The 112,238-nt window shown below is 45.0% G+C and carries 123 protein-coding genes, 4 tRNA genes, 1 rRNA gene, 3 other RNA genes, 1 pseudogene and 1 riboswitch (1 of these 133 running past the window's edge); of the genes and pseudogenes, 85 read left to right on the top strand and 47 right to left on the bottom strand.

Annotated elements, in window-relative coordinates:
* Window positions 1–371: the 5' portion of a ribosome rescue protein RqcH gene (gene rqcH / locus P8X24_RS00660; RefSeq protein WP_372913611.1), read on the bottom strand. The gene continues 1,570 nt to the left of window position 1, outside the view; only the first 371 of its 1,941 coding nucleotides appear in the window; it begins with the start codon at window positions 369–371; the stop codon falls past the left edge of the window.
* Window positions 372–550: 179 nt separating this feature from the next.
* Between rqcH and P8X24_RS00655 the strand changes: the two genes are divergently transcribed.
* Window positions 551–2,455, top strand: a complete 1,905-nt coding sequence (locus tag P8X24_RS00655) for a 1,4-alpha-glucan branching protein (RefSeq protein ID WP_372913610.1) — start codon at window positions 551–553, stop codon at window positions 2,453–2,455.
* Here the strand turns inward: P8X24_RS00655 and P8X24_RS00650 are convergent.
* The 3 genes from P8X24_RS00650 to P8X24_RS00640 are packed head-to-tail and all read right to left on the bottom strand — an operon-like array spanning window position 2,444 to window position 4,898.
* Window positions 2,444–3,358 carry a D-2-hydroxyacid dehydrogenase gene (locus P8X24_RS00650; protein ID WP_372913609.1) on the bottom strand — a complete coding sequence of 305 codons (915 nt, stop codon included), beginning with the start codon at window positions 3,356–3,358 and terminating at the stop codon, window positions 2,444–2,446. The genes P8X24_RS00655 and P8X24_RS00650 overlap by 12 nt on opposite strands.
* A 6-nt stretch (window positions 3,359–3,364) precedes the next feature.
* Window positions 3,365–4,003 carry a TIGR00153 family protein gene (locus tag P8X24_RS00645; RefSeq protein WP_372913608.1) on the bottom strand — a complete coding sequence of 213 codons (639 nt, stop codon included), beginning with the start codon at window positions 4,001–4,003 and terminating at the stop codon, window positions 3,365–3,367.
* Window positions 3,981–4,898, bottom strand: a complete 918-nt coding sequence (locus tag P8X24_RS00640) for a 2-dehydropantoate 2-reductase (RefSeq protein WP_372913607.1) — start codon at window positions 4,896–4,898, stop codon at window positions 3,981–3,983. Before P8X24_RS00640 ends, P8X24_RS00645 begins: the two co-directional genes overlap by 23 nt.
* Window positions 4,899–5,243: 345 nt before the next feature.
* On the opposite strand from P8X24_RS00640, the gene amrS reads away from it, so the two are divergent.
* The 19 genes from amrS (at window position 5,244) to fen (ending at window position 25,140) form a co-directional block, all read left to right on the top strand.
* Complete coding sequence (amrS, locus tag P8X24_RS00635; protein ID WP_372913606.1) at window positions 5,244–6,290, top strand: AmmeMemoRadiSam system radical SAM enzyme; 1,047 nt, start codon at window positions 5,244–5,246, stop codon at window positions 6,288–6,290.
* Window position 6,291: 1 nt separating this feature from the next.
* On the top strand, window positions 6,292–7,092 hold the full coding sequence (locus P8X24_RS00630) for a hypothetical protein (protein ID WP_372913605.1): 801 nt from the start codon (window positions 6,292–6,294) through the stop codon (window positions 7,090–7,092).
* Window positions 7,093–7,278: 186 nt separating this feature from the next.
* On the top strand, window positions 7,279–9,135 hold the full coding sequence (locus P8X24_RS00625) for an S-layer protein (RefSeq protein ID WP_372913604.1): 1,857 nt from the start codon (window positions 7,279–7,281) through the stop codon (window positions 9,133–9,135).
* Between the two features lie 40 nt (window positions 9,136–9,175).
* Window positions 9,176–9,949: a hypothetical protein gene (locus P8X24_RS00620; RefSeq protein WP_372913603.1), complete on the top strand. Its 774-nt coding sequence runs from the start codon at window positions 9,176–9,178 to the stop codon at window positions 9,947–9,949.
* A 55-nt stretch (window positions 9,950–10,004) separates the two neighbouring features.
* Window positions 10,005–10,799: an FKBP-type peptidyl-prolyl cis-trans isomerase gene (locus P8X24_RS00615; protein ID WP_372913602.1), complete on the top strand. Its 795-nt coding sequence runs from the start codon at window positions 10,005–10,007 to the stop codon at window positions 10,797–10,799.
* A 23-nt stretch (window positions 10,800–10,822) separates the two neighbouring features.
* Window positions 10,823–11,719 (top strand): hypothetical protein, encoded by an 897-nt coding sequence (locus tag P8X24_RS00610; protein ID WP_372913601.1) that lies wholly within the window; start codon window positions 10,823–10,825, stop codon window positions 11,717–11,719.
* 3 nt (window positions 11,720–11,722) lie between these two features.
* Window positions 11,723–12,331 carry a tRNA (pseudouridine(54)-N(1))-methyltransferase TrmY gene (trmY, locus tag P8X24_RS00605; protein ID WP_372913600.1) on the top strand — a complete coding sequence of 203 codons (609 nt, stop codon included), beginning with the start codon at window positions 11,723–11,725 and terminating at the stop codon, window positions 12,329–12,331.
* Between the two features lie 78 nt (window positions 12,332–12,409).
* Window positions 12,410–13,033 carry an archaeal proteasome endopeptidase complex subunit beta gene (gene psmB / locus P8X24_RS00600; protein ID WP_372914165.1) on the top strand — a complete coding sequence of 208 codons (624 nt, stop codon included), beginning with the start codon at window positions 12,410–12,412 and terminating at the stop codon, window positions 13,031–13,033.
* A gap of 13 nt (window positions 13,034–13,046) precedes the next feature.
* Entirely contained in the window at window positions 13,047–14,993 is a 1,947-nt protein-coding gene (locus P8X24_RS00595) for a beta-CASP ribonuclease aCPSF1 (protein WP_372913599.1), read from the top strand.
* 4 nt (window positions 14,994–14,997) lie between these two features.
* On the top strand, window positions 14,998–16,320 hold the full coding sequence (locus P8X24_RS00590) for a pyridoxal-phosphate dependent enzyme (RefSeq protein WP_372913598.1): 1,323 nt from the start codon (window positions 14,998–15,000) through the stop codon (window positions 16,318–16,320).
* Window positions 16,321–16,331: 11 nt separating this feature from the next.
* Window positions 16,332–17,009, top strand: a complete 678-nt coding sequence (pyrH, locus tag P8X24_RS00585; protein ID WP_372913597.1) for a UMP kinase — start codon at window positions 16,332–16,334, stop codon at window positions 17,007–17,009.
* Window positions 17,010–17,238: 229 nt separating this feature from the next.
* Complete coding sequence (locus P8X24_RS00580; protein WP_372913596.1) at window positions 17,239–19,377, top strand: ABC transporter substrate-binding protein; 2,139 nt, start codon at window positions 17,239–17,241, stop codon at window positions 19,375–19,377.
* Between the two features lie 106 nt (window positions 19,378–19,483).
* Window positions 19,484–20,482, top strand: a complete 999-nt coding sequence (locus P8X24_RS00575; protein WP_372913595.1) for an ABC transporter permease — start codon at window positions 19,484–19,486, stop codon at window positions 20,480–20,482.
* Window positions 20,483–20,495: 13 nt separating this feature from the next.
* Entirely contained in the window at window positions 20,496–21,650 is a 1,155-nt protein-coding gene (locus P8X24_RS00570) for an ABC transporter permease (RefSeq protein ID WP_372913594.1), read from the top strand.
* The gene (locus tag P8X24_RS00565) at window positions 21,643–22,623 is read left to right on the top strand and encodes an ABC transporter ATP-binding protein (protein ID WP_372913593.1); all 981 of its coding nucleotides are present in this window, start codon (window positions 21,643–21,645) and stop codon (window positions 22,621–22,623) included. The genes P8X24_RS00570 and P8X24_RS00565 overlap by 8 nt, the downstream gene beginning before the upstream one ends.
* A gap of 10 nt (window positions 22,624–22,633) precedes the next feature.
* Entirely contained in the window at window positions 22,634–23,614 is a 981-nt protein-coding gene (locus P8X24_RS00560; protein ID WP_372913592.1) for an ABC transporter ATP-binding protein, read from the top strand.
* 25 nt (window positions 23,615–23,639) lie between these two features.
* Window positions 23,640–24,020 carry a phosphate-starvation-inducible PsiE family protein gene (locus tag P8X24_RS00555; RefSeq protein ID WP_372913591.1) on the top strand — a complete coding sequence of 127 codons (381 nt, stop codon included), beginning with the start codon at window positions 23,640–23,642 and terminating at the stop codon, window positions 24,018–24,020.
* Between the two features lie 29 nt (window positions 24,021–24,049).
* Window positions 24,050–24,108: C/D box small nucleolar RNA (locus P8X24_RS00550), an RNA gene on the top strand.
* Between the two features lie 6 nt (window positions 24,109–24,114).
* The gene (gene fen, locus P8X24_RS00545) at window positions 24,115–25,140 is read left to right on the top strand and encodes a flap endonuclease-1 (protein ID WP_372913590.1); all 1,026 of its coding nucleotides are present in this window, start codon (window positions 24,115–24,117) and stop codon (window positions 25,138–25,140) included.
* Here the strand turns inward: fen and trm5b are convergent.
* The 4 genes from trm5b to P8X24_RS00525 are packed head-to-tail and all read right to left on the bottom strand — an operon-like array spanning window position 25,127 to window position 27,655.
* Window positions 25,127–26,128, bottom strand: a complete 1,002-nt coding sequence (gene trm5b / locus P8X24_RS00540; RefSeq protein WP_372913589.1) for a tRNA (guanine(37)-N1)-methyltransferase Trm5b — start codon at window positions 26,126–26,128, stop codon at window positions 25,127–25,129. The two genes, fen and trm5b, sit on opposite strands and share 14 nt — an antisense overlap.
* A complete protein-coding gene (locus P8X24_RS00535; protein ID WP_372913588.1) occupies window positions 26,097–26,447 on the bottom strand; it encodes a hypothetical protein in 351 nt (116 codons plus the stop codon). Before P8X24_RS00535 ends, trm5b begins: the two co-directional genes overlap by 32 nt.
* Before the next feature lie 42 nt (window positions 26,448–26,489).
* The gene (locus P8X24_RS00530; protein ID WP_372913587.1) at window positions 26,490–26,801 is read right to left on the bottom strand and encodes a hypothetical protein; all 312 of its coding nucleotides are present in this window, start codon (window positions 26,799–26,801) and stop codon (window positions 26,490–26,492) included.
* Window positions 26,801–27,655, bottom strand: coding sequence for a prenyltransferase/squalene oxidase repeat-containing protein (locus P8X24_RS00525; RefSeq protein ID WP_372913586.1), 855 nt, complete (start codon window positions 27,653–27,655; stop codon window positions 26,801–26,803). The genes P8X24_RS00530 and P8X24_RS00525 overlap by 1 nt, the downstream gene beginning before the upstream one ends.
* Window positions 27,656–27,676: 21 nt before the next feature.
* A riboswitch (Fluoride riboswitch) is annotated at window positions 27,677–27,757 on the bottom strand.
* 116 nt (window positions 27,758–27,873) lie between these two features.
* Between P8X24_RS00525 and P8X24_RS00520 the strand changes: the two genes are divergently transcribed.
* Window positions 27,874–28,560 carry a phosphoglycolate phosphatase gene (locus P8X24_RS00520; RefSeq protein ID WP_372842328.1) on the top strand — a complete coding sequence of 229 codons (687 nt, stop codon included), beginning with the start codon at window positions 27,874–27,876 and terminating at the stop codon, window positions 28,558–28,560.
* Here the strand turns inward: P8X24_RS00520 and P8X24_RS00515 are convergent.
* Window positions 28,557–29,921, bottom strand: coding sequence for an acetyl ornithine aminotransferase family protein (locus tag P8X24_RS00515; protein ID WP_372913585.1), 1,365 nt, complete (start codon window positions 29,919–29,921; stop codon window positions 28,557–28,559). The two genes, P8X24_RS00520 and P8X24_RS00515, sit on opposite strands and share 4 nt — an antisense overlap.
* A 95-nt stretch (window positions 29,922–30,016) precedes the next feature.
* Window positions 30,017–31,009: a thioredoxin-disulfide reductase gene (trxB, locus tag P8X24_RS00510; RefSeq protein WP_372913584.1), complete on the bottom strand. Its 993-nt coding sequence runs from the start codon at window positions 31,007–31,009 to the stop codon at window positions 30,017–30,019.
* Window positions 31,010–31,252: 243 nt separating this feature from the next.
* Between trxB and P8X24_RS00505 the strand changes: the two genes are divergently transcribed.
* From P8X24_RS00505 to P8X24_RS00320, 38 genes are all read left to right on the top strand, one after another.
* Window positions 31,253–32,428: a nickel-dependent hydrogenase large subunit gene (locus tag P8X24_RS00505; RefSeq protein ID WP_068324052.1), complete on the top strand. Its 1,176-nt coding sequence runs from the start codon at window positions 31,253–31,255 to the stop codon at window positions 32,426–32,428.
* Between the two features lie 5 nt (window positions 32,429–32,433).
* Window positions 32,434–33,114 (top strand): 4Fe-4S binding protein, encoded by a 681-nt coding sequence (locus P8X24_RS00500; protein ID WP_068324055.1) that lies wholly within the window; start codon window positions 32,434–32,436, stop codon window positions 33,112–33,114.
* Entirely contained in the window at window positions 33,111–33,941 is an 831-nt protein-coding gene (locus P8X24_RS00495; protein ID WP_372913583.1) for a Coenzyme F420 hydrogenase/dehydrogenase, beta subunit C-terminal domain, read from the top strand. The genes P8X24_RS00500 and P8X24_RS00495 overlap by 4 nt, the downstream gene beginning before the upstream one ends.
* Before the next feature lie 566 nt (window positions 33,942–34,507).
* Window positions 34,508–36,640 carry a formate dehydrogenase subunit alpha gene (gene fdhF / locus P8X24_RS00490; protein WP_068324060.1) on the top strand — a complete coding sequence of 711 codons (2,133 nt, stop codon included), beginning with the start codon at window positions 34,508–34,510 and terminating at the stop codon, window positions 36,638–36,640.
* A gap of 5 nt (window positions 36,641–36,645) precedes the next feature.
* Window positions 36,646–37,146: a 4Fe-4S dicluster domain-containing protein gene (locus P8X24_RS00485; RefSeq protein WP_068324062.1), complete on the top strand. Its 501-nt coding sequence runs from the start codon at window positions 36,646–36,648 to the stop codon at window positions 37,144–37,146.
* A 6-nt stretch (window positions 37,147–37,152) separates the two neighbouring features.
* On the top strand, window positions 37,153–38,595 hold the full coding sequence (locus P8X24_RS00480) for a hydrogenase 4 subunit D (RefSeq protein ID WP_372913582.1): 1,443 nt from the start codon (window positions 37,153–37,155) through the stop codon (window positions 38,593–38,595).
* A 3-nt stretch (window positions 38,596–38,598) separates the two neighbouring features.
* Window positions 38,599–39,813 carry a complex I subunit 5 family protein gene (locus tag P8X24_RS00475; RefSeq protein ID WP_068324067.1) on the top strand — a complete coding sequence of 405 codons (1,215 nt, stop codon included), beginning with the start codon at window positions 38,599–38,601 and terminating at the stop codon, window positions 39,811–39,813.
* A 3-nt stretch (window positions 39,814–39,816) separates the two neighbouring features.
* Window positions 39,817–41,877 (top strand): proton-conducting transporter transmembrane domain-containing protein, encoded by a 2,061-nt coding sequence (locus P8X24_RS00470; protein ID WP_372913581.1) that lies wholly within the window; start codon window positions 39,817–39,819, stop codon window positions 41,875–41,877.
* A gap of 10 nt (window positions 41,878–41,887) precedes the next feature.
* Entirely contained in the window at window positions 41,888–42,814 is a 927-nt protein-coding gene (locus P8X24_RS00465; RefSeq protein WP_372913580.1) for a respiratory chain complex I subunit 1 family protein, read from the top strand.
* Entirely contained in the window at window positions 42,811–44,559 is a 1,749-nt protein-coding gene (locus P8X24_RS00460; RefSeq protein ID WP_372913579.1) for a hydrogenase large subunit, read from the top strand. Before P8X24_RS00465 ends, P8X24_RS00460 begins: the two co-directional genes overlap by 4 nt.
* A 1-nt stretch (window position 44,560) precedes the next feature.
* Window positions 44,561–45,058 (top strand): 4Fe-4S dicluster domain-containing protein, encoded by a 498-nt coding sequence (locus tag P8X24_RS00455; protein ID WP_068324072.1) that lies wholly within the window; start codon window positions 44,561–44,563, stop codon window positions 45,056–45,058.
* On the top strand, window positions 45,055–45,870 hold the full coding sequence (locus P8X24_RS00450; RefSeq protein WP_372913578.1) for an NADH-quinone oxidoreductase subunit B family protein: 816 nt from the start codon (window positions 45,055–45,057) through the stop codon (window positions 45,868–45,870). Before P8X24_RS00455 ends, P8X24_RS00450 begins: the two co-directional genes overlap by 4 nt.
* Window positions 45,839–46,105, top strand: coding sequence for a hypothetical protein (locus P8X24_RS00445; protein ID WP_372913577.1), 267 nt, complete (start codon window positions 45,839–45,841; stop codon window positions 46,103–46,105). The genes P8X24_RS00450 and P8X24_RS00445 overlap by 32 nt, the downstream gene beginning before the upstream one ends.
* Window positions 46,106–46,111: 6 nt before the next feature.
* Window positions 46,112–47,140: a formate/nitrite transporter family protein gene (locus P8X24_RS00440; RefSeq protein ID WP_068324079.1), complete on the top strand. Its 1,029-nt coding sequence runs from the start codon at window positions 46,112–46,114 to the stop codon at window positions 47,138–47,140.
* Between the two features lie 45 nt (window positions 47,141–47,185).
* On the top strand, window positions 47,186–47,467 hold the full coding sequence (locus P8X24_RS00435) for a monovalent cation/H+ antiporter complex subunit F (protein WP_068324082.1): 282 nt from the start codon (window positions 47,186–47,188) through the stop codon (window positions 47,465–47,467).
* Complete coding sequence (gene mnhG, locus P8X24_RS00430; RefSeq protein ID WP_068324084.1) at window positions 47,464–47,823, top strand: monovalent cation/H(+) antiporter subunit G; 360 nt, start codon at window positions 47,464–47,466, stop codon at window positions 47,821–47,823. Before P8X24_RS00435 ends, mnhG (P8X24_RS00430) begins: the two co-directional genes overlap by 4 nt.
* Entirely contained in the window at window positions 47,816–48,070 is a 255-nt protein-coding gene (locus P8X24_RS00425) for a hydrogenase subunit MbhD domain-containing protein (RefSeq protein WP_068324086.1), read from the top strand. The genes mnhG (P8X24_RS00430) and P8X24_RS00425 overlap by 8 nt, the downstream gene beginning before the upstream one ends.
* On the top strand, window positions 48,071–48,814 hold the full coding sequence (locus P8X24_RS00420) for an MnhB domain-containing protein (protein WP_372913576.1): 744 nt from the start codon (window positions 48,071–48,073) through the stop codon (window positions 48,812–48,814). It begins immediately after the preceding gene.
* A complete protein-coding gene (locus tag P8X24_RS00415; RefSeq protein WP_068324090.1) occupies window positions 48,811–49,212 on the top strand; it encodes a sodium:proton antiporter in 402 nt (133 codons plus the stop codon). The genes P8X24_RS00420 and P8X24_RS00415 overlap by 4 nt, the downstream gene beginning before the upstream one ends.
* Window positions 49,213–49,698, top strand: a complete 486-nt coding sequence (locus P8X24_RS00410) for a Na+/H+ antiporter subunit E (RefSeq protein WP_068324092.1) — start codon at window positions 49,213–49,215, stop codon at window positions 49,696–49,698.
* A 10-nt stretch (window positions 49,699–49,708) separates the two neighbouring features.
* Window positions 49,709–51,274, top strand: coding sequence for a proton-conducting transporter transmembrane domain-containing protein (locus tag P8X24_RS00405; protein ID WP_372913575.1), 1,566 nt, complete (start codon window positions 49,709–49,711; stop codon window positions 51,272–51,274).
* A 121-nt stretch (window positions 51,275–51,395) separates the two neighbouring features.
* Window positions 51,396–51,773, top strand: coding sequence for a 4Fe-4S dicluster domain-containing protein (locus P8X24_RS00400; protein ID WP_372913574.1), 378 nt, complete (start codon window positions 51,396–51,398; stop codon window positions 51,771–51,773).
* A 13-nt stretch (window positions 51,774–51,786) separates the two neighbouring features.
* On the top strand, window positions 51,787–52,842 hold the full coding sequence (locus tag P8X24_RS00395) for an FAD-dependent oxidoreductase (RefSeq protein WP_068324098.1): 1,056 nt from the start codon (window positions 51,787–51,789) through the stop codon (window positions 52,840–52,842).
* Window positions 52,843–52,847: 5 nt separating this feature from the next.
* Entirely contained in the window at window positions 52,848–53,354 is a 507-nt protein-coding gene (locus P8X24_RS00390; protein ID WP_068324101.1) for a 4Fe-4S dicluster domain-containing protein, read from the top strand.
* Between the two features lie 157 nt (window positions 53,355–53,511).
* The gene (locus P8X24_RS00385) at window positions 53,512–54,015 is read left to right on the top strand and encodes a monovalent cation/H+ antiporter subunit E (RefSeq protein ID WP_068324103.1); all 504 of its coding nucleotides are present in this window, start codon (window positions 53,512–53,514) and stop codon (window positions 54,013–54,015) included.
* Window positions 54,012–54,266 carry a cation:proton antiporter gene (locus P8X24_RS00380; RefSeq protein ID WP_068324105.1) on the top strand — a complete coding sequence of 85 codons (255 nt, stop codon included), beginning with the start codon at window positions 54,012–54,014 and terminating at the stop codon, window positions 54,264–54,266. Before P8X24_RS00385 ends, P8X24_RS00380 begins: the two co-directional genes overlap by 4 nt.
* The gene (mnhG, locus tag P8X24_RS00375) at window positions 54,263–54,646 is read left to right on the top strand and encodes a monovalent cation/H(+) antiporter subunit G (protein ID WP_372842315.1); all 384 of its coding nucleotides are present in this window, start codon (window positions 54,263–54,265) and stop codon (window positions 54,644–54,646) included. Before P8X24_RS00380 ends, mnhG (P8X24_RS00375) begins: the two co-directional genes overlap by 4 nt.
* Window positions 54,627–54,893 carry a hydrogenase subunit MbhD domain-containing protein gene (locus P8X24_RS00370; protein ID WP_068324110.1) on the top strand — a complete coding sequence of 89 codons (267 nt, stop codon included), beginning with the start codon at window positions 54,627–54,629 and terminating at the stop codon, window positions 54,891–54,893. Before mnhG (P8X24_RS00375) ends, P8X24_RS00370 begins: the two co-directional genes overlap by 20 nt.
* Complete coding sequence (gene mbhE / locus P8X24_RS00365; protein ID WP_068324112.1) at window positions 54,890–55,189, top strand: hydrogen gas-evolving membrane-bound hydrogenase subunit E; 300 nt, start codon at window positions 54,890–54,892, stop codon at window positions 55,187–55,189. The genes P8X24_RS00370 and mbhE overlap by 4 nt, the downstream gene beginning before the upstream one ends.
* A complete protein-coding gene (locus P8X24_RS00360) occupies window positions 55,182–55,625 on the top strand; it encodes a Na(+)/H(+) antiporter subunit B (protein WP_082775972.1) in 444 nt (147 codons plus the stop codon). Before mbhE ends, P8X24_RS00360 begins: the two co-directional genes overlap by 8 nt.
* On the top strand, window positions 55,622–55,975 hold the full coding sequence (locus P8X24_RS00355) for an NADH-quinone oxidoreductase subunit K (RefSeq protein ID WP_068324116.1): 354 nt from the start codon (window positions 55,622–55,624) through the stop codon (window positions 55,973–55,975). The genes P8X24_RS00360 and P8X24_RS00355 overlap by 4 nt, the downstream gene beginning before the upstream one ends.
* On the top strand, window positions 55,972–57,504 hold the full coding sequence (locus tag P8X24_RS00350) for a proton-conducting transporter transmembrane domain-containing protein (RefSeq protein WP_372913573.1): 1,533 nt from the start codon (window positions 55,972–55,974) through the stop codon (window positions 57,502–57,504). Before P8X24_RS00355 ends, P8X24_RS00350 begins: the two co-directional genes overlap by 4 nt.
* A 1-nt stretch (window position 57,505) precedes the next feature.
* The gene (locus P8X24_RS00345) at window positions 57,506–57,853 is read left to right on the top strand and encodes a hydrogenase (protein WP_068324121.1); all 348 of its coding nucleotides are present in this window, start codon (window positions 57,506–57,508) and stop codon (window positions 57,851–57,853) included.
* Window positions 57,854–57,857: 4 nt separating this feature from the next.
* Window positions 57,858–58,379 (top strand): NADH-quinone oxidoreductase subunit B family protein, encoded by a 522-nt coding sequence (locus P8X24_RS00340; protein ID WP_372913572.1) that lies wholly within the window; start codon window positions 57,858–57,860, stop codon window positions 58,377–58,379.
* The gene (locus P8X24_RS00335) at window positions 58,376–58,894 is read left to right on the top strand and encodes an NADH-quinone oxidoreductase subunit C (protein ID WP_372913571.1); all 519 of its coding nucleotides are present in this window, start codon (window positions 58,376–58,378) and stop codon (window positions 58,892–58,894) included. Before P8X24_RS00340 ends, P8X24_RS00335 begins: the two co-directional genes overlap by 4 nt.
* Entirely contained in the window at window positions 58,894–60,186 is a 1,293-nt protein-coding gene (locus P8X24_RS00330) for a hydrogenase large subunit (protein ID WP_372913570.1), read from the top strand. Before P8X24_RS00335 ends, P8X24_RS00330 begins: the two co-directional genes overlap by 1 nt.
* Complete coding sequence (locus tag P8X24_RS00325) at window positions 60,183–61,148, top strand: respiratory chain complex I subunit 1 family protein (protein WP_372913569.1); 966 nt, start codon at window positions 60,183–60,185, stop codon at window positions 61,146–61,148. Before P8X24_RS00330 ends, P8X24_RS00325 begins: the two co-directional genes overlap by 4 nt.
* The gene (locus P8X24_RS00320) at window positions 61,145–61,570 is read left to right on the top strand and encodes a 4Fe-4S dicluster domain-containing protein (protein WP_372913568.1); all 426 of its coding nucleotides are present in this window, start codon (window positions 61,145–61,147) and stop codon (window positions 61,568–61,570) included. Before P8X24_RS00325 ends, P8X24_RS00320 begins: the two co-directional genes overlap by 4 nt.
* Here P8X24_RS00320 and P8X24_RS00315 read toward each other — a convergent pair.
* Window positions 61,561–61,615, bottom strand: an RNA gene (locus P8X24_RS00315) — C/D box small nucleolar RNA. The genes P8X24_RS00320 and P8X24_RS00315 overlap by 10 nt on opposite strands.
* A 34-nt stretch (window positions 61,616–61,649) precedes the next feature.
* Here P8X24_RS00315 and P8X24_RS00310 point away from each other — a divergent pair.
* Window positions 61,650–62,933, top strand: coding sequence for a phosphoadenosine phosphosulfate reductase domain-containing protein (locus tag P8X24_RS00310; protein WP_372913567.1), 1,284 nt, complete (start codon window positions 61,650–61,652; stop codon window positions 62,931–62,933).
* Here P8X24_RS00310 and P8X24_RS00305 read toward each other — a convergent pair.
* Both P8X24_RS00305 and P8X24_RS00300 read right to left on the bottom strand, forming a co-directional pair.
* On the bottom strand, window positions 62,920–64,833 hold the full coding sequence (locus P8X24_RS00305) for a S16 family serine protease (protein WP_372913566.1): 1,914 nt from the start codon (window positions 64,831–64,833) through the stop codon (window positions 62,920–62,922). The two genes, P8X24_RS00310 and P8X24_RS00305, sit on opposite strands and share 14 nt — an antisense overlap.
* A 50-nt stretch (window positions 64,834–64,883) precedes the next feature.
* Complete coding sequence (locus P8X24_RS00300) at window positions 64,884–65,225, bottom strand: DUF4870 domain-containing protein (RefSeq protein ID WP_372913565.1); 342 nt, start codon at window positions 65,223–65,225, stop codon at window positions 64,884–64,886.
* Between the two features lie 72 nt (window positions 65,226–65,297).
* Between P8X24_RS00300 and coaBC the strand changes: the two genes are divergently transcribed.
* A complete protein-coding gene (gene coaBC, locus P8X24_RS00295) occupies window positions 65,298–66,503 on the top strand; it encodes a bifunctional phosphopantothenoylcysteine decarboxylase/phosphopantothenate--cysteine ligase CoaBC (protein ID WP_372914164.1) in 1,206 nt (401 codons plus the stop codon).
* Here the strand turns inward: coaBC and nuoI are convergent.
* From nuoI to P8X24_RS00230, 13 genes are read right to left on the bottom strand one after another with little or no spacing between them, the layout of a single operon-like run.
* Entirely contained in the window at window positions 66,495–67,115 is a 621-nt protein-coding gene (nuoI, locus tag P8X24_RS00290) for an NADH-quinone oxidoreductase subunit NuoI (RefSeq protein ID WP_372913564.1), read from the bottom strand. The genes coaBC and nuoI overlap by 9 nt on opposite strands.
* Before the next feature lie 5 nt (window positions 67,116–67,120).
* Window positions 67,121–68,296: an NADH-quinone oxidoreductase subunit D gene (locus P8X24_RS00285; RefSeq protein WP_372913563.1), complete on the bottom strand. Its 1,176-nt coding sequence runs from the start codon at window positions 68,294–68,296 to the stop codon at window positions 67,121–67,123.
* Window positions 68,297–68,306: 10 nt separating this feature from the next.
* Window positions 68,307–68,831 (bottom strand): NADH-quinone oxidoreductase subunit C, encoded by a 525-nt coding sequence (locus tag P8X24_RS00280; RefSeq protein ID WP_372913562.1) that lies wholly within the window; start codon window positions 68,829–68,831, stop codon window positions 68,307–68,309.
* Window positions 68,828–69,406: a NuoB/complex I 20 kDa subunit family protein gene (locus tag P8X24_RS00275; protein ID WP_372913561.1), complete on the bottom strand. Its 579-nt coding sequence runs from the start codon at window positions 69,404–69,406 to the stop codon at window positions 68,828–68,830. Before P8X24_RS00275 ends, P8X24_RS00280 begins: the two co-directional genes overlap by 4 nt.
* A gap of 10 nt (window positions 69,407–69,416) precedes the next feature.
* On the bottom strand, window positions 69,417–70,346 hold the full coding sequence (locus tag P8X24_RS00270) for a respiratory chain complex I subunit 1 family protein (protein WP_372913560.1): 930 nt from the start codon (window positions 70,344–70,346) through the stop codon (window positions 69,417–69,419).
* A gap of 3 nt (window positions 70,347–70,349) precedes the next feature.
* Window positions 70,350–72,203 (bottom strand): proton-conducting transporter transmembrane domain-containing protein, encoded by a 1,854-nt coding sequence (locus tag P8X24_RS00265; protein WP_372913559.1) that lies wholly within the window; start codon window positions 72,201–72,203, stop codon window positions 70,350–70,352.
* Window positions 72,200–73,681, bottom strand: coding sequence for a proton-conducting transporter transmembrane domain-containing protein (locus P8X24_RS00260; RefSeq protein WP_372913558.1), 1,482 nt, complete (start codon window positions 73,679–73,681; stop codon window positions 72,200–72,202). Before P8X24_RS00260 ends, P8X24_RS00265 begins: the two co-directional genes overlap by 4 nt.
* Window positions 73,678–74,022: an NADH-quinone oxidoreductase subunit K gene (locus tag P8X24_RS00255; RefSeq protein ID WP_372913557.1), complete on the bottom strand. Its 345-nt coding sequence runs from the start codon at window positions 74,020–74,022 to the stop codon at window positions 73,678–73,680. Before P8X24_RS00255 ends, P8X24_RS00260 begins: the two co-directional genes overlap by 4 nt.
* A complete protein-coding gene (locus P8X24_RS00250; protein ID WP_372913556.1) occupies window positions 74,019–74,726 on the bottom strand; it encodes a Na(+)/H(+) antiporter subunit B in 708 nt (235 codons plus the stop codon). The genes P8X24_RS00255 and P8X24_RS00250 overlap by 4 nt, the downstream gene beginning before the upstream one ends.
* A gap of 3 nt (window positions 74,727–74,729) precedes the next feature.
* Complete coding sequence (locus P8X24_RS00245) at window positions 74,730–75,014, bottom strand: DUF4040 domain-containing protein (protein ID WP_372913555.1); 285 nt, start codon at window positions 75,012–75,014, stop codon at window positions 74,730–74,732.
* A 12-nt stretch (window positions 75,015–75,026) separates the two neighbouring features.
* Window positions 75,027–75,404 carry a monovalent cation/H(+) antiporter subunit G gene (gene mnhG / locus P8X24_RS00240; RefSeq protein ID WP_372913554.1) on the bottom strand — a complete coding sequence of 126 codons (378 nt, stop codon included), beginning with the start codon at window positions 75,402–75,404 and terminating at the stop codon, window positions 75,027–75,029.
* The gene (locus tag P8X24_RS00235) at window positions 75,401–75,655 is read right to left on the bottom strand and encodes a monovalent cation/H+ antiporter complex subunit F (protein ID WP_372913553.1); all 255 of its coding nucleotides are present in this window, start codon (window positions 75,653–75,655) and stop codon (window positions 75,401–75,403) included. Before P8X24_RS00235 ends, mnhG (P8X24_RS00240) begins: the two co-directional genes overlap by 4 nt.
* Window positions 75,652–76,158: a Na+/H+ antiporter subunit E gene (locus P8X24_RS00230; protein ID WP_372913552.1), complete on the bottom strand. Its 507-nt coding sequence runs from the start codon at window positions 76,156–76,158 to the stop codon at window positions 75,652–75,654. Before P8X24_RS00230 ends, P8X24_RS00235 begins: the two co-directional genes overlap by 4 nt.
* 201 nt (window positions 76,159–76,359) lie before the next feature.
* On the opposite strand from P8X24_RS00230, the gene tes reads away from it, so the two are divergent.
* Entirely contained in the window at window positions 76,360–78,123 is a 1,764-nt protein-coding gene (tes, locus tag P8X24_RS00225) for a tetraether lipid synthase Tes (protein WP_372913551.1), read from the top strand.
* Between the two features lie 5 nt (window positions 78,124–78,128).
* Window positions 78,129–78,401 carry a DUF3213 domain-containing protein gene (locus P8X24_RS00220; protein ID WP_372913550.1) on the top strand — a complete coding sequence of 91 codons (273 nt, stop codon included), beginning with the start codon at window positions 78,129–78,131 and terminating at the stop codon, window positions 78,399–78,401.
* Here P8X24_RS00220 and P8X24_RS00215 read toward each other — a convergent pair.
* Entirely contained in the window at window positions 78,391–79,320 is a 930-nt protein-coding gene (locus P8X24_RS00215; RefSeq protein ID WP_372913549.1) for a carbohydrate kinase family protein, read from the bottom strand. The two genes, P8X24_RS00220 and P8X24_RS00215, sit on opposite strands and share 11 nt — an antisense overlap.
* A gap of 50 nt (window positions 79,321–79,370) precedes the next feature.
* Between P8X24_RS00215 and P8X24_RS00210 the strand changes: the two genes are divergently transcribed.
* The gene (locus P8X24_RS00210) at window positions 79,371–80,813 is read left to right on the top strand and encodes an L-fucose/L-arabinose isomerase family protein (RefSeq protein WP_372913548.1); all 1,443 of its coding nucleotides are present in this window, start codon (window positions 79,371–79,373) and stop codon (window positions 80,811–80,813) included.
* Here the strand turns inward: P8X24_RS00210 and P8X24_RS00205 are convergent.
* Entirely contained in the window at window positions 80,794–82,434 is a 1,641-nt protein-coding gene (locus tag P8X24_RS00205) for an MGH1-like glycoside hydrolase domain-containing protein (protein ID WP_372913547.1), read from the bottom strand. The two genes, P8X24_RS00210 and P8X24_RS00205, sit on opposite strands and share 20 nt — an antisense overlap.
* Window positions 82,435–82,494: 60 nt before the next feature.
* Between P8X24_RS00205 and gatD the strand changes: the two genes are divergently transcribed.
* From gatD to P8X24_RS00185, 4 genes are all read left to right on the top strand, one after another.
* Window positions 82,495–83,811, top strand: a complete 1,317-nt coding sequence (gene gatD / locus P8X24_RS00200; protein ID WP_372913546.1) for a Glu-tRNA(Gln) amidotransferase subunit GatD — start codon at window positions 82,495–82,497, stop codon at window positions 83,809–83,811.
* A 12-nt stretch (window positions 83,812–83,823) separates the two neighbouring features.
* Entirely contained in the window at window positions 83,824–85,713 is a 1,890-nt protein-coding gene (gene gatE, locus P8X24_RS00195; RefSeq protein ID WP_372913545.1) for a Glu-tRNA(Gln) amidotransferase subunit GatE, read from the top strand.
* Window positions 85,706–85,761, top strand: an RNA gene (locus P8X24_RS00190) — C/D box small nucleolar RNA. Before gatE ends, P8X24_RS00190 begins: the two co-directional genes overlap by 8 nt.
* A gap of 252 nt (window positions 85,762–86,013) precedes the next feature.
* Window positions 86,014–87,291: a dicarboxylate/amino acid:cation symporter gene (locus P8X24_RS00185; RefSeq protein WP_372913544.1), complete on the top strand. Its 1,278-nt coding sequence runs from the start codon at window positions 86,014–86,016 to the stop codon at window positions 87,289–87,291.
* Here P8X24_RS00185 and P8X24_RS00180 read toward each other — a convergent pair.
* Window positions 87,281–88,423 (bottom strand): SPL family radical SAM protein, encoded by a 1,143-nt coding sequence (locus P8X24_RS00180; RefSeq protein WP_372913543.1) that lies wholly within the window; start codon window positions 88,421–88,423, stop codon window positions 87,281–87,283. The genes P8X24_RS00185 and P8X24_RS00180 overlap by 11 nt on opposite strands.
* A gap of 52 nt (window positions 88,424–88,475) precedes the next feature.
* Between P8X24_RS00180 and P8X24_RS00175 the strand changes: the two genes are divergently transcribed.
* A complete protein-coding gene (locus P8X24_RS00175) occupies window positions 88,476–89,057 on the top strand; it encodes an ATPase (protein ID WP_372913542.1) in 582 nt (193 codons plus the stop codon).
* Here the strand turns inward: P8X24_RS00175 and P8X24_RS00170 are convergent.
* Window positions 89,049–90,200 (bottom strand): alanine--glyoxylate aminotransferase family protein, encoded by a 1,152-nt coding sequence (locus P8X24_RS00170; RefSeq protein WP_372914163.1) that lies wholly within the window; start codon window positions 90,198–90,200, stop codon window positions 89,049–89,051. The two genes, P8X24_RS00175 and P8X24_RS00170, sit on opposite strands and share 9 nt — an antisense overlap.
* Window positions 90,201–90,262: 62 nt before the next feature.
* On the opposite strand from P8X24_RS00170, the gene P8X24_RS00165 reads away from it, so the two are divergent.
* Window positions 90,263–90,910 (top strand): serine/threonine protein kinase, encoded by a 648-nt coding sequence (locus P8X24_RS00165; protein ID WP_372913541.1) that lies wholly within the window; start codon window positions 90,263–90,265, stop codon window positions 90,908–90,910.
* Here the strand turns inward: P8X24_RS00165 and P8X24_RS00160 are convergent.
* Entirely contained in the window at window positions 90,900–91,193 is a 294-nt protein-coding gene (locus P8X24_RS00160; RefSeq protein WP_372913540.1) for a hypothetical protein, read from the bottom strand. The genes P8X24_RS00165 and P8X24_RS00160 overlap by 11 nt on opposite strands.
* 62 nt (window positions 91,194–91,255) lie before the next feature.
* Here P8X24_RS00160 and P8X24_RS00155 point away from each other — a divergent pair, with 62 nt between their 5' ends.
* Window positions 91,256–91,411, top strand: coding sequence for a 50S ribosomal protein L40e (locus P8X24_RS00155; RefSeq protein ID WP_068324217.1), 156 nt, complete (start codon window positions 91,256–91,258; stop codon window positions 91,409–91,411).
* A gap of 3 nt (window positions 91,412–91,414) precedes the next feature.
* Here the strand turns inward: P8X24_RS00155 and P8X24_RS00150 are convergent, their stop codons facing one another.
* From P8X24_RS00150 to rrf, 6 genes are all read right to left on the bottom strand, one after another.
* Window positions 91,415–91,741: a PadR family transcriptional regulator gene (locus P8X24_RS00150; protein WP_372914162.1), complete on the bottom strand. Its 327-nt coding sequence runs from the start codon at window positions 91,739–91,741 to the stop codon at window positions 91,415–91,417.
* Window positions 91,742–91,880: 139 nt separating this feature from the next.
* On the bottom strand, window positions 91,881–94,022 hold the full coding sequence (locus tag P8X24_RS00145; RefSeq protein ID WP_372913539.1) for a hypothetical protein: 2,142 nt from the start codon (window positions 94,020–94,022) through the stop codon (window positions 91,881–91,883).
* A gap of 14 nt (window positions 94,023–94,036) precedes the next feature.
* Window positions 94,037–94,822, bottom strand: coding sequence for an ABC transporter permease (locus tag P8X24_RS00140; RefSeq protein ID WP_372842289.1), 786 nt, complete (start codon window positions 94,820–94,822; stop codon window positions 94,037–94,039).
* Window positions 94,819–95,751, bottom strand: a complete 933-nt coding sequence (locus P8X24_RS00135) for an ABC transporter ATP-binding protein (RefSeq protein ID WP_372913538.1) — start codon at window positions 95,749–95,751, stop codon at window positions 94,819–94,821. The genes P8X24_RS00140 and P8X24_RS00135 overlap by 4 nt, the downstream gene beginning before the upstream one ends.
* Before the next feature lie 306 nt (window positions 95,752–96,057).
* Window positions 96,058–97,746: an acyl-CoA mutase large subunit family protein gene (locus P8X24_RS00130; RefSeq protein WP_372914161.1), complete on the bottom strand. Its 1,689-nt coding sequence runs from the start codon at window positions 97,744–97,746 to the stop codon at window positions 96,058–96,060.
* A gap of 132 nt (window positions 97,747–97,878) precedes the next feature.
* Window positions 97,879–98,000: ribosomal RNA gene (rrf, locus tag P8X24_RS00125) — 5S ribosomal RNA — on the bottom strand.
* Between the two features lie 137 nt (window positions 98,001–98,137).
* On the opposite strand from rrf, the gene P8X24_RS00120 reads away from it, so the two are divergent.
* Window positions 98,138–98,344 carry a hypothetical protein gene (locus P8X24_RS00120; RefSeq protein ID WP_372913537.1) on the top strand — a complete coding sequence of 69 codons (207 nt, stop codon included), beginning with the start codon at window positions 98,138–98,140 and terminating at the stop codon, window positions 98,342–98,344.
* Window positions 98,345–98,826: 482 nt separating this feature from the next.
* A complete protein-coding gene (locus P8X24_RS00115) occupies window positions 98,827–99,243 on the top strand; it encodes a hypothetical protein (RefSeq protein WP_372913536.1) in 417 nt (138 codons plus the stop codon).
* Between the two features lie 255 nt (window positions 99,244–99,498).
* Here P8X24_RS00115 and P8X24_RS00110 read toward each other — a convergent pair.
* Window positions 99,499–99,576: transfer RNA gene (locus P8X24_RS00110), tRNA-Lys, on the bottom strand.
* A gap of 46 nt (window positions 99,577–99,622) precedes the next feature.
* On the bottom strand, window positions 99,623–100,024 hold the full coding sequence (locus P8X24_RS00105) for a ParB/RepB/Spo0J family partition protein (protein WP_372913535.1): 402 nt from the start codon (window positions 100,022–100,024) through the stop codon (window positions 99,623–99,625).
* A 59-nt stretch (window positions 100,025–100,083) separates the two neighbouring features.
* On the opposite strand from P8X24_RS00105, the gene P8X24_RS00100 reads away from it, so the two are divergent.
* Window positions 100,084–100,377 (top strand): DUF357 domain-containing protein, encoded by a 294-nt coding sequence (locus tag P8X24_RS00100; protein WP_372913534.1) that lies wholly within the window; start codon window positions 100,084–100,086, stop codon window positions 100,375–100,377.
* Between the two features lie 10 nt (window positions 100,378–100,387).
* Window positions 100,388–100,789, top strand: coding sequence for a DUF555 domain-containing protein (locus tag P8X24_RS00095; RefSeq protein WP_372913533.1), 402 nt, complete (start codon window positions 100,388–100,390; stop codon window positions 100,787–100,789).
* On the opposite strand, the gene P8X24_RS00090 is transcribed toward P8X24_RS00095, so the two are convergent.
* A complete protein-coding gene (locus tag P8X24_RS00090; protein ID WP_372913532.1) occupies window positions 100,770–101,672 on the bottom strand; it encodes a THUMP domain-containing protein in 903 nt (300 codons plus the stop codon). The genes P8X24_RS00095 and P8X24_RS00090 overlap by 20 nt on opposite strands.
* Before the next feature lie 165 nt (window positions 101,673–101,837).
* Between P8X24_RS00090 and P8X24_RS00085 the strand changes: the two genes are divergently transcribed.
* From P8X24_RS00085 to P8X24_RS00075, 3 genes are all read left to right on the top strand, one after another.
* Window positions 101,838–102,272 carry an aminoacyl-tRNA deacylase gene (locus tag P8X24_RS00085; RefSeq protein ID WP_372913531.1) on the top strand — a complete coding sequence of 145 codons (435 nt, stop codon included), beginning with the start codon at window positions 101,838–101,840 and terminating at the stop codon, window positions 102,270–102,272.
* 115 nt (window positions 102,273–102,387) lie between these two features.
* Entirely contained in the window at window positions 102,388–103,056 is a 669-nt protein-coding gene (locus P8X24_RS00080; protein ID WP_372914160.1) for a TIGR00703 family protein, read from the top strand.
* A 70-nt stretch (window positions 103,057–103,126) separates the two neighbouring features.
* Window positions 103,127–103,675, top strand: coding sequence for a hypothetical protein (locus P8X24_RS00075; protein ID WP_372913530.1), 549 nt, complete (start codon window positions 103,127–103,129; stop codon window positions 103,673–103,675).
* Here P8X24_RS00075 and P8X24_RS00070 read toward each other — a convergent pair.
* A complete protein-coding gene (locus P8X24_RS00070; protein ID WP_372913529.1) occupies window positions 103,661–104,311 on the bottom strand; it encodes a PHP domain-containing protein in 651 nt (216 codons plus the stop codon). The two genes, P8X24_RS00075 and P8X24_RS00070, sit on opposite strands and share 15 nt — an antisense overlap.
* Window positions 104,312–104,387: 76 nt before the next feature.
* Between P8X24_RS00070 and P8X24_RS00065 the strand changes: the two genes are divergently transcribed.
* Window positions 104,388–104,591, top strand: coding sequence for a 30S ribosomal protein S17e (locus P8X24_RS00065; RefSeq protein ID WP_068324258.1), 204 nt, complete (start codon window positions 104,388–104,390; stop codon window positions 104,589–104,591).
* Here the strand turns inward: P8X24_RS00065 and gcvH are convergent.
* Window positions 104,588–104,992, bottom strand: coding sequence for a glycine cleavage system protein GcvH (gene gcvH, locus P8X24_RS00060; RefSeq protein ID WP_372914159.1), 405 nt, complete (start codon window positions 104,990–104,992; stop codon window positions 104,588–104,590). The two genes, P8X24_RS00065 and gcvH, sit on opposite strands and share 4 nt — an antisense overlap.
* A 71-nt stretch (window positions 104,993–105,063) precedes the next feature.
* Here gcvH and P8X24_RS00055 point away from each other — a divergent pair, with 71 nt between their 5' ends.
* Together P8X24_RS00055 and P8X24_RS00050 are read left to right on the top strand one after the other, a co-directional pair.
* A complete protein-coding gene (locus P8X24_RS00055) occupies window positions 105,064–105,525 on the top strand; it encodes a DUF2284 domain-containing protein (protein ID WP_372913528.1) in 462 nt (153 codons plus the stop codon).
* Between the two features lie 64 nt (window positions 105,526–105,589).
* Window positions 105,590–106,150, top strand: a complete 561-nt coding sequence (locus tag P8X24_RS00050) for a DUF996 domain-containing protein (RefSeq protein WP_372914158.1) — start codon at window positions 105,590–105,592, stop codon at window positions 106,148–106,150.
* Here P8X24_RS00050 and P8X24_RS00045 read toward each other — a convergent pair.
* Window positions 106,124–107,197: an NOG1 family protein gene (locus P8X24_RS00045; protein WP_372913527.1), complete on the bottom strand. Its 1,074-nt coding sequence runs from the start codon at window positions 107,195–107,197 to the stop codon at window positions 106,124–106,126. The two genes, P8X24_RS00050 and P8X24_RS00045, sit on opposite strands and share 27 nt — an antisense overlap.
* A gap of 20 nt (window positions 107,198–107,217) precedes the next feature.
* The gene (locus tag P8X24_RS00040; RefSeq protein WP_372914157.1) at window positions 107,218–108,234 is read right to left on the bottom strand and encodes a transglutaminase-like domain-containing protein; all 1,017 of its coding nucleotides are present in this window, start codon (window positions 108,232–108,234) and stop codon (window positions 107,218–107,220) included.
* A 72-nt stretch (window positions 108,235–108,306) separates the two neighbouring features.
* Between P8X24_RS00040 and P8X24_RS00035 the strand changes: the two genes are divergently transcribed.
* Window positions 108,307–109,500: a pyridoxal phosphate-dependent aminotransferase gene (locus tag P8X24_RS00035; RefSeq protein ID WP_372913526.1), complete on the top strand. Its 1,194-nt coding sequence runs from the start codon at window positions 108,307–108,309 to the stop codon at window positions 109,498–109,500.
* Between the two features lie 20 nt (window positions 109,501–109,520).
* Entirely contained in the window at window positions 109,521–110,312 is a 792-nt protein-coding gene (locus P8X24_RS00030) for a hypothetical protein (protein ID WP_372913525.1), read from the top strand.
* Here the strand turns inward: P8X24_RS00030 and P8X24_RS00025 are convergent.
* The 3 genes from P8X24_RS00025 to P8X24_RS00015 form a co-directional block, all read right to left on the bottom strand.
* Window positions 110,291–110,365 (bottom strand) — tRNA-Cys (locus P8X24_RS00025). The genes P8X24_RS00030 and P8X24_RS00025 overlap by 22 nt on opposite strands.
* Window positions 110,366–110,380: 15 nt before the next feature.
* A tRNA-Ser gene (locus P8X24_RS00020) sits at window positions 110,381–110,467 on the bottom strand.
* Window positions 110,468–110,546: 79 nt separating this feature from the next.
* Window positions 110,547–110,623: transfer RNA gene (locus P8X24_RS00015), tRNA-Thr, on the bottom strand.
* A 282-nt stretch (window positions 110,624–110,905) separates the two neighbouring features.
* Between P8X24_RS00015 and P8X24_RS00010 the strand changes: the two genes are divergently transcribed.
* Window positions 110,906–111,532 (top strand): IS607 family transposase, encoded by a 627-nt coding sequence (locus P8X24_RS00010; protein WP_372914156.1) that lies wholly within the window; start codon window positions 110,906–110,908, stop codon window positions 111,530–111,532.
* Between the two features lie 77 nt (window positions 111,533–111,609).
* Window positions 111,610–112,238, top strand: a pseudogene (locus P8X24_RS00005) (RNA-guided endonuclease TnpB family protein); the annotation flags it as partial.

The following is a 112,238-nucleotide window of genomic DNA, read 5'->3' as shown; positions in this document are numbered from 1 at the left end:
TCCCAATCATTGTTTACGAGCACGATATTTCCTTTTCCGAAAAGCTCGGCGATTAGTTTGTATTCTCCAAAGTGTAGTATCACAATTCTGTCAAATTCCCTCTGCTCTATGTTTGTGAGGAACTTCCCTGATATATGTTTCCTAAGGAGCATTGCGAATGCTGTGGGCTGTAGGTTTTCCTTGATATACGTAGTTACATGCACTCTCTTTCCGGCCTCAATCACAAGGTCAACTCTTCCCTCTCCAGCTTTGTGAAGTTTTATTCTTACCTCATTATCTTCATGATAAACCTTATCGACCCTGCTTCCCACGATACCTTTGAGCTCTTCAACGACGTATTTAACGTCGACGCTCGTCATACTTTCCTTCAAATTCCTCCCCCCACTTGATTGTGTCTCCATTTTTATAAATTCCTGGGATTTTGTAAAACTCACGTCACTCCATAAATCATGGTGTTTTATGTAGATAAATCATTTTCTGGGAAATAAAGATAGGAAATTTGCGAAATCGTTAAATACTACTCCAAGAACTTTTTGTTAGGGGAAAGACCATGAAAGGATATTTAACATTTGTTTTGCACACTCATATTCCCTACGTTAGGAAGCACGGCAAGTGGCCCTTTGGAGAGGAGTGGCTCTTTGAGGCAATCTCAGAGAGCTATCTGCCCCTTCTCATGGAGCTCGAAAAACTGAGGGAGAAAGGTGTGAAGTTCGAACTTGTCATAAGCTTCACACCGGTTCTCATGGAGCAACTAAATGACGAATACCTAAAGAGTGAGTTCGAGAAGTATATGGAGAGAAAGCTAAGGGCCATGGCTAAAGATCTTGAAAAGTTCGAGGACGTCAAGCTCAAAGAGGCAATCTCCTACATGATTGGTTATTTCGAGAGGGTTTACTCCTACTGGAAGTCGATAAACGGGGATATTCTAGGTAAATTTAGAGAGCTTCAGGATGCCGGCTACGTTGAGGTAATCACCTCAGCAGCAACCCACGGCTATCTTCCCCTCCTTGATAGAGATGAAGCAATAGAGGCCCAGATACTTAATGGGATCAAGACGTACGAGAAGTACTTCGGGAGAAGGCCAAGGGGTATTTGGTTACCTGAGTGTGCTTACAGACCAGACGGCTTTTGGAGAAGTCCCAGTAGCGGTGAGGTTAGGTGGAGGAAGGGGATAGAGCACTTCTTGAAGAAGTACGGTATAGAATACTTCTTTGTCGAGAGTCATCTCGTCGATGAAGGGCCTGCGACATCAAAATATGGAAAAGTTCTTCCAGCAAAAACCAAGAAATCAACTCTGAGGCCTTACTTCCTTAAGAATGGAGTTGCGGTGTTTGCAAGGAATAGGGAAACAGGAATTCAAGTCTGGAGTGCTGACATTGGATATCCTGGGGACTTCTGGTATAGGGAGTTTCATAAGAGGGCAGAGAAAAGTGGAGGACAGTACTGGAGAGTCACTGGAACAAAGGATCTTGGGGCAAAAGAACCCTATGAACCAGAAAAAGCTTTGGAAAGGGTTGAAGAACATGCGAGGCACTTCATATCTCTCGTTAAATCCCTGTTAGAAGAGTTCGAGAGGAGAGAAAGAGATAAGGGGATAGTGGTAGCACCTTACGATACAGAGCTGTTTGGCCACTGGTGGTTTGAAGGCATTAAGTGGCTCGCCAGGGTTCTGGAGTTAGCCCCTGAAGTGGGAATAAAGACGACGACGATAAGCAACTTCTTAGATTCGTATTCCGGCGAGAAGTATGAAATAGAACTCCCAGAGGGATCCTGGGGAATGTTTGGAACACACTACACATGGTGGAATCCAGAGGTTGAGTGGACATGGCCGATAATACACTTAGCCGAGAGGAGAATGGTGTCACTTGTGAGTAGGTACCTGGGCAGAGACGATCTAACTGACAGGGTCCTCGATCAGCTGGGTAGGGAGCTGTTGCTCATAGAGGCCAGCGATTGGCAGTTCCTTATAACTACCGGCCAAGCCAAAGAATATGGAAAGAAAAGGCTCTTAGAGCATGCCCACGTCTTCCATAGGCTTGCAAACGCTTTAGAAGAATACATGGAGACCGGAACATTCGAAGAGATGGAGTTACTTGAAGAGGTTGAGGACAGAGATAAAGTTTTCAGCCCAATTGTACTTGGCCCCTATATTAGTGAGGCTCCTCCTGAGGTCCCGAAGTATATAGAGCCTCCCAAGATACCTCCAGAAACTGGAACTGGAGAAAGGGGAGAGGGGAGGTTCGCAAGTGGTCAGAGTGAGGATACCGTGAGTTTCGAGGAGTTCCTGCTATCGATAAAGGGCATTGGTCCTAAAACAGTAAAGAGGCTTAAAAAAGCTGGAATAAACTCTCTAAAAGAGCTCTCTAAATGGAGGATAGAGGATCTTGCAAAGAAAACAGGAATACCCAGGAGTAGGCTAAAAAAGATATTTAGAAGAATGAAATTAGCCTTTTAATATTTTCACGACTTTTTCTGCTACTTCCACTCCAGCCCTTTCTTGTGCCTCATATGTTGAAGCTCCTATGTGTGGAGTTAAGACGACGTTATCAAGCTTTGTTAGGGGGTGATCCTTGGGTAATGGCTCCTCCTCGTAAACATCTAATCCTGCTCCTGCTATCCATCCTTCTTGAAGGGCTTTAACCAGTGCGTTCGTGTCGACAACTGCTCCTCTTGATGCGTTGATTAATATCGCATTCTTCTTCATTAGCTTGAGCCTTTCCTCGTTTATCAGGTGGTATGTGGAGTCCAGTAGTGGGACGTGGAGTGTTATCACATCGCTCTCCTTAAGCAGAGTTTCAAGATCAACGAACTTTCCTCCAACTTCCTTCGCTCTTTCCTCGTTTGGATATATATCATATAGCAGGATGTTCATTCCTAGAGCCTTAGCTATCTTTGCAACCTGATATCCAATCCTCCCGAACCCTACGATTCCTATTGTCTTGCCCTCGAGTTCTATACCCATGCACTCCTTTTTTGCCCAAACTCCTTCCCTCATTTTCCTGTCGGCGTAGGCTATCTTTCTTGCCACAGCGAAGATTAATCCAACTGTTAACTCAGCAACACTCCTTGAGCTAGCCCCAGGAGCATTTACAACTTCAATACCCCTTTCTTTTGCCGCCTCGACGTCGATATTGTCCAAACCCACGCCTGCCCTTGCAATGACCTTAAGCTTTGGAGCATTTTCTATAACCTTTTTAGTGACTTTTGGCTTGCTCCTAACAATTATAGCCTCAACGTCTTTGACAAGCTCAATCAACTTTTCTTCATCAGGATACTCCTCGTAGATGACCTCCAATCCTGCATCCTTCAAAACCTGAATCGCCCTTTCGTGTAGGGGAGCCGCGACAAGCACCTTCATAGCTTGTCACCTCCTTTTAACTGCCATCAACATTATATGGTCGGATGCATCCTCAGCCCTATCGGCAATGTCACCAATCTTTGTGATTACTTGGTTCCAGATAAGCTTTGCGTATGTTGAAATGTCTTTGTCTGAGAAAATTTTCCTAAGTACTTCATATTCGATTTCGTCAGCTTTTTCTTCTTGTATCTCAGTCTCTTTTGCTAAGTTTAATGCTTTGTCCACATCTTTTTCAAGGGCTAGGGTTGAGAGTTTTAAATATTCAAATGTTTTGAGCGATTCACTAACAAGCTTGAGAAGGTCTTCTCTAAGATTTTTAGGAACATTTGGTTTGGCAAAAATTAGAGTGTGAGCTGCACTTTCTGCGGCGTCTGCTATATTATCTATAAGTTCGCTAAGCCTTATATAATCTCCTCTATTGGCTGGGATAAATGCTCCAGCATACAGCATTAATTCAATCTCTCTCCTAAGGTCATCTGCCTTTCCTTCATTTCTCTCGACCTCTTTAAGTAGATTTTCAGCTTTTTGGATATCCATGTCTAAGTAGGCATGGAACATTTCTCTAAATTTTTCCAATGTTTCTTCAACTGCGTTTAAGTGGTGTTCAATCTTAGTAAACACATCATTTTCCTTCCCACCGAACATTGCTTCTCAGCTCCTCTTTTGCTTTTATAAGAGCCCACAGGAGAGAATTCAGCGGTGCCTCAAGATTAACGTACCTCCCATACTCGACTATTTTGCCATTTATATAATCTATCTCGGTTCGTTTACCCCTCCATAAATCTTGAAGCGTCGAATTGTAGTTATCTTTAGTTTGTTCTAGGGTTTGAAAAAATAGTTCCATTGGTGGAACCTCAAACTCTATTCCATTTTTTAATGCAATCCTACATCCTTCCTTTATAACTTCCATGGCTGCGGATAGTAAGTATTGATTGTCTTTTATGACCCCATTCTTTATCTCTAATATACTCCCAATTGTGTTTATGGCGGAGTTAACTATTGCCTTTGCCCAAATCCATCCAATAATATTGTTAGTAATATGGGTCTCAAGCCCCGCTTTATTAAAAAGCTCTGCAATCTCACCAATAAACTCATCGTGTCCCTGGGGATATAGGCCTATGATGGTAATCCCTTTTCCCCTCCATTCAACTACTCCCGGCTCTTTAAGAATGGCACCGTTGGTTGTGATCCCGCCAATAGCTTTTCCTCCAAACCTTAGTACCTTATCTTCATTGCCTATTCCATTTTGAATGCTCAAAACCCAGGTTTCTTTAACGATGTCTTTTGCAGATTTTAGTGCGTCTTCAGTTGAGTATGCTTTCGTTGATAATATTATGAGATCAGGCTTTTCTTTAGGGATTGATGTTGTCGCGTTGATCCTTATTTCTTCATTAACGATCCCTTTTATGATTAGACCCCTTTCTTTAATCGATCTTATATGAGGGTCCCTTCCTATTAAAAGAACCTCCGCTCCAGTCCTCGCTAAAAGACCACCAAATAGCGACCCTATTGCCCCGGCTCCAAGGATATATATCTCCAATTTAATACTCCCCCATAATTAGGTTTCATAACGGGGATCTTTATAGATTTAATCATGGAATTAATACTACTTTCTTTGTTTTTGTAATTTAATCTTTAGTTAATTGGCAGTCTTTGGAGTTGTACAGTTCTAAGCCTGAGTTGATGCTGTTGGTGTCTTGGGGGAGTGAGAGCCAGCGTTTCCCTGAAAGCTCAGGATGGAGGCGGGAGGAGGGAAAGTTGGCCATAACGATCTACACAAAAGTCACGGCCAATCAGAAGATGTTCTGGTTCAACACTAATCCAAAATTACATAGTGGGAGAAAGGTAGAGATTTAAAAGGTTGATCCCGAATATACATTCAGTTATGAAGGAGGCAAAATATTGGGAACCTTTAGATGGTAAAAAAGTAAGGTGCCATCTCTGCCCCCTAAATTGTATTATAAATGAAGGAAAAAGGGGATCCTGCAGGGTTAGGGTAAATATTAATGGAAAATTGTATGCCCTGAATTATGGGAAGGTTTCATCTATAGCTCTTGATCCTATAGAAAAAAAGCCTCTTTTCCACTTTTGGCCAGGTTCCTGTGCCTTTTCAATAGGCACTGTGGGATGCAATATGCATTGTAAGCATTGTCAGAACTGGGAAATAAGTCAAGCTGATGAAAGCTTTCCTTACCTTCAAGATGCTACCCCCGAGGCAATAGTTAGGTTAGCGAAACATTATGAATGCGAGAGCATAGCTTACACGTACAATGAACCAACAATTTGGTATGAGTTCGTCCTTGACACGGCAAAGCTTGCCAAAAAAGAAGGATTAAATAATATTTTAGTTACAAATGGTTATATAAACGAAGAACCATTCAGAGAGTTAGCTCCTTATATAGATGCCATGAACATTGACATAAAGGCCTTTAACGATAGGTTTTATATGAAAATAGCTGGCGTTCCTAGTGGTGAACCAAGCAGAAAGGTAGCCGAAATAGCAAAGAATGAGTTTGGAATTCATGTGGAGCTGACTTATTTGATAATCCCAACGTTAAATGATCGGGATGAAGAAATAAGGAACTTTGCCCGTTGGGTTGTGAATAACTTGGGTGATGACACTCCTGTCCATTTCTCAAGGTTCTTTCCACATTATAAATTATTGCACCTACCTCCAACCCCCGTTGAGACTTTAGAAAAAGCTTATAAGATAGCAAGGGAGGAAGGGTTGAAGTTCGTGTACCTCGGAAACGTGCCAGGGCATAAGGGTGAAAACACGTACTGTCCAAGATGCGGAGAATTACTGATAGAAAGGTGGGGATTTGAGATCTTAAGGTACGAGATACAGGGAGGTAAATGTAAATATTGTGGGAAAAGTATCCCCATAATCGGAGAATATAAAAGGAAGAAGTACAGGGGAATGTGGTGGTAATATGATAAAATTAACGTGTACTTTTTATATTGAGGCCATGGGAAATGATAAGAAAGCCGTAGAAACTGCGATTTCTGAGATTGAAGAGAAGCTAAGAAAAGAGAAAATTGAAGTCTTAAGTGCCAAAAGGGAAGATATAATAGAGACTGAGGATCCTAAGTTTAGGTATTCGGTAGTTCTAGAAGCTAAATTCAGGGGTGATCTATCAGATATCATTAAACTTGTCTTAAAGTATGGGCCAAGCATTGTTGATGTTGAAGAGGTTGATGGGAGTGAAATTGGAGCGGAAGAGTTGGTAGATGTACTTGCGGGTATTTCTTCATTTATGGGTAAACTTATGGAGAATTTCGGAAGCTTGGCTGCTTATCCGGATCTTTCTTCACTTCCTGCTCCAAAGGTAGGATATGAAGACGAAGAAGTTGAAAAGATGATAACTGAAAAGGGCTTTATTAGGTATAGGTTTGTAATTGAGGCTTATGGGAAGGATAAAGATGAGATCGAAGAGAACATGAAAAAAGCCTTGTCATTGGAAGGTGCATATATCAACAAGTTTGCCTCAAAATTAATGGAGGAAATAAAACATGAGGATAAAAAGAGAGTAAAGCTCTTAATAGCCTTTGAGCTGTTATCTAACATTGAAACTCTTTTTATATTGACGGCAAAATATGCTCCTGTGGGCATAGTAATAGTTGAACCTGATATAATAGAGGTAACTCCAAATGAGCTACAGAATTCCTTATCTGAATTAGCCGCAATGGTTAATGAATTAATTCATAGACCTTTTTTGGCAATTGAAAAGTAGATATTATCGGCAAACACCGAAATAGCTATAGACATGGAAAGAAGCCCCTCTTATTTATTACGGCAATTAGCGAGCTTTTTTAATCATTAGAAAGGGTTTGGAACCGAAAAGTATTTATACCTTACATGGCCAGGATTTAAGTGAGCCCACCTAGGGCAGATACTACAACTTTAGGAGGTGTTGGGAGTGAAGGTAAAGAAAATCGCGGCACTTGCAGTTGGTGCCGCAGTGGCTGGTGCAACCCTTGGCCTTGCCTCAGCTCAGCCTCAGGTTCCCGAGATTCCAAAGGAATTCTTCGTTAAGGATGGCCAACCAAACGTTAAGATTGTTGTTGGTAGCGAAGGAGCTGCTATGGATGTTGTGAGTGCAGCTGACATAGCTGCTGCAATAGGAAGCCTACTCTACACGGAGAAGGACATTAAGGTTGAAGACGTTAGTGTCGTTGTGAAGAAGGACATAACAGAAGCACTTGGTAAGATACCTGTATTCAACAACTATGACACGAACTCAGCTCACTTGTATACTGAGGACATGAACCTTACTGATGTCCAGGCTTGGTGGAACGGATCCGATTTCTCAGCAAACTTTGAGAATTCAGTTTGGGCTGATGCCCTCTACAACGCTAGTGAGGACAGCGGTAATTACCTGAAGATGAGGGTTGACAACGTTGCGATGCTTGATGATACCGAGCTTTCAGCTGCACTTCAGCTCAGTGGGATTAAGCTTGTTGGCATAAATGAGACCGAAGAAAAGAAGATAGAAGACTTCAAAGACTTCGAGGTAGAGGTTCCCGAAGTAGTTGCTAACATCTCATTTGTCATATACAACTACACAATTGAGGGCCCAACCACGACTGATAAGATAACCAAGGAGAGCACAACTCCAAAGGACAACCTAATTACAAACTTAGTGCTCGATAACTCAACTCTGGGGATCTATTATCCAGACTATGAGGACTACAAGATCATCAATAAGACTGTTGTAGATGACACTGGAGTCACTGACGGAACAACTCTCAAGATCTTGGACAAGGAGTTCCCAATAATAAAGGTCGGAGAGGACGTTGTAAACGGAAAAACATGTGACGATTGCTTCACCTACGGTAAGGACTGGGGAGAGGACTACTATAATAGAGGCCAGACTGCAGAATTTGATGGGTACAAGGTAATCATCCTTGACATTGACGCTTACAAGGACAAGGCTCTCCTCAAGGTCGTAAGTCCAAGTGGCGATGAGGAGACCGTTTCACTATCCCTAGAAGAAGGAGGGACAGACTCAGTAGTCCTCTTCGATGGAGGAATTAGGATTAAGCTCCTTGACACATTCGTCGGAGTCGCTGGAACCACAAGCGTTAAGCTACACGTCTGGACCGACCTTAAGGTCTTCAAGAGCGGTGATGAAGTAGTTTCAGGCTGGGTAGCAGAGTTCAAGGTTGAGGACGGAGCAATTAAGTGGCTCGCCCTTAAGAACAAAGAATCACTTTCAGGCGACACTGTAAAGCTCTTCGATACCTATGTTGTCGACTACAAGTCAACAATCTATGGGCCTAAGAAGAGATCGGATGATAAGAAGGCTTACGCAATGGAAGCCTATGTCTACATTGAGCCGGCTGAGAGGCAGTACGACGTCGAGACGGTCTCACTTGGAGACGAGATCAGTGACACTGGATACAAGGTTGAGGACATCAAGGTTGAATTCAGCCCAACTAAGGCTTACATAGCAAACAAGATTACTGAGCCAATAACAGTCCTTGACACCGAGGTCATGGAGCAGGGTCTTGAGAACGTCAAGAGCAACCTTATCCTCGTTGGTGGCCCAGTTGTTAACAAGGTAACTGCCGCCTTGGCAGAAGACCTTGGTGTTCCAGCAGACTATGAGGGCTGGAAGGAGAAGTATGGCACCGGTGCTGAGAGCGGCCAGGTCATCTACAAGCCAGAGTGCGGTAAGATCGGCGGTTATGGCGTCGTCCTTGTCGCTGGCACTGACAGAGAAGGAACCAGAGCTGCTGCTGAGGCCCTACTTGAGTACATCTCAAAGCTCTGATTCTTTAACTTCTTTTCTTTGTTATTAGGGAGGTTCTAAGTTGAAGAGGAGTGTTCTAGTTGTCCTTTTACTTGTAATTGTACTTGGGGGGACTGTTAGCTACTACATATATGGTTATTCTAAGTTTAATGATGTGATTAACCCAAACAAGAAGGTTTTTGTTAGTAAATATATTGTCATTCAATATCCTCCTCTTGAGGATGTGGGACCTAAGTTCCTCGTTTTAAGCCCTGTAGAATATGTTAACCTTACAGTTAAGGGGTGGGAGCCTCCCAAAGGATCTAAGGGGTACTTAATTGAAGTAAAAGGGTACATAACGGGTATTCCTGAGGTCGATTTAAATTTAACGATGCTATCTAAATATGAAGAATTTACAATAGTAGTAGGGTCTCCAGAGGTTAGAGTATGCTCTTCAAATCCTAAGTCCTTCTTAGGAAACTGTGAGGATAGAACGTTGGCTGTTTCTGAAATTAGTGTTATAACTTCAATGCTTTTTAAGAGATATTACTATTGGGAAGCTTTGAAAAAAGGGCTTAACAATGAGTCTGCTAAACAGTATGCCTATGAGGAGACTATGAAGAGGAAAAATATAAGGTACCTAAGCTTTTTAACGAAAGCTAAAATAGGGCTTGGAAAACTTGGGAATAAAGAAAATCTTTGCATAGTACTAATGGGGCCTGCTGAAGGAGTTACTTCAAATGAGGTACTGATACTTAGACCCGGTTTTATAGTACTAAAAGGTAAAACTGATGGGGCATTGAGGGCAGAGGCAGTGCTAATTGAAAAACTCTTAAACATTACAATCTCTTCTTAACAACTTTTGGGAAAACTTAAAAATTAACCCTCGATAGCCGGAGTGGGGGATAAAAATGAAAGTGGGGAAAGGAGATGTCATTAGGCTACACTATACAGGCAAGGTAAAGGAAACGGGGGAGATATTTGACACTACTTATGAGAATATAGCAAAGGAAGCTGGGATTTATAATCCTAAGGGAGTTTATGGTCCAGTCCCAATTGCTGTTGGAGCAGGTCATGTTATACCTGGATTAGATAGAAGACTCGTTGGTCTCGAAGTTGGGAAAAAGTACACTATAGAAGTTCCCCCAGAAGAGGGGTTCGGAGTTAGAGATCCAAAATTAATAAAAGTATTTACCCTTGGTCAGTTTAGAAAACAGGGGATTATGCCTTTTCCTGGGCTTGAGGTAGAAGTGACAACAGATGATGGAAGGAAACTAAAGGGCAGAGTTTTGACAGTAAGTGGAGGAAGAGTTAGAGTCGACTTTAACCATCCCTTAGCAGGAAAGACGTTAATCTATGAAGTTGAAATTGTGGAAAAAATAGAGGATCCAATAGAAAAGATAAAGGCGCTGATAGGACTTAGACTGCCAATGATTAACACTAACGATGTTATAATTGAAGTGGGTGAAAAAGATGTCAAAATAGACTTTACCAAGGTCAAGATAGATCCAAAAACCCTCATTTTGGGAGAAATTCTTCTTGAGAGTGACATAAAGTTCATCGGATACGAAAAAGTCGAGTTCAAGCCAACTATGGAGGAATTACTTAAGCCAAAAGATCAAGTTGTTGAAGCTCAACCTGAAGAGACGAAAGAAGAGAGGAAAGGAGAGGAAGAAGGAGAGGGTGATGAGGCGCAATCCTCTTAAACCTCGCTCCCTCATCTTTTACCATGAATAGAGTTGATAGGTTATTGAATGATCTCAAAATAAGGCTCCCTGAGAGGGACATTCAAAAAGTGGGTAGTGTAATTTTGGCTTTTAGAGAACTAGCTAATGTTCCAGTTTCTCCAATATACCCCAGGAACTTTCATCCTGTTATAAAGCTGAAGAAAAGACTTGGAGGAATAGATAAAGAGGTTTTGATCTCTCCAATTGACTTAGTAATAATTACTGAGGCGAACATGCCCGCATGGAAGAGAGTCTTTGATTTCCACTTAGATATTGATACAGTTGAGAGGACCTCAATAAGAGGAATTGAAACTCTTTTGATAGGTAATCAAGATAACCTAAGGAGAGCCTATTCTGTTTTATCAAATATTATTCCGGCAATGAGGGAACCCCCTAAGAAGATATATTCTTTTAGAGATGAGGTCTATCTCAAATTTGAGGGGAATAAGTTTGTAAAGTTGAAAATGATTGGCTCCACCCTCGAGTTGGATTTCTACAACATGCCGTTATCTCAGCTATCGAGGATATTTGGAAGGTCGGTGTTCATTTTAGATTCTCTGTTCCATGCAAAAAATGCCACATTTTATAGGCTCCTTTTCGCAATTTCTCTTGAGACCTTTGCTCACTTTTATGAGTTCTTTATGAAGCATATATATCCGAGATTACCTCTCGAACATAAGGAATTCTTGGAAGAAATGCATGACTATAGAAATTTTCTTCAGCTCTTGTACTTCCATCTTTCCAGGATAAATGTTGATAGGATTGAGAACGAGATAGGAATCTTAATCAGAAGAAGATCTAGGCCGGAAAGACCGCTTGAACTTGGTATAATTTTTAAAGAAGGTAAGGTAGATGTTTCAGATAGAGTCATGAGGGCTCAAATAAATTTGCTGGTGTGAGATATGAGGGTGTTTATCATTAAGGCGAACGAGGCTCATACAGACTTTGATTTTAGTCTTAGGGATCTCCCAGGGACTAGCGGGCGAATTGACTTAATATGTAGGGCATTAAATGCTGCGTTTCATTTATCTCATTCTTTTCGTAAAAATGTTAGAGTTTACGTTACTTTTCTTGGTCCTCCTGATCCTCCCAAGACTATAAGATTCGAGGGATCAAAGATAAGACCTAAAATTTTAAATCCTGATGAAATTTCAATTGCAAGGATAATTGGGAAGGCGTTGAGGGTTGGAAAGGACATGAGAAATCCTACTAAAGAAATTGAGGTTCTCCCTGGGGTTTTTATAAGTAGAATGACCTTTGAAGACGTCGTTAGGAAAAATGTGAAGATGAATCTATATCTCCTTGATGAAGAGGGTAGGGATATTTCCACGTTTGTGTTTCCAAAAGATAATGTGGCTTTTATACTTGGGGATCACTTGGGCTTAACTAAGGAAGATTTATCCTTTTTAGAGGGGATTGCCGAGAAAATTAGCATAGGACCCAGGGCATACCTAACTTCCCATGTTATATCATTTGTTAACATTTACCTAGACAGGCTTGGTGTTCCATAGTCGAAAGTTTTATAAATGTACTATCAAATCTCCCTCCTGAAAATTTCCTTCTATTCTGGAACAGCTATATCAAAAGGGGTGTTGCACTTGACTGAGGAACTTAAAGGAACAACAACCGTAGGCATTGTTTGTAGAGATGGAGTGGTGCTAGCTGCCGACAAAAGGGCAAGTTTTGGAAATATTGTGTACGCCAGGAACGTTACCAAAATACATAAGATAGATGAACACTTGGCCATAGCAGGGGCTGGCAATGTTGGAGATATACTTAACTTGGTGAGATTGTTGAGGGCGGAAGCCAAGTTATATAGGGCAAATGTTGGAAAACCAATGAGTGTTAAGGGTCTAGCGACGTTGCTGGCAAATATTCTTAATGAGGCAAAGTATTTTCCATATTCTGCATGGTTTTTGGTTGGGGGATATGATAACAAGCCTAGAATTTTCTCTGTAGATATGGTGGGGGGTGTTACAGAAGACAATTATGTGGCTGCGGGTAGTGGAATGGAATTTGCATATTCAGTACTTGATTCTGGATACAAAAAGGAACTTGGTGTAAAAGAGGGCATCAAACTTGCAGTTAAGGCCATTAATATTGCAACAAAGAGGGATGTATTCTCTGGAGATGGCATTCTGGTAGTGACCATAACTAAGGAGGGCTATAAAGAAGTCCAAAACTCGGAACTGAAGACATTCCTGAGACAGTGAGGGGGTGATATATTTGATTAAGAGAGAAACTCAAGTTAATCAGATACTAAAAGACATTAGGGCTATTGTTAGCCAAATGGTTCCTAAGGAGGCAAGAATTACTGAGATAGAGTTTGAGGGACCAGAGCTCGTAATCTATGTTAAAAACCCTGAGGCTATAATGAAGAACGGAGAGTTAATTAAGGATCTGGCAAAGGTTCTTAAAAAGAGGATAAGTATTAGACCAGATCCTGAAGTTTTGTTACCCCCTGAAGAAGCTGAAAAAATGATATACGAGATTGTTCCTAAAGAGGCCGAGATTACTAATATTTCTTTTGATCCTTCTGTTGGTGAGGTGCTTATTGAGGCCAAGAAACCTGGTCTCGTTATTGGTAAAAATGGTGAGACCTTAAGGTTAATAACTCAAAAGGTCAGATGGGCCCCCAGGGTCGTTAGAACCCCTCCTCTACAAAGTCAGACGATATATTCCATAAGGCAAATCCTTCAAACCGAAAGCAAAGATAGAAGAAAGTTTCTTAGGCAAGTTGGGAGGAACATCTATAGGAAACCTGAATACAAAAGTAGGTGGATAAGAGTCACAGGTCTTGGAGGGTTTAGGGAGGTTGGTAGAAGCGCTCTTTTGGTGCAGACTGACGAGAGCTTTGTCTTGGTAGATTTTGGAGTTAATGTGGCTGCAATGAACGATCCATACAAAGCCTTTCCACACTTCGATGCACCTGAGTTTCAATACATCCTAAAAGAAGGCCTCTTAGATGCAATAATAATTACACATGCTCATCTTGACCATAGTGGAATGCTTCCCTACTTATTTAGGTACAACCTCTTTGATGGTCCAATATATACCACCCCTCCCACTAGGGATTTGATGGTTCTTCTTCAGAAAGACTTCATAGAAATCCAGCAAAGTAATGGCCAGGAGCCCCTTTATAGGCCTAGGGATATCAAGGAAGTCATAAAACACACAATAACTCTTGATTATGGCGAAGTTAGGGATATATCCCCAGATATCAGGTTAACCCTTCACAATGCGGGTCATATCTTGGGGTCAGCGATAGTCCATTTACACATTGGTAATGGTCTGCACAACATAGCAATAACTGGAGACTTTAAATTCATACCAACGAGACTCTTAGAACCAGCGAATGCAAAGTTTCCTAGGCTCGAGACCCTCATTATGGAGTCAACTTATGGTGGAAGCAATGACATCCAAATGCCAAGAGAAGAAGCAGAGAAAAGGCTCATCGAGGTGATACACCAAACCATCAAGAGGGGAGGAAAAGTACTGATTCCAGCAATGGCCGTTGGAAGAGCTCAGGAAGTTATGATGGTTCTTGAAGAATACGCACGGATAGGGGGAATTGACGTCCCAATTTATTTGGATGGCATGATCTGGGAGGCTACTGCTATTCACACGGCTTATCCAGAGTACTTAAGCAGGAGACTTAGGGAGCAGATATTCAAGGAAGGCTATAATCCATTCCTAAGCGAGATATTCCACCCAGTGGCAAACTCAAGGGAAAGACAAGATATTATAGATAGTAAAGAACCTGCAATAATAATCGCATCCTCGGGTATGCTAGTGGGAGGACCTAGCGTTGAGTACTTTAAGCAATTAGCACCAGATCCAAAGAACTCGATAATCTTTGTGAGTTATCAGGCTGAAGGGACCCTTGGAAGGCAGGTTCAAAACGGAGCTAGGGAGATCCCAATGGTTGGGGAGGAAGGTAGAACGGAAGTTATTAAAGTAAATATGGAAGTGTATACAATAGATGGCTTTTCAGGTCATGCTGATAGAAGGGAACTCATGAATTACGTTGCTAAAGTAAGACCAAGACCTGAGAGGGTAATAACAGTCCACGGAGAGCCTCAGAAATGTCTTGATCTTGCAACAAGTATACATAAGAAATTTGGACTCTCTACAAGGGCTCCAAATAACTTAGATACAATAAGGTTGAGGTGACCCTATGAAGTGCCCCGTATGTGGTAGGGAATACGAGGAAATAATACCTCCTTTTTGTATTTGTGGGGCAGAACTAGAGCTTACTTATGATTATTCTTCAATTGACATTAAAAAATGGAAAAGAAGGATCCCTGGGGTTTGGAGATATAAGGAACTTTTACCCCCAGTTAAGAAAATAATATCGCTGAGAGAGGGAGGAACACCTCTAATAAGGGCAAGAATTAGTGAAAAGCTTGGGGTTGATGTCTATATAAAAGATGAGACACGGAATCCCACTGGATCCTTCCGAGATCGACTCGCAACCGTTGCGGTATCTTACGGTTTACCCTACGCCTCCAATGGGTTTATAATAGCGAGTGATGGAAATGCTGCCGCTTCAGTTGCTGCTTATTCCGCAAGAGCCGAGAGAGAGGCTTTTGTTATAGTGCCCAGGAAGGTAGACAAAGGTAAATTAATTCAGATGATAGCCTTTGGAGCAAAGATAATAAAATATGGAGAAAGTGTGGATGATGCGATAGAATATGCCAGAGAAATTGCAAAGCTAAATGGTCTTTATAACGTAACTCCAGAGGACAACATTATTGGTCTTGAAGGCCAAAAGACAATTGCTTATGAGCTATGGGAAGAAATAAATCCAACTCACGTAGTAGTACCTACAGGAAGTGGAAGTTACTTATATTCAATATATAAAGGTTTTAGAGAGCTCCTTGAGATAGGTGTTTTAGGGGAAATGCCTAGGTTAGTGGCAGTACAGGTTGATAAATGTAATCCTATAGCAGCTGAAATCTTAGGTGTGAAAAAGGCGTGTAAGGAAATAAAAGCTCTAGGTTTATATGTTAGGAACCCAATAATGAAATCAAGGGCCGTAAAGGCGATAAAAGAGACTAAAGGAACCGCCGTTATTGTAAGTGAAGAAGAAATAGATAAAGGGGAGAAATTATTAGCAAATGAAGGGATATTTGCTGAGCTGTCTTCGGCAGTAGTAATGCCCGCTCTTTTAAAGCTTAGTGAAAGTGGGTTTGTAGAAAAAGGAGATAAAGTTGTTTTAGTTGTAACTGGGTCTGGGCTAAAGACTGGAGAAGGAGGTCGAGAAAAGTTTTCAATTGGTGGAACTAAACTTGAGATACTTAAAATATTAAAGGGGAGAGAAATGTACGCTTATGAGATATGGAAAGCTCTTGACAAACCCCTTAAATACCAGGCGGTTCATCAGCACATCAGGGAATTACGGGATCTTGGCCTCATAGATGAAGCTTACCGGAGAGGAAAAAGGATATATTATAAGTTAACAGAAAAAGGGGCTAGATTAATTGAGAACTTGAAGTAGGAGGGGATTGTATGAGAATAGTGTTTGACATTGGAGGTTCTGTTTTAATACCTGATAATATAGACGTTTCATTTATAAAAAAATTATCTTACGAGCTAATAAAAGTTAGTGAGGATCATGAAGTGGCTATTGTTGTTGGTGGCGGGAAAACAGCCAGAGAATACATAAAGGTCGCCACAGAGTTTAATGCAAGTGAGACATTCAAGGACTATATAGGAATACAAATAACTAGGGCAAATGCAATGCTTTTAATCGCTGCCTTGAGAGAAAGGGCATATCCTCAAGTAGTTGAGGATTTTTGGGAGGCTTGGAGGGCTATTCAGCTCAAGAAGATTCCAGTTATGGGGGGTACTCATCCGGGACACACAACTGATGCCGTGTCAGCTCTTCTTGCGGAGTTTTTGGGAGCAGATCTGCTAATTGTGGTTACCAATGTTGACGGAGTATATACGGATGATCCCAAAAAGAACCCAAATGCTATAAAAATACCCAAAATGAAGGCAGAAGAACTTGTAAAACTTGTAAGTGAGAGTGTCGAAAAAGCTGGCATGAGTACTGTCATTGATCCCCTTGCGGCTAAGGTGATTCTTAGGAGTGGCATTAGGACGTACGTGATAGGAAAGGAAGACGCACTTAGGATGTTTGATGTAGTAAAGGGAGATCATAGGGGGACTATAATAGAGCCTTAATCACGGAGAGTGGCGTATAACCTTGGTCATAAAATTCTTTCTATAATTTGGGAATGTTAAGTATTATGGACACAATTATGTTACATTTTGTTTTGACCTAACGTTTAATTTGTTACAATTTTTCATAATATCTTTCTGTAATTTACCAAACTGCCCTAGCATGAACGAAAAGTTTATTAGCTTGATGAATTCTTACATTCATTTGTGAAGCTATTGGGGTGATGCAGATATGAATAGGGCTTTGTTGACTGTTCTATTAGTTGGAATCCTCGTGTTTGGAACATTTGCAAGCGGTTGTATAGGAGGAGGAACTACAACTCAGAGCCCAACTCAGACTCAATCACCAACTCAAACTCAATCCCCCACACAAACCCCAACACAAACCCAGGCAGGAAAAGTTACCGATGCTATTCTAGAGCTTGGTAAGGTTACGGTCGTCGATACTGGGACTTCAATAATTGTGGTTGGCCCTAAGGGAACTGAGCCCTCAGTTTCAATACCAAGTGGGAAGAAGGTTATTAGGGTCACATACGTTGTTGATGAGAAGAACACTATTCCAGTAAAGAAGTTAATGGAAGAGGGACAGGGATTCGGTGCAATAAACCCAGCATTCTTTAGGGACACAAATGTTGATGCCCTAGTTATAGCTGCAAGAAGGGAAACCAACCCGGAGATAAGAACTGAGTTGTTCAAGGCTCTCTATATCCTGGGTAACTATTATGTTCCAGAGGTAATCCTCGGACAGAACAGGCAGCTACGTGTCTACTGGAGCTGGGTTAAGGGGAGGTACTATCACCCAACCCTTCCAGAGAGGTATGACCTTCTCTGGGAAGACAAAAATGCTCCAGTTGTTGATACTGGAATTGGAACTTACAAGAACGATCCAGAGACATACGTTATAGCAACTATCGGATGGCCAGAGAGCTTTGACCCAGCATGGACTTACGAAACATTTGGATGGGAAATCTGGCATGAAATCGGTGACACCCTAGTTACTTACTGGAAAGAAGAAACTGAAGAGGTTACACCAGATCTTGCAGTCGCTTGGGCTCACAACAAGGAGGGCACGGAGTGGTACTTTGTTATCAGGGGAGGTGTCAAGGCTTATGATCCATGGAATGATAAGACATATCCAATTGATGCCACTGATGTAGTCTTCACATTCTGGCGTGTTGCAAGACTTGGACACTCTGTTAGTTGGATGGTCACGGAGTTCATGAACGTTTCAGCATCTCAGGCCTTAACTGAGGAAGAGTTCGATAAGTATCTGAAGGAGCACCCACTCATTGCTGAGTATAAGGGTAAGACGGCTGAAGTGAAGTCACTCAAGGAGCTCCTTGAGTTCTTTGGTTACAATGGCCCAACTGCTGGAGTATTCAAGCTCGTTCTGCCACATCCATATGCTGCAGTACTTAACATCCTTGCAGACCCATTCCTTAGTGTAGTCCCAATGGAGTACCTCCTTGGAGACAAGTATGAAGAGGCTCTCAAGAAGAGCAACTATGGAAAGAACCCAGATGCTTGGGCTGAGTATGTTCAGAAGGGTGCAAATGATGCAACTCACCAGCTCATGCACAAGAAACCCGTTGGCACTGGGCCATTCTACGTCAAGGACTATCAGGAGAACAGCTACATAATCCTTGAGTACAACTCATACTACTGGAATGCAACCGATAACCCAGGCCACAAGAGAGTTATCTACATAATCAACAACGATGCTGTGGCAAGAGTACAACTATTAACAACTGGAACGGCCGATGTCGCTGCAATACCAACCGATAAGATCGAAGATGTAAAGGGAGTTACCAAGGGTAACTTCAAGATTATCGTACAAACTGAGTTACTCCAACCAATTCTAACGTTCATAGTCTATAACACCCAGAGAGAGCCATTCAACAACGTGAAGGTTAGGCAAGCATTAGCATTTGCAATACCATATGACCAGATCGCTAAGGTAGTTTACAACAATCTCCTTGAGAGGAACTGGGGACCAATACCCAAGCCATGGCCAGGTTACACTGAATACGGAATAATCAAGTACACTTACAATATAGCCAAGGCTAAGCAGATGTTGCAAGAAGCAGGCATTGATCCAGCCAAGTACAAGATCAAGCTAATTTACAACGCAGGTAACGCACAGCGTGAGAAAGTTATGACACTAATCCAGAACATCTGGAGTCAGCTTGGCTTCCAGGTCACTGTTGAGAGCTATGAGTGGCCAGTCTACCTAGGGAAGACAGAGAAGGGTGATTTCGACGTCTACGTTGTCGGTTGGGTTCCAGACTACCTAGACTCTGACAACTGGGTTGGCCCATTCCTCTACGGTGCTACTAAGTTCAAGGAAGTAAACATCCAGATTTCCGGCTGACATTTTCTTTTCCTTTTATCACTTTTAATGACCAAATTATTTTTATTTGGATATTCATATTCTTAGACGCGGATTTAAATGTAACAATGTTCATGGAGGGACAAAAATGGCGAATTTGAAAAAGTTCCTAATAAGGAGGATGTTAACATTTATACCAACAATAATTGGAGTTACCTTGATAGTATTTCTGATTGCGTATAAAATCCCAGCGGATCCAGTAAAAGCTTGGGCTGGCGGAGAAAAGGCTACAAAGGAGGCTATGGAGCTTATAAGGAAGCAATATCACTTAGATAAGCCTTGGTATGATCAATATATATTCCTAATGAAGGGGCTTTTGACGAATACAATAATTGATCCTAGGACATCAAATCCCGTCATGAGTGATGTTGGACGGAGATTTCCAGTAACGTTACAACTTGCAATAATAGCGTTTATTTTCATGCTGTTAATAGGGATACCCCTTGGAATAATCTCGGCCTTAAAGAGAAACAGCTGGATAGATACTGCTGTGAGAATATTTGCACTGCTGGGAGTTTCGACTCCAGCATTTTGGCTTGGCTACCTAGTGATATACATCTTCTTCGTGAAGTACAGGATCACCACAATAGCAGGGGTTCCTCCAATACCCAAGCCAATTACCTATGTACCAATGATAGATGCCCTGTTAAGGGGCCAGTTCGATCTTTTTAAGCAACACTTATCTAGGTTCTGGCTTCCTGGGTTCACTTTGGGTTTCCTTGGTATGGGAGTCACTGCAAGGTTCGTGAGAAACAGCTTCCTTGAGGCTTTGAGCTCTGACTTCGTTCAGTTCCTGAAGGCGAAGGGAGCGCCAAAAATGAGGATATACAAGCACACCCTTAAGAACGCTCTCGTCCCAATAGTAACGGTTCTTGGGCTACAGTTTGGAGGACTGCTTGGAGGTACTCCAATTACGGAGACAGTTTTCGGACTTCCCGGTATGGGTAGCTATGCTGTCCAGGCAATACAGAACCTCGACTTCCCTGTGGTAGTTGCAGTGACATTCATTTACGCCCTGATATATGTCATAACTAACTTGGTTGTTGATATACTGTATGCAGTCATAGATCCTAGGGTTAGATACTGAGAGGTGAGTTAAAATGCAAGAGGAATATAAGAAGAGCATACTAGACAAGCTTGCTGATAAATTTGTGATTGGTCTAGGTAAATTCATAAGCCTATTTAAAAGGGGTTGGATGGAAAAGAACAAATCAAGGGTTGAAGAATGGAGGTTAATGCTTTATGCGCTTAATAGGTCACCACCGGCTCTAATAGGGTTATTCCTCGTGATCCTGTTTATATTCCTTGGTATTTTCGGTCCATACCTCGCTCCCTGGAAGTACAATTTCTTTCCAACACTCTATACATCCAACTACAGTCAAGTCTATCTAGTTCCTCCGGGAAGTAAAGCGACCCTGGAGTACTACAACAATACTGTGATATCCTATCCTCTAGGGTCGGATCACTATGGCAGAGACCTCCTCAGCCTTATTCTACAAGGTGCCAGAACGAGCTTTGTAATTTCAATAATAGTCATAGCCCTGGGAGTCCCCTTAGGGATAATCCTGGGCTTGGTGGCTGGATATTACGGTGGGAAAGTTGATGAGCTTATAATGCGTATAACTGACATGTTCCTTTCATTCCCGGCCTTGATACTTGCAATAGCATTTTCTGCAGTACTCCCAGATAGGCTTCAAGCTTTAATTGCCAGTCACCCTCTCCTAGAGAAACTTGTGCTTGCGATATTTGCTTTAGATACCAGGGAGGCAGGAAACTTAGGTAGACTCCTTGCGGTTATAGTTGCAATGATCATAGTATGGTGGCCCGGATACGCCAGAATTACAAGAGGATCAACTTTAACTGAAAGGGAAAAGTTGTATATTGAGGCGGCAAGGGCTGTAGGTTTGCCCACAAGGACTATACTCTTCAGGCATATTTTGCCAAATATTATTGGCCCAATCCTGGTGTACATAACGCTTGACTTTGGTAACGTTGTTCTTATGGAGGCTGGATTAAGCTTTCTTGGCCTCGGTGCCACACCTCCAATAGCAGATTGGGGCAGAATAGTGTACGATGGTGCCCAATACTTCCCAAGATGCTGGTGGCTTGTCTTTTATCCGGGGCTAGTAGTTCTGCTAACCGCCTTGGGATGGAACCTACTTGGTGACGGTCTGAGAGATGTCCTCGATCCAAGGACGAGAAGGAGTATAGAATTCAAAGTTAAGAAGCAAAAGGAGGGTGAGGAGGGTGCCTGAACCTATCCTCCAAGTTAGAAATCTTACCGTCCACTTTTATACTTATGCTGGAATTGTAAAAGCGATAGAGAAGGTTTCATTTGATGTATACAAAGGTGAAACATTTGCCTTAGTAGGTGAAACTGGGTGTGGAAAGAGTGTTACATCTAGAGCCCTCACCCAACTAATTGAGAGCCCAGGAAGGATTGTTGAGGGTCAAGTTTTGTATTACAGAGAAGATGGAAGTGTTGTCGACCTATTAAAGCTGAGTGAAGAGGAGATAAGGGAAATCAGAGGAAATGAAATAGCATATATCTTTCAGGATCCCCACTCCTCTTTAGACCCACTCTATACCGTTGGTTATCAGATAGCTGAAGCCATGGAGGTACATGGAAAGATTAAGAATATAAAGGAGGGCATTCAAAAGGCCGTTCAAATTCTCAAATCTGTTTTGATACCTGATCCAGAGAGGAGAGTAAATAACTATCCTCACGAGCTCTCAGGAGGAATGAAGCAGAGAGTCGTCATTGGAATTGGAGTTTCAAATAATCCGAGGATACTAATAGCTGACGAGCCAACAACGGCCTTAGATGTTACCGTTCAGGCTCAGATTCTCGAATTATTGGAGAAGATGAAGAAGGAATATAAGGCGACAATTATTTTAATTACCCACAATCTTGGAGTTGTTGCGGAGACCGCTGATAGAGTGGCTGTTATGTACGCAGGAAAAATCGTTGAAATTGGAAGTGTTGATCAGATATTCAGGAATCCCCTACATCCCTACACCCAGGGTCTGCTAAAGGCGGTACCTAATCCAATGACAAAGATAGAGAAGTTGGAGGCTATACCTGGAACAGTTCCCAATCTAATTACGCCACCTTCGGGATGTAGGTTCCATCCAAGATGTCCTAGGACTATGGAGATATGCAAACAGAAAGTACCTGAGATGAAGGAAATTGAGCCCGGTCACTTTGTTGCCTGTCATCTTTACTGAGGTGATATAAATGGGAGAGCCAGTACTTAAGGTTGAGAATCTAAAGAAATACTTCCCAGTAAGAGGGCTCCTTAGGACAGTTGGATGGGTTAAGGCTGTAGATGGGATAAGCTTTGAGATACAGAAGGGTGAGACTTTCGGTTTAGTTGGAGAAAGTGGCTGTGGTAAAACAACTACCGGAAGAACAATTCTCAGACTAATAGAACCGACTAGTGGCAAAATAATCTTTATGGGCAAGGATGTTACGAAACTAAAGGGAGAAGAGTTGAAGTGGTTTAGAAGAAAAGCCCAGATAATGTTTCAGGACCCTTATTCCTCCCTTGACCCTAGACAGACTGTATTCCAAATAATTATGGAGCCCGTTAGATTCCATGGAATCCAGGTTGATGATCCCGAGGAATTCGTGATAAAGCTACTAGAGAGCGTTGGGCTAAATGAGATGCACCTCTATCGTTACCCCCACGAATTCTCTGGTGGTCAAAGACAGAGAATAGCCTTGGCTAGATTACTGGCACTAAAACCTGAGTTCATAGTTTTGGACGAGCCTACCTCAGCTCTAGATGTTTCAGTTCAAGCTAACATCTTAAACACATTGAAAGAACTTCAGGAAAAACATGGCTTCACATATCTATTCATTAGCCACGACCTAGGTGTCGTAAAGTACATGAGCGACAAGATGGGAGTCATGTACCTGGGCAAGCTTGTTGAGGTGGGTCCTGCAGATAAGATCTTTGAAAACCCACTACACCCGTACACTCAGATGCTCTTCTCGGCTATACCGATACCAGATCCAGATATTGCTAGGGAAATGAAAAAGAAAAGGATGAAGGTTACTGGAGAGCCCCCAAGTCCAATAAATCCACCGAAGGGTTGCAGGTTCCACCCAAGATGTCCCTACGCCAAGGCAGGGCTATGTGACAAAGAAGAGCCTCCAATGGTTGAAGTTGAAAAGGATCATTACGTTGCCTGCTGGCTCTACGCTAAGGCTTAAATACTCTTTTTTTAACTTTTTTACAATGCGTGGGGAGATTATTTCAGTGTTAACTTCGGTGTTCGACGTCATTGTTGGCCTGCTGGAGATAATCATAATAGGGTTCATTGGCGTGGCATTATATAAAACGCTACTTCCCTTCCTATCTGGAAACCTTGAATTGGCGCTGGAGAATTTCCTACTTGTCTTGATTTTGCTTGAAATGTACGAGCTTCTCTCCCTTTACTTGAAGGAGCATCACGTAAGCATGAAGAGAATCGCTGAATTGGGGATAGTGGCAATAGTGAGGAAGATCATGGTAGGAAAAATGTACGACTTCAAAGTCCTTTTTGGTTTTTCGGCTGTGATATTTGTGCTTGGGTGGATATATGTTAACTTAACGAAGAACAGCTCGAATGATGATTAACTTAATAATCCCCCGAATTTAAGGTAAGATTAGATGATGAACCTTCCCCTCATCTGAGGGGGTGATGAGCACACCGGTAGGCTGAGGTGATATTATGGGCGTTCCTATTGGTGAGTTAATTCCTAAGAAGGAGATAGAGCTCGAGAGTCTATACGGCAGGAAAGTTGCCATTGATGCCCTCAACGCGATTTATCAATTCCTCTCAACGATAAGGCAGAGGGACGGTACTCCCCTCATGGATTCCAAAGGCAGGATAACTTCCCACCTCAGCGGTCTCTTCTACAGGACTATAAACCTTATGGAGGCGGGCATTAAGCCAGCTTATGTTTTTGACGGAAAACCTCCAGAGTTTAAAAAGAAGGAGCTTGAGAAGAGGAAGGAGGCAAGAGAAGAGGCAGAAGTTAAGTGGAGGGAAGCCCTTGCGAGGGGTGATATAGAGGAGGCGAGAAAGTACGCTCAGAGGGCCACTAAAGTTAACGAAATGTTGATTGAGGATGCAAAAAAGTTACTTGAGCTGATGGGCATTCCTGTTGTTCAGGCTCCAAGTGAGGGTGAAGCCCAAGCAGCTTATATGGCATCTAAGAGTCGGGTTTATGCTTCAGCGAGTCAAGATTATGACTCACTTCTATTTGGAACCCCCAGGCTGGTCAGGAACCTGACAATAACTGGAAAGAGGAAGCTCCCTGGGAGAAATGTTTACGTGGAAGTTAAGCCTGAGCTTGTTGTGCTTGATGAAGTTCTCTCCTCACTGAAGCTTACAAGGGAGAAACTCATTGAGCTGGCTATTCTCGTTGGGACGGATTACAACCCTGGAGGAATAAAGGGAATAGGGCCAAAGAAGGCATTGGAGATAGTTAGGCATTCAAAGGACCCCTTGGCCAGGTTTCAGAAGCAAAGTGAGGTTGACCTATATGCCATCAAGGAGTTCTTCCTCAATCCCCCGGTGACTGATGAGTATAAGTTGCAGTGGAAGGAACCTGATGAAGAGGGAATCCTAAAGTTCTTGTGCGATGAGCATGATTTTAGCGAAGAAAGAGTTAAAAATGGATTGGAGAGGCTTAAAAAGGCAGTGAAGGCAGGAAGACAGTCAACACTTGAGAGCTGGTTTATGAAAAGGTAACCTTGAAGTCTATAGCTATATTGTACTGCCTGGGGGCGTAGTTCCTTATTATTCTTTTGTCCAATATTTTAACATCTGCATTAAATTCTTGGGCTATCTTCCTAATGACATTAATGTGCTCACCGAAGGGGTCTTTCTCTGGCCCAAACCCATAGTAGTGGATGACTGTCCCGTCCTTCGCGCTTGTGAATGCCTCTCTCAGGAAGTCTTTGGCGGATCTTGGTAGGTTCATTATTATCCTGTCTGCCTTGACTTTTCCTGCAATTTCTCTGGCATCTCCCAGGATCGGAATGACGTTCCATGTCTTGTTCAGCCTTATATTCTCCTCCATGTATCTTATGGCCCAGGGATTTATATCGCAGGCAAAAACCACCTTCACTTTTTTTGCTAGCAATATTGAGTAGGGACCAACGCCCGCAAACATATCAAGAACAACTTCTCCACTCTTTGCCTTGTTAAATATTCTCATTCTCTCAGTTGCCAAGCGGGGGGAGAAGTAAACTTTAGTTACATCAAGCTTCAGCCTTATCCCATTTTCTCTGTGAAGGGTTTCAGTGCTATTTTCTCCTGCTATGAGAATGAGTTCCCTGACCCTATATTTTCCTTTGACTCTTCCTCCCTTCATAAATACTGCCTTAACGTTCTTGTGAACCTTTATTATAGCCTCTCCAATTTCCCTCTCGTACCCTTTAAGCTCCTCGGGTATCTCTATTATCGCTATATTTCCTATTATGTCAAAGGAGCTTGGGAGGAATTTCCGTAGGCTTTCCGGTATCTTTACTACCTCTCTGTAATTGTGAGGCTTTCTCTCTGCTTTTTCAAGCTCAATATCAACAATTTCAAATTCCTCAACTTTGGAAGTTACAGGAATGAAAATGTAATCCTCTTCGACCTTTATCCTATACCTCCTATCGAGCACGCCACGTTCAAGTAGTTTTTTTCTGACTTTCTCTCCTTCAGTCCTGGGAACTTTTACCGCTAGAACCATTCTTCGTCCCAGTGAATACTAGGTACCTCTTTATAAGTTCTTTAGCTTCTCGATACTCTCCTTCCTTTAATCCAAGCATTTTCCTAAGCCTTGCATTTTCGGCTATCATGGCCGAGAGTTGAATCGCTAAGTTCTTATTATCTAAGGCCAGTTGATAGGCTTTGAATCGAATTGAGGACCATTTACCTTCTAATTCGAAGAGTTCTTTCTCTAATCTTTCTATCTTTCCAAAATTATCATTTGAGAGTTTATTTTCAGGTTCTCCATTGCATATAGCTTTTACTACCTCAATTAGCTTGAACTCACTTTCCTCTATCATCTTCAGGATTTTTTCGGAACGTCTATAGAGACCTTCTTCCACCTACCTGCTTTGAATACGACTTTCATTTAGTTGCCTCCTTAACTTTTCATTCTCCATGTGGAGCTTAAGCCTTAGTTCCATCATTTTTACCTTGTCCCTTTCTGCTTGCATATAGAATCTTGTGAGTCTTTCATACTCTTCGGAAACTTTGTTTAGCCTATCCTCTAAGGCAGACCTCCGTTCTCTAAGAAATTTAAATTTGAGGGAAAGAAGGAGCCTCCCGAGTTTATCTTTTGACCTAAGAACTTGTTCTATCTTCTCCTTGTTGGCTCTTATCAACTCTACATCCTCTTCAGATACCCAAATCTCCATCATAACCACCTTACAAGGACATCTAAGCTTGCAAGTGCCCTGTACGTGTTCTGGAAGTTTGAAATTCCTAGCTCATAACTTCTCCTGAATCCTCCATTTGGGTTTTGCAGAGCCTTTATGAACTTGATGTGCCTTTCTATGCACGTGGCTCTCTTTCCGAGCATCTGTAGTCCTCTTAATGCGTAGAACGTTGGCTCTATGTACGGGGGCAGAGAGTTGGGAACTTCTGTGAAACCTCCCCTGTCCCCGCAGACTTCGCAGAGCTCAAAATGCACAGTATCAATTCTCTGCCCCAGGAAGTTAAGTGAGTATAATGCCTGGTAAGTCATCGTTGTCGTTGGACGCTCTACACCGAAACCATCTCTAATTTTGTATTGCATTATGAATTCTATCATTCTCTCCTTCATCTCTGGGGATGGTCTGTAACCTACGGATTCCATAGCTCTGGAGGCCCAGTAGGTTGCTTCAAGTGGTGTTGCCGTTCCAAACTCTTCGCTTCCTCCTAATCCAACCGCGAATTTTCCTTTTACTGGATTGTACTTTTTAAACAGCAGTTCCAGTTTTTCCCTGGCTAAATCCTTGGCCCCTAGGATTGCTAGGGCCTCGATGGCCATTGCAACTCCAACGGTTGCTGTCTGCATTTGAGCTGAGTTATAGAGGAACTCTATTGTCTTCTCCTTCTTTGGAACTTCTATTCCTAATAGGGTGTAGATCTTTACGGCATAGTACGTGTCATTTATGTTTGTATCGGCTAGTTGGGATACGAAGCAGTACCCTCCGTCATCGTGCCTTCTCCTCTCAACATATTCGAGCACCTTTTCTAAGTTAATAAACTCCCCTAGCTTCGAGCCCATACTCTCGCCTCCCGTAAAGCTTTCAGAACAGGCGCCATCAGCCTCCCGACGGGAGGCGGTTCGGGCTCGAAGCCCCGGGCGGGCGCCATCGCCCCAACGGAACGCCAGGATTACCTACTCCCGTTGCCGGTTTCGGTTCATCTCCTGGGTTCCGACCATTTTAAATTTCTTCAGTGTTAATTTAAAAACCTTAGTTTAATAGTGGTGAAGGGGGTTAGATGAAGATTAGAGCTATCTCAATTGATATCGATGGAACGATAACTTATCCCGACAGGAGGGTGCATGAAGAAGCATTAAAGGCAATAAGAGAGGCAGAAGCTAAGGGGATTCCAATAATGCTTGTAACGGGGAACACCGTCCAGTTTGCTGAGGCAGCAAGCATCTTATTGGGAACATCTGGTCCCGTAGTTGCCGAGGATGGTGGAGCCATCTCGTACAAAAAGAAGAGGATATTCCTAACGTCAATGGACGAGGAGTGGGTTCTGTGGAATGAGATAAGGAAGAGGTTCCCAAACGCGAGGACTACTTATACGATGCCCGATAGGAGAGCTGGACTTGTAATAATGAGAGAAACCATTGATGTTGAAACCGTAAGGAGAATTATACGAGAGCTCAACCTTAACTTAGTTGCAGTTGATTCTGGTTTTGCAATCCATGTGAAGAAGCCTTGGATAAACAAGGGAACTGGAATAGAGAAAGCCTGTGAAATCCTGGGGATAAAGCCGAAAGAAGTCGCTCATATTGGAGATGGAGAGAATGATCTGGATGCCTTTAAGGTTGTTGGTTATAGAATTGCAGTTGCTCAGGCCCCAGAGTCCCTAAAGAGAGAGGCTGACTACATAACAAAGAAAAGTTATGGAGAGGGAGGAGCAGAGGCGATAAGGCACGTACTCTCCTTGGTTTAGTGAATCTTGTATCCATGCTTTTCGCTTACTACCTTTATTGCCTCTTCGAATATGTCGAGGCCTATCTTTGCCTCTTCCTCGCTGATTATCAGTGGCGGGATGAGCCTTATTGCGCTCTTTCCACAGCCAAGTAGTGCTAGCCCTCTCTTAAGTGCTTCAACCACTATCTCGTTCCTTTCCTTTGTAGCGTACTCCTTGGTCTTCCTGTCCTTGACGAACTCGACACCCCATGCAAGTCCAAGTCCCCTGACATCTCCAATTATCTCGTACTTCTCTTTCATTTCCTCAAGCCTCTCCCTGAACAGTGGCTCGAGCTTCTGGGCGTTCTCTATCAATCCGTTCTGGAGCTCCTCAATTACAGCTAGTGCTGCAGCAGCCGCAACGGCGTTGCCTCCGAAGGTGTTACTGTGGACTCCGCTAACTCCAAAGTCAAGATCCTTCCTGAATATTGTTGCTCCTATTGGTATTCCACCACCAAGGGCCTTTGCAACGGTAACTATGTCTGGAACGACATCGAAGTGCTCAATTGCCCACATCTTTCCTGTCCTACCCATGCCCATCTGAACTTCGTCGTCAATTAGCAAGATTCCATGCTTGTCGGCTAGCTTCTTAAGCTCCTTGAAGAAGTTCTTCGGTGGGACTACGTAGCCACCCTCACCCTGAATTGGCTCGAAGAATATTCCGGCAACCTCTTCAGCTGGAACGTAGTGCTCGAATAGGTAGTCCTCAATGTACTCGATAACCCTGTTTACGAGCTCATCGGGGTGTTCGTAACCATCGATATGCCATGGATTCCTGTAGGGGTTCGGATATGGCACGTGCTCTACTCCAGGCATTGTTGGGAACATTCTGCTCCTCTGGACGGGCTTGCTGGCAGTTAGGCTCATGGTTCCATGGGTTCTTCCGTGGAATGCACCTATGAAGGCTATGAACATTTTCCTGTTCGTGGACCACTTCGCTATCTTCAAAGCTGCTTCATCGGCCTCTGTTCCACTGTTGCTAAGGAATACTTTCCTCTCGACGTCTCCTGGAGCTATTTCCACAAGTTTTTTAGCTAGCTCAACCTGGTAGGGATTGTAATAGTCGGTTCCAGCAGCGTGGAGAACTAGATCGAGTTGCTTCTTTATGGCCTCTATAACCTTGGGGTTCCTGAGACCCACGTTCATAACTCCAATTCCTGAGGAGAAGTCTAGGATTACGTTTCCGTCAACATCAATCCAGTAGACTCCTTCAGCCTTCTCGATAACGAGGAAGTACTCGTTCGGGTCATTTGTCGTCGTTGCCATGTATTTGTGGTGCTCTTCAATCACTTTCTTTGCTTTTGGCCCAGGAATCTCCTTAACATTTGGCCTAAGCTCCATTTATTCTCACCCAGGAAAGGTTGGAGAACAGACTTTTAACTTTAAGCTCGAAAATGATCATTTTTGTTCGAAAAATTTTCAGAGAAAAGGAAAGTTCACTCAATACTCTTTCCGTTCCAGCTTTCTATAAACTCCTTAGCTGAGTTTGCGGCAATTGCACCTTGGCCAACTGCCACTGCAATCTGCTTGAATACGTTGGTTATATCCCCAGCTGCAAATATGCCCGGGATCTTTGTCCTCATGTGCATGTCGACCTTTATGTATCCATACTCATCAGTAATTCCAAGGTGTTTAACGAAGTCAGTTTTTGGCTCGTAGCCGATGAATATAAAGACCCCATCAACCTTCTTCTCAAACACCTCCCCAGTCTTAACGTTCTTCAAAACAACGCCTTCCACTTTGTTTGTTCCCTTGATCTCTGTAACTACGGTATTGAGAATCGTTGGTATTCCGGCCTTTTTAAGCCTCTCTTGGAGTATCTTATCTGCCCTGAACTTGTCCCTCCTGTGAACTAGAGTAACTTTAACTCCAATGCTGTGGAGGTACAAAGCTTCCTGAAGTGCCGTGTTTCCTCCCCCAACTACGATGACTTCCTTACCGACGAATAACGGCCCATCACAGGTTGCACAGTAGCTAACTCCCCTTCCCGTGAACTCCTTTTCTCCGGGAACGTTTAATTTCCTGGGCTCAGCCCCAACCGCGATGATTATTGCCTTAGACTTGTACTCCTTCCCGTTAGCTGTCTTAACACTGAAGTGACAAGGGCCTTCATAATAGGCGCATTCGGCTGGGTCTATCCTAATAACTTCATCAAATATAACATCAACCCCATACTTCTTAACCTGCTCGTACATCCTGTTTGAGAGCTCTGAGCCGCTTATCCCTTCTGGAAATCCAGGGTAATTCTCTATTAGGTCGGTTATAGCCATGTTTCCTCCAAGATCCTTTGTTATTATTATAGTCTCTAATCCAAATCTAGCGGCGTAAATTGCAGCTGTATATCCTGCTGGTCCGGCTCCTATGATTATCACATCCCAGACCCTGCTCTCGTCAATGGTGCTTTTTGTTAACCCCCCTAAACTAAACATCCCGATTCACCTCCTTTCTCTCGCTCGCACACAATAGTTGGTGAATATTTAAAAGCATTTTGGGACATAATTGGGTATTAAAAATAGAGAGTTGTCTTACCTAAATAGATAAACAAAAGCGTTTATAATTTCGATAATCATACAAAAAATTCTGTTCTAAACCTCCAGTTCAAAAAACGCTTTTATTTATTGAGCTTTAAGACAGAAATAGGTGTGGGGAATTTTATCGTTGGGGGTGATTAAGTGAGTGAGACCGTCATAAATGAAGTCTGTCGAATAGCTGGTGAAGCTAAGTTAGTACTCTACGAGGAGGGGGGAGTTGTTCAAGATGCTTTCTTCGTTGCAACGGCCCCTGTTAGAGGGTTCGAAAAGCTCGTCGTCGGTAAGAATCCTCTCTTCGCTGTTGAAGCTGTGATGAGGATATGTGGTCTCTGTCATGCCTCTCACGGCATAGCAGCGAGTGAAGCCATTGAGAATGCAATAGGTATAACACCCCCAAGAAATGGACTTCTGATGAGGGAAGCCATTGGACTAATTAACAGGGTTCAAAGCCATATCCTTGAGTTCCTTATGGTTACTGGTGACCTCCTCGCTAAAGAGAAGAGGAACGAAGTTCTTTTCAAGCTTATGAAGTTCCATGCGAAGATAAGTGATTACCTTTTAAAGCTTGGAGGAGCAGCGACCCATCCGTCAAACCTGACCATTGGGGGAATGTTAAGTGTTCCTAAATGGAGCGTCTTTAACAACCTCAAAGCCTGCTTACCAGCCCTTATGAATGAGTGGGAAGAGCTTAGACACCTTCTCACCGATGAGGATATCCAGACAGAAGTTGCGGAAGAGTTGAGAGAAAAGAAGGTTGAGAATGAATACCTTGCAACCGGTCTCTTTTATGGGGATAGATTTAACATTGATATAAAAACCATCGAAACAATACCATACTATGAATTTAGAAAGGAGAACCAGCATTCTAAAGATTCGACAACTCTTGTGGCCTTCTACGGGGGACATAAAGTAGAAACCGGACCAAGAGCAAGGATGAAAGTTTACAGAAACTTTAGGGACTCTTCCCTTTATGGGCTCCATTTGGCCAGGATAGAGGACACAACGCTTGCCCTTTTAAGATTTGAAGAAATTTTAGAAGGAATAAAAATGAATCAGCCCTTTAGAACTGGGAATATAATTTTTGGACCTGGTAAGGGTGTTGGTGTCTATGAGGCACCGAGGGGAACATTGATACATATTGTAGAGCTTGGCGAAGAGGGTAGGGTCATGTCTCTGAAGATAATAGTTCCGACGATGTTTAACATACCAGTAATGGAAGAAATGACCAAGGGGCTGAGCGTCAAAGCAGCTGAGGCCGTAATACGCCTTTACGATCCATGTATCCCATGTACAACTCACGTCGTTAGGTTGAGGTGATTTAGATGGAGAAGCTTAGGGTTCTCCATGTTGATATTGGAGGATGTGAGGGTTGCAACGTCAGCATAATCCGTGCATATCCTAAGCTCATAGAGTTAATTGACCTAGATATATCTTATCTTAGAGACAATGGCTTCAAGTTTGATGACTACGATGTTGCTATTATAACTGGTGGAGTCTGCATGAACGAACCAAGTAAAATTGAAAAGCTCAAGGATATCAGGAAGAAGGCAGATGTCGTGATAGCTTTTGGTTCCTGTGCAGCCTTCGGTGGAATCTTACGCTTCTGCCGTGGTGGCCAAGAGCCGAGGCCGGATCATAGGAACTTTCAGCCCATAAATGCAGTGATAAACGTAGATTATTCCATTCCTGGCTGCCCACCTACACCTCAGATGCTTCAGTCCTTCTTTAAGTTCTTTATGAGTGGCAATGAAGCAAGATTGAGACTCTTCAAAGTCAGCGCAAATATAAAGAAGTTGAGTGGCTTTGACTTGCTCGATGACATCGTTCTCACGGGCCTTTGCATCGGATGTGGCGCATGTGAACTCTCTTGCCCGACAGGAGCTATAAAACTCATCGACAGGAGACCTACATTGGCTCAAGAAAGATGTATTCGATGCGGAACGTGTTATATAAGATGCCCGCGTGCTTCTCAGCTTCTCTCTATGGGGGGTGAGAAAAGATGATAGGCATAACCGATAATTTGCTCGGTAGCGTAGTGGGCGTATACCTCGCAAGGGCAAAGGATGAAGAGATACTTAAAAGGAAGGTTGCGAGTGGTGGTGCAGTTACTGCCATGCTAATCTATGCTCTTGAAAAAGGTCTTATAGATGGTGTTGTGACGGCAAAGAGAGTTAGGGGATTTGAAGGACAGGCTATTGTTGCGAGAACTAGGGAGGAGATCCTTGAGGCTGCTGGCAACAAGTGGAGTATAGTACCCTTTGCAGCAAGAGTGAAGGCTAAGATTGAAGAAGAAGATCTCAAAAAAGTGGCAGTTGTCTGCCTACCTTGTCAGGCTCAGTTCTTCGGTCAAATGAGAGAGTTCCCAATACTGGAAACAGACTTCGGGGAAAGGATAAGATATATAATAGGCCTATTTTGTACGGGAACCTTTGCCTTTGAAGCTCTCCTGAACTACTTAAGGATAAAATATAACATAAAGGCAGAGGATATAAAGAACATTACTCTCAAGGAAGGCTTCCTCGAGATACAACATGACGACTCTTTCCTTCAACTACCTCTCAAGGAGGTCTACTCTTATCTTCAGACTGGCTGCCTTGTCTGCACCGATTATACAGGAATGTGGAGCGACATATCGGCGGGCTTTATAGAAAAGGAGAAAGGCTGGACTGTTCTCATAACACGTAACATCCGTGGAGAGGAACTAGTTAAGGGGGCAGAGAGAGAGGGGTACCTTGAGGTGCGTGATGGTTCTCATGTGATGGGAGATATTCTCAGAGCAGCGAGGGAGAAACTTGCTAGGGCGCAAAAGAACATGATGAGCTTGCTTTGATCATGTTCACTTTTTCGGGTGGTTGGGTTGGGGTCAGAAAAATAAAAAAGAAGGATCCATAGAAACACAGTATTATGCTAGGAGAGATCTAGGGATATTTGCAGGGTGTGAAGGTCAGAAAGAATTTATCATTTGGTTTTAGCTTATCTAAACCCAAAGATAACATCACAGTTTTTCAGCGAGGGTATTGGGTAGATGTGTCTCTATTAATGAAGTCATTAGCCACCTAAGCGAGATGAGGTCTAGTCACAATGTGAGACGCAGTAAGACCTCCTTCAGGTTTCTCACCATTCTAAACCTAATAAAGGAGTGCTTTTTAGGTGATTCTGTGCCATAAATTATTTTTGTTTACCTTAAGAAGGCGCAGTATACAAATTGAGTTAATAAACTCTCTGATGACTCTATTTGAGCCATGCTAGATGATTATAACCTTTTGTTAAAAACTAGGCGGATAAAAAAGAGTTTTAAGCGAGAGCAGGAAACTACTCGTGAGGGACAAAAACATGCAGGGGATCATTTAAGAACTACAGTGATCAAAATAGTCCATCAATGTGGGGGTGTGATGAATGAGTGAAAAACTCGTCCCTGTAGTCTGCCCCTACTGTGGTGTGGGGTGCAGACTTTACATTAGGAGTGTTGATGGGTATCCCGTGGGCATAGAATATGCCAAGGATATTCCCGGCATTGCGAACGAGCTCGGTAAGCTCTGTCCCAAGGGTAATGCCGTCATCGAATACCTCCTAGCCAAGGATAGGCTCAAAAAGCCGCTCAAAGCCAAGGAGCATGGTAAGTTCGTTGAGATCAGCTGGAGTGAGGCGATAAGGGAGGTAGCTGAGAGACTCAAGGAGTATGCCAAAGATGATCCGAATCAGCTTATGTTCTTTGGTTCTGCGAGAACTTTCAACGAGCCTAATTATCTCATTCAGAAGCTAGCTAGAATGCTCGGCACTAACAATGTGGATCACTGTGCAAGGCTCTGCCACTCATCCACTGTTACTGGCCTTAAGGCCGTTTTTGGCGCCGGTGCAATGACTAACACCTACAAGGATATCGAAGAGGCAGATGTTATCTTCATAATCGGGCACAATTATGCTGAGACTCATCCAGTTGGTTTCCGCTACGTCCTTAAGGCTAAGGAGAGGGGTGCTAAGATTATAGTTGCTGACCCGCGCTTTACAAGAACTGCCTGGTTCGCTGATATATTCCTCCAAAACTACCCTGGAACAGATATAGCTCTACTTAACGGTCTTATCCACGTCATTATTAAGGAAAAGCTCTATGATGAGAAGTTTGTCCAGGAGAGATGCGTGGGCTTTGAGGATGTTGTTGCAGTTGTCGAGAAGTTTACACCAGAGTTCGTTGAGGAAGTGACAGGTGTCCCTGCGGAACTTATAGTTGAGGCCGCGAGAACTTTCGCAACTGCAGGAAAAGGCGTTATAACATGGGCGATGGGTCTGACTCAGCACACCCACGGGCATGATAATGTCAGACTTGCTGCTACACTTTCAGCCATATGTGGTTACCAGGGAAGGGAAGGATGTGGAGTTTCACCCATGCGTGGCCAGAATAATGTTCAAGGAGCGTGCGACCTCGGAGTCCTTCCAAACGTCTTCCCGGGTTACCAGGCAGTTACCGACCCTGAGAAGAGGAAGTTCTTCGAGGAATTCTGGGGCGTTGAGCTGAGTGGTGAGGTGGGCCTAACAGTCATCGAGGCGACCCACGCTATAGAGAAGGGTAAGGTGAAGGCCTATTACGTCATGGGTGAGAACCCAGCCATAAGCGACGCCAACATGAACCATGTTCTAAAGGCCCTTGAAAAGCTTGAGTTTATGGTTGTCCAGGACATAGTTCCGACTCCAACTATGGAATTTGCCGATATAGTTCTGCCCGCAGCTGCAATGCTCGAGAATGAAGGTTCACTAACCAATACTGAGAGACGCGTACAGTGGAGCTTCCAGGCGGCAAAGCCACCTGGAGAAGCGAGGCCAGATTGGTGGATTATAAGTGAGATCGGAAGGGCCATTGGCTTCTCCGGAAATGGAGCGAAGGGATTCGAGTACGCTGGACCGGAGGATATCCTCAGGGAAATCAATGCATGCACACCCCAGTACAGGGGCATAACACCTGAGAGGCTTAAGGCCAACTTAGCGGGAATTCACTGGCCGTGCCCAAGTGAGGATCACCCTGGAACGAGGGTTCTCTACAAAGATAGGTTCCTGACTCCAGATGGGAAGGCCCACCTCGCGGCGGTTGACTACAGAGGGCCAGCCGAAATGCCAGACGAGGAGTACCCGTTCCTGCTTACCACGGTAAGGTACGTCGGTCAATACCATACGCTCACGATGACAGGAAGGAGCAGGGCTCTCGTCAAGCGCTGGCCGGAGCCTTTAGCCGAGATACACCCGGAGGATGCCAAAAAGTTCGGCATAAAGACCGGTGACTGGATAAAGATAGAGACGAGGAGGGGCGTTTACCCGGTCAGGGCCAAGGTCACAAGGACGGTTAAGAAGGGGGTAATAGCCGTTCCGTGGCACTGGGGAGCAAACGTCCTCACCAACGATGTCCTCGATCCGGTCTCAAAGATACCGGAGACCAAGGCCTGTGCCTGCAGAATAGCGAAGATAAGCGAAGAGGAAGCGAGGGAGCTGATGAAGGCAGTTCCAAAGATTATACCCGAGTTTGAGGTCGTGAAGGGGTGATTTGAATGGCTAGGAAGACCATCTTTATCGACTTTTCAAAGTGCATTGAGTGCCGCGCCTGTGAGGTCGCCTGTGAAAGGGAGCATAACGGAAGGTCCTTCATCAACGTATTCGAGTGGCAGGAAATGGCTGCTATGGCGCTCAACTGCCGCCACTGTGAGAAGGCACCGTGTGTTGAGGTCTGTCCGACAAATGCGCTCTATCGCGACGAGGATGGTGCGGTTCTGCTGGCACCGCAGAAGTGTATCGGCTGTCTCATGTGCGGTATAGTCTGTCCCTTCGGAATACCGGAACTTGACCTCATTAATAAGATCATGATGAAATGTGACCTCTGTGCCCACAGAAGGGCTGAAGGGAAGTTGCCTGCCTGTGTTGAGACTTGTCCAACGGATGCTCTTCTCTACGGTGACTTCAACGAAATAATGAGAGAGAGAAGGAAGAAATTCACAGAGAAAGCCATCAGGCTAGCAAAGACTGCGGAACGCATCAAGCTGACTGGAGTGTGAATAATTATGGAGGAACTTTTCCTTCTTTCCTTTTTAATTCCACTGATTGGAGGTCTTTTACTGTTTACACTCGACGGTAAGAGGGCAGACTATTTCATGCTCATCACGGTCATCTTAGCAACCATCTTGAATCTTGTGGGTGCTTATGAATTCTATTCTGCGGGAATGCCATCCATCCATAAGGTTTTTGTGAGCTCCGCGAGCTTTGGCGAGGTCTATGGCCTTTTAATAGATCCGATGAGCGTGTGCGTAGGTTTGGTCGTCATAACGGCAGGTCTGCTCTTCATGCTCTATGCTAAGGACTACATGAGCCCAGACAACAAGGAACATCCAGTTTACGAGGGTAAAGGCCGCTTTTACGCTTGGATGGTTCTCTTCATAGGTGCAACGTTGGCCTTCATTTACTCCTCTTCCGTTCTTCAGCTTCTGATATTCTTTGAGCTCATGAGTCTTGCCTGTTGGGGTGTGGTTAGCTATTACAGGACGAACAAGGCCAAGAGGGCCGCTTACAAGGCGCTGATAGTTACTAACTTTGGAGCGATGATAGGCCTATACACGGCAGTTGGAATCGGCCTGACTAGGCTTCATGACCTCAGCCTGTTCGCGTACTCGGGCCTTGACGACCACCTCAAGCTTATCGTTTTCATAACGGTGATGATAGCGGCCTTCACGAAGAGCGCTCAATTCCCACTATACTCATGGCTTCCAGATGCTATGGAAGCTCCAACACCAGCAAGCGCTTTTCTCCATGGGGCGGCGATGGTTGAGATGGGCGTCTTCCTCCTCGCGAGGTTCATCCAGTTTATGCACCCAATCCCCAGGGAGGGCTTTTACGTCATGGCTGCCCTGATAATAGCCACCCAGATAATCTGCATCCTCATGTATCCGCTCCAGAGGGATGCAAAAAGACTCCTCGCATACTCGACCATAGCCGAGTCGGGCCTAATGTATGTAGCCCTCGCGACAGCTGTCCTCGGATTACAAGGCGGACTGCAGGCCTCCATCTTCCAGCTATTCAACCACGCCTACATCAAAGGCCTGGCATTTCTAACGGCCGGAACCTTCAGCTACGCCCTCGGAACGCTCGATATGAACAAAATAAGAGGCCTAATCAAAGCTCCGACAGTCGGCTACAGCTGGACCTTCGCGCTACTCGGCTTGGCAGGAGTCCCACCCTTTGGTGTCTTCTTCGGTAAGCTTGGCATACTCAGCAATGCTCAAGCGATGAGTGAGAGTGCCCTCGTTATTGCCATGTTTATCCTGCTACTCATAGACTCAGCCGTATTCCTCATGGTGTCCCTGAAGAGGATACACGGCATGGTTTTCAGCGAAGGTGATGTGAAGGTCGAGATAACGCCTCTGATGAAGGCGGTGATGATTATCTTACTCGTACTCGCGATAATAGCTCCGTACATAGCCTATCCACTCGTCATCAAGGTGAGGTGGTGAGGAATGTTCGAGTTCACTCTCACACTCTCACTCGACAGGACGGCTGTCCTATTTGTCTTCAACGTTGCGATACTCGGCTTGGCAGCAATACTCGCATCGGTGAGATACCTAGAGATTTACACCTTCAGGCCGAAGATCCCTTACTATCCAACCCTGCTAATCTTCATCGTCTCAATGCTTCTCATACCTCTCGTCCACGACTGGCTCAGCTTTCTCTTTCTCTGGGAGATAATGACGCTTGCATCCTATTTCCTCATAATCTATGACTGGCCTGAGGAGAGTGCCAAGAAGGCCGGGTGGAAGTACTTTGCAACAATGCATCTCCTTGATACCTCGCCACTGATGCTAGCTATCGCAATATACTATGCCTCCCATGGCACCTTCAACTTTGGATCTATAACTGCTCACGGGAATATTATCGTTGCTCTGTTTCTCCTTGGATTCGCGGCCAAGGCGGGTCTCTTCCCGTTCCACTTCTGGCTACCGGATGCCCATCCAGCAGCACCCAGTCCAGTCTCGGCATTGTTAAGCGGTGCAATGGTCGAACTTGCCCTATATGGAACAATAAGGGTGCTTAAAAGCGTTGGCTGGAGCACCTCAGAGTGGATAATCTATACGCTCGGAGCTATGGCGGTTCTTAGCATGCTCACTGCGATGCTCAGCTATTCTATCCAAGATGACGTCAAGAGGCTCTTTGCCTGGTCAACAATAGATAACATGGGTTGGATGTACCTGCTGATCTTAGCTGGTCTACTTGGAGTTACTGGCGTTGAAAAGAGCATTGGTTACTATGTTGTTTCCCACGGTCTGGCTAAGGCAGCAGCCTTCATCTCGACGGGAGCTCTTCTCTATGTCTTTGGAACGAGGAATCTTGATGAAGTCAGAGGAATAATGAACTCCGACCAGCTCACCGCTGGACTACTGATGACCTCAATATTTGCCCTAGAGGGTGTTCCACCCTTTAACCTTTTCCTGAGCAAGCTTGACGTCATAAGAATCCTCTTGGCAGTTAGTCCGGGTCTAGCTTACTTCGCCGCCATTGAGTGGGTGGTGGCGTTTGTTCTGTTCCTCAGGGTGATTCACACGTACATAATCAGCGACGGTAGGCCGGAACCTAAGAGGAAGCTCGCGGGAAGCATAGTGATAGCGGTGGCAATGCTCCTGCTCCTCTCGATGGTGAGCCAGTTCGTCTGCGAGTATTTATGGGTAAGGTGGTGAGGGATGATGGAGTTTTTCACTCTCACGTTAGGCCTTTATATGGCTTCGATGCTTGCAGTCCTACCCCTCAGGAACAACTATGAGAAGTCAATTCGCGTTGGGCACGGCTTCACGGCGTTGGCTTCACTGGCACTGTTGGCCTTCGTAATCGAGGCCTTACCCACCGCGGTAAGGGGAGGGGCCATCGACTTAACCCTGGTCGGAATTTCCTTCCACATTGATGGGCTCTCTTTGATACTCTGCATGGTTCTCGGCATCCTTGGGCTAGCTACCTCACTTTACTCCCCGCGCTACATGGAGTCCTACAAGAAGCTCGGAAGAGGATGGGTCTACATAATTCTCTACTCGACCTTCATGCTTTCAATGATACTCATAGTAACGGTGGCCAACTTGCTCTGGTTCGTGTTCTTCTGGGAAGTGATGACCCTAGCCTCTTACCTGCTTATGATATGGGAGCACAACGAGGATCACGTCAGGAAGGCCGGCTGGAAGTACTTCGTCACCATGCACATTACTAGCACACTGCCTCTTCTCTTGGCCCTGGCCTTGCTCTACGCCAAGACAGGTTCAGTGGAGGGCTTGGACTTCGCGAACCTGTCCAAGCTCCATCTTGGGGCAATCTACTACCTCTTGTTTCTCATAGGCTTTGGCAGCAAGGCCGGCGTTGTTCCGATTCACTTCTGGCTACCGGATGCCCATCCGATAGCCCCAAGCAACGTTTCAGCATTGATGAGCGGTGCCATGATTAAAGTTGCCGTCTACGGCCTAGTCAGGCTCACATGCTTCGTCATGAAGCCGACAGAGATTTTTGGCTACATTGTTGGGGCCATAGGTGCAATAACCTTAACCGTTGGAACGCTCTATGCCCTCAAGCAGACCGATGCCAAGAGGCTTCTCGCCTATCATAGCGTTGGTCAGATGGGTTACATCTGGCTCGGAGTAGGCACCGGAATCCTCTTCCTCGCCAAGGGCGGCGAGTGGGCAGCCTTCGGAGCGATAGCTTTGGCCGCTGGGCTTTATCACCTCCTTAATCATGCAATCTTTAAGGGTTTGCTCTTCCTCTCGGCCGGTTCCATCCTCTACAGGACGAGAAGTAAGGATCTCAACAAGCTCGCCGGACTTGCAAAGCTCATGCCAGTCACTGCGGTCTTCACTTTCGTGGCGGCAATGTCGATAGCTGGAGTTCCTCCCTTCAACGGTTTTATGAGCAAGTGGATGATATATCAAGCTACCTTCCTTTCAAGAAACATCGTCATCGTCATCTTTGGCATCTTTGCCCTCTTCATAAGCTCTGTGACCCTTGCATCTTTCCTCAAGTTCTATACGACAGCCTTCGGAGGTGAGCCCAACGAGCTGACCAAGGAGGCCAAAGAGGTTCCAATTGAGATGCTTATTGCTAAGGGTCTCTTGGCACTGTTGTGCCTTCTCTTCGGCCTGATACCCTCCACTGTAGTTCCACTGCTAGTCTCGCCCGGAAAGATCCTTAGTTGTTCTGATCTCTCGGGGTGGCTCACCATAACGCCCTCATTCATCATGATAAAGGTTCCTGGAATGCCTGCTGGAGGGGAGACGCTCTTCAAACCGCTCCTCTTCGTGATAGTCTTCGGCGTGGCTTTTACTGTGCTCTATGTGGCATTCCCGATTCGCAAGAGAATCTACAAGCCCTGGACACTCGGAGAACCCGTTCCAATAGACGCCTACAAGATGAAAGCTGGCAACTACTACGAGGCCTTCGAGGAATACATACACTTCCTCTATCGTTGGGGGAATGAACTAAGCAAGCTCGGCAGAAAGATAACAGATAGTACGAGTCACGCTTACCTCTGGCTCTGCACGAAGCTCCACGAAATATCTGGTACGATATCAAAGGCTCTAACCAACGCCGGTCTACTATATCTACGCTCTGCCAGCGAACTCTACCTCGATGAGTTCATCTTCGCACCCTTCGTCAAGATACTGTGCGGGCTTGGCCTTGTGCTCGACGAGGAAAGCAGGAAGGTCAACGCGGGCTTAACGCTGGCCTTTGTGACTTTGGCAATAATTTTAGTCTTGACACTCCTGTGAGGTGGTGAAGATGATCGAGAGGGCTATCTTTGGGATTTCCTCCCTCCTCGTAATCCTCGTCCTTCCACCTCTCCTCGACGGAATCAGCAGAAAGATCAAGGCGACAATCCAGGAGAGGCAGGGACCTCCGATCTTCCAGACCTATTATGACCTAACCAGCCTGCTCTCCATGGAGCCCACTCTTCCAACCGACAGGCTAGGCTTCATATTGGCCCCCTATGTCGCCCTTGCCGCTGTCATTTCAGCTGGAATGCTACTTCCCTATGGTAACTTCACCCCGATAGCGTTTTCCGGGGATATCTTCGTCTTCGTCTACGTGCTTGGGATATTCTCCGTTTCCCTCATGATGGCTGGCTTCCTCATGAATAACACCTACGCAAACGCTGGGGCAAATAGGGAGATGATGCTAATCCTTAGTGTCGAGCCGATACTGGGCATAGCTGTTGGAATAATGGCCTTGAGGGAAGGCACACTTAGTATCAGTAGCTTAGCCTTCAACTCAACACCCAACCTTGCGATGCTGTTAGCCCTAGCCTTCCTAGGCTACTGGGCCTACGTCGAGTGCGCCTTCATACCCTTCGACATAGCGGAGGCGGAGACGGAGATACTCGAAGGTTCGCTCGTAGAGTATAGTGGAAGGTTGCTTGGGCTATTCAAGTGGGCTCTATTAGCTAAAAGAGTTGTCTTGATATGGCTCTTCGCGAGCATGCTATTGATACCTCTCCTGAAGAACTACGTTGACGTCTCAACGCCACTTGGCGGTGCTATGATATTCATAGGACAGCTAACTCTCCTAATTATCCTCTACGCCCTGTCGGCGGTTATAGAGGCGACAACGGCGCGCATGAAGGTAATTCAAGCTCTCAGGCAGAACACCATGATATTTGTTATCGGGCTCGTTCTCTTGGTGCTCGCGTCCTTGGGGGTGGGAATGTGAGCGAGAGGGTTGGTAAAGACGCTCCCGCGGGAAGATCAAAGCCCATTGAGGGGAGGGTTGAAGTTACGCGGAAGTATCTTGACGATATCATCGAGAAATTTGGGGAGAAGATAAAGGACGTCAAGCAGGTTGCCTACAACCAATGGCTCATCACTGTCGAGAGGGAAGATTTGCCTGAGATCGTTCTCTACTTCCTCGATCATCCTGAGTGGAAGGAAACTCAGCTCTCTACAATGGTAGCGACCGACGAGAGGCCCCTGAACGGTAAGTTCAGCATCATATACTGGCTCAGCGTGAACGGAAAGGCCGGGGACTTCTACCTCGGTGTTAAGGCTTACATACCCGAGAACGAGTCATGGTTCATCTCGATAACGCCGAAGCACAGGGGCGCCAACTGGTACGAGAGGGAAGCTATGGAAATGCTGGGCCTTGAAGCGAGGGGTCATCCAGACCCGAGAAGGCTCGTCCTCCCCGATGACTGGCCGTCCTATGTTTATCCCCTCCGGAAGGACTTCCACTACTCGGACAGTCCACCTGGAGAGAAGTTCTACCCCTACAAGAAGCCCAAAGAGAACGAGTTTGTCGTTCCCTATGGGCCCTACCACGTCGCCCTCGAGGAGGCGGCCCACTTCAGGCTTTACGTCAGGGGAGAAACAATAACGGATGTTGACTACCGTGGCTTCTATGCCCATAGGGGGATAGAGAAAATAGTGGAGGGAAGGCTGACCTATGACCAGGTCTGCTTCATAGCGGAGAGGATATGCGGAATATGCGGTTGCACTCACTCAACTGCCTACTGTCAGGCCATTGAGAGGGCCGGTGAGATAGAGGTTCCTGAGAGGGCTGAATACATAAGGACAATAGTTCTCGAAATAGAGAGGCTCCACAGTCACCTCCTTCACCTCGGAATAGTCTGTCACCTCACAGGCTACGACTACGGCTTCATGAAGGCCTGGAAGATAAGGGAGCACGTCATGTGGCTGGCTGAACGCTTAACGGGCAACAGGAAAACTTACGGAATGCTCCTCATAGGAGGAGTTAGAAGAGACATTCTCGAGTACAGGCGCTCTCTCATAGAGAAAACCATCAAGAATATCAAGACTGAATTCGAGGAGTTCGTTGACGCTACAATTTCTACGAGAACCTTCGTGAAGCGCTGTGAGGAAGTTGGTGTTCTCCCCTATAAGCTCGCCAAGGAGTGGGACGTTGATGGTCCCCTTGGAAGGGCCTCGGGCAGAGACTTCGACGTCAGGAGGGATCATCCGTATGCGGCCTACAAGGATCTAGACTTCAAGGTTCCTGTTTACAAGGAGGGCGACGTCCTCGCTAGGGCCCTCCTTAGGATCGAAGAGGTCAGGGAGAGTATCTGGATCATCGAGCAGGCCCTTGACATGATGCCTGGGGGCGACATTCTGGCGGAATACAAGGATATACCTGCCTACAGGGAGGCAATAGGAGTCACCGAAGCTCCGAGGGGGGAGAACGTCCACTATGTTATGACTGGACCTGGGAATAAGCTCTATCGGTATCGCGTAAGGGCAGCGACCTACAACAACCTTCCGGCCGTTCCAGACATGATGAGAGGGTACACCATAGCCGACGCACCGCTCATAGTGGCCTCAATAGACCCATGCTACTCCTGCACTGAGAGGGTGCAGATAGTGGATGTCGAGACTGGAAAGGTAAAAGTTCTGACGCAGGCCCAGTTCAACAAGCTGTCCATAAAGGCCTCAAGGAGGGTCTGAGATGACGGTAACGCTGAAGTATCCGTTTGTAAAGCTCGAGGCCCCACCCGAATACAGGGGCATCCCGCAGATAGACCCAATGCTCTGTATTGGCTGTGGGGCTTGCATCAACGCCTGTCCACCCGATGCCATCCTTAGGATAGACGACTACGAGAAGGGAACGAGGAAGATTGTCCTCGACGTGGGAAGATGCATCCGCTGTGCTCGCTGTGAGGAAGTCTGCCCGACCGGTGCGATAAAGCTCACCAACTTCTTTGAGGCAGCATCATCCGATAGGAAGGATCACGTGGAAGTCGTTGAGCTCAGACTTGTGAGGTGCAAGAACTGCGGCAGGTACGCTGACTTTACCGTCAGGCAGGTTCAGAAGGCCCTTCAGATACTTCCGAAGAAAGTCTTGGAAGAAGACGCGCTCGAGGAAAAGATTTGGCTCTGCAGGGATTGCAGGAGAAAGGGAACAGTTGACAGGATGATAAGGGCCAGCAGGGAGGTGGTTCTATGAAGCCCAAACTCCGCTCCATATGGGTTTTCCACCTCAATACGGGCTCGTGCAACGGTTGCGACATCGAGATAATCGACGTGCTCACGCCGTTCTATGACGTCGAGCGCTTTGGAATAAAGCTAGTTGGAAGTCCGAGACATGCGCACGCGCTTCTTGTCTCTGGTCCGCTCACGAGGCAGGCCTACTACAGTGCTAAGGAGACGATAAAGGCGATGCCACCACAGCCAAGGGTGATAGTAGCCATAGGAACCTGTGCCTGTAGTGGAGGAATATTCTACAACGGCTATCCAATCTATAGAAGGCCCGAGAGCGGCAGAGAGAGTTGCGAGTACCCCCGGAAGGGAGGTATAAACGAGCTCTTGGAAGATCTCAAGGAGGAGGGAGAGCCGATAGGGCCGGTCATCTACATCCCCGGCTGCCCACCGAGGCCAGAGGAAATAATCTATGGGATAGCTCAGCTTATAGGACTCGTCGAAAAGAGGCTAAGCTATCAGGAGTACAGCGATGATACCATGAAATTTAGACTCCCAGAAGGTCCGATTGAGGAAAGGATAAGGCTAACCCTTAGGGAGAGGCTCAGGCACCTCGTCGGCTACCTAGATAGGGAAAGAATCCTGGAGGACTTCATGAAGCTCGTCGAGCAGGTAGAGAAGAGTGAGAACCCAAGAGAGGAGCTGGCAAGGCTCGTTAAAGATTATGCCGCCAAATGTGGCGATGTCAGACTGGCCTTCTGCATGGCACTACTGGAAAATGAGTATTGGAGGGTCAGGGATGCCTTGGATGCTGGTAAAGAGTTCGTATATTGGATTTAAGACCCACATAGGAGCTGGTCTTGCTCACATAGAGGGGGACTTCGAGGTGAAGGAGGTAGTCGGGGAGATAAGCCCCAAAGCAGCTCATATCCTTAGGAAGCGCTTCCCATATATCACGCTCGCTGATGCCCCTCTGATTCCCCTCGAGGAGCTGGATGAGAGGGATAGGCAACTGCTGATTAAAGCCCTTGCGGGTCTAAAGGAGGATGAAAGGCTCAAAATAGAGTGGAGGTGAAGGATTATGGCCGAGACTAAGGAAAAGGTTCTGTACGGAGTTGATATGACCTTCGAAGCGATAGCCAAGAAAGCCACGCCAAAGTTCAAGACGACACCAGGCAGGTTGCTCTTCGCTGGCTTTATGGCAGGTGCCTTCATAGCCTTTGGGTTCCTACTCGCTGTAGTTGCCGCCACGGGGTACAGTCCTAAGTTGTTCCCTGATAAGGGCAATATCTCAGCGTTCAAGTTGCTCCTCGGTGCTGTCTTCCCAGTCGGCCTCATAGCGGTCATCTTGGCTGGAGCAGATCTCTGGACGGGCAACGTGCAGTTCCTCAGTTCCGCTAAGGTCAAGGGCTACGCCGACTTCAAGTGCGTCCTCTATAACTGGTTCGGAAGCTACGGCGGGAACTTCATAGGCTCAATATTCCTCGCACTCCTAGCTGTTCCACTGACTGGCCTCTTTGGTCACGTTGGCGACCCGAACTACTTCGGCCAGGTCACGGTCAGCATAGCAACGGGCAAGGTCTCGAAGGACATACTGGCGTTGTTCTTCCTTGGTATTGGCTGTAACTGGCTCGTCAATGTGGCCATATGGCAGTCAGCAAGGGTTCAGGATGGTGCCGGTAAGATACTTGCCATCTGGTTCCCAATCTTCGCCTTCGTCGCCATAGGCTTCGAGCACGCTATAGCCAACATGTGGGCAATTCCGGCCGGCATATTCCTCAGCGACTACACCATAACCTGGAGTCAGTTCTTCCACAACCTCATACCGGTCACCTTCGGTAACGCAGTCGGCGGCTTCCTCTTCGTGGCCTTCTACTACTGGTACCTCAGCCACCCAGAGCTAACCACGGACAGAATCATCAAGGAGCTCGTTGACTTCTTCGTCGTCTTCATGGCTTTCTGGGCCGTTGCGACCCTTATCCCCGCAGGAATTGGCATAGCCCTCGACAAGGCTTTCGGGAAGGGCGCCATGTATCTCGTCCCGCTGGTGCTATCTCTCTATTACATCGTTGGTACCTTCCTTCTCTACAAGAAAACCAGGCGTGACTGACTCTTTCATTCTTTCATTTTTCATTCAGCATGAGAGGTGGTATAGATGCTCGAAGACGCGTTCATGACGCTCATGAAGCTTGTGATTCCACTGTACCTGCTGGCAATAGTTATCTACGCGGTTAGGGCCTTTAGAGGGCCAACGGTTCCAGATATAATACTTGCAGTGGACTGCATAAGCTTTGACCTAGCCGCCTTCATGGCTATCCTTGCCATTTACTTTAAGAGCGTCTTTCTGATCGGGGGAGCCATAACCCTTGCCCTCTGGGCGTACCTCCTGGACATATACGTTGCCAAACACTTGGCGAGAGGGGAGGTGGGAGCATGAGCGAGATCCTCTTCTATCTCGGAGCATTCATGATCATCATCGGTGGAATCTGTGATATTTTTGGGGCTATAGGACTACTTCGCTTCCCCAACTTCTATATCAGGCTACACGCCGCAACGGTAGGTACAATTGGCGGTGCAGTTATTCCTCTATTTGGAACATCACTCCTCGCCCTCGGGGCTGACTTTCTCCCTCACAAGTATGCGATAGCGGGAGCAAGCTTTGTCACAGGAGTTATCGTCCTCCTTGCGGCTCCGGCTGGAGCAACGGCTTTAGCCTATGCTACCCACAAGGCCAAACTCGTGAAGTGGGAGCCAAAAGTTGACGATCTTGCAGAGGTGAGAAGGAATGATTGAAGTTCACTTAATAATCCTAGCGATCGTGGCGATCCTTGGAATGGCCTTTTCATACCTCGCTGTGACCGAAAAGGATCTTCTCAAGGCCGTAGGTTACTCGGCAGCTCAGGCTGTGTCCTATGCTGTGGCCTTCTATATCCTGATGGCACCGGACGTTCTCCTAGCCTACATTGCCATCGCTGTTGGAATTTATTCAGCTCTTCTCATCTTTGTTATAAGCAAAACTGAAAGATATGAGGTGGTGTGAATGAAGCGCTTGCTTGGCCTGCTTATCCTGTTTACTGTGGTCATTGGCTTGGCACTTTATCTGAGCCTACCCACCCAGGAGAATCTTAGGAGTCTTGGCGAGTTCTATCTAAAGAACAGTTATTTTGGGAATTATTCGGCCAAGAGCCCGGAGGTTGTCACCTCAATCCTCTGGGACTATCGTGGTGTTGACACGCTCTTCGAGACTTCAGTGTTCTTCCTCGCGATAATAGGGAGCCTCACAATCTTCAGGGTGGAGATGAAGAAGAAGGAGAGAGGCGAAGCCAAGAGTTCCCTGCCTCTGCCGGTTCCAGTAGTTACCAAGTTTATCGCCACCCTCCTCCTAGCTATCTCGGCATCAATAGCACTCCACGGTCAGGTTACCCCAGGTGGTGGTTTCCAAGGTGGTGCGGCCTTAGCGGTTGCGCCGCTCCTCATAATTGCCGCATACTCTAAGTATGCACTCGAAAACAACGGCCTAGACAAGACGAAGGCGATAGTCCTCCGTTCAATAGGCCTCCTAGGTATAGTCCTTATCGCCTTAGCCCCCCTCCTCAGTGGAGGCTACGCAATGCAGAACCAGCCGATTTTTCCGGCCGAAGCTTTAGGCGTCCCCCTCGGAGGCTCGCTGGTCTACTACAACATCTTTGAGTTCCTTGCTGTGGGAGCGGGTTTCACGGCGGTGTTCCTCCTGCTTGCTATTCCTGAGGAAGAGTTCAAGAGGAAAGGGGGTGCTTATGAATGATTGCGTTTCTCTGGACTCTAACGCTACTCTCGATAATAGCCACCATGCTCATCGGCCTTTATGGGATAGCAAGGAGGCCAAGCCTCGTCAAAAAGCTCATAGCATTAACGATCTTCGGTGATGCGGTCAACCTCTTCGTGGTCGCCCTCGGCTATCGCCTGATATACCCGGTCGAGCCTCCGATCCTTCCTGAGTGGGAAAAGGGGGCGCTGAGCAACTTTATTGCTCACTCAGTTGACCCGCTCCCTCAAGCGTTGGTGATTACTGCGGTTGTCATTGGAATGGCCGTCAACGTCCTTATAGCCTTTGCGATAATCCAGATGTATCGCATCTATGGGAGCACTGACGTTAGGAATCTCAGAAGGAAGTTACCTGAAATACTAAGGGAGGGATTGTGAATGAGAGGCTTCCTACCTACGGCCCTCCTGGCATTCGTGACTTACATCATCTTCACAGGTTCAGCGACTCCTTATGACTTAGCTACCGGTGCGATCGTTGCCCTAGTTACCGGGGCCTTAATGGGGAAGTTCCTCATCAGGAGCGATGTCAAGGCCCTCAATCCGATTAGATGGCTTTGGGGGGCCATCTATTTCGTCTGGTATATGCTGGTGGCTGAAACGAAGGCTCATCTAGATGTCATGGTTAGGATAATCACTGGAAATGTTAATCCGGGCATAGTGAGGGTTCCCATCAGGGTGAAAACTGATTACGCGAAGACTCTAGTTGCCAATTCTATTACAAACACGCCGGGAACTGTTGTTGTGGACATGGATGAGAACTATCTCTATGTGAACTGGATTAACGTAACGAGTGAAGACCCGGAGAAAGCTAGGGAAAAAATCTCGGCTGACTTTGAGAAGTTCGCGAAGAGAATGTTCGAGTGAGGTGATGGAAATGAATGTCATTGGGCTCACACCCATAATCCCAATCGTCTTCGCCTTTGCACTCCCGCTAACATCAATACTCGTGAAGGGGAATAAAAAGATCATCCAGGCGTATGCTCTGCTCGGCACGGGTTTGACATTGCTCGCTACCTGCAAGCTTTTCAGGATGACTTATGCCACAGAAAAGCCGCTAATCTATACCTTCGGTGGCTGGAATGCACCAGTGGGCATAATCTACGAAGTCGACAAGATGAGCGCCCTCCTTGCTCTGGTCACAGCCGTGCTCATGTTTCTCATTGCCATTTACAGTTACCGGTACCTTGAAAGGGAAGGTAGCCTTGAATGGTACTACACACTTTATCTCGGCCTTGAAGCCGGCCTATTGGGGGTTTTACTAACAGGTGACGCCTTCAACCTCTTCGTCATGATAGAAGTCACCAGCATCGCAGCATACGCTCTTGTTATGTACTACAAGGACAGAGGCGATTCAATCTGCGCTGGTCTGAAATATGCCTTCATAGGTGCCGTTGGAACCACTATATATTTCTTGGCCCTAGGTGTCATATATTATGCCTTTGGAACCCTAAATATGGCTAACCTAAGCGCGATAATCCACGGAATAAACTTTCCGATTGCCACTGAGACCTACTATAACATAGCCGTTGCCTCCGGAATCGCCTTAGCCTTGGCCTCTTGGGCGTTTTTAATTAAGGCAGCAATAGTTCCCAACCACTTCTGGCTTCCTGAAGCTCACCCTGCAGCTCCGAGTCCTGTATCAGCGATCCTTTCAGGACTGGTCGTAAACGTCGGAATTTACTCCCTGGCAAGGTTCCTCTACACAATCTATGGCGGCCAGTTAAGTGGCCAGCTTGGTGATGTTGTTCATCTCATAGGCACGATCATCATTACCCTCGGCGCGGTTTCGGCGCTCTTCGGAGCTCTGATGATGAACGTCCAGAGGGATGTGAAGAAGCTCATAGCATACTCAACTATAATGCACATGGGCTACTTGGCCATGGCCGTGGGAATTGGAACACAGTTAGCCCTCCAGGCGGCGGTCTTTCACATGGTAAACCATGCAGTTACTAAGGCGTTGCTCTTCCTTGCCGTGGGAGTCTTCGTTCACGCGGCCGGCTCTAGAAACATTAACGACCTGGCTGGCCTAGGAAGGAAAATGCCTCTTGCAACCTTTAGTTTGGCCATAGCTTCCCTGGGTCTCGTCGGAATACCACCACTTAACATCTTCTTCAGCAAACTGCTACTGTTCAACGCCTTCATGGAGAAGAGCTTTGTTCTGGCATTGATCCTTGTACTGAGCTCGATCATAGCACTCGTTGCCTACGTCAAGGTGCTCTACGAGATATGGCTCGGAAAGCGCACGGAAGAAGTGAACGTCAAAGAGCCTATGAGCATGAGCATAATCTGTCTGTTGCTAGCTATAGTCTCCATAGCTCTCGGTTTGCTGGCCCCGTACATAATTGAGCACTATATCAACCTAGCCGTGAATCAAACTATGGATTACGAACTCTATATAAAGGCGGCGCTCGAGAGTGCAACAAAGCTAAAACTCCCCTAACCCTTCCTATTTAACCCTTGGTTAGGAAGAGAAGGTTCAAAAAAGTCTTTTATAGGCTGGGAGAAAGCTAAAATTGAAAGAAGGGAAAATTCAAGCCAAATCAGAAGAGAGGGAGTAGGGTATGCTTAACGAAGATAGATGCATTGGTTGTGGTGCATGTTCAAAGGCATGCCCTCATGGAGCCATAATTGTTCGCGAGGGACAAATAAGGATCTTGGAGTTCCACCCTGAACTCTGCAAAGACTGCGCATTTGAATGTAACACCTCTTGTCCCACGAGGGCAATTGAAGGAAGGCCCTCTTTCCAAATATTGGAGTTCGAATATGCCACCTGTGCTATGTGCGGACAGAGGCTTCCACTCACAAGGAAAGAGGCAGAATATCTTGCCCAAATACTCATAAAATCTGGTGAAAGACCCGAATTCGCGTATTTGTGTGATGAATGTAAGATAAAACTCCAGTCACGTGCATCAAAAGCCTATTATGGATATATGATCTGAGAGGTGATCCGCCGTGAAGGGTATAAGATTTGCCTTCCTATGTAGGGAGAAACCTGAACCTACTGGAAAGAAGGTGGCTGTTATTGGTGCCGGTCCAGCTGGCCTTGCAGCTACTGGCTACCTCGTTTGCCACGGACACGAGGTTCATGTTTATGACAAGCTTCCCGAACCTGGCGGTCTAATGCTTTTTGGAATACCGGAGTTCAGGATTCCCATTTATAGGGTCAGACTAGGTTACAAAGAGCTCGAAGAAGTCTTTGGCGTGAAGTTCTTCACTAGAACGAAGGTCATCTTCGGCGAAAGAAAGGATGAAGGGGATGAGTACGTCGAAAGAACCGTGAATTTTGAGGATCTTGTCAGGGATTATGATGCCGTGCTCATAGCTACAGGAACTTGGAAGTCCTGGGTGGCAAACATCGAGGGTATAAACCTGGAGGGGGTTTATCCGGCGCTTGAGTATCTATTTAAGATAAAATCTGCCAAACTCGGATATATGAACTGGACCGAAATTCCTCCGATAGAAGGGAAGAGGGTCATGGTTATAGGGGCTGGGCACACAGCTGTCGATGCCGCAATGGAGAGTCTCCTTCTTGGGGCTGACACTGTATATATGAGCTATCGCAGGACGATTAAAGAAGCTCCAGCAGGAGCATATGAGATAAACCTTCTGAGGAGCAAGGGCGTTAAATGGCTTGAACTTACAATCCCAGTAAGGATAGTAGGGGAGAACGGGAGAGTAAGAGCAATAGAGCTCCAGAAGTGTAAGCTTGGCGAACCCGATGAGACGGGAAGGAGAAAGCCAATTCCAATCGAAGGATCTAATTTCCAAGTGGAGGTTGATTATGTTGTGTGTGCAATAGGTCAGACGCCAACGCCTCCCTTCGCCGAGGATGTGGGTATAGCAGTTGACAAGAAGGGTAGGATAGTTGTTGATTCAAGACATATGACAAGTAGAGAGGGAGTTTTCGCGGCTGGAGATGTCGTTTTGGGCCCCTCAAAGGTTGGAAGGGCCGTTAAGGATGGGCTTTATGCAGCTGAAAGCATTCATAACTGGCTGAGTGGGAGGTGATGAAAATGAGAAGAAGGATTCTCCACGTTGATTATAGCCTCTGCATAGGATGTGAGACCTGCCAGTCCGTTTGTGAGTTCATCCATAACGGGAGGCCTAACATAAGGATATATTATACCGTCTCGGGTCTGCCAGTTCCAATAAGTTGTAAACACTGCGATAAAGCTCCGTGTATGGATGTTTGCCCTGCAGGGGCAATTCATCGCGATACTGATGGGGCCGTCATAATTGACCCCAAGAAGTGCATTGGTTGTCTCATGTGCCTTGCCGTCTGTCCTTTTGGCGCGCCGAGCTATGATGTGAGAATCAGGGCTGTTACCAAGTGCGACATGTGCGCCAACAGGAGAATGCTTGGAATGGAACCTGCATGTGCTGAGATGTGCCCAGCAGAGGCTATATTCTTTGGAAAGCCTGAGGAGATCGAGGACGAAATAAGGAGAAGAACGGCCGAGAAGATAGCTCGCGAAAGAATTTCTATTGGGAGCATGGAAAGTGTAGGACGGCTTCTTTAGCCTCTCTTTTTTCAACCTTTGGTTGAAAACAGCCGGTTTTATACTTCAATTTACAATTCTAAGCTTCAGAAAAGCATTTTAAAAGCTTGCGAGAATCAACCCTCAAAGTTAAAGATAAACAAAACAATATAACACTCAAGCCCAGGAGGTGTCGAGGTTGTCGTTTATCGCAGCCTTTGTTTGGTCTTATATCTTCTGGCTTGTCCTCACCGTGGGCAGTAAAGGATTACTGTGGAGTACGCAGGAACTTATAGCTGGTCTAATATTCTCGACTATCGTGGGCTACGCGACGAGGGGAATAATAGGAGATAGGGCGATAAGATTCCTAAATCCTATGAAGTGGATCCTTGCGGTAGCCTATACTCCTGTGCTTTTCTGGGGCATGGTCAAAGCAAACTTTGACGTTGCCTATAGGGTGATAACAGGAAAGATAAGGCCGGGCATAGTCAGAGTTCCAGTCAACCTTGAAAACGACGCTCAGTATGCAATTCTTAGCAATTCAATAACCCTAACGCCGGGAACCCTAACGGTGGATGCCTGTCCCGAAGAGAAGGTTCTCTACGTTCACTGGATAAATATTCCTAAAGGTCTTGAGTGGCCCGAGAACTCAGAACCTGTTTCAGGCCCATTCGAAAAATGGGCAAGGAGGTTGGGAGAATGATATTCTTTTACGCTGCACTCCTAGTGGGAGTAGCGGCTCTCTTGGCTGTGGCTAGACTCATCCTTGGCCCTAGCGTTCCAGACAGGGTCGTGGCCCTTGACACGCTCAACACCTTAGTAGTTGCTGCGATGGTTCTCTTAGGAGCTGCTTACAGCAGAACCATTTACATCGACATAGCTATTGTTTATGCCTTGCTAAGTTATATTGGAACGCTAGTTATAGCTAGATACCTCCAGGGGGGATTAATGTGATAGAGTACGTGATCTATAGTTTCCTCACAATTAGCATTGTCTTTAATTTCCTAGGGAGCATAGCACTTCACCGCTTTCCTGACGTCTACACAAGGCTTCATGGAGCGACGAAGTGCACCACCTTTGGCACGATATTTGCTGTTCTGGCCGTCGTTGTCCATGCTCTTGACATGCTTCATAGAACGGGGAATCCTAAGTACCTTCAGATGGCCTTTCACAGTGTCGTTGCCCTTATAGCTCTCCTACTAACGAATCCAACAGGTGCTCACGCCATCGCTAAGGCGGCCCACTTGAGTGGATATTTGCCGAAGAGGGCTGTTGTTGATGCATACCTCTTGAAGAGGAAGGAGGGGGAGAAAAATGAACCCTGCAACTCTTGACATGATAATCCAGGTGATAATATTGGTAAGTATTATAGTGACCTCTGTCCTCATCATAACCCTTCGCGATCTCCTCTCGGCTGCTCTCGCCTCAGCTGCCATGAGCTTACTCCTCAGTCTTGAGTTCTATATGCTTCACGCTCCTGACGTAGCTATAGCTGAGGCTGCTGTTGGTGCGGGTGTCGTTACGGCTGTTGTGGTTTATGCGATAGCCAAGACGGAAAGATGGGAGCGTGAGGCCCCATGAAGAAGGCACTGGCATTTCTCTCGTTACTCGTGATCTTTGCGGCTCTTCTTCTTGCGACACATCCTGATTATGGGATAAAGTTTGGCCTTAGTGGCAAGGACTGGCTCAAGTATCGCTACACTGATCAATACTACATAGAGCACGGTATTGAAGAGGTTGGAGGAACAAACATCGTAACTGACATAGTATTTGACTATCGTGGCTATGATACGCTTGGTGAAGCCACGGTTCTGTTCACGGCCATAGCTGGTGCCATAGCACTGTTAAGACCCTGGAGGAGGGATGAGAATGAATGACATGGGACTCATTGTAAGGACGCTTGCGAGGGCTACAATACCTCTTATAGGGATATTCGGAGCTTACATTGTTTCACACGGCCATCTTACACCTGGTGGTGGTTTCCAGGGGGGAGCTACAATAGCTGGAGCTGGAATACTCTTCCTTATCGCCTTTGGTCTTGAGGAGGCTAAGAAGAGGATAAATAAGAACCTGTATTCTGCCCTCGAGGGAATCGGTGGGCTTGTGTTCCTTGGGGCGGCAATGCTTGGTCTGAGTGTAGCCTTCTTCTACAACCTCCTCTGGCATAAAGGACCTATCCTCAACGGTCATCCTGGATCTCTCCTCTCGGCAGGTTACCTCCCGATAATGAACCTTGCCGTTGGTCTAAAGGTGTTCACAGGCCTTGTTTCAGCACTCATGGCAATAGCCCTCTACAGGAGGTGGCAGAAGTGATAGCCCTTCAATATCTCACAGCCTTAATAATGATAGCCCTCGGAATATATGCCTTCCTATACAAGCGCAACCTTATCAAGCTGATACTTGCTCTGGATCTCATTGACTCGGGAATTCACCTCCTTCTCATCAGCGAAGGATACAGGATGGAAAATGGCCTCCCACCAACCGCCCCAGTCTATACTGGATATGAAGGCGGGGCAATGGTTGCGCCGATTCCTCAGGCATTAGTTCTGACGAGCATAGTCATTGGAGTTTGTGTCCTTTCCTTGGCTGTTGCATTGGCTATTAACGCTTATAGACACTACGGAACGCTTGATGTAACAAAGCTCAGGAGGTTGAGGGGATGACGTGGTTACCGTTCCTAATAATCATTCCGTTATTTGGAGCATTTTCAATGCCAATCGTGAGCTTGCTAAAGGGAAAGGCTAAGGAGGTATGGGCCACAATAGTGAGCTTTGCCACCCTTATGGTTGGCATTCAAGTGTTTAGGGAGGTATGGAGCAAGGGGACGCTTCTCTATACACTAGGGGCTAGGAACCCCTTCGGCAAGGCAGATTTCCCGATTAGGATCGTTTGGGAGGTTGATAAGTTCGGGGCGATAATGGTTCTCATAATAACGTTTGTGAGCTTTCTCGCGGTTCTATACTCAATAGAATACATGAAGCATGACACGGGTCTTGAGAAGTTTTACACCTTAATCCTAATACTTGAACTTGGGATGCTTGGCATAGTGATAACAGGAGATATATTTAATTTCTACGTATTCCTTGAAATAATGAGCATAGCCAGTTATGCCTTAGTCGCCTTCAGGAACGACACTTGGGAGGCCATTGAAGCAGGCATAAAGTATATGTTCGTAGGTTCCCTCGCCAGCTCCTTCATTCTGCTTGGTGTAGCACTTCTCTATGGTCAGTATGGAACGCTAACCATGGGCTACTTGGCCGTCAAGATGGCTGAGAATCCAACAATAGTTGCCAAGGTAGCCTTAGCTTTATTCCTTGGGGGGCTGTTGTTCAAGAGTGGTGCCTCCCCAGTTCACATGTGGCTTGCAGATGCCCACCCAGCTGCTCCGAGCTCGATCTCAGCAATGCTTTCAGGTCTCGTGATTAAGGCCGGTGGAGTATATGCAATGGCAAGGATAATCTTCAGCGTATTCTGGCCAGCCCTCAATCCGGTAACCGTTGGATGGATAATAATATTCTTTGCTTGCATAACGCTCATAGTAGGAAACGCCATGGCAGTTGTGCAGGAAGACATGAAAAGGTTACTTGCATATTCATCGGTGGGTCAGATAGGTTACATCCTCCTCGGTTTGGGTATAGGAATAGTCGCTTATGGGACAAAAATTGGAGAGATTGCCCTGGCTGGAGCAATTTATCACGTGGTTAACCATGCGATAATGAAAGCCCTTCTCTTCCTTGTTGCTGGAGCAATAATCCATGAAATTGGAACAAGGAACCTCAACGAACTGAGCGGACTGGCAAAGACAATGCCGAAAACCTCATTTGCATTCCTAATTGGTGCTGCAGCAATAGTTGGTATGCCACCACTAAACGGCTTCGCGAGTAAGTGGTTGATCTACGAGAGCTCAGCATTGTTCAATCCAATACTTGGTGCTATAGCAATAATAGGAACTGCATTCTGTACCGCGGCTTACGTAAGAGTCCTCTTCACGTTCTTTGGAAGGCCAAGCGAGAAGGTACTCAACGCCAAGGATCCTGGAATTTCAATGTTGCTTCCCATGCTCATCCTAGTATTGGCAATAATAGTTATGGGACTTTTCCCATGGCAGATAAGTGACAAGTTTATGATTCCTGCAGCGAGAGGTCTTTGGGATGTTCTCGGTTATGTTGCAACCCTGATGGGAGGTGGTTAAAGTGTTTGGTTATTGGGATGCCCTTTACTTCGTCCTCGTCTTTATCATCGGTCTAATCCTTGCCTACCTCCTTGAGAGATGGGCAAAAAGTGCTGGAATGGGCACAAGGGAAGTTGGGGATGGTACAAAGATATTCATAAGCGGTGAAGATCCGGAGAAGACAATTCCAGGATTTGAGCACCTTGAAGGCTTCCATACAGGAAAGAACACCATGTGGGGTCTAATAAATGGAGCAAAGAGGTTCTTTGCTACCCTTAGGGCCGACCATACTGGATTGCTAACGGACTACGTTAGTTACCTCCTAATGACCACGGCATTCATACTTGTCGTGATACTGCTTAGGGGGTGAGGAAATGACGATTAAGGTTCCCGCCGATCAAGGTAATTCGCAGGAAAGGAAGAGGCTTGAAAAGAGAATTGCACAACTCTGCAGGTTCATTGGGAAATCCCCCTGGGTATTCCACGTAAACAGCGGAAGCTGTAACGGGTGTGATATCGAGATAATTGCCGCTTTAACTCCGCGATACGATGCTGAGAGGTTTGGAGTAAAGCTCGTAGGGAGCCCCAGGCATGCAGATATTTTGATAGTCACCGGACCAGTCACAAATCAGAGTTTGGAAAGGGTAAAGCTCGTGTACGAGCAAACTCCTGACCCAAAGGTGGTAATTGCAGTAGGAGCTTGCCCAACGGGTGGGAGTGTTTTCTACGAGAGTCCATTTACAAATGCCCCCCTTGATAACGTCATTCCAGTAGACGTCTTCGTTCCAGGATGTCCACCTAGGCCAGAAGCAATACTTTATGGCGTTGTTTTGGCTCTGGAAAAGCTTGCGAAGATGGTTAAGGGAGAGGTACCTCCTGAGGAGGGAGGAGGATGAGCAAGGAGGAAGAGTTCGTTGAAATAGTCAAACAGAAGTTTCCTGATGTTAGTGTTGTAATCAAGGAGAATAAGTGGGGTAGAAAGAGAGTGTGGATAAATGTACCTAGGGAGAGTTTTAGGGACTTCATGAAGTTCCTGAGGGAGTATGATGAGGATGCCCACTATTCTATAGCTATAGGGGAAGACGTTGGCGAGGCGATAGATTTCAGCATTCACTTCCTACTAAAGTACGAAGATGCTCCGGCCATTTCATTGATAGTTAAGACAAGCGTTCCCAAAGATGATCCGGTGCTTCCCGACATAAGTGACATATTCCCAATCTCCCTCCAGTTCGAGAGGGAAGTCATGGAGATGATAGGAATAGACTTTGAAAATGCTCCTGACAAGAGAAGGTTATTCCTCCCCGACGACTTCCCAGAGGGTATCTATCCTCTAAGGCTTGACGACAAGGGAATTCCAGAGGAGATGGTGAAGAACGCTGGTCATCCTTACCTATTGAGGAGGGGTGAGTGATGACGAAGAAAGTTGAATACTGGGTTAAGATTCCATTCGGCCCAATTCATCCTGGACTTGAGGAGCCTGAGAAGTTCATTCTAACGCTCGACGGTGAGAGGATAGTTAGCGTTGACGTTAAGCTCGGCTATAACCTTAGAGGCATTCAATGGATAGCAATGAGAAGGAACTACGTTCAGATTATGTACCTGGCTGAAAGGATTTGTGGAATATGCTCATTTTCACATAATCACACGTACGTTAGAGCAGTTGAGGAGATGGCCGGAATAGAAGTTCCAGAGAGGGCGGAGTACATAAGGGTTATTATAGGTGAACTTGAGAGAATACACTCTCATCTTCTTAATCTAGGTGTCGTTGGGCATGACATAGGCTACGATACCGTCCTTCACTTAACTTGGCTGGCTAGAGAAAAGGTCATGGACGTGCTCGAGGCGATAACGGGAAACAGGGTTAACTATTCGATGATGACCATTGGTGGCGTTAGAAGGGACATAGAGGAGAAGCATAAGAGATTGTTGCTGGAGATGATCAAGTACTACCGAGAAGTACTTCCCCAAATTGAAGATGTGTTCTTGCATGACTCAACCATTGAGGCTAGATTGAGGGACTCGGCTATAATTCCTAGGAAACTCGCAATTGAGATGGGAGCAGTCGGCCCCACTGGTAGAGGTTCGGGAGTTAAGGATGATGCAAGATGGAGCGAGAGATTGGGAGTTTATCCTGATCTTGGAATCAAGCCAGTAATGCCTGAAGATGTCACAGGGGAAAAGGCCAGGGGAGATATATATGATAGGATGGCCGTTAGAATAGGCGAATTGTGGCAGAGCCTCGAGCTGATAGAGCATGCTCTCGATCAGATGCCTGAGGGTAAGATAAAGACTTTCCCAAAGGACAATGTCCTAGTGGCGAAGTTAAAGATCCTTGGAGATGGGGAGGGCATAGGAAGATATGAGGCCCCGAGAGGTGAGCTTGTCCACTACGTTAAGGGCAAGAAGGGAAGGGACGGTCCAGTAAGGTGGAAGATGAGAGAGCCAACGTTTCCGAATATCTTCGCTATAGCTAAAGGATTAGAAGGTAACCAGCTAGCTGATGCCGTCGTTGCAATTGCATCGATAGATCCCTGCCTTAGCTGTACCGATAGAGTTGCTGTGATAAAGGATGGGAAGAAGTTCATACTGACAGAGAAAGATCTTCTAAGGCTTTCTATAAAGAAGACAAGAGAAATAAATCCCGATATTAAGGGAGATCCAACTCCCGCGGGAGTTGGATGCTCTAGGGGGGTGCTGCTATGAAGTTAATTTATGCTATCCTAGGCTTAGTTGCCCTTTACATTTACGTCTCCATAATGTCCTTACTGTTCGCGGGAATTGATAGAAAGCTAGTTGCGAGAATGCAGAGGAGAATAGGACCACCAATACTGCAGCCTTTCTATGACTTCCTAAAGCTCGTTAGCAAGGAAACCATAATTCCAAATACTGCAAATTTCATGTTTAGAGCTGCTCCATTGCTTATGCTTGCAACGACGATAGCCTTGTTAGCCTACACTCCCTTGGGCTTTGCCCCCATCTTTGCAACCAAGGGTGATATCATCGTGTTTATTTACTTACTAACTCTCGCCGACTTCTTCCTTATAGTTGGTGTTATGAGCTCTGGAAGCCCCTACGGTAGGATAGGTGCATCTAGAGAAGTGGCAATGCTTGTTTCAAGGGAGCCAGCAATGATGCTTGGAGTTTTCACCGTGATGTGGGGAATCTCAAAGCTTGGAGTTCAGAAGCCCTTCAGCCTTTCAAGCTTATATGAGCATAATATCTGGGAATTAGGTCCAATGGCTTGGGTGGCTGGGGCAATACTAATTTACGTCTTTATGGCATGGCTGGCAAGTGAGATAGAGGCAGGATTCTTCAACATTCCAGAAGCTGAGCAGGAAATTGCCGAGGGAACCCTTGTTGAGTACAGTGGTAGGTACTTGGCGATAATAAAGCTTGCCGAATCAATGAAGGAGTTTATAGCAGCCTCACTCGTAGTTGCAGTATTGTTCCCATGGCAACTTGACATGCCTGGGATTCAGGGTTACATAGCCAACCTACTCATCCACACCCTAAAGGTATTCATAGTCCTCTTCGTTGCAAAAACTATCTTTAGAACCGTTACTGGTAGGCTGAAGATTAGCCAAGCAGTGAACTTGCTATGGACTAGAGTGTTTGCCGCTAGTGTTATCGGAGCCCTAATCCTTGCAATGGGGGTGAGCCTATGATTAGACTTCCTCTCTTATCTACTGTCATTAAGAACCTCTTCAAGAAACCAGCGACAAACCCTTTCCCTAAGACGGAGCCCGTGCCAGTTCCTGAGAACTTTAGGGGGAAAATAATATACAATGTCGACAAGTGCGTTGGCTGTAGGATGTGCGTCACTGTATGTCCCGCAGGAGTCTTCGTGTACCTTCCAGAGATAAGGAAAGTAACCCTATGGACAGGGAGGTGTGTGTTCTGCAAGCAGTGCGTTGATGTCTGTCCGACAAATGCGCTCCAAATGAGTGACGAGTTCCTCCTTGCGAGCTACGACAAGTATGATTCAAAATTCATCTATGTAACTCCGGAAGAAGCTGAAGAAATCAAGAAGAAGCAGGCGGAATTGAAGAAGGCTAAGGAACAAGCTAAGGGTAAGAAGGGTCAGTGAACCGGTCTTCATCACCGTTCAGGTCAGGGAGTTTTCATCATTCAAAATATTATAAACCCCTCCCCTCTTTTAATTCTTGATGTTTAATATAATAGTCAGGGCAAGAAAAGATGCAAAGGCAATTCAGTACATCAATGAGAGAAACTATGGAGGGTACTTGAGAGTTTCGAGCTTAGGTGGAGGGAGGAGGTTTGAAGAAGTAGAGGATAACCTCCACGATGCATTAAGCGATCCATACATCCCGATACTACTTTTTGGAGAGAAGGAAAAGGAGTTAGCGAAAGATATCGCAAATGAGCTAGAAGGGCCCTATTTCATCAGAGTTCTCAGAACGAAGAGAGTTAGAAACATGAGGGTTGATGAGCTGTACTCTCATATTGAGGAGATAAAGGCTAGATTTAGGCTGGGTGTTGCTTGGGATGCTGATCACTATATTTTTACCCCTAATAATCCGCTTGGCTTGGAAATAAATCCAGATTATGACCTCTACTTTGCAATGGGAGAGGATTTCCGAAAGAATATGGTTGATCTGCTGGGTCTTGATCCCGGAGATGTATCTTTGGTTCTGAGAAAAACTATGAACATTGAGGAGTACTATTCGGGTCCAAATAAAATAGCGGAAATAAGCAAGGTTCTTGGCCAACCCACTGAGATTAAGTGGAGAGCACCTGCACTTGAAGAAGTTTCCCTTAAGGAAACTATCAAAGCAAATGAAAATTATATTAATGCTTTTGAAAAAGCAAGCATATCTTTTCTCAGGAACTTTGCCGACAGAACTGCAGTAGTGCCATGGAGCGGTGGAAAAGATTCCACTGCGACTTTAATATTGGCCAGTAAAGTGTTCGATGAAGTCACCGCTATCTATGTGAGAATGGAATATGAAATGCCCTTAACAGATGAATACGTTGAGGAAGTAGCCAAAAAGCTTGGAATAAATCTTGTGAAAGTCAACGTTCCCATGCCCATTCATAAGTATGGCTTACCAACCCACACCAATAGATGGTGCACAAAGATGAAGGTCGAGGCTCTCTATAATGCTGTAAGGGAAATTGAGAATCCAATACTTATCGTAGGAGACAGGGATGCTGAGAGTGCCAAGAGAAGGCTTAAACCTCCTGTTGTAACTAGGAAAACCCCCTTAGGGGAGATAACAGAGGTAATGCCAATTAAGTTCTGGAGCGGAGCAATGGTTCAGCTATACATCCTTATGAATGGGTTTGAGTTACATCCCTTATATTACCAGGGGTTCTACAGGTTGGGTTGTACGATATGTCCAAGTTTGGCCCAGTGGGAGATAGATCTGCTTAGTAAGCTTGGATACCTTCCAAAATTTATGAAAGAAGGGAAAATCAACGACGCCTAAAGATTGCTACTAGCACTCCTATCAGCACCATTATTGCGGGTCCGCATATTCTTGTAGAGGTAGGTTGTGTAATAGTTTCCGTTTTTGTTATTGTTATTGTTGTAGTTACCTCCGTGCTATTTTGGCCTATTGGTGAGGATATCGTTGGGGTACTTGAACTTTCACCACTGGATTTCCAACCCAAGAAGACCATTGCAGTTTCCTTTGCATACTGGTAAAATATCATTGCTGTTATGATGTCCTGTAGGTCTCCTTTGGCTTCATAGCTCTCCGCGAACTCATAGTATGCCATTGATAAGAGTGGTACCGTTCCTCCCTCCTCAGCTAATCCTATTGCGATTTTTGCATCTTCTTTCATCATTTTAAGCTTATCCCTTAGAACACTAATGTTCTCAATTCCTATCGTGTCAAGTATAACTTCTCCTCTTATCCTTGCCTCCATTGCCGAAAACAGTGCTGCTGAGTATTTCCCATCTTCATAGTACTGTTCTCCCTTGTTTAAAGTATCCACAAGATCCTGAAGGTTTTGTTGGCCAAACATAGAGGTTATATATGTAACTATAAGCCTTGCATTGTCAAGCTGATTTCTAGCGGCTTTCTTTATTGCTTCTCTTGAGATGGTTTCTCCTTTTGCGTATCTTTCCCCTAATTGGGCCCACAATTTGGCAGTTTTAGCTCTTTCATAAGCGTAAGCTACATTGCCAATTGCATCCCAATAGTCTTGTTTGTAATATGCTGCTTGCGCTTCCTTTAGATACTCTTTAGCATCCTCAATTCTTGTTTCACTGGCTGCCACTGCTTGTAACATTGTAACTCCTCTTATTGTGAGATTAGAAACGTAAGTTTCAATCCCATCAATTTCCTTCTTTGCCTCAAGGAATATATCCTCAAGATCCCTTCCTTCATAAACATCTATATACCAATCAACATGTCTTATAATTATCCTCGCTTGGAAGTCAAGACTCATTGCTGTGTAGTATTTTCCATTATTTAAAGCATCTTTCGCACTTTGAAGGGTTCTATATGCACTGTCAAGAGCTGTTTTAAGGTAATTGTATGTTGAATAACTAACTTCACTATTCTTCAGCTTCTCACTTATATTCTCGTAGTACTTAAGGGTATCTTCATAATCCTGCTTTGCATCTCTTTCCAGGAAACTAGTACTTATTAGAATCTGCCCCTTAGGCTTGGGCCTTTCAAGCTTGTGACCTGTGAAGTAGTAGATTGCATCGTAAATATCCCTCACTTCTATTACCTTCAATCCCCATCTTTCTTCTGCATATTTTGCTACATCTACCTTCTTTTGGGTTGTAGTTATCTGAGTAATAGGTCCAATTTGTTTCCTCTGGGTCTCCATTACAACTTGGATTCTTTGGCCTTCTGGAATTAAAAATATTCTTGCTCCTGCTTGGTGTGCTGCTGATGCTTTTTCTAATATTCCTCCTACTGGACCAATACTTCCATCCGGATTTATCATTCCTGTCATCATGACGTCGCTTTTAAGTTCCCATCCCATAAGGGCTGCAATGATCCCTACTGTCATGGTACCTCCGGCCGATGGGCCTCCAATTATGGGAGAGTCTGCCTTTACTTGGATGAAAACATCGTACTTGCTCATATCTATTCCTAGGATTCTGCCTGCTACTTCAGCTGCGAGCCTTGCTGATGCCTGCATGTCAACTTCCGTTAAGGGCCATGTCTCAACGTACACATGCCCACTCCCTGGAGCCACCGTAATTACAAATTCAGTTGGCACTCCTATCATTTCTCCAGTAGAGGTCATTGAAACTGCAGGAGCTTTTAAAACTACAGTTCGCCCTTCCAAAGGACACTGGGCAAGAGTTAATTTGGAAAGAAGAACCAACATAACGAAAAGGAGCATTACAACCTTTTTCTTCATTTTCAGCCACCGAAAAAATAGGAATAAAGTGGGATATATACGAGTTTCGCTTAAATATTAACTTTTGGAAGCCAAGATTCTGCCAAGTCTCCAGCTATAGGGAACTTGAACTTCTCTCCTTGATACGCCTTTATTATTCCGAGTATCCAAGCTATTAAAGCAACTACTGTTACTACCGTATTAAAAACCCACCCAATAATTGGGATTACTCTGAAGACGGCTCCTAAAAGTATCAAGCCCAGGAACGTTATCGTTGATTGGAGGGCGTGAAATCTCACAAACTCGCTCTCTTTTTCTAGGGCTAGGATTATTATACCCGTGATGAAGATCCCAACGTAACTCAGGGCTGCCTCAACGTTCTCTTCTAGATCCAATGATGTTTTGCTGCTCATGGTTATTCCCTCCTTATGAGAGTTTTAGATTTACTTAAAAATGCTTTTACAGAAATTTTCATGGTGGTAAAAATGCTCCATCATGTTAAGCTTATCTACGCAACGAAAAGCAGAAAGCTAGTTGGAAAGAAAATAGTCCTCGCAATTCCTGGGAGCATAGCTGCAGTTGAATGTGTGAAACTTGCCAGGGAGTTGATAAGACATGGAGCTGAGGTTCATGCGGTAATGAGCGAGAGTGCCACAAAAATAATCCACCCCTATGCTATGGAATTTGCAACAGGAAATCCAGTTGTAACTGAAATTACGGGGTTTATAGAGCATGTTGAGTTGGCAGGAGAGCATGAGAATAAGGCCGACCTAATTTTAGTGTGCCCTGCAACGGCCAACACCATTAGTAAGATCGCCTGCGGAATAGACGATACTCCCGTGACTACAGTTGTTACAACTGCATTCCCACATATCCCAATAATGATAGCTCCTGCAATGCACGAGAGCATGTACAGGCATCCAATAGTTAGGGAAAACATTGAAAAGCTGAAAAGGCTTGGCGTGGAGTTCATAGGCCCCAGGATAGAAGAAGGGAAGGCAAAAGTTGCGACAGTTGATGAAATAGTATATAGAGTGATAAGGAAGTTGCATCCGAAAACCCTGAAAGGGAAGCGTGTTCTCGTTACTGCTGGGGCTACTCGCGAATACTTAGATCCAATAAGGTTCATAACTAATGCTAGTAGTGGAAAGATGGGAGTTGCTTTAGCGGAGGAGGCGGACTTTAGAGGGGCGGAGGTCACGCTAATAAAAACAAAGGGTAGTGTTCCCAGCTTCGTGGAGAATCAGATAGAAGTTGAAACGGTTGAGGAAATGCTTAACGTAATAGAAGGAGAGCTATCAAAGAAGAAGTATGATGTCGTGATAATGGCTGCAGCTGTAAGCGATTTCAGACCTAAGGTAAAGGCCCAGGAAAAGATAAAGAGCGGTCAGAGGATTGTACTTGAACTTGAGCCCACTCCAAAAATAATAGATAGGATAAAAGAAATTCAGCCAGATGTGTTTCTAGTTGGCTTTAAGGCTGAAACATCCATGGATAGGTTAGTGAACGAGGCAAAGAGACAGATAGAGAGGGCTAAGAGTGACATGGTCATTGGGAATACGCTAGAAGCTTTCGGGAGCGAAGAAAACAAGGTCGTTATTGTAACAAAAGATGAAATTAAAAACCTGCCAAAGATGAAGAAGAGGGAGCTTGCGGAAAAAATATGGGACGAAATAGAGAGGTTACTCTGAATTCTTTTCTTCTTTCTTTGGTGGAGTTTGTGTCTTTGGCTTTGGTGGCCTTATTCCATATCCAACGATCTTGAACTTGAACGTTTCACCGTTCCTGAGGTAGTAAGTTACTTCGCCGGTCTCTTCATTGAAGTATATTTTTTCCACTGGAAATCTCCAATCCTTGAATTCTTCTTGTATTTCCTTGAACTTGTCCGGATGTATTGGAACCCAATCGTAAAGGACTAGCTCCTCCTCTTCTCCAGTGGTCGTTAATATGTAGCTCTCTATGAATCCCAGCGCCCCAGTTGGACACACATCAACACAGAACTGGCAGAAGGTGCACCTCCCATAGTCTATCTTTGGATGTGGTCTCTTCTCCATCTTACCATCAACCTCTATCCACGTCATCTCTATTGCCCTAGCTGGACATATCTGACCGCAGAAGTTACACCCAACGCACTTTTTCCAGTCTAAAGTGTGGAATCCCCTGTACTTTGGAGCGGGTTCAATTTTTTCGTAAGGTATCTTTATCGTAACCGGTTTTTTGAAGATGTATTTAAGGCCAAGCCAGGGTTTAATGAATGAGGGGCTCTTTTTGACCTTATCTTCTCCAACAACTTTCGCGGGCATGAGCATCACCTGTCTATATCAGGTGGACAGTTGTCAAGGCTCATTAATATAATGGGGACGTCGGCTATTCTCGCTCCAACTAACAGCTGTTCCAACACCCTTATTCCATGAGCAATGCTCGGTCCCCTCACGTGAACTCTGTAGGGTTTATTCCCCCCATCGCTGACAATGTAGGCTCCGAAATCCCCCTTTGTTGATTCCACGTGAGCGAAGGCATCTCCTGCCGGAACCTTGAACCTTGGCAGATTCTTCAACCTGGGGTCTTCAACCTTATATGAACCACTTGGCGGGCCCATTTCAAGCAGTTGCTCCAGGATGTAGAGATCCTGCTCAAGCTCGTACCTTCTTACGAGTGCTCTGGCTAGCGCATCCCCTTCCTTGAGCGTTGGAACTTCAAAGTCGAGCTCTGGGTAGAAGAGGTAGGGATCATCCTTTCTCACGTCGTAAGCAACTCCAGTTGCTCTCAAATTTGGCCCGGTAACTCCCTCTGCTAATGCGAACTTCTTGTCCATGACTCCTATTCCTTCCATTCTCTTATAGGTTATGTAGTTCTCGAATACGAGGTTGTCAAAGTCCGGTAACTTTGACCTTATGTACTCAACGGTGTCTTTTAGTTGTCTTAGCCACTTATCCCCAGGGATATCCCTTCTAACTCCTCCCGGAATCGTGTAAATATGGTAGACTCTGGCTCCCGTCAACTCTTCGAAGAGCCTCATGAGTCTCTCCCTATATGCAGCGGCCCACTGTCCTGCGGTGTAAACACCTAACTTAAAACTTAGCCCCATTATCCAGAAGAGGTAAGCTGAGACCCTCGCCATTTCTAAAACTACAGTCCTTATCCACTGAGCCCTTTCTGGAACTTCCCAGCCAATGATTTCATCGACGGCCATTGAGTATATCGCCTCGGGAACATCGGACTCTGGGACACAGATCCTAAGAAGTAGTGCTATGTTCGTGTACCAGGGCCTAAATTCTGCTAGTTTTTCGAAGCCTCTGTGGAGAAATCCTGGGTTTGCTATGGCTTTTACGACCCTGTTACCATCCATCTTTAAGATTATGCTGAAGTTCTCAGTGGCCATGTGTTGTGGACCAAAGAACAACTCATAAGTGTCCTTCTCTATTGGATAGAGCTCCATCCCGTTCTCTCTCGCTTCCTTAATTAACTCCTCTTGGGTGACCATTAATACCACCTCAGATGACGTACTTGTCTTTATTTTCGTCAAATCTATCCAGGATCTTATACTTCTTCTTCACGTAACCAAGCATGTCAAAGTCCTTTCTGTGGGGGTATAGTCCTCTCTCCGGATCATCAAGAATCCATGGCATCTCCATCTTCTCGTTACCTTCAAAGTAAACGCCGAAGAAATCATGGACATCTCTCTCGTAGGTTTCCGCTGCCGGATAAATGTCCCTAACCGTTGGCATTTTTGCCTTGTCAAGATCCCTGGGAATTCTAACTTTAACCATTGCATGAGTTCTGAGTTCAACGTTCATTAAGTGATACACAAGCTCTATCTCTCCATCCTTGACCCAATCCACTGCCGATATCTGCAACATTAGTGGAAAGTTGTTCTCCTTCATGAGCATCAGGAAGTCCCGTATCCTCTCGGCTGGGATCTTGAACTCAAGCCTCCTCTCTCTTCTAACCCTGCCCTCTGCGTACGGTGCTTTCTCTAGGATTTTCTTCACGATCTCTTCCCCGACTTCCCAAGTCATTCTTTGACCTCCTTTTTCTTGTCAATGAGCCATGGTATCCACTTCCTCGCCTCTTTCTCCCTCCATCCTTCACCCAAGAGTTCATCTTGATTCTTCCTGTACCATTCGTAGTTCTCCCTGTACCTCTTCCATCCATCAGCTTCTCCACTCTCTATCATCTCCATCAGCTTGTGTATCCCATCGAGAACTGCTTCTGGCCTAGGCATGCATCCAGCTATAAAAACATCAACTGGGATATACTTGTCAAGATGCTTTATCGCGTTGTAAGAATCCCAGTACACTCCACCATTTAATGGGCAGGAACCATGAGCTAAGACCCACTTGGGATCTGGCGCCATCTCATATGTGATTATTATCCTTTTGAGAGTCTTTGGGGTCACGTAACCTGTTATAAGGAATAGGTCGTACTGCCTTGGGCTTGGGTCCGCCAACATTCCGAACCTCTCAATGTCGTACCTTGACGTCATAAGCGGAGGCATCTCTATTCCACCGCATCCTGTACAGAAGGACACAATCCAAAGACTCTTCTTTCTCGCCCAGTTGAACAGTGGCTCAAACAACCTCCAGTCTACCATCCTCCTCACCTCATAAGCTCGCTAGTATTGCACCCAAAGCTGCAATTATCGTTGGCCACTTCCAGTAGAACCTCGCGGCCTGATCGATGGTGAACCTGGGGAATATCGTGCTTATGAATATCGCTAGCAGGAGGACTGCAAGTTGCTTAATTAGTAGAATGCCTAGCGTTGCGAGCGTGTTGAGTATTGAATTGGCGAATGTCGTTACCACGGCTCCTCCGAGGAATATGTTCGAGAAGAACAGTGTTTCTGCAAATAAGCCAATGGCGTGCTGTATCTGGAGGATACCCATGTGCTTTCCTCCGAACTCGACCATTGGGCCCAAGGATATTTCACCTGGGGCTGTCATAATATCAAAAGGTTCTTTTCCAAACATAGCTTGGAGGACTATGTCATAGGCTATGGCAGCGAGCAGTAATGGTAAGTGAAATATGCTCCACCCATGGGCTTGCTGAGCCATTACAATCTCGTACGTGCTGAATGTTCCATAGTACTCAGCCAATGCAACTATTGCAAATCCTAGGGGGACCTGAATTGCAAGCATTGTTAATAAAGCTCTCTGAGCGCCAATTCCTGCGTATGGATTTCCTGAACTCATTGCCGCAAACATTATTCCGAGCATCGGTATCTCGAGGAGGAACGTGATTAAGATCAAATCACCATAGGCTCTGAGTATGCTAACTCCGCCAAGGGGAATAAACATAAGTGCGAGTATCGTAGCTCCTAGTGCGAAGATGATTCCGAAGTCGTAAATGACGCCATGTGTAATGTTCTCCTTCTTGCTCAAGAACTTAATGGTGTCAATTATAGGCTGATATATCGGAGGTCCAATTCTCCTCTGTATCCTTGCGGTGACCTTTCTAATTATCCCCATGAACATGAATCCTACAAGGGTTGCGTATAAAATTATTAGGAGGGCCTTAAGAAATACCCCTAGCATTTTTCACACCCCCATCGCGGCGAGTATTACCAATATTATAGCGAGGTACCATGCATAAGCCTGAACATTTCCATTGTAAACATAATTCCTTGCAGTCTCGGCGAAGTCCTCAATGCTCTTCCAAATATCATGATAAAGCCTGTCAAAGCTTATTTTCAGCCAAAATGCCATCACTTCCCTAAGCGGGAGGAAGAAGTTCCTCCTTATCGTGAGATTGTACTCCATCGTTATCGGGTTACCTGACTGGTACGTGTCGGTAATCGGAACCCTTCTAACATTAGCACCCAGGAAGTAGACTATTGCAGCAATGAGCACTCCAATGACCATCCATATCGTTAGCAGTAATCCGTTGTACCTACCGAAGCCAAGGTCAAGCTCCCATATGTTGCCGGCGATTACTGGTTTGTCAAATATCTTGTTGAGTTCTTGAGCCACTATTCCCGGGGCTACTCCGAATACTACATTGAGAGCTCCAAGAATCCCCATAGCGATTGCTAGTGGAAGGGGTGCGTCCTTTGTACCTTCAAGGTCGCTTGGTCTCTGGCCGAACCACACTGCGTAGGTGAACCTAATCAGGTAGACGAAACCTATTGCACTACCAAAGAATATCATTCCACCGAGTATTGGGAGATTTTCATGAATTACGGCTTCAAATATAAGCCATTTGCTTGCGAATCCTACCAGTGGTGGAATTCCGGCTAGGCTGAGGATTGCTATGAACGCCATGGCAAAGGTATAAGGCATCTTCTCCGCTAGTCCACCAAAGTCCTTGAATTCCGTCTTTCCGGTTCTGTAGATTAGGGTTGCCACTATCAGGAAGAACAATCCCTTGAAGAGAGCATGGCTTATCGCGTGGTATATTGCAGCCTCAATACTTAGAGCGGTTCCAACACCTAAGCCAACTAGAATGTATCCTATCTGGCTTATACTTGAGTAGGCAAAGAGCTTTCTTATGTCCTCCTGTAGTGCCGCTAGAATTCCTCCTACGATGATGGTTAGACCACCCAGGAACGCTATTATATAACCAAACGTTGGCGCGCTCCTGAAGTGGCCAAACTCAACTATGAGCTTCCCGTACATGAGGATGTAGAGGAGTATGAACCCGTAAACACCAGCTTTGCTCAAAACTCCGCTGAACATAGCAGTATAGCTCTGATTGGTTTCGCTGTAAGCATCCGGTGCCCAGACGTGAAGTGGGAACATTCCCGCTTTAACACCAAAGGCCAGGAGGAATAGGCCGTAGATTAGCATTGTCTCGGTCTTCGTGAATAGTCCGGGGCCTCCCATCATCTTCGTCATGGCATCTTGGGTGAATGCTACTGAAACTTCCGGGAATGTTAGCGTTCCGGTCTTGGCGTATATGAGGCCTATCGCAATTAGCATTGCATAAGCCCCGACTATGCTGAGGATGAAGTACTTCAGTGAAGCATGCCTGTTATATTTTAAAACCATCATGAAACTCGCAAACGTCATGATCTCCCAAGCTATGAAGAACGTTATTAGATCGTAAGCCATGAATACCCCAAGAACTCCAGTAAGGCTCATCAGAGCAAAGAGCCACTCCCAGTTGTCCCTCGCAGTTGATATCATCCCCAGGATAGCGGTGAAGCCAACAACGGCAGCTATCATTGAAAATACCCATGTTAAGTGGGAGAGCATTAGACCAAGCTTAAACCCTGCAATGTTTATTGTGAACTCAAGCCTCTCCCCAAGTGAGGGGTACAGCTTGATTAGTAAGGCTAAGGGAATCAGTGAGCCTGCAACTCCAATGATCTCCCTTACTCCCCTAATCCTTAGAAGCCAAGCTAGGAATCCTGCAACTAGAGGGGAAATTACGATGATTGGCAACTCGTTCATGATCCCACCCCCACGAGAGGAACGTTCTTAACGTAGTTGGCCACGTTGAATATGTCGCTTCCCGCCTTAACGACAATATTCCACACGGGTGCTGGATCAACACCTATGAGGATTATAATTGCTGCTAATATGACTAGAATACCAGCTATGACTCCTTCTTTGATCCTAATTCCTCCACCCATGAACCACATCCTGTGGATGAGCCTGAAGTAATAGACAGCCTCAACTACACTCGCGAATAGCACTAGCACTGCGGCCCAAAAGAACCCCGCTTGGAGTGTTGCTAGAATAATTCTAAGCTTGCTCCAGAACACGTTGAAGAGGGGGACTCCAACCGTTGCAGCCCCTGCTACGGTTATGGCTAGTGCTGTAAGCGGCATCTTCTTGCCCAGCCCCTCGAAGTTCTCCATGGTTGTTCCGCCCATTGCAATTCCAACGTACCCTATGGCGAGGAAGAGCAGGGTTTTCACTATTGCATGGTTAACCATGTGGAAGACCCCAGCATCGACTCCAGCTTGTGTTCCCAGGGAGAACGCTAAGGCTATTAGACCTACTTGACCTATACTCGAGTACGCTATCATCCTTTTGACATCTTTCTGCCTTAATGCTGAAAGCTCGGCGAATACGACCGTTAGAGTTGCCATTATTACGAGCAGTCTAAGAAGTGAGCTCCAGCCGCTGGCCTTTTGTAGGAGGTAGAGTAGCCTTGCCAGGGCGTATATTCCGGCCTTAACAACGAAGGCGGAGAACATTGCCGTTACTGGATGTGGGGCTGCTTGGTAGGCATCAGGTGCCCAAGCGTTTAGGGGAAACAGTTCAGCTTCAACCGCGAGCCCGAACATTATGAGGGCTAGCCCCACTTGGGCCACTATTGGATTTATTGAGTTTGCAAGCTCAGCCAGCTGGGCCATGTTGAGCGTTCCAGTGGCCCCGTAGAGGAGGGCAACACCTACGAGGAAGAAGCTTGATCCTATTCCTCCCAAAACTATGTACTTCATTGAGGCCTCTGCCGCCTCCCCGGTCTTGTTATATGCAGTTAAGGCATAGGCTGTGATCGCGGTTATCTCCATGAAGACGAATAGGTTGAATATATCTCCCGTGGCAATCATTCCGGTAGCTCCAAGCATCAGTAGGAGGAAGAGCATTGCATATTTGTCTATTGGCTCAGTTGTTACAGCTTTAAGGCTGAAGATGGCCATGATGAAGCTAACGACCGCTATTATCAGGACGAACAGCGCTGCAAAGTGCCCTATGTAGAGGTTAATTCCTATTGGGGGCCTCCAGCCACCGGCGTAGATTATTATAGGCTTGCCAGTTGTGTACACCTCTTTGAATACCCATCCGGCTATTCCCGTCTGGATTAACGTGATGAGGACGAGGTATGGTTTTATCAGTGACTTGTTTATCTGTTTTAGCACGGGAACGAAGAATGCGCTGATGAGAGGAAGGGCTATTAACAGGGATGCAACCTGATTCATCCTCTCAACCTCCTTATCTCTTCTATGTTTAGGGTTCCATACTTCTCATACAGGATTATAGCAACGCTAAGTGCCATTGCAGTTGTGGCAACTCCTATAACTATCGCGGTAAGAACTAGAGCCTGTGGAATTGGATCTACGGCTTGAGAAGGAGTTATGCCTTCGCTAAGAATTGGAGCTGACTTTCCAGATACATATCCTATACTTATCAGGAGCAAGTTTACACCGGTCTCCATTATGCTGAGCCCAACGAGTATCTTTAGGAGGTTCTTCTTTACTAGGACAGTGTAGAGGCCTATGAGGATTAGAGCGATTGCCCCGAAGTAATAGGCTGAGATCATTCTTTCACCTCCTCCTTGAGCATGTTGTCTATAATTCCGCTGAGCTCTGTTCCGACCTTGATTCCAATGATCGTGTAGATTACTGGGATGAAGCCTCCACTGACCAGCCTTCCTATGTTGCTAGTTCCAAGGTGCCACGTCTGCCATATCCAGTCGAAGAGAAAGTAACCACCAATTGCCAATCCTATAAGGCCAACGAGAACGTAGCCCATCCCTGCGAACCCTTCCGTGACCTCGAAGCCTTTGTGTGGGATCTCGTAGATTGTGAATGCCATGTACATCAGGAGGAAGGCTGTAGCTATCGTTGCTCCTCCTGGGAAACCTCCTCCTGGGGTAAGGTGACCGTGGATGAATATGTACATCCCAAACAGCATTATAAACGGGAACAGTAGCTTCGAGCCAGTGGTAAGCACAACGGATCCCTTAGTCTTTGCGGTTCTCTTCCTTTTCTTTCTCCACAGAAGGGCTCCAACACCTGTGGAAGCTATGAATAAAACTGTGACCTCACCCAGGGTATCGAAACCTCTGTAGTTAACTACAACGGCCGTTACCGCGTTTACCGCTCCAGTCTGCTCCTTAACGTGATCTAAGTAGTATTTACTAACAAGCATCTTATCTTGACCGAAGGGAACCTGGGATAAGCCTTGGGCAAGCCAGTATCCTATGATTAGGATAGCAACTATCGCAAGTGCCCTTTTTAGCATGGCTCACCACCTCATCCACCAGCCGGGTTTCTCCTCTTCCTCTGTCTCATACCTGTACGTTCTCTTGATTGCAAAGATGAACACCGCTCCGCTAAGGGCCGCTCCTATTGCCGCCTCGGTCATGGCGACGTCAGGGGCTTGCAGGAAGAAGAATAATATCGATGCAAATAGACTCACGGCAGTCATTCCGACTACTGCAGCTAGTAAGTCCCTCCATTCGACAGCAAGAATTGCGGAGACAATCATGAGGCCCATTATAACGTATTCAATACACGCTACACAGTTCATCCTTCTCCCTCCTCACTCCTCACTTACATTCCCATTGGAGACCTTCTTCTCGAGGTGCTCCCTGTACTTATCAACTACACTGCCCTCCCAGAGGGGTATTCCTGACTTGTACGCTCCTCTGATTAGGGCGTGTGCACTTATTGGATTCGTGAGGAGAAGGAATGTTGCAATTACTATTGCCTTGGTAAGCCACGCAATGCTTAGTCCTTCTCCCACGGCCCAGAGGCCAGTTCCCACTATAACCCCTAGAGAACCCAGGGTTGCACTCTTCGTAGCTGTCTGCATCCTATTGTAAACATCTGGCATCCTGATGAGACCTAGGGTTGAGAGGAAGTAGAATATCGTTCCGAACAGCACTAAGAACTCTCCAATCCAAGCTAAAACGCTCATAGTCCCCCCTCCAGGTACCTTGCGAACGCTATGACTCCAGCGAACGATAAGATCGCATAAACCAACGCCACATCGAGGAATATCGCCCTTCTGTAGTACAGGGAGAATAGTACCATGAGGCCAACGGTTATCGTAGTCATTATATCAACGGCAACAAGCCTATCTACTGTGGTTGGCCCCCTGAATACTCTGTACATGCTTAGGAGGGTTGCTATTGCTATTAGGAGGAGGTAGATATTAATTCCTATCATTCGAAGATCACCTTCAGAAACTTTTCAAAAGGCTTCGTAATATTCCTTGATGCTCCTTCAACGGAGGCATCCTTCACATCTATCCAATGTATGAAGTACTTGTCCCCATCAACATCTAAGGTTATCGTTCCTGGAGTTAAAGTAATTGAGTTTGCCAAGGCCAGCCTCCCAACATTGTTTCTAAGTTCCGTTCTGCACTCAACGATTCCTGGGTTTATAGGTCTCTTAGGATGAAGAACCCTGTATGCCACATCGAGATTGGCCATGATCATGGCCCAGAGGAAGTAGGGGAGGTATGCCACGAAATAGGCGACTCTTTTGGGATGAAGATTTCTCAATCCTCTAGTTGTAAAGGTATCGTACGTGAGCGATGCCACAATTGCGGAGAATATCGCCCCAATGACGAGTTCTTGGGGGTCAAGGCTTGCCGTTAAGAAAAGCCATATTATGAATAAAACGATGAATGTGTACAAGTACTTGCTAATTCGGCTTGCTTCTGCCATTTTTGACCCTCCAAAATGTATTGTATGAAATTTTCTCCATTGGATACACCATTGGTTTAGAACAAACTTTTATAAATGTTTGCCCCAAATAGTAAAGTTTAAAACCTTAGGTTATACACCTATGCAGACCTATGAAGCTAACTTTTCATATATGCGCAAAAGTTTTTATACTTTAGGCTAGAAAACTCGGCAGGTGGTGGTATGGCTGAAAATATAGGTGAGGTTCCTAGCGGTGAAAAGGAATTTGAGACACTTACTAAGAGAATGCGTGAAATAATTGAGTTTCCAGAGATAACTGAGGAAGAATTTGAAAAAATGCTAAAACGTGCAAGCAGAGGTTATGGTGGTTCTCTACCTCATAGGACGTACTCATTATGTCCAGAGAGTAGGAGAGTTGTTCCCGCCGTTGTATGGGAAAAGGGCGGTATGGTTTGGATAACCAAAAAGTGCCCCGAGGGCATGATAACTGACCTATACTACGAGGATGTTGATATATATTATAGGTTCTCAAAATGGAAGTTTGAAGAGAAGAAGCTGTTTTCAGCGAACGTTGAAAATACAGGTGTTAACTGCCCCTTCGATTGTGGCCTCTGTGCAAGGCATCGCTCCCATACGAGCCTTTTGAACATCGTCTTAACGAACAGATGTAATTTAAACTGCTGGTACTGTTTCTTTTATGCCCGTGAAGGAGAACCAATTTACGAGCCAACATTAGAACAAATTAGAATGATGCTTAGAAATGCAAAGAAGGAGCACCCAATTGGGGCCAATGCCGTTCAGTTCACCGGTGGGGAACCAACCCTTAGGGACGACTTAATCGAGATAATCAAGATAGCAAAGGAGGAAGGCTACGATCACGTTCAGCTGAATACTGATGGAATAAGGCTTGCATTTGAGCCAGAGCTTGTGAAGAAGATTAGGGAGGCTGGCGTGAACACGCTTTACCTTAGCTATGATGGAATGACGCCACAAACCAACTGGAAGAACCACTGGGAGATACCACTAATATTTGAGAACGTGAGGAAGGCAGGAGGGCCCGGAATAGTTCTCGTCCCAACTCTCATAAGGAATGTAAATGACCACGAGGCAGGGGCGATAATTAACTTCGGCCTTAATCATCTTGATATAGTTAGAGGAGTTAACTTCCAGCCAATATCTCTCGTTGGTAGGGTTCCAAAGAAGGAGAGGCAGAGATTTAGGATCACGATTGCGGGGGCAATAAAGAAGATAGAGGAGCAAACCAATGGCGTAATAGCGAGGGAAGATTGGTATCCAATACCAATTGCCGGTCACATAGCTAGGTTCTTTGAGGTATTCACGGGAAAGAAGTACTACATGACGAGCCACTTCGCCTGCGGTGCTGCCACTTATGTGTTCCTAGACAAAGAAGAAAAGAAAGCTATACCCCTTCCAAGGTTCATAGATGTGGAAGGTTTTGTGGAGTTCCTACTTGAGAAGGCTGATGAAATCGAAAAGGCTAGGTTTAAGGGACTTGCAAAGCTTAAGGCAATAGGTGAGACGGTATTCCTAAAATTCAAGCAATTCTATGATGAAAAGAATGCGCCGAAGGGTCTTGACGTCTTAGGGTTAATTAAGAACGCGTTCATGTATGGAAACTATGATGCCCTTGGTAAGTTCCACCTCAGGACACTGTTCCTTGGAATGATGCACTTCATGGACGAATACAACTATGATGTTGAGAGGGTTGAAAGGTGTGTCATCCACTACGCGATGCCCGACGGGAGGATAGTTCCATTCTGTACCTTCAATGTTATCCCGGAGATATACAGAGACAAGGTTCAGAGGCAATTCAGCTATTCCTGGGAAGAGTGGAAGAAGTTGCATCCTGACTGGGATTACATGAAGGACAAGTACGTGAGAACTAAGGAGTTCGTTGAGAAGATGAAGAAGAGCGAGCTCTACAGGAAGACGTACATCGACATCGAAAACTACTTCGAGAGGTGAGGGAAATGAAAAAAATAACCATAAAGCTGGGCAAGATAAGTGAAGAGAAAGCTAAGAGGCTTCAGTACGAGCTTTCAGTTAATGACTCCATTTATAGGGTGTTCATAAATCCATACCTTAAGGAGGCTAAGATAATCTTCGACGACTCGAGGATAAAGGTTGAGGAGATACTTGAAAAGCTTAAAGACTTCCAGCCGAATGTTAGTGGTATGGAAGAAGTTAGCTTGGAAAAGGTTATAGAGGAAAGCATGAGTTGGAACCATAAGCTCAAAGCTTAGTGAATATTTCTCTTGCCTCGCTATATTTCATTAGTTCTTCCCTTTTTGGGATGCTCCATGCTCCCCTTTTTGTTGTTGAGAGTCCAGCAACTAGGTTTGCGAACCTCCCAATTTTCATTAGGGTGCTCTCGGTGAAGTACTCTCTAAACGCGATGAGGCCCACAAGGAGCGCTGCTGTGAAGGCGTCTCCCGCCCCTGTTGTGTCGATGGGCTTTACTGGATATCCTGGGATTTTGACTTCATGTTCCCAGGTTCTTAAAATGCACCCTTCTTTTCCGAGTGTTATTGCTGTCAGTAGCCTCCCCTCTGTTTTTATTCCTTTTTCTTCCAGCAGTTTTAGCTCCTCATCACTAACCTTTAGGATATCGGTGAATCTTATTGCCTCTTCAATGACTTTAAACATATCTTCTTCCCTGTTCTTCCAGAGATCTCTCCTTATATTAACGTCAAAGCTGATAGCTACCCTATCCCTAAGCTCCTTCATAATCCAGAGAATCGTTTCCTTACTTGGACTTCTTGCTAGTAGAACGGAACCAAAGTGAACTATCTTTGAATTTTCAAGGATGCTTAGATTAATGTCCTCCTTCCTTAGGTTGAAGTATGCAACTCCGTCATAGAGTACGAATGATGGCTTAGCTCCTTTGAGTTGGACGAACACTACCCCTGTGTGCTTCTCCATGTCAACTGCAACGCCCTCTGTGTTTACCCCTTCACTTCTCAGCCTTTCAAGTAGGAACTTTCCAAAGGGGTCATTCCCCACTTTACTTATTAGCGAAGCCTTTACGCCTAATCTGGAGACTCCGACGGCAACATTGGCTGGTGCACCCCCAGGATGCTTTTCAAACCTCTTAACGTCCTTTAAATTCCCTTCTTCAGCAGCTATCATGTCTATGAGAACTTCCCCGACTGAGGTTATCATGCCACCACCATTTATTTATTCTCTCCTCCAAACTATTAAAGGGATTAGCCATGATTGGGGTAGTATCATTTACTGACCCTAGGCCAACAGCTTTATCCAAAGAAAGAGAGGAAGCAATTAAACAAAAGCATAATTATTTAATTAAAGAATTGTCTAATGAATTTGAAGTCCTTGATTTAAACGCCGAGCTTGGGAAATACGAGGGCGAGATCTTTGGAATAAATAGTGTTGAAGAGTCGATAAAGGCCGGAAGGATTGCCAAATCCAAAGGTCTTTCTGGAGTAATCCTTGGACTGTGGCACTGGACGGAGAGTAACTTAGTTACGTACTTCCTTAAGGAAGCCAATTTGCCTATTCTCCTCTACTCAGATGGAGATCCTGCTTGGGCTGGGGCAACTTGCGTTACATCAGTTGGAGCCTCTCTGTGGGAGAGCAGTGTTAATGAGCACGCCCTAAGGCACTCTAGGATTATCGGGGACGTAGAACTGGTTAAATCCTGGGCCAGAGCCGTTGAAGCGGTAAGTGAACTTTCAAGGAAGAAGCTGTTGCTCTTTGGAAGTCCCTACACTCTTGGAATGGAGCATCTCATGGACGACCTTCCAAGGCTCAAGAGGTTTATTGGGGACTTTATAATGCTGGATCAGTACGTAATCCTCCACGAAGATATAAGTGAAGAGGAGATTGAGAGGTTTTATGAGTGGTTGCTTGAGAAGATGAAGGTTAAGTTCGACGAAAAAATGCTAACCCCAGATTCGCTAAAGAGGCAGATAAGGATTTATCTAGGTGCTAAAAAAGTCTGGGAGAGATATAAGGATGAAGTTGGGGGTGTTTCGATAAAGTGCCAGCCCGAGCTAAGTGAGATTTATGGAACAACGGCTTGCCTAATTCCGGCCTTCTTCCCGTTCAATGTTGACGCATTTGGGGAGAAGCCGATAGTTCCGGCAACCTGTGAGGGAGATATCAAGGGGACTATAAGTTCCTCTCTTCTGTACTACTTGAGCGGAAAGCCTCCTTTGTTTGGCGATATAAAGTACGTGGATGATGAAATAGTGATAATAGCAAACTGCGGTGCCTCCTCTCTATATTATGCTAGGCTTAGCGATGATCCGGAAGAAAACCTCAGAGCCGTAACTGTACAGGGCCAGTGTCAGGGAAAGAGTGGAGGAGCCCTAACCTACAGAACTCCCCCTGCCGAGTTCACGGTTACGAGACTTATAAGGAGGAACGGGGAATATTATCTGCTGTACTTCCTCACTGAAGGCGTTGAGATAACGGAGGAGATTGAGAAAAAGCTCAAGTGGGGCAAACAGTGGCCCCACACAGCAATAAAGAACCCCCTCGATGCCCAGGACTTCATAAGCGTTATGGGCGCAAACCACTTAAGCCTTGTTCCTGGGGACTACACTGAAGAGTTGAAGTTCGTCGCAAAGATTTGGGGGATTAAAGCTGTTGATCTTAGCGATCCTCTTGACGTCAGGGAGTTTCTGCTTTAACCTTTCCATCTTTAACTTCAACGTTTATTCTAGACTTCAGCTTGAGGTCTGGGAGTAGAGTCTTACCATTTTCAATGGCCACCGTTATGAAGGCGAAGATTGCTGCTGCAGACCAAGCTTGTGGCTCATTTGCCCTTTCAACTTCAAAGGGAACTGGTGAATCGAGGCCCGCGTACAGCTCTGGAATCTTGTTGAGGCTGTAAAGTGCATCCACAACCCTCTTCCCGATCTCGTCGGCCTTCTCCTGTTCTCCCACCCTGCAAAGACCCAAGGCTATTATTGCATTGTCGTGTGGCCATATGCTACCATTATGATAGCTGAAGGGGTCATAAGCCTCCTCATTCTCTCCCAGGGTTCTTATCCCCCACCTTGTCATTAGCTGTTGGGAGAAAAGTGCTTCAATTATTTTCTCTGGATCATCTGCGATACCTGTAAAAAGAAGATGCCCCTGATTCGATGCTAAAACATCTGAATCTGGGGTTAGTTTGTACCCTCTCTTTCCTTTGAATAATCTGTTAAACCTTCTCCTTAATTTCCTTGCTTTTTCCTTTGCTTCTTTAATTCCTAGAAACTCGTAAAATCCCATGAGTGCGGCGTAAGCGTAACCTTGTACCTCAACCAAAGCTATAGGGGGTTTAGCCCCGGGAACTCCTTCTTTTGAATCTTTCCATCCTTGATTCATTGGCCTAAATGGATTTGCAAAGTCGTACTTAATAAATCCTTCCTCTTCAAGTTTCACAATAATCCATTCGTACGCTTTGAGCAGGGGTTCTCTTATCTCTTGGATTAACTTTTCATCTCCCGTAGTTTTGAGGTACTCCCAGGCAAGAAGGGCATATAGGGGAGTTGAATCTATTGATCCGTAATAAGGAGAGAAAGGCATCTTCTTAGATAAGGATAACTCTCCAAATCTGAATTCATGCGGAATTTTTCCTGGCTCTTCAAGTGTTCTTTTATCAAACTTCTTTCCTTGGAGCTTTGCCAATATTTTAAGTGTTCCTCTCGCGTACTCTGGAGCGTACGGTAGCAGGAAGAGTGAGGCTATTATTGAATCTCTCCCGAAGATACAGTAGTAATCTGGAATTCCGGCAAATAAGATTGTATTACCGTCAATAATAACACTTAGAAGATTTATATGATAGATAGCCTTCTCTAGTAACCCATTTAGTCCTTTTCCTCTTATCCTGGGATTATACTTTTTAATTGGGGGTAGAGCAGCCCCAAACTTTATTCCCACTCTAATCTTCCCAAAAGACTTTCCCCTTATACTTGGAATACTAGATATGGAGACCTTAAACCATCTCTCAACTCCATCAATTCCCCTATATGAGTACCTATTTCCTTCCCTTTTTATCTCTCTTTCAATAGGATGAACTATTCCCCGCACTTCAAAGATGTCTCTAAACTTTGGCTTTAGTTTCACATTGACATTTGGCTTCACATTTTTACCCTTTGGGTTGGCTATTATTATCTCCTCAACGTATTCATCACTATTGAGCTGTCTGATTCTCTTATTTGGGAGATCCACCTCAACTTCAAGTTCGCAGAGTTCAGTATCATATGAGAATAATGCTATCTCATTTCCTTTAGCCTTTATAAATGCGGGCCCACTCGCCAGCATGCATTAATTTTTGGATAAAATACTTTAAACTTGTCCCCCCTTTCAAGATGGGGGAGCGAAATGAAAGTTGAAGAGTTCATGAAGAGGCATGGAATTGGGATTGGTGATTACGTTAAGCTCGTTAAGCTGGAGGATGGAGAGAAAATTGAGTATAAGGGTCTTGTAATGCCACCGTACGAACTTTCTGAAGGAGACACTTTAGTTATAAAGCTCGACAATGGCTACAACATTGGGATTGCCGTAGATAAGATTACCTCTATAGAAGTCATTGAAAGGGCAAAGGCAAGGCCTGAGGTTCATTTTAAGGCAGAGCTTGAGCCTAAGCCCAACCTTCCAAGTGTTACAATTCTGGGAACTGGAGGAACTATAGCCAGTAGAGTTGATTATGAAACTGGAGCAGTTTATCCTGCGTTCACGGCAGAAGAACTAGCTAAAGCTGTCCCGGAAATATTTGAGATAGCAAACGTTAAGTCCAGGTTACTCTTCAACATCTTCAGCGAGGACATGAAGCCTTCCCACTGGGTAAGAATAGCCCATGAAGTGGCGAAGGAGCTGAACTCTGGAGCTTATGGAGTTGTCGTTGCTCATGGAACCGATACCATGGGGTATACTTCTGCGGCCTTAAGTTTCATGCTTAGGGATCTCAATAAGCCTGTAATATTGGTAGGTGCTCAAAGGAGTAGTGATAGGCCGAGTAGCGATGCCGCGATGAACCTGATATGCTCGGTCAGAATGGCGGTCAGCGAAGTGGCGGAGGTCATGGTTGTGATGCACGGTGAAACCGGGGATACTTACTGCCTTGCCCATAGGGGAACCAAAGTAAGGAAGATGCATACAAGCAGGAGAGACGCCTTTAGAAGCATAAACGATATTCCCATAGCTAAGATATGGAGCGACGGTAAAATAGAGTTCCTAAGGGATGACTACCGGAGGAGGAACGAGGGGGAGGTTTGGGTTGATGATAAAATTGAGGAAAAAGTTGCCTTGGTGAAGATGTACCCTGGTATAAGCCCTGAGATAATAGACTTCTTTGTCGACAGAGGGTACAAGGGAATAGTTATAGAGGGAACTGGGTTAGGTCATACACCAAACGATATGATACCTTCAATAAGAAGGGCAGTAGAAGAGGGGGTTGCAGTTTGCATGACTAGCCAGTGCCTCTACGGAAGGGTTCACATGAACGTTTACGCAACGGGAAGAAGATTGTTAAAAGCAGGAGTTATCCCCTGTGAGGACATGTTACCGGAGACGGCCTATGTAAAGCTGATGTGGGTTTTAGGCCACACTCAAGATCTCAATGAAGTGAGAAACATGATGCTGACTAACTATGCGGGAGAAATAACTCCCTACACGAAGCCCAATACTTATCTAATTTAAGGGGTGGTGGAGATGGCTAACATCGACTATGAACAAATTGGCCTTAAAGTTGGATTGGAGATTCACCGTCAACTTGATACAAAAAAGCTCTTCTCTCCAGTTCCAAGCGAGCTAACGGACAAAGTTGATTTCACGTTTCAAAGAAGGCTAAGACCCACAATGAGTGAACTAGGTGAAGTTGATCCGGCGGCGCTTGAGGAGTTCAAGAAGGGGAGAATTTATATTTATGAGGGAAACAATGAGCTAAGCGATCTCGTCTATATGGATGAGGAACCTCCAAGGGGTCCCGACAGGGAGGCTTTGGAGGTTGCCCTTCAAATTGCTTACCTTCTAAACGCAAAGCCCGTAGATGAGATTTACTACATGAGGAAGATCGTTATTGACGGTTCAAATGTTTCTGGATTCCAGAGAACCGCTATAATAGCTACCGATGGAAAAGTTGAGACGCCCTGGGGAACAGTTGGAATCCCAACTATATGCCTTGAGGAAGATGCTGCGAGGATAATAGAGAGGAAGGACAGGGAGGTAATTTATAGGGTAGATAGGCTTGGCATACCCCTAATTGAGATAAGCACCACTCCAGATATACACCATCCAGAGCAGGCTAAAGTTGTTGCAAAGTTCATTGGTGATGCCTTAAGGGCGACAAGGAAGGTCAAGCGTGGTCTTGGAACTATAAGGCAGGATTTAAACGTTTCTATAAAGGGCGGGGCAAGGATAGAGATAAAGGGAGTTCAAGAACTGGACATGATCCCTCTAATAATAGAGAGGGAGGTACAGAGGCAACTGAATCTGCTGAAAATAAGGGATGAGCTGAGGAAGAGGGGAGTTAAACCCGAGGATATAAAGGAAGAATTCTACGATGTAACCGATATCTTCCAAAACACCAAGTCAAAGATTATTGGGAGGACAATAAAGAAGGGCGGCAAAGTTTTGGCGATAAAGCTTCCTAAGTTTAGGGGTCTAATAGGGATGGAAATTCAGCCTGGAAGGAGGCTGGGAACTGAATTTGCGGACAGGGCAAAGAAGTACGTTCCTGGGATATTCCATAGTGATGAGTTGCCAAACTACGGCATAACCCAGGAGGAAGTCGAGAAGGTCGTCGAACGGCTCAGCCTTGGAAATGAGGATGCCTTCGTTTTGGTTGCCGCCGAGGAAGAAACAGCGAAGAATGCTCTGCGTGAAGTGATTAAACGTGCAAGGGAGGCAATTGAAGGTGTTCCCGAAGAGACGAGGAGGGCCCTTCCAGATGGTAATACGCAGTACATGAGACCGCTCCCAGGAAAGGCTAGAATGTATCCCGAGACGGATGTACCTCCACTGAGAATTCCGGATGATCTGAAGAGAAGAATAAAGGAGAACCTCCCAGAGCTACCCCAGGCTAAGGTTGAGAAGTACGTTAAGGAGTACAAGATTGATAGAAGCTTAGCACAAACGTTGGTTGACGATGAAAGGGATGAGCTATTCGAAGAGCTAATTGAGATGGGCGTTAAGCCATCGCTTGCGGCTTCGGTTCTAGTAGTCGTTCTTAAGGGATTAAGGAAGGATGTTCCAATTGAGAACATTACTGAGGATCACATAAGGGAGGCCTTCAAACTTTATCTCGAAGGGAAGATAGCGAAGGAGGCCTTTGAGGAGATATTCAAGGAGCTCGCTCTGCACCCGGAGAAGACAGCTGAGCAAGTAGCTCAAGAGAGAGGATTAACACTATTGAGCGAGGAGGAAGTCGTGAAAATCGTTGAGGAAGTAATACAGCAGAACGTTGATGTTGTGAAGGCCAAGGGTATGGGGGCCATGGGTTTAATCATGGGTAGGGTCATGGCAAGGGTGAGGGGCAAGGCAGACGGTAAATTGGTAAGCCAGATCGTGAGGAAGAAGATCCAGGAACTCTCCCAGGGATGATGAGGTTCGCTAGACCTGAAGCGTGATGAACCCTAGGGTATCTGACCTCTATCTTTTTTAACCCTTCTTTCTCTCTTTTTGACGGATGATGAGGCCTACCTCGCTGAGCAGTGATGATTGGGTGAGCTGCCTGACAATTTCCTAAGATTCTTGATTTTTAATTTGCGTTAATTTTGCACGATTTTTGTCGAAATTGCTCATGACAAAGGACAAATATTTAAATGTACATGTTTAACAACTTATATAACTCTTCCGCTCGATATCAGGCTTCGATATACATTTGTGCGGAGGTGTGCATAGATGGGCATCTTTAAAAGATATCTTGAATACCCTGTTTTGCAGAAGATCCTCATTGGTCTTATCTTAGGTGCAATATTCGGACTTATAGCGGGCCACTATGGCTACGCAGATGCAGTGAAGACGTACATCAAGCCATTCGGCGACCTGTTCGTTAGGCTATTGAAGATGCTAGTTATGCCGATAGTCTTCGCCTCACTAGTGGTAGGTGCAGCAAGCATAAGTCCAGCAAGGCTTGGTAGGGTTGGTGTTAAGATAGTTGTTTATTACCTCCTAACGTCAGCATTTGCGGTGACATTGGGAATAGTTATGGCTAGGGTCTTCAATCCTGGAGCGGGAATCCAGCTAACTATCGGCGGTCAACAATTTCAGCCAAAACAGGCGCCATCGATGGTTCAGACTTTACTCAACATAATCCCCACAAACCCATTCAGTGCATTAGCAAATGGTCAAGTTCTTCCAACTATATTCTTCGCAATAGTCCTTGGAATTGCGATAACTTATCTAATGAACAGTAAGGATGAGAAAGTTAGGAAGAGCGCTGAAACACTACTCAACGCAATTAATGGTTTGGCCGAAGCAATGTACAAGATCGTTGGTGGAGTGATGCAGTACGCCCCTATAGGTGTCTTCGCATTGATAGCAAATGTAATGGCCCAACAGGGAGTTAAAGTCGTTGGAGAGCTCGCAAAGGTCACCGTTGCAGTTTACGTTGGACTGGTTCTCCAGATACTCATCGTGTACTTCATCCTCCTCAAGATCTTCGGTATCGATCCGATCAAGTTTATCAGCAAGGCTAAGGATGCCATGCTCACCGCTTTCGTTACGAGGAGCTCAAGCGGTACCCTGCCAGTTACAATGAGGGTAGCCAAGGAGATGGGTGTTTCGGAGGGAATATACTCCTTTACGCTTCCACTGGGAGCCACTATAAACATGGATGGTACAGCCCTATACCAGGGTGTCTGTACCTTCTTCATAGCTAATGCCCTTGGAATGCACTTAACGATTGGCCAGCAGTTAACGATAGTTCTTACGGCAGTTCTGGCATCAATAGGAACCGCCGGTGTTCCCGGCGCTGGAGCAATAATGCTTGCAATGGTTCTCCAGAGTGTTGGATTGCCTCTAACAGATCCGAACGTTGCCGCTGCTTACGCGATGATACTTGGTATCGATGCAATTCTTGACATGGGTAGGACGATGGTCAACGTTACCGGAGACCTTACAGGAACCGCAATTGTTGCAAAGACTGAAGGAGAGCTTGAGAAGGGAGTTATTGCCTGAAGAACTTTCCTTCTTTATATTTTATTGAAGGTGCTATCTTCTCTAGGATGTGGGGCTTTTTTAGGATACTTTCAAGCCTTTTTTCATGAACCCTAAAGCCTCTCCTAAACCATCTTGGATATACCCTAAGCGTATCGCCGCATAATAATTCTTCCCGCTCACATCTCCTCCATAGATCCTCCGGCTTTGCGTATCCCTCCTCTATAATCTCAAGATAGAGATCCCACAGGGTTGGCCTTCTTACGTGGTCTATACCTAGGAGATTCATACCACAACAATCCATGTCTAGTGGGTGATGATACTCAAAAAGCCCCTCCTTACATGTTGAAAACGCTAATCCCTCTTTTCTTGTTTCCTTTGAAAATTCTTCAGTTATTCTGATCCTATAAGGGAGAGGGGGCTGAATTAAGGGAGCTTCTTCATTAGAGGTTCCAGGTAAATAAGATGACCACTCTTCTCCGTATACCTCTTCCCCTGGGAACAACTTAGAGAAAAATCTAAGGAGATTTCTCTCTATCCTTAAGAACTCAAGGATTATCATTTCAGCTCCGGCGGACGCTACTTCTGATACGAAGGTTTCTATATCCTTAATCCATCCTGGGATGAACGGCTGGACTCTGACGATTACCGGAATTCCAATTTCTGAAGTCCTCCTTATGAGGTCTAATCTTTCTTGTGGACTTGGTGCGAGTGGCTCCAGAATTCTTGAGTCCCCTAGTGTTGACAATGAAACCTGAAACACTAAAAGTCCCTCACTACCAAGGGCCTCCATAATTTCTATATGCTTTTCCCCAGGAATGAGCTTAGTGTTCACAATTACCGGAACCTTTTCCCTGTAAGCGAGCTTTAAGGCCTTAAGGGTTATCTTTGCTTCTCCTTGAAAAGGATCACTTAATGCGGAAAATCTGACTGGAGTTACCCTTAATCCTTCCCTCTGCATTCTACCAAGCTCTCTTATTAGTTTAAAGACGTTCCATATGGGCTTCGGTTTTCCGTGCGGCCCTCTGTACCACCTGGCGTAGCAGTAGATGCATCCTACCTCGCAGGTCGTGAAGACTTCTCCCCTAATTACACTGTGGCATAGCGAACTGACGTGACTACTCGGTCCTATTATGAAGCTCTCGAGCTTCATCATGCAAGCCTTTTTATTCTCCCTAAAAATATACTATCCCTTGGGGATAGGAATGGGTGTGTACATCTTTACTCCTGAAGATCTGCTCAGGTATGAGGTTATAACTCAGGATTGCCTCAATATTTTAAAGGAGGCCTTGGAAAGAAGAGAAGACATTCTGGTAGTTGGAGGAACAAGGGCAGGAAAGACTAAATTAGTTGAAGCAATGACTTTCTTAATTCCTGAAAACTGGAAGATAGCCGTTGTTACCGCGTACAATGAGTTCAAGCCCTTTAAGGATAACATCTTCGTTATAAACACGGAGTTTGACGGCAGGAGCGTTGACGCAAGAACCGAAGAGGTAATTGAGAAGATAAACTCGATAAATCCGGACTACGTTATAATAGATACCATTCACACCGTTAGCGTCCCCAGGATTCTCGAAAAGTTGACAGATAAATATGGCTTCATAATAACCTCTTTAGTCCTCTCGAGGAATCTCTGGGACGAGATTAAGCATTGGCTAAAGATAGATGATAAGATGTTAAAAAAGTTTGAGCTCGTTGTGGAGCTCTACAGAGACATAAAAACGGGGCATAGAAAGGTTAATGCGATATACAGGATAAAAGAAAAAGAGTTGGAGAAGCTATGCTAAACCCTTCTGCTTCTTCAATTCGTTTATTACTTCCCTGAGGTTATCGAGCATCTCCCTTATGTCATCGAACGGTATGTAACCCATGTGACCAATCCTGAATGTTATCTCCTTGACACTACCATACCCCTTAGCTAGCTCGAATCCTCTCTTCCTCATGGCCTCGTAGACCTCATCTCCCTTTATTCCCTTTGGAGTTAAGACGGCGGTAATCGTTGGGCTCTCGTAGCCCTCTTCAGCTAGGATGCTGAGGCCTATCTCTTTAACTCCCTCCCTGATCATCTCAGCCCTCTTCTGGTACATCTCAAGCCACTTCTCCTTCCCGCCCATCTTCTCTATTATCCTAAGGACGACGTTTAGGCCAAAAACCTGTGGCATCGGAGGTGTTGATGGTGTTGACTCCTTTTCCTTGAGGTACTTAACGTACAGTGGAATGTCAAAGTACCATCCCCTCTCTGGCATTTTTTCAGCAATCTCTAGGAATCTCTCGCTGAAGACTCCAATCGCAAGTCCTGGAGGAACACCGAATGCCTTTTGGGAGCTTGAGAATACAACGTCAAGCTCCCATTTATCGAACTTTATGTCTGCCCCTCCCATCGCTGAAACGGCATCGACGAACACTAGCTTATCGTGTTCTTTTGCCACTTTGGCGAGCTCTGGGAGGGGATTCAAAACGCCAGTTGATGTTTCATTGTAGGTTATCGTTACGGCCTCAACGTCAGGGTTCTTCTTTAGGGCGTCATCTAGATCTTCGGGCTTTACAGCTTTTCCGGGCTCGTATTCTAAAACTACTGCCTTTCTTCCGTTGGTTTCCACAACCTCCTTGTACCTCTTCCCGAATGCTCCAATTATAGTGACTAAAACTTTTCCACCCTTTGTTACTCCATTTCTAATACTTGCTTCCATGATTCCGGTTCCGGAGCTTGGGACTAGTAGAACTTCTCCCTTCTTAACCTCGAGGAAGTCCCTGAGCCTTTCGACAGTATCAACGTGCACCTTTCTGTACTCTTTGGATCTGTGGCTGAACATCTGAACTTTCATTATCTCAAGTACTTCCGGGAAGCATGCAACTGGTCCTGCTGTAAAGAGCTTGTATTTTGGCTTCACCATTTCATAAACTTCTCTAAAGGCCTCCTCATATTCCATACCCCTCACCAACTTCAATATTGTTTTATAGCTATAAAAATGATTTGGACTTGGGGATGTACATGCTTCAAGAAATAATCAAGGATGAAATAAGGAAATTGAAACCTATCCTAAGTGAGTATGGTATAGAGTTGGAAAGGTTCTTAGCGAAGGGAACAACAAGCTATATATTCCTTGGTACCTTTAATAATGAGAGGGTTATAATAAAGTATCAAAGACCTGATACCCCTCGGAAAACATTGAAAAGAGAGGCTCGTATACTAGAGATCCTTAAAGGTAGGAACATAACTGGGGACTTAGTTTCCTATATGCAGCTTGGAGGAAGAGAATTACTTATAAGGAAGTACGTTGATGGGGAACCCCTAATAAAAGCACTTCCTAAGAAGAGAGACATCCTAAAAATAGCTGGGAAGGCTTATACTCTTGATATCTTAGGGATTGATCATGGGCAGATTCAGGGGGGCAAACACATAATAATAGGGGACGATGTCTGGATAATTGACTTTGAAAAGGCTAGTACTGAAAGAAAGCCAAGGAACTTAACATCAGCAATGGCAATGTTGTTCCTCTCTAATAACGTGATTTCTCGTAGAATTTCTGATGAATATAGGATTATGGAAGATTTCAGAAAAATATTGAGATCAGCGCTCAGAGAGTATAAGATTTCTAAGGATATCAAGAAAGTCATGGAGGTTTTATCTACCCTTTAAATCCGGCAATCATTGGTGTGGCAGTTCCCAAGAGCAATAATACAATTCTCGGATCTATAATGAAATTAAATGCTATCGTGATTGCAGAGATAATTACAATCATTGCAAGCGTGTCTTTCTCAAAAAGATGAGACTTTACTAGGATGTTTTTGTATCTTCCTAGGTAAGCTAGACTTATTGGGATCCCTACTGATGGAATAATTAGGAACGTGAAGTCTTTAAGTGCAAGTGTCAATAATATTCCAGTTAAGAATATCCCACCTACAAGCAGATCTCTATTCATGTCTTTATGATCCACGACAAACTTTAAAAAATGCACCTATAAGTTTAGGCGGGGGAGATAAAATGGCGAGGTTTCCAGAGGCTGAGGCGAGGATATTCAAGAAGTACATATGCCTTAGATGCGGTGCCACTAATCCATGGGGAGCCAAGAAGTGCAGAAAGTGCGGTTATAAAAGATTAAGGCCAAAGGCAAGGGAGCCGAGAGGAGGAGGGCGCTGATCTCTATTCCTTTAGCATTTCAAGGACGTTTTCTATTGTCTTTACTCCATTTTCAAGCAATTTTTCTCCTTTTTCTGTAAGTTGGTAGTATTTTCTTGATGGTCTGCCACTCTCTCCTTCATGCCACTCCGAGGTGACGTAGCCCGCTTCTTCAAGCTTGTATAAGACGACATAAGAACTAACAGTTGCCGGTTCAAATCCAAATCTTCGTTTTAACTGCCCTCTGATTTCATACGCGTACATTGGCCTCTCTTTGAGTAGCTTTAAGATGTACATCCAAAGTATTTCTTTCGTGAGCTTATCCTTAAGCCTTAATAATATCTCATCCATTTCCATTTACATCACCCTTAGGGGGGTAATTCTTTCGCTATAAAATGTAACTACTAAAATATTTTTCGGTTATAATATAATTAAATAGGAGCAAATGGATCATCACTTCTATTGTCGCATATTATGAAAATTGAAAACTTCAAGCAAGTCGCTTTTCGAGGAAGATACTTAGTACAAGGAGAACTCCCAGCACCATAACAACTATATAAGACCACCGGGTCGTGATTTCTGCTGTGCTCATACTTGTACCACTAACCTTAAATGACAGGTTAACTTGCCCTTCTCCTATTATCACTATTGCTATGAAGTCTTCATCGTTTCTCATTGCTATCGTTCTTGAGATGTTGTTTCCTCTTGCTGTAAAGATTGCTTTTCCAGTTCCAAAAGGATCAAAGTCTTCTTTTTCGCTGTTTAGTGTAAAATGGTAAGCTTTTAGCTCTATACTCTTCCCGCTAGTAGTTATTATGTGTAGTTTCTTCCCACGAAGTTGGGTGGCATTGAGTATAATGACTTCGAGCCCTTCACCGAAAGGTTTCCTTTTTAGGTTGAGGGTAATATTCTGTGGATCCTTGATATAATGTGCAACGAGAAGGACTGCATCAAAAATCCCTTTTCCCTCTACCATGAGCATAAATTTGCTCTCATTAAAAATCACAAAGTCTGGTCTTCCCTTTGGAGCTTCTGACGTGTGGAGTATTAATCCAGAGGGATCAAGAACATGGAGTTTTAGATCTTTTCCTTGACGGACATAGCGCCCATATAGAAAAGCTATCTTCTCTCCTGCGATGTTTTCGAAGATGTAGGGGGGTGTGATATCACGCCACACCACATGGTAAGGGAGTCCGAGGTAGTGAATCTCTGAGCTGAAGTTGCTCTTGGCGAGCCAATTGTCGCCATAGACTGGAAGTTTCCCTGCTCCACTCACTTCTAACGTAAGCGGATAATTCTTGCCATTTATTGTGACGTTGAACCTTAGTGGAGACTCTACGCTAAAGCCAGAGGGGAAGCTTGGAAGCGAAACTACGAGGGTTAATTGAGCACCCCCTTCAATATTGAGAGTCTTAACTTCATTCTGGTTATAATAGAAGGCGTACCTAATTGAAGCAGGTAATCCTGTAACATCAAGCTCCACTCTTCCTTTTCCAGTAATCACTAAACTGTAAGCCGCCGCACCTCCTAAAGGAGCCCTTGCATAATCATTAACGAACCGGACACTAAAGTTCTTTTCAAGCATGAGGGGTATAGTTGTCGTGAAGTCTCTAGAAGATACACGAATTGTAACGTACTCAACATCCTTGTTTAGATTAAAGGTAACCTCTTTCATTTCCCCCTTGTGGAGGGTAAGATCGAGGTAAAGAGGGGAGCTAATAATGAGTGAATTGCTTGTAATGCTGACTCTTCCATGAAAGTAACCTCCTTCATTTTTTATCTTTAGTCTTAGGGTCTTTCCGTTAAAGGAGTATGAAATCACAGAAATGGAGGGAGGCTCAAAGTAAAAGCTCTCTTGAAGAACACTACCATAGTTCACAACAACTACACCTTGGAGGGGATTTCTCCTGAAGGTAACTTCTCTCTCTTCCTTTCTTCCTAAATATACCTCTTCCTTCTCTAGTGTAAACCCTCCACTTGTTAGTGCAACGGTTACATTAACTCCGTCTCCATGGTTAAAGAGTACAATATGGAGTTTGTCATCTCTCCATAGTGATTTTATCTCTACTTGCTTTGTCATTTCCCCCACAATTACGTTTTTACTTAATTCTCCAAGAGAGAGCGTGAAAATACCTGATGGAGGGGTTTTGACCTTAAATGTTATTTCATCCCCGTTTTTCAGACTTATAGGAACTTCTTTTATGAGAAGACCATTTGAATATACTTTCAACGTGTCGTTTATGTCATAGTAGCCCTCCCACCTTATGCGGAACTTTGTGTAGGTGTCAAAGGCTTCAACGATGTTCACTGAGAAATCCTTTTTCTTCATCACTTTTACCTGGGAATAGTTCCCGCTGAGGTGAAGGACAAGTTTTTGAGTAGTCGGATCAAAGTGTCCTAGGGTATAATTAACCCCATTAGAGAAGATACTCTCTCCGAAGCTAAGTACACTTGAGGTTATGCCGTTAGGACCTTCAACACGCAGATATATTAGGTCTCCTGTTGGAGAGGGATCGAAGGTAACTGTACTATTATCCACTAATAGGACTTCATCCAGTCCAAGCTCAATAGAATATGCAAAAACGTTTTCCGCAAAAATAAGGAGGATTATAGGTATCAGAACTTTTTTCATCCCTCATCACCCCGTTAAGGATACTCTCTCCGGTAGATCCCCAGCAATGTGAGGAGTAATGTGAGGAGTATAGTATCAATGAAAAACAGTATTGTTGTGTTAGGATCACCTTTATAGGCGTCTAGACCAGTGTGGAGAGTAAAGTGTCTTTTAAGAAGAACTCCCACTTGGTAATTGAGAGTGAAGCGTTCTGGATTGTCAAAGAATGGTAGCTGAGGCAGTATAAACTGGGCAACAAAAACAAGGGCAAAGGCTGAGAGAGAAGCATAAAGGGGACGTGAGACAATAACAGAGAGTAGCATTGCTAGACTGCCTAATGCTCCAAGAAGCAGAAGCGTAACCCCTGTGGCGTAAAGTACATCGTCGAAAGTAGCTTTAAAACCTTCAAAACCTGCTTTGTAGAGGAGAACTTCATAAATTTGGAGAATGAGGTATGGAACCCCAAATAGAATCGCTATACTTGTGATTCCAGCTAAAAACTTGCCAAGGACAATTTCGCTCTTTCTTATAGGCTTTGTCAGGAGAAGTCTTATTGTGCCTTTATCAATTTCACTTGCAAGGAGGTCGCTCATGAGGATTATGGCTACGAGTTGACCGATAATACCAAGCCAGAAGTTCACCATGAACTCGGAGGTAACTATCTGAAAGGATCGCTCAAGAATCTTCGCTCCATATTCCATTACTTCTTCGTGAGTAAAGAAGTGGACTACTACAGGCAAGAGCATTGTGGCGAGCATGACCTTGAAGCGTCGCGTCTTAAGTATCCTTGAAACCTCGTTAAGGTAAAGGACGCTTATCACTCTCCCACCTCCAAACTAAACTTCTCCATGAGAATTCTCTCGAGAGGGCTTGTGTGGGGTTTGAAAAGCTTGAGCCTTATTCCGTTCGAGCTAAGGTACTTTGGGAATATTAGGAAGAATTCGTCTAGGAACTTTGGTTCGACAATGACTCTGATAACATTATCTTCTTCCCAGATTTCCTGGATATAAGGTTTTTCACGCAGAAATTTCATTACACTACCGTTGTCAGAGGTTACTATGTCGTACTCCTTCTCCTCTATCTTCATTAAATCGGTTATCTTTCCCTGGGCTATCATTTGTCCTTGATTTATTATTCCTACGTAGTTACACATCTTCTCTATCTCACTGACTATGTGGGAGCTCACAAAAATTGTCTTGTCTCTCTTAGAGAGTTCTAATATTTTCCCAATGAACTCTATTCTGCCGAGGGGGTCGAGGTTTGCCGTGGGCTCGTCCAGGATGAGAAGCTCTGGGTCATGCATGAGTGCCATGGCAAACATGACTCTCTGCTTCTGACCGCTTGAGAGCTCTTTCATTTTGTTGAGTGCTATCTTCCCCACACCAACGTAAGTCATTAGTTCCTTTGCCTTTTCCTTTGCCTCCTCCCTTTTCATGCCAGAAAGACGGCCCATATAAGTTAAGAACTCGAAAATAGTCATATTATCATATGCTATCGGTGATTCAGGCATATATCCAACCTTTTTCATTATCTCTACCCTTTCTCTTGGCATATCCATTTCAAAAATTTTGATTTCGCCGTAGGTAGGTCTAAGCGCTCCCGTAAGCATCTTAATCGTGGTCGTTTTACCTGCTCCATTCGGTCCAAGAAAGCCGTAAACAACTCCTTTGGGAACCTTTAAATTGAGGTTATATACAACGTTACGTTTCCCGAAGAATTTGGTAAGTTTCTTAGTTTTGATAATCTCCATACGTAAACACCTTGATTATGCTCTGTTCGTGAATACTATAATTTGAAAGTTTTAAAAATGTTCTGATAAGAAAATTTGAAATTCTTAAGAAATGAATTTACCACCCAACTAGCTTTTAAACGGGGAAATGTGGAGAGGATAACCCCGAACCTCCCCACTTTAGCGGAAGATAGGGGTAATTGGCCGAAGACACTGCCAGAGGGCCGAAAAGCCCTAGATGAAACCCCTCAAACCTTTCCGTCACTGGCAAGAGGTTAAACCGTTGGAACCCTCGCCAAGAGAAGGAGATCAGAAAGCAAAAAGAAGTCAGAATATTAAAGGTGCCCTGTATTCACCCCAGACTTCCCTTAGCACGTCAGTTACCTCTTGGAGCGTTGCAAGGTGCCTGTGAGCTTCAATTATGTATGGCATTAAGTTTTCATCTTCTTTTTCTGCAGCGTTCCTGAGCTTATCCAATGCCTCTTCTACCTTTTTGTTGTTCCTCTCACTCCTCAGCTTCTTCAGCCTCTCGATCTGCTTCTCCCTTATGCTTGGATCAACCTTTAGTATTTCCACCTCTATTGGCTCATCAGTGACGAACTTATTGACCCCCACAATTATTCTCTTACCTTCTTCTATCTCCTTCTGGTACTTGTATGCGGCTTCAGCGATCTCCTTTTGGATGTAACCCCTTTCAATAGCCCTCATCATTCCTCCCATTTTCTGGATCTTCTCAATGTACTTAAGGGCCTCCTCGAAGATATGATCGGTAAGCCACTCGATGTAGTATGCCCCGCCAAGTGGATCAACTGTATCAACTACTCCACTCTCGTAAGCTATGATCTGCTGGGTTCTTAATGCAATCCTGACGCTCTTCTCAGTTGGCAATGATAAGGCCTCATCGTAGGAGTTCGTGTGCAGTGACTGGGTTCCGCCTAGAACTGCAGCTAATGCCTGAATCGCGACTCTTATTATGTTGTTCTCGGGTTGCTGGGCCGTGAGAGTTGAACCCGCCGTTTGAGTGTGGAATCTAAGCATCATCGACCTTGGGTTCTTTGCGTTAAACCACTCCTTCATTATGTACGCCCAGAGCCTTCTTGCTGCCCTGAACTTTGCAATTTCCTCAAGGAAGTTGTTGTGTGCCGCAAAGAAGAAGCTCAGCCTTGGTGCAAACTTGTCTACATCCATCCCTCTCTCTATCACTGCCTTAACATATTCAATACCATCGGCCAATGTGAATGCTACCTCCTGAACGGCATTAGCCCCAGCCTCTCTAATATGATAACCACTGATACTTATTGGGTTCCACTTTGGAATGTTCTCCGCACAGTACATAATTATGTCAGTAGTCAGCCTCATTGAAGGCTGTGGCGGGAATATGTAAGTTCCCCTTGCAATGTACTCCTTGAGGATGTCGTTCTGGACAGTCCCTCTGAGCTTCTCTTGGGGAACTCCTTGCTCCTCTGCAACGAGAATGTACATTGCCAGGAGGTTTGCCGCGGTTGAGTTTATCGTCATTGACGTTGAGACTTTATCCAGTGGAATACCATCAAAGAGTATTCTCATGTCCCAAAGCGAATCAATTGCTACTCCAACTTTCCCAACTTCTCCTTCTGCCAGTGGGTGATCAGAATCATAACCGAGCTGAGTTGGCAGGTCGAAGGCAACGCTCAATCCGGTCTGCCCTTGGCTCAGTAAGTACTTATACCTTTTATTTGACTCCTCCGCTGTAGCATAGCCTGCATACTGTCTCATGGTCCAGATCCTTCCTCTATACATCGTTGCGTAGACTCCCCTCGTGAATGGGTATTCTCCTGGGAAGCCAAGCTTCTCCATGTAGTCCCAGTTTTCTCCTAAATCCGCGGGAGTGTAAATTCTCTTGATTTCAAAGCCATCATCTGTCATGAATTTTTCCTTTCTCTCTGGAGCCTTTTGCAAGAACTGCTTAACAGTAGTTTCCTCCCACCTCTTTTCCTCCTCCCTAATTTTCTTCAAAGCATCCTTATCAAACGTCATCATTTGGCCACCTGTTCATGTATGGGTATTTTACCTATAAAAAACTTTACAAACCTAAAGATTTTATGGATATTTTGTCCAGTTGGATGAATACCTAGAACTTGAATTTGTTTAAGAAACGAAGAATCTAGCGGCCGGCGGCGTCCCCGGCTTCCCGCCCCCTCTCGGAGGGCAGTACAACCGGGATCGCTGGGGGGCTTAACTTCCGGGTTCGAAATGAGACCGGGTGTAGCCCCCCCGCTATGGCCGCCGTGCCGATTTCTCATCAATCCATTCGCTTTAAAAAATTTTCGGTAGTGACTTCATACTAACTCTCCTGCTCTTCAACTTTATCTTTGACTCCTTTAGGAAATTCATTTTCTCATCGCCCAGGGCTCTAGAAAAGGGAGAGATGACATGCAACTTACTTCAGTTACGGACGAGGGTAGGGAGGTTGATAGTCGTTCTCGTTGGTCTCTTTGTTCTTGGCTTCGGCGGTGCTTTCCTCAACATCTCTTTCGACAACCTCTTCCAGAAAGTTCCGCTTGAGAGACTGGGGAGACTTTCAGGGGAGTATTTGATACCCTGGCGACGCTGGTTATACTGCTCTCCTAGCTGACCTTTGTCTGGCTAAATGGAGGTGGGTTAAAAGTTTTTCGCCGCAGGTATAGCCAGGGTGCTGGAGTTCTTGGCAACGTTTTCACTTCAATTCTCCTTAAGAGGATTAGTGCATAAAAACTCTGTAGGGTACCACATAACGCTTTAAGGAGCACCTGCTATCATGTTTCTGAATATAATCCCAGAGTTCACATAAATTTTTAGTTTTTGGTAACTTCTCTGGAGTTTTCTGTCTTAATATCTTCCCATTTCAAATAATGAAGCGTTTTATGGTTTACTTCTTTTTCCAAATTTATTTTACGCCAATTAAAGATCGTGCTTTACGATCGTGAAAGATCTGAAAAGGACAAACTGTTTATTGAGTACGAGAATGAATCTTCCGAGAGGGCAATACCCACCACAACGTCTGAAACCAGTTACCTCCAATTATGCTGCGGCCTCTTGAAGGTTCCAGAACAATGGGAAACAAACTGCTCTGAAGTGGTGGAAATATCTGGGAGGTACCCGCTATGGCCAGGCTTTCCAGACAAAAAGCCAAACTGGACACCCCTAAGGGGTGTTAATATTGCACTTTACAATGGGGGAGCTTTGATCTCGATAACAGACACAGAGTTCTGGGGAAGCAGGCCCCATCACTTCGTGTTGACGGGATGCGCCTACGAGAACGGGACATTATTCCTTAGGGTGGAGTACGAGGACTGCCCCACATACAACAGGTTGCATAACGCCACCGAAACGTGTCTGATGGACAAATGGGCTCCAACATTCTTCGTCCATCCCAAGGTCAAGCTGGAAAATCTCGTTATCTATATAACAGGAAGTAAAGAGGGAATTTTGATAGTCCCATGGAGGGATGAGAGCAATGATGTTCCCATTAATGGCGAGAAGTTAGACCGTTGAAACCCTCACTAAGGGAAGGAAGTCAGTACACTAACAACATGCTCTTCCTGAAGTTCTGCGCTAGAGAAATAGTCAAACTTGGAGTCAATAAACTTTCAAGGGCTAAAAAGGCTAAAATAGAAATGAAAACGCTGGCAAAACTTTATCCACTAGAGGTAATTTGTTTTAAATTTTCAGCATGAGATCATGACGTTTAACATGGCAAAGCAGAACCCCTCCGGAAGTGCTAACAACTTAAAGCAACTTGCAGAGAATTGGCGGGCCGGGGGGGATTTGAACCCCCGACCTGCGGATTAAGAGTCCGCCGCTCTAACCAGGCTAAGCTACCGGCCCGCGGCCCGATCTCTCATGGATAAGAGATATTTTATAAGTTTTTCGGTTATATATCTTGGACTATGACCATGTCCTCAATGCTTTTTAGCCCCTGCTTTCTCACGGACTCTTCGATGTTGCTCTTTATTGCTTCTTTGGGCCTTAGAATTAGGGCCTCTACTTTATCTATCCCAAGGATTTTGCACGCATATACCCTGTGATGTCCATCCAGTATGTATAGTTTCTCTCCGTAGTGAAGGCATATTATTGGGGCGTCATATCCATGCAGAATGCGTTGAATGACTGCTTCAAGCTTTCTTCTGCTTAACTCTTTTTGCGTTGGTATCAACTCCCTTATATCGACTATATTGTGAATTATCTCAAAATCAACTCCATAAACCAGTTCGTTTTCCCTTCTTATTCTCTCGGCTCTCTTTATAGCTTCTTCCCGTGATATTAGTTTTACCATGCCTACAGTGACAATAGGCAAAACAGTTATTAACCGTTACTGACTTTGTGTGTTTGTCCATGCAGGTGAACAATGTAATAACCAAGGAAAAGCTTGAAAAGTACTTCAGTATTGCTAGGGAAGCTCTAGAAAAGCTTGAGATTGTAGTAGATGAGAGGAGCCACCTTTATATAGTCGCGAAAGACTTTTTAACAATGGCTAAAAGTTACTTTCAAGACGCTGAGTACTACTTCAAAAAGGGGGATTACGTGACGGCGTTTGCTGCTTTAAACTATGCCTACGGCTTTATAGATGCAGGAGTGAGGTTGGGTGTTTTTAAGGGAGATGACAACAGACTGTTTGCCTTTGGGTGAGGTGAGAGCCATGGGAGATTACATAGTTGTTTTAGAGGCCCCAATTATAGTTAAGGACGTGAGAGACGTTGAAGAGGCAATTGAGGTTGCTGCAAATAAGGTGATAAGTGCGTTGGAAAAGGAAAAGCTCGACTTTGTGAAGGTTGAGATAGGCTATTCAAAATGTCCCGTATGTGGGGCTGAATTTGAGAGCGCGTTTGTGGTTGGAAACGTGGGACTTGTGGGAATATACCTGACCCTAAAGGTCTTCAACGCCCAAAGCCTTGAGCACGCTGAGAGGATAGCTAAAGCCGTAGTGGGGAAAGCCCTGAAAAAAGTCCCCTTGAAGCTATATGAGATTCATGAGCTGAACAATGGAGGGGAGAATAAGGGAGTTGTTGCGGGTGAGGAGGCTAAAGAGGAATTCGCTTAGCAACTTCTTCTATGTACTCCTGGGGTAAGGCTATTAAGGGATAATAAACTGGCACTATGAACGTCTTCCTGTCTTTCTTTATTTCTTCTTCAACTTTATGGTCAAGCTGTAGTCCTCTTATAACACCCTTCGCCCCAAAGTCTTTGATAATTTTGTTAACTTTCTCTAGGGATTCTACCCTTATGAGGTCTCCTTTCGATCCGTAAGCGAACTTCTTTATTCTCAACCACAACTCTTTAACATCTTCGCCTCCCATATAGACTGGTATTACTTCAACTCCTCTCTTCATCATAAGGAATATTGCCAAGGCAGATTTTCTATCTTCGAGAATTCCTACCATCTTTCCTTGGGTTCCTATGGGAAGTCCGCCCCATCCTCTAATTTTCTCGGTGAATATGTAAGCTCTTCCTTCCATTATTTCTATCCCTACTTCAATATCGTAATTGTGAAGGTCAACTTCGCACTCCTCATTCTCCAGTATGTACTCTCCAACTTTTGCCTGCAGTTCGAGACTGTTAAGTGGGAATTCTTTGGTTATTCTCCTTGCGGTAACCCTGAATTTTGGATTTTTAATGCCGAGTTCTCTCGCTTTTTTTCGGAGTAGCTTGAGGGCGGTTTTATTTACCTTTTCAAGGGACGCTTCAACTTCCATTGCTGGTGATAGAGAGACTATTCCAAAAACCCTCACGAGAACATTGCTTGCTTCAACTGCCTTATTGGTTCTAACTATTATCCTTCCATGCTTTGAAAACACTTCCTTGTACTCAATATCTTCGCTGACAAGCGCCTCTCTTATGTTGTTTATTAAGATTCTTTCAAACCACCTTCGCGTCTGCCTAGATTTCGTTCCTATCTCACCGTACCTCACAACTACGGTGTTCATGGACTTCACCTCATTTGCGGGCTGGAAGCCTCGCCCTAAAAGGCGAGGAGGATGTCAGTTTTCAATTAGATTTGATTCCGATACCGTTAGGATAAGGTTTCTGATATGATTTGGAACTGTCGTAGCTTTTAAAGGGTTTGGAGTGTTTGTTTGTAGGGGGTTGGTATGAGGGTTGAGGAAGTTGTGGAGTCTTTGGGGGGTGTGATTATTAACGTGGGGAGGCCTGTGAGGACTGTGGCCCAGGCTGTGAAGGCTATGGGAGTCTCCCCAAGGCAGGTAATAAAATCCCTCGTGCTTATATCTGAAAAGGGTCCAATACTGGCAATAGTGGATGGTGAGTCAAGAGTTAGTCTTGAAAAGGTTAAGCAGCACTTTGGGGAGGTCAGGCTAGCCACTCCAGAAGAAGTTAGGGAGATAACTGGTTTTGAAGTTGGGGGAGTTCCACCAGTGGGAATCAACATTAAGACGATTGTGGATCCTAGAGTCCTCGAAAATGAGTTCGTGATTGGTGGGGGAGGGAGGATAGACAAACTCTGCAAACTCGACCCAAGAAAAATAGTCGAACACCAAAAAGCCGAAATAATCGAGATCAGAGAATAAGCGCGCAATATGCCAGAAACTTAAACTTGTTTCACTACTCACCCTACCAGTACCTTGACCTCCAAGCCAAAGCTTTAAAAGCTTGCATGTTTTAATAACTATTGGTGAGGAAAAAGTGCTAGAAAGCTATTACATAATTGAGAACCCAGGAGTTGTCCCTGCGGAGAGAAGGTTCAGGATGAGGGATCTTAAAGCATGGGGATACGATCTGCACTTGGGAACAATTGAAGGAGAGAGGGCATACTTCGTATCAAAGGTTGGTGAGAGGAAAGAAGGGGAAACGTATACGGTTCATGGAAAGGAGTATCACATCGAAGAAACTCAGAAGGAGATTCCTGAGAACGCAAGGTTGCTGGCGAGGATAGTGATCGAGAGAGGTCAACCTTACCTGGAGTTCTGGCTTGAGGAAGAAGATACAAGGTTCCCTCTGGCTAAAGAAGACCCAAGGATAATACTGAAGAGGTTCTGGGAGAAAGAGAAGTTTATCCAGTTGTTGAAAACGGTTAGGGCCGTTGGATTAACGACGGACTTCTATAAGGACAATGTTTTCATAAAATCAATTCCCTTGCCATATGAAGAGTATCCTCCGAAAGTTAGGAGGGTGCTTAGGGAGGTCAAAGACATACACAGAGATTTAACAGGATTTGGGAGGTTCGTGTTCCAGTACTTCGGAGAGGAAGACAAGACTTACAATTACAGGGTTTTCTGGACTATTCCGACGATTCATCTGTTTGATGTTGAGGTTGCCAATGAGGTCGACAAGGTCTTAGGCATGCTTGATTGATAGTCTCAACATTTTAGGGGGATAAGTTTTAAATCCTAATTTTTCGATTTCTTGAATTAAGGTGGGCAAGATGGGCCTATTCTCCTTTGGTAAAAAAGGGAAGGATAAAATAAAGAGACTAATGGAAGAGAATAAAATGGATGAAGTTATTGAGAAGGCACTAAAAGACAAGAAAACGGTAAGAGACCTCATAGAACTGCTCTCAGATTCGAATTCTGGAACTGTTGGTGATGCGCTCTTCGTCCTAACGACAATCCTTAGGGAGAGCCCAAATTCGATAGATGTTTCCTGGGATCTCGTTGATAAGGTATTGTCATTAGTTCTTTCGAAGAACTCCTATGTTAAAGAAGGAGCTATGGTTCTTACAATGGAGATAATTAAAGTTCACGGCTCTAGGTTTAAAGATACGATAGACAAGCACGTTCCGAGGCTTCTCTCGGAGGGAGATAAAAATACTGTTGCCTTTGCCCTGCTTTTGATAAAGGAACTTAATCTAAGCAAGTACAAGGACGAGGTAGAGAAGCTTACGGAAGTTGAGGACAAGATAATACTGCCGTTTGAGGGTATGAAGTGGGTTAAGCTTGGCGATATAGCTAGGGATGTTCTAAAGGAGCTCTGAGAACACTAAATCTTCTTCACTTCCTCCCGCCTTTTTTAGCATTTTCAAGCTCCAGTTTATTTTTCCAACGTCTTCTGGTCTGTGAGCATCGGTCGCTAATGAAAGCTTCACTCCTCTCTTTATGCACTCTTTAATGAAATCTAAGTCAGGAACCTTATACCTAGCACTTATTTCGAAGGCCTTGCCGTACTCTTCTGCGAGCTTTATAACCTCAAGAACCTCCTCCCACGGCGGATATCCGATCCATGGGAAGATGTTGCCGAAGTGGCCAATTATGTCCACGTTCTCATCAATTATAGCCTTCTTAACGTACTCGAGGTACCTGTACCATTCCCCCTCTCTAAACCACTCGTGCACGCTCGCTATAACATAGTCAAGCTCTCTCGCAAAATCCTCCGTGAGGTCCGGCCCATTCTCGGTTATGTTCGTCTCTATTCCGGCTAGCACTACTACCTCACTCTCCTCCTTTACAACCCTTATCTCTCCAACGTATCTAGAAAACATTCCTGGGGTAAAGAAGTGGATGTGATCGCTGATCCCTACTATCTTAAGCCCTCTTTTTTCTGCCCAGGATACATTGTCCCTTATTAAACCTATACCATCCGAATACCTTGTGTGCGTATGCAAGTCCATCATGCTCGGTGGATGCAGGTAAAAGTTTAAAACTGCTACGGTTTAGCGGAGAGTGGATAAATAAGGAGGGGTGGTGAGAATGGGAAAGATCAGGCAGGGTTTCATTAAGAGGGTCGCGAGGGAGTTAGTTGACAGGTATCCAAATGAATTTACCACGGACTTCGAGCACAACAAGAAGAAAGTCCAGGAGCTTACTAACGTGACTAGCAAGAAGATAAGGAACAGGATTGCCGGTTACGTGACTAAGCTTATGAGAATGAAGAAGGAAGGGAAGATACTTTAAAGCGTTTTTAGGTACTCTGCATAAGCATTTGCATCCATCAGCTCCTTCAACTCCTCTTCTAAGTTCTTTGGCTTTATCTTGGCTATCCAAGCTTCATAGGGGCTTTCATTAATCTTCTCTGGGCTATCACTGAGCTCTTCGTTTACCTCGATAACCTCACCGCTTACTGGCGCATAAACTTCGCTAACTGCCTTTACACTCTCAACTTCACACAGAACATCGCCTTGGTTCACTTCTTTTCCCACTTCTGGAAGTTCAACGTAAGCTAGATCCCCAAGTTCCTTCTGAGCATAGTCAGTAATTCCGACTAAGACAGTTCCATCTTCAAGAACTTTTGCCCATTCGTGGTCTCTGGTGTAGTATAGACCCTCCTTTACTTTATATTCTCCAACTTCAATCATGGGAACCACCATTTAATGATACAAAAATATTGCTTTTAAAGTCTTGCATAATGTTCATGGGAGAGTGTCAAATGGAGGTTGTTTGGGAGAGGGAGATAAATGTAGAAAAAATTGTTGTATCTCCAAGACCCGTGTGGAAGTGTAGGAGTTGCCCCATGTATGGAAAGAGACCAAGTTGTCCTCCTCATTCCCCATCTTGGAGGGAAACAAAGGAGCTATTAAAACATTATAGGAAAGGGTTACTTATCAAGTTCAAGATAAATATAGAAAAGTTTGAGGAAGAGAAGCGAAGCGTCTTACTGTGGTTGCTAGGGAAGGAACATGAGTATTTCAGGAAAGGATTTTACTATGCCTTAGCTCTGTTCCCAGGTAATTGCAACTTGTGCGATGAGTGCAGTTTTGAAGCTATGGGAGTTTGTAGTATGCCTGATAAGGTAAGACCAAGCATTGATGCAGTTGGTATAGAACTATCGTCAATTGTAACACTAAACTTTGATGAACCCGTTTTATATGGGCTAATATTAATAGACTGACATTTATGATGAAATGTAATAAAGCTTATAAAAAGTATTTTATCTACCTAACCTGGTGATATTAATGAGTAACGCAAGGATGTATGGGGGAATAGGATCAATCCTTGGATTAGTAGGCCCCCTTATCCCTAAAATTGGCTTTGCTGTTGAGATTGCTGGACTGGTACTTGTGTTCTTGGCCGTGAAAATTATTAGTGATGAAACCGGGGATGAAAGGATATTCAGCGATTTCTTAAAAGCTTTCATTGCCACAGTAGGTGGAATGATAGTGTTTGTGGCCATAGTGCTTGCTACCGTAGGTACAGCATTCCTAAATCCAAAAGAATTCATGCCTCAAAATCTCATGACGGTTATTGGGTCAATAATTGCAGGGTTCATAATCTTATGGATTGCCCTGATAATAGGATCTTACTTTAGGAAGAAGAGCTATGAGCTGATAGCTCAATATACCGGGGTTGACATGTTCAAAACTTCCGGCTTGTTGTACTTCATTGGAGCAATTCTGATAATAGTATTTGGAATTGGCGCTTTGATAATGCTTGTGGCCGCAATATTAGAGATAGTAGCATTCTTCTCCCTTCCAGAGGAGATAGAAGGATTAGAAGCTACTCCTGTACTTCCTTAATTCTTCCTCAATTTTTCTTTTTGCAAGTTCTTGAGCTAGGGGTCGAAGTCTTTTAATAATTTCATCTCTGACCTTTTCTATTCCAGTACCTTTCAGAGCTGAGATCTTTATTGGTTCCAATCCTTTTGACCTTACGAATTCCTCCACCTTACTAATTTGCTCTTCATTGGCAACATCTACCTTGTTGAGAACGACTATGAACGGAAATCCCTCGAACTCCCTATATATCTCATCAAACAAATGTACCTGCTCCTCAATAGGGAAACCGCAGTATTCGCTAGGATCAAAGATATAGATTATTAACTTCCCTAAGTACTTTAGGGCAAGTATAGCTTGCTTCTCAATTTCATTTCTCTCGCTTATTGGCCTATCCAGGAGTCCTGGGGTATCTATAACTTGGTACTTGAAGTATCCATCCTCAAACTGGCCGACGTTTATCCCCTTAGTTGTGAAGGGGTAACTTGCAATCTCTGGTTTTGCCGTTGTTAGGGCTCTAAGTAGTGTTGATTTCCCCACATTTGGATGTCCGGCAATGACAACAGTGGGCACCTCCAAGTCAACTACTGGAAGGTCTTTTAGGACTTCCCTGGCTTTATTTAAGTACCTTAGCCTGTCGTCTATATCCCTTAAGATACTTGCAACCCTCCCGTAGAATTGTCTCCTTAGTTGAGCCATTTCATCAGGATCTCTGGAGTATCTTATCCTTTCCACGTACCTCTCCTCAAGCTCTCTAACCATTCTGATAGCCCAGTCTATACCGGCCATAGCTTTGTGGAATGTATCTCTATCAACAAGGACATCTACAAGCTCTTGATAAAATTTTGGAAGTGTAGATAACCCTGGAGTCCTTTCTAACACCTTTCTCAGGTTATCCCTAATTACGTTGCTAACCGTCCTTATCCTAAGCTCTTCTCTTTGCCTGGCCTTTTTGATTCTATCTCCCCTTGGCTTAAAAGCAGATGCTGCTCTTTCAGCTCGCCTGAAGGCTTTATCTATTAATTCATCAGCGGTAAGTACCGTAGGCATCCTCTCGAAGGGATTCCTCATTTTCATCACCTCTCAAAGCCCTAAAGCCATATCCACTCTCTCCTTTTAATGAGGAGCACTCCCAACATGATCGTGAGGAAGTATATAAATCTCCACCCGTCGTACTCGGATTTGCCCTTATAAACTCTATCTAGGAGTATTTGATCCCTCGTTATTTTATAAACTCGGATCTCCTGAATTTCCCAAAGTTTACTAATTTTTTCTATAAATTTTTGGAAGGGAGTTGGGGATGATCCCCAATCTATTACCCAAAGGGTTCCATTGTAGTCAATAGCGGCGGCAGCGTGACCTCCAGACTCATCACCCTTAAAAATTGTGTGGATTATGTAGACCGGAGATACATTATTATCTAGCAAGATTTGAGCTGCTAAAATAGCAAAATCACTGCAGACGCCAATTTTTCGACCAAGGGTTTCTTGAGGTGTCTGAATGTATGCTATAACGCTTTTTAATCTTCCATAGTCGTAAGAGATATTTGAAATTAGCTTCTCAACTTCTACTGCGGTTTCTATGGGAGTATTATTTGGGTTTAATTTTATATTCACGTTCCCGTACCTATATCTTATTATACATACCATACTAGCGCGGAAGTCGTAAAGCCATGCGGTTCTGTATTGACAGAGGTTTCCATTAAAAGTCACCTCTTTATTGACGGGGATAAGGGTGTAACTTTTTGTGAAGTTCCAAAGTGACGAAGTGGTTGCAGGGAATAAAATGAACACTATAAAAAGGAGGGAGATTATCTTTTCATCAATAAACCTTATCTTCCTTAATACAGAAGACTTCTTAAAGTACGAAGGGCTTGGATTGATTATGTCCTCAAGCCTCTCTCCATGTTTCCATAACGTTAACATCAAGAGGTTACGGTGCTTCTTTTTCTTTGTTCCCATAGAAACTTTGTCAATGATTTTTAAATATCCAAGATATGCATCCTCCTGGGGAAGGTTGATTAGCTTCTCAATCTCTTTGGCAATATCTTCGTCCAGTCTCTGAATTTCATTCGCACACTCTTTTAACACCTCTTGATATTTTTTCACCGGCATTACCTTGAAAATTTTTGGAACAAATGATTTAACTGATTTATGCATAATATTTTACGGTGATATTGTATGATTAAGGCATCTAAGAGAGCACTCTCTGTTGAATATGCAATTAGAGACGTTGTTTTGCCCGCTAGGGAGCTAGAAAAGCAGGGTATAAAAGTCATAAGGCTTAACATTGGTGATCCAGTGAAATTTGATTTTCAACCGCCCGAACATATGAAAGAAGCGTACTGCAAGGCGATAAGAGAGGGTCATAACTATTATGGGGATAGCGAAGGTATTCTTGAACTTAGGGAGGCCATCGTTGAGAGGGAGAAAAAGAAGAATGGGGTTAATATAACTCCTGACGACGTAAGAGTTACGGCAGCTGTGACCGAAGCGTTGCAGCTACTCTTCGGGGCCCTGTTAGATCCTGGGGATGAGGTTCTGATCCCAGGGCCAAGTTATCCTCCATATACGGGTTTAGTTAAGTTCCTTGGTGGAGTTCCAGTTGAATACAGGACAGTTGAAGAAAACGGGTGGCAACCTGATATTGATGATCTAAGGAAAAAGATAACGGAAAGAACAAAGGCAATAGCAGTAATAAATCCGAACAACCCAACCGGAGCCCTCTATGAGAAGAAGACTTTGAAAGAGATACTTGACGTTGCTGGTGAATATGAGTTGCCCATTATAAGCGATGAAATCTATGATATGATGACTTATGAGGGCAAGCACGTCTCTCCAGGATCGCTAACTAAGGATGTTCCCGTCATAGTCATGAACGGGCTATCAAAGGTTTACTTTGCAACGGGGTGGAGACTGGGCTACATGTACTTCGTTGACCCTGAGGGTAAGCTGTCTGAAGTAAGGGAAGCTGTCGATAAACTTGCAAGGATAAGGCTATGTCCAAATACTCCCGCTCAATTTGCGGCAATCGCTGGCCTAACAGGGCCAATGGATTACCTTGAAGAGCACATGAAGAAATTAAAGGAGAGGAGGGATTACATCTACAAGAGGCTCAACGAGATCCCAGGAATCTCCACTACAAAGCCCCAGGGAGCATTCTACATCTTCCCCAAGATAGAGGGGGGCCCGTGGAAGAGCGACAAGGAGTTTGTTCTCGATGTCCTGCACAACGCCCATGTTCTCTTCGTCCATGGTTCTGGCTTCGGAGAGTACGGAAAGGGCCACTTCAGGGCAGTATTCTTGCCTCCAGTTGATGTACTTGAGGAAGCCATGAATAGACTTGAAGACTTCATGAGAAAAAGGCTTAGCTAACTTTTCTCTTATTTTTCACCATGATGATCACAATTGGTAGGGTAGGTTATATAGAATTAAAGGTACCCAGAGATAGCTATTGGAGCTTTTTTAATAGCCCGTATCCAGGGCACAAAGAAGGGACTGCAGTTGATGTATATTATACCGACCATGCCCTATTTCCTTTAGAGGAAGGAAAAGTTATAGAAGTTAGGAGGCTCCCAATAAAAGGGGACTACTTAATAGTTATAAAAAGTGGGAAGCTGTGTTTAAAAGTTCTTCACGTGGCCCCCTCCGTTTCTGAAGGAGAGACAATTGTCTTGGGGGATCCTATAGGGATACCGATTCGCTCTAACTTTTTCTGCCCTTGGACGGATAATCATGCACATTATGAAATTAGGAATTGTGGTGATCCCTATAGAGCGAGAGGAGGTATTCAAATTACTCCTATAGTTTTAAGGGCAGTGAAGGCCACTAATACTGGAGAATTTGAGGTGGTAGAACGTACAGATAACTACTGTCTGGCAAGGCCATTAAAGCCAAAGGAAAAGCAGTTAACCCCCGTAATTTCCAAGGGTTTCCCAATCGAGGGAGGAATACCCCATTACGGTTATTTTGGTGCCTTTGGGAATGTTAAAGAATTAGATATTTTCGGCATACGACTTACTAGAGAAGCCCTCCTTAAAAATGGAGTCAGTGTATTTAATGTAAGGGATCTCGTTCTTCCCATAAAGGGTGTTGGGATTTACTGCAACTACAAATTTGTGAAGCTACTTGGTCGTTTTGAAGAAGGGGCAGTTATAAGAATATGTGGAGCCGGGACCGGGATTTGAACCCGGGTAGAGGGGATCTGCAGTCCCCCGCCTGGCCTCTAGGCTATCCCGGCATTGCAATAGGAAAATGGCGCCGCGGCGGGGATTTGAACCCCGGCGGGACCACGCCCACCGGCTTAGCAGGCCGGCGCCCTACCAGGCTAGGCTACCGCGGCACTCCCGATAGGTTTTCAATCGGAGGTGGATATTTAAAGTTTTTGGATGAGGTCATGGATATTTGAATAAAATTAGGTGTGGAGCCGGGACCGGGATTTGAACCCGGGACCTGGGGATTACGAGTCCCCCGCCCCACCAGGCTAGGCTATCCCGGCTCGTGCCCATTTTCCTTTAACAAGGTGGGCATTTTATAAACTTTGCTCTTTAATCAAGAATAAATTTTAAGTATCAGAATACCGCAAATCCGTCATGGGATGAAAAAATGAACACTAGAAGAGGATATATATATAGTCTACCTTTTGATAGTAATTATAGCCATTGCTGGATGTATCAGCACTACCACAACTGCCACAGTGACTTCATCAGAAGAACAGGAGAGTAGAGAGGCAGAAACCTTTATAAATTTCATTGTGTTTCATTGTGTATAGGTGTGTGTCGTGGAGAGGTTGCTCTCGCCGAGGCAGGTTGCTGAAATTCTTGGTGTGAGCTTTATCACGATCAAGAGGTGGATTTATTCTGGAAAGATAAAGGCGGTAAAGCTTCCTACGGGCAAGTGGAGGATTCCTGAGAGTGAGGTGAAGAGGATTCTCGGCGAGAGGCAGCCAGAGGAAGTGAGGGCTGTAATTTACGCTAGAGTCTCAAGCAGAGATCAGAGGAAAGACCTTGAGAGGCAAGTCGAATACCTCACGAATTACTGTTCTTCTAAGGGTTATAAAGTCGTGAAAATTCTTACTGACGTTTCATCAGGCTTGAACGAGAACAGGAAGGGCCTAAAACAGCTCTTCAAACTTGTCGAAAGCGGAGAAGTTACGAAAGTCGTCATAACTTGCAGGGACAGGCTTACACGCTTTGGATTCAAGTACCTCGAACAGTACTTCAACTCTCACGGCGTCGAGATTGAGGTAATATTTGAGGAGGAGAAGACGCCAGAAAAGGAACTCGTCGAAGACTTGTTAACCATTGTAACCTCCTTCGCCGGAAAGCTCTATGGAGCTCGTTCTCGAAAGAAGAAAAAACTCGTCCAAGGCTTCAAGCAATTGTTGAAAGAGGTTGAGGGTGAATGACCGTCAAGAGGACTGTAGTGTTGAAGTCTGAAAGACTTCCGAAAAAGGTTTTCAAAATATTTGTCGAGTTGGAGGGAATGTATCGGGAAATGCTAATTCAACTCCTGCCTTACGCACTCGAGAATGAGGTGACATCTTACGTAATGCTGAGGGTGAGGAATTACGACTTTCTCCGGAGCTTGTACCCCCAACTCCCGAGCCATTACTCTTACACGGTTTGTCAGGATGTTGTTGAGAGGGTGAAGGGCTTCCTCAGAAAAAGGAGGAGGGGGCTGGTAAGGAAGGATTACCCAGAAGTCAGGAACATTTCAATCTGGCTTGATGAAAAATTGTTCAAGCTTGGCTATGCTTTTATTAGGATTGCAACGCACAAGGGGTGGGTTGAGGTTCCACTCGAACCGCACAAGCACTATTGGAGGTATAGGAATTCTTGGGAGGTTGCAAGGTATCACGCGAGGATAAAGCTTGACAAGAGGGAGAGGAGGCTTATCGTTTACCTCGTGTTCAAAAGGGATGTAGAGGAGTATGAACCCAAAAATTGGATTCCAATTGACGTGAATGAGGATAATGTCACCGCTCTAATTGATTACAAGCCAGTAATCTTTGAGACAGGGCAAAAGAAGATTACTCTGGGTTATTATTACAGGAGAAAGAGGGTTCAGGAAAAGTGGGATAGGCTTTACGGTTCGAGGAACAGGGTGAAGAA

Source organism: Pyrococcus kukulkanii (assembly GCF_041647995.1).
Taxonomy (GTDB): domain Archaea; phylum Methanobacteriota_B; class Thermococci; order Thermococcales; family Thermococcaceae; genus Pyrococcus.
Note: the sequence above shows the minus strand (reverse complement) of the source record. Positions and strands in the feature narration are given on the sequence as shown.

Bases quoted from the DNA above. Each gene is read 5' to 3' on its own strand.
- P8X24_RS00655 (WP_372913610.1), top strand. From the start codon at position 551: ATGAAAGGATATTTAACATTTGTTTTGCACACTCATATTCCCTACGTT.
- P8X24_RS00650 (WP_372913609.1), bottom strand. From the start codon at position 3,358: ATGAAGGTGCTTGTCGCGGCTCCCCTACACGAAAGGGCGATTCAGGTT.
- P8X24_RS00645 (WP_372913608.1), bottom strand. From the start codon at position 4,003: ATGTTCGGTGGGAAGGAAAATGATGTGTTTACTAAGATTGAACACCAC.
- amrS (WP_372913606.1), top strand. From the start codon at position 5,244: ATGAAGGAGGCAAAATATTGGGAACCTTTAGATGGTAAAAAAGTAAGG.
- P8X24_RS00630 (WP_372913605.1), top strand. From the start codon at position 6,292: ATGATAAAATTAACGTGTACTTTTTATATTGAGGCCATGGGAAATGAT.
- P8X24_RS00615 (WP_372913602.1), top strand. From the start codon at position 10,005: ATGAAAGTGGGGAAAGGAGATGTCATTAGGCTACACTATACAGGCAAG.
- P8X24_RS00610 (WP_372913601.1), top strand. From the start codon at position 10,823: ATGAATAGAGTTGATAGGTTATTGAATGATCTCAAAATAAGGCTCCCT.
- trmY (WP_372913600.1), top strand. From the start codon at position 11,723: ATGAGGGTGTTTATCATTAAGGCGAACGAGGCTCATACAGACTTTGAT.
- P8X24_RS00590 (WP_372913598.1), top strand. From the start codon at position 14,998: ATGAAGTGCCCCGTATGTGGTAGGGAATACGAGGAAATAATACCTCCT.
- pyrH (WP_372913597.1), top strand. From the start codon at position 16,332: ATGAGAATAGTGTTTGACATTGGAGGTTCTGTTTTAATACCTGATAAT.
- P8X24_RS00580 (WP_372913596.1), top strand. From the start codon at position 17,239: ATGAATAGGGCTTTGTTGACTGTTCTATTAGTTGGAATCCTCGTGTTT.
- P8X24_RS00575 (WP_372913595.1), top strand. From the start codon at position 19,484: ATGGCGAATTTGAAAAAGTTCCTAATAAGGAGGATGTTAACATTTATA.
- P8X24_RS00570 (WP_372913594.1), top strand. From the start codon at position 20,496: ATGCAAGAGGAATATAAGAAGAGCATACTAGACAAGCTTGCTGATAAA.
- P8X24_RS00560 (WP_372913592.1), top strand. From the start codon at position 22,634: ATGGGAGAGCCAGTACTTAAGGTTGAGAATCTAAAGAAATACTTCCCA.
- P8X24_RS00555 (WP_372913591.1), top strand. From the start codon at position 23,640: ATGCGTGGGGAGATTATTTCAGTGTTAACTTCGGTGTTCGACGTCATT.
- fen (WP_372913590.1), top strand. From the start codon at position 24,115: ATGGGCGTTCCTATTGGTGAGTTAATTCCTAAGAAGGAGATAGAGCTC.
- trm5b (WP_372913589.1), bottom strand. From the start codon at position 26,128: ATGGTTCTAGCGGTAAAAGTTCCCAGGACTGAAGGAGAGAAAGTCAGA.
- P8X24_RS00535 (WP_372913588.1), bottom strand. From the start codon at position 26,447: ATGATAGAGGAAAGTGAGTTCAAGCTAATTGAGGTAGTAAAAGCTATA.
- P8X24_RS00530 (WP_372913587.1), bottom strand. From the start codon at position 26,801: ATGGAGATTTGGGTATCTGAAGAGGATGTAGAGTTGATAAGAGCCAAC.
- P8X24_RS00525 (WP_372913586.1), bottom strand. From the start codon at position 27,655: ATGGGCTCGAAGCTAGGGGAGTTTATTAACTTAGAAAAGGTGCTCGAA.
- P8X24_RS00520 (WP_372842328.1), top strand. From the start codon at position 27,874: ATGAAGATTAGAGCTATCTCAATTGATATCGATGGAACGATAACTTAT.
- P8X24_RS00515 (WP_372913585.1), bottom strand. From the start codon at position 29,921: ATGGAGCTTAGGCCAAATGTTAAGGAGATTCCTGGGCCAAAAGCAAAG.
- trxB (WP_372913584.1), bottom strand. From the start codon at position 31,009: ATGTTTAGTTTAGGGGGGTTAACAAAAAGCACCATTGACGAGAGCAGG.
- P8X24_RS00500 (WP_068324055.1), top strand. From the start codon at position 32,434: ATGGAGAAGCTTAGGGTTCTCCATGTTGATATTGGAGGATGTGAGGGT.
- P8X24_RS00495 (WP_372913583.1), top strand. From the start codon at position 33,111: ATGATAGGCATAACCGATAATTTGCTCGGTAGCGTAGTGGGCGTATAC.
- fdhF (WP_068324060.1), top strand. From the start codon at position 34,508: ATGAGTGAAAAACTCGTCCCTGTAGTCTGCCCCTACTGTGGTGTGGGG.
- P8X24_RS00485 (WP_068324062.1), top strand. From the start codon at position 36,646: ATGGCTAGGAAGACCATCTTTATCGACTTTTCAAAGTGCATTGAGTGC.
- P8X24_RS00480 (WP_372913582.1), top strand. From the start codon at position 37,153: ATGGAGGAACTTTTCCTTCTTTCCTTTTTAATTCCACTGATTGGAGGT.
- P8X24_RS00475 (WP_068324067.1), top strand. From the start codon at position 38,599: ATGTTCGAGTTCACTCTCACACTCTCACTCGACAGGACGGCTGTCCTA.
- P8X24_RS00470 (WP_372913581.1), top strand. From the start codon at position 39,817: ATGATGGAGTTTTTCACTCTCACGTTAGGCCTTTATATGGCTTCGATG.
- P8X24_RS00465 (WP_372913580.1), top strand. From the start codon at position 41,888: ATGATCGAGAGGGCTATCTTTGGGATTTCCTCCCTCCTCGTAATCCTC.
- P8X24_RS00455 (WP_068324072.1), top strand. From the start codon at position 44,561: ATGACGGTAACGCTGAAGTATCCGTTTGTAAAGCTCGAGGCCCCACCC.
- P8X24_RS00450 (WP_372913578.1), top strand. From the start codon at position 45,055: ATGAAGCCCAAACTCCGCTCCATATGGGTTTTCCACCTCAATACGGGC.
- P8X24_RS00445 (WP_372913577.1), top strand. From the start codon at position 45,839: ATGCTGGTAAAGAGTTCGTATATTGGATTTAAGACCCACATAGGAGCT.
- P8X24_RS00440 (WP_068324079.1), top strand. From the start codon at position 46,112: ATGGCCGAGACTAAGGAAAAGGTTCTGTACGGAGTTGATATGACCTTC.
- P8X24_RS00435 (WP_068324082.1), top strand. From the start codon at position 47,186: ATGCTCGAAGACGCGTTCATGACGCTCATGAAGCTTGTGATTCCACTG.
- mnhG (WP_068324084.1), top strand. From the start codon at position 47,464: ATGAGCGAGATCCTCTTCTATCTCGGAGCATTCATGATCATCATCGGT.
- P8X24_RS00425 (WP_068324086.1), top strand. From the start codon at position 47,816: ATGATTGAAGTTCACTTAATAATCCTAGCGATCGTGGCGATCCTTGGA.
- P8X24_RS00420 (WP_372913576.1), top strand. From the start codon at position 48,071: ATGAAGCGCTTGCTTGGCCTGCTTATCCTGTTTACTGTGGTCATTGGC.
- P8X24_RS00415 (WP_068324090.1), top strand. From the start codon at position 48,811: ATGATTGCGTTTCTCTGGACTCTAACGCTACTCTCGATAATAGCCACC.
- P8X24_RS00410 (WP_068324092.1), top strand. From the start codon at position 49,213: ATGAGAGGCTTCCTACCTACGGCCCTCCTGGCATTCGTGACTTACATC.
- P8X24_RS00405 (WP_372913575.1), top strand. From the start codon at position 49,709: ATGAATGTCATTGGGCTCACACCCATAATCCCAATCGTCTTCGCCTTT.
- P8X24_RS00400 (WP_372913574.1), top strand. From the start codon at position 51,396: ATGCTTAACGAAGATAGATGCATTGGTTGTGGTGCATGTTCAAAGGCA.
- P8X24_RS00390 (WP_068324101.1), top strand. From the start codon at position 52,848: ATGAGAAGAAGGATTCTCCACGTTGATTATAGCCTCTGCATAGGATGT.
- P8X24_RS00380 (WP_068324105.1), top strand. From the start codon at position 54,012: ATGATATTCTTTTACGCTGCACTCCTAGTGGGAGTAGCGGCTCTCTTG.
- P8X24_RS00370 (WP_068324110.1), top strand. From the start codon at position 54,627: ATGAACCCTGCAACTCTTGACATGATAATCCAGGTGATAATATTGGTA.
- mbhE (WP_068324112.1), top strand. From the start codon at position 54,890: ATGAAGAAGGCACTGGCATTTCTCTCGTTACTCGTGATCTTTGCGGCT.
- P8X24_RS00360 (WP_082775972.1), top strand. From the start codon at position 55,182: ATGAATGACATGGGACTCATTGTAAGGACGCTTGCGAGGGCTACAATA.
- P8X24_RS00350 (WP_372913573.1), top strand. From the start codon at position 55,972: ATGACGTGGTTACCGTTCCTAATAATCATTCCGTTATTTGGAGCATTT.
- P8X24_RS00340 (WP_372913572.1), top strand. From the start codon at position 57,858: ATGACGATTAAGGTTCCCGCCGATCAAGGTAATTCGCAGGAAAGGAAG.
- P8X24_RS00335 (WP_372913571.1), top strand. From the start codon at position 58,376: ATGAGCAAGGAGGAAGAGTTCGTTGAAATAGTCAAACAGAAGTTTCCT.
- P8X24_RS00330 (WP_372913570.1), top strand. From the start codon at position 58,894: ATGACGAAGAAAGTTGAATACTGGGTTAAGATTCCATTCGGCCCAATT.
- P8X24_RS00325 (WP_372913569.1), top strand. From the start codon at position 60,183: ATGAAGTTAATTTATGCTATCCTAGGCTTAGTTGCCCTTTACATTTAC.
- P8X24_RS00320 (WP_372913568.1), top strand. From the start codon at position 61,145: ATGATTAGACTTCCTCTCTTATCTACTGTCATTAAGAACCTCTTCAAG.
- P8X24_RS00310 (WP_372913567.1), top strand. From the start codon at position 61,650: ATGTTTAATATAATAGTCAGGGCAAGAAAAGATGCAAAGGCAATTCAG.
- P8X24_RS00305 (WP_372913566.1), bottom strand. From the start codon at position 64,833: ATGAAGAAAAAGGTTGTAATGCTCCTTTTCGTTATGTTGGTTCTTCTT.
- P8X24_RS00300 (WP_372913565.1), bottom strand. From the start codon at position 65,225: ATGAGCAGCAAAACATCATTGGATCTAGAAGAGAACGTTGAGGCAGCC.
- coaBC (WP_372914164.1), top strand. From the start codon at position 65,298: ATGCTCCATCATGTTAAGCTTATCTACGCAACGAAAAGCAGAAAGCTA.
- nuoI (WP_372913564.1), bottom strand. From the start codon at position 67,115: ATGCCCGCGAAAGTTGTTGGAGAAGATAAGGTCAAAAAGAGCCCCTCA.
- P8X24_RS00285 (WP_372913563.1), bottom strand. From the start codon at position 68,296: ATGGTCACCCAAGAGGAGTTAATTAAGGAAGCGAGAGAGAACGGGATG.
- P8X24_RS00280 (WP_372913562.1), bottom strand. From the start codon at position 68,831: ATGACTTGGGAAGTCGGGGAAGAGATCGTGAAGAAAATCCTAGAGAAA.
- P8X24_RS00275 (WP_372913561.1), bottom strand. From the start codon at position 69,406: ATGGTAGACTGGAGGTTGTTTGAGCCACTGTTCAACTGGGCGAGAAAG.
- P8X24_RS00270 (WP_372913560.1), bottom strand. From the start codon at position 70,346: ATGCTAGGGGTATTTCTTAAGGCCCTCCTAATAATTTTATACGCAACC.
- P8X24_RS00265 (WP_372913559.1), bottom strand. From the start codon at position 72,203: ATGAACGAGTTGCCAATCATCGTAATTTCCCCTCTAGTTGCAGGATTC.
- P8X24_RS00260 (WP_372913558.1), bottom strand. From the start codon at position 73,681: ATGAATCAGGTTGCATCCCTGTTAATAGCCCTTCCTCTCATCAGCGCA.
- P8X24_RS00255 (WP_372913557.1), bottom strand. From the start codon at position 74,022: ATGATCTCAGCCTATTACTTCGGGGCAATCGCTCTAATCCTCATAGGC.
- P8X24_RS00250 (WP_372913556.1), bottom strand. From the start codon at position 74,726: ATGCTAAAAAGGGCACTTGCGATAGTTGCTATCCTAATCATAGGATAC.
- P8X24_RS00245 (WP_372913555.1), bottom strand. From the start codon at position 75,014: ATGAACTGTGTAGCGTGTATTGAATACGTTATAATGGGCCTCATGATT.
- mnhG (WP_372913554.1), bottom strand. From the start codon at position 75,404: ATGAGCGTTTTAGCTTGGATTGGAGAGTTCTTAGTGCTGTTCGGAACG.
- P8X24_RS00235 (WP_372913553.1), bottom strand. From the start codon at position 75,655: ATGATAGGAATTAATATCTACCTCCTCCTAATAGCAATAGCAACCCTC.
- P8X24_RS00230 (WP_372913552.1), bottom strand. From the start codon at position 76,158: ATGGCAGAAGCAAGCCGAATTAGCAAGTACTTGTACACATTCATCGTT.
- tes (WP_372913551.1), top strand. From the start codon at position 76,360: ATGGCTGAAAATATAGGTGAGGTTCCTAGCGGTGAAAAGGAATTTGAG.
- P8X24_RS00220 (WP_372913550.1), top strand. From the start codon at position 78,129: ATGAAAAAAATAACCATAAAGCTGGGCAAGATAAGTGAAGAGAAAGCT.
- P8X24_RS00215 (WP_372913549.1), bottom strand. From the start codon at position 79,320: ATGATAACCTCAGTCGGGGAAGTTCTCATAGACATGATAGCTGCTGAA.
- P8X24_RS00210 (WP_372913548.1), top strand. From the start codon at position 79,371: ATGATTGGGGTAGTATCATTTACTGACCCTAGGCCAACAGCTTTATCC.
- P8X24_RS00205 (WP_372913547.1), bottom strand. From the start codon at position 82,434: ATGCTGGCGAGTGGGCCCGCATTTATAAAGGCTAAAGGAAATGAGATA.
- gatD (WP_372913546.1), top strand. From the start codon at position 82,495: ATGAAAGTTGAAGAGTTCATGAAGAGGCATGGAATTGGGATTGGTGAT.
- gatE (WP_372913545.1), top strand. From the start codon at position 83,824: ATGGCTAACATCGACTATGAACAAATTGGCCTTAAAGTTGGATTGGAG.
- P8X24_RS00185 (WP_372913544.1), top strand. From the start codon at position 86,014: ATGGGCATCTTTAAAAGATATCTTGAATACCCTGTTTTGCAGAAGATC.
- P8X24_RS00180 (WP_372913543.1), bottom strand. From the start codon at position 88,423: ATGAAGCTCGAGAGCTTCATAATAGGACCGAGTAGTCACGTCAGTTCG.
- P8X24_RS00175 (WP_372913542.1), top strand. From the start codon at position 88,476: ATGGGTGTGTACATCTTTACTCCTGAAGATCTGCTCAGGTATGAGGTT.
- P8X24_RS00170 (WP_372914163.1), bottom strand. From the start codon at position 90,200: ATGGAATATGAGGAGGCCTTTAGAGAAGTTTATGAAATGGTGAAGCCA.
- P8X24_RS00165 (WP_372913541.1), top strand. From the start codon at position 90,263: ATGCTTCAAGAAATAATCAAGGATGAAATAAGGAAATTGAAACCTATC.
- P8X24_RS00160 (WP_372913540.1), bottom strand. From the start codon at position 91,193: ATGAATAGAGATCTGCTTGTAGGTGGGATATTCTTAACTGGAATATTA.
- P8X24_RS00155 (WP_068324217.1), top strand. From the start codon at position 91,256: ATGGCGAGGTTTCCAGAGGCTGAGGCGAGGATATTCAAGAAGTACATA.
- P8X24_RS00150 (WP_372914162.1), bottom strand. From the start codon at position 91,741: ATGGATGAGATATTATTAAGGCTTAAGGATAAGCTCACGAAAGAAATA.
- P8X24_RS00145 (WP_372913539.1), bottom strand. From the start codon at position 94,022: ATGAAAAAAGTTCTGATACCTATAATCCTCCTTATTTTTGCGGAAAAC.
- P8X24_RS00135 (WP_372913538.1), bottom strand. From the start codon at position 95,751: ATGGAGATTATCAAAACTAAGAAACTTACCAAATTCTTCGGGAAACGT.
- P8X24_RS00130 (WP_372914161.1), bottom strand. From the start codon at position 97,746: ATGACGTTTGATAAGGATGCTTTGAAGAAAATTAGGGAGGAGGAAAAG.
- P8X24_RS00120 (WP_372913537.1), top strand. From the start codon at position 98,138: ATGACATGCAACTTACTTCAGTTACGGACGAGGGTAGGGAGGTTGATA.
- P8X24_RS00105 (WP_372913535.1), bottom strand. From the start codon at position 100,024: ATGGTAAAACTAATATCACGGGAAGAAGCTATAAAGAGAGCCGAGAGA.
- P8X24_RS00100 (WP_372913534.1), top strand. From the start codon at position 100,084: ATGCAGGTGAACAATGTAATAACCAAGGAAAAGCTTGAAAAGTACTTC.
- P8X24_RS00095 (WP_372913533.1), top strand. From the start codon at position 100,388: ATGGGAGATTACATAGTTGTTTTAGAGGCCCCAATTATAGTTAAGGAC.
- P8X24_RS00090 (WP_372913532.1), bottom strand. From the start codon at position 101,672: ATGAACACCGTAGTTGTGAGGTACGGTGAGATAGGAACGAAATCTAGG.
- P8X24_RS00085 (WP_372913531.1), top strand. From the start codon at position 101,838: ATGAGGGTTGAGGAAGTTGTGGAGTCTTTGGGGGGTGTGATTATTAAC.
- P8X24_RS00075 (WP_372913530.1), top strand. From the start codon at position 103,127: ATGGGCCTATTCTCCTTTGGTAAAAAAGGGAAGGATAAAATAAAGAGA.
- P8X24_RS00070 (WP_372913529.1), bottom strand. From the start codon at position 104,311: ATGATGGACTTGCATACGCACACAAGGTATTCGGATGGTATAGGTTTA.
- P8X24_RS00065 (WP_068324258.1), top strand. From the start codon at position 104,388: ATGGGAAAGATCAGGCAGGGTTTCATTAAGAGGGTCGCGAGGGAGTTA.
- gcvH (WP_372914159.1), bottom strand. From the start codon at position 104,992: ATGATTGAAGTTGGAGAATATAAAGTAAAGGAGGGTCTATACTACACC.
- P8X24_RS00055 (WP_372913528.1), top strand. From the start codon at position 105,064: ATGGAGGTTGTTTGGGAGAGGGAGATAAATGTAGAAAAAATTGTTGTA.
- P8X24_RS00050 (WP_372914158.1), top strand. From the start codon at position 105,590: ATGAGTAACGCAAGGATGTATGGGGGAATAGGATCAATCCTTGGATTA.
- P8X24_RS00045 (WP_372913527.1), bottom strand. From the start codon at position 107,197: ATGAGGAATCCCTTCGAGAGGATGCCTACGGTACTTACCGCTGATGAA.
- P8X24_RS00035 (WP_372913526.1), top strand. From the start codon at position 108,307: ATGATTAAGGCATCTAAGAGAGCACTCTCTGTTGAATATGCAATTAGA.
- P8X24_RS00030 (WP_372913525.1), top strand. From the start codon at position 109,521: ATGATGATCACAATTGGTAGGGTAGGTTATATAGAATTAAAGGTACCC.